Source organism: Nocardia sp. NPDC049190 (genome assembly GCF_040648115.1).
GTDB lineage: Bacteria > Actinomycetota > Actinomycetes > Mycobacteriales > Mycobacteriaceae > Nocardia.
This window is the reverse complement of record NZ_JBEZDE010000001.1, coordinates 57,672-172,755: the sequence shown is the minus strand read 5'-3', so window position 1 is coordinate 172,755 and position 115,084 is coordinate 57,672. Positions and strand designations below refer to the sequence as shown.

The 115,084-nt window shown below is 66.8% G+C and carries 102 protein-coding genes and 2 pseudogenes (1 of these 104 running past the window's edge); 43 read left to right on the top strand and 61 right to left on the bottom strand.

Annotated elements, in window-relative coordinates:
* A protein-coding gene (locus AB0B25_RS00745; RefSeq protein ID WP_357172641.1) for an NADH:flavin oxidoreductase crosses the window boundary here: on the bottom strand, positions 1 to 946 show its 5' portion. Its footprint begins 248 nt before the window's first position; the window shows 946 of its 1,194 coding nt (coding positions 1-946); its start codon is at positions 944 to 946; the stop codon falls past the left edge of the window.
* A gap of 94 nt (positions 947 to 1,040) precedes the next feature.
* On the opposite strand from AB0B25_RS00745, the gene AB0B25_RS00740 reads away from it, so the two are divergent.
* Complete coding sequence (locus AB0B25_RS00740) at positions 1,041 to 1,808, top strand: SDR family NAD(P)-dependent oxidoreductase (RefSeq protein WP_357172638.1); 768 nt, start codon at positions 1,041 to 1,043, stop codon at positions 1,806 to 1,808.
* 375 nt (positions 1,809 to 2,183) lie between these two features.
* Here AB0B25_RS00740 and AB0B25_RS00735 read toward each other — a convergent pair whose 3' ends face one another.
* The gene (locus AB0B25_RS00735) at positions 2,184 to 2,495 is read right to left on the bottom strand and encodes a hypothetical protein (protein WP_357172635.1); all 312 of its coding nucleotides are present in this window, start codon (positions 2,493 to 2,495) and stop codon (positions 2,184 to 2,186) included.
* Positions 2,496 to 4,424: 1,929 nt separating this feature from the next.
* A complete protein-coding gene (locus tag AB0B25_RS00730; protein WP_357172632.1) occupies positions 4,425 to 5,396 on the bottom strand; it encodes a stage II sporulation protein M in 972 nt (323 codons plus the stop codon).
* A 43-nt stretch (positions 5,397 to 5,439) separates the two neighbouring features.
* Here AB0B25_RS00730 and AB0B25_RS00725 point away from each other — a divergent pair, with 43 nt between their 5' ends.
* Positions 5,440 to 6,249 (top strand): RDD family protein, encoded by an 810-nt coding sequence (locus AB0B25_RS00725; protein WP_357172629.1) that lies wholly within the window; start codon positions 5,440 to 5,442, stop codon positions 6,247 to 6,249.
* A gap of 226 nt (positions 6,250 to 6,475) precedes the next feature.
* Here AB0B25_RS00725 and AB0B25_RS00720 read toward each other — a convergent pair whose 3' ends face one another.
* The 5 genes from AB0B25_RS00720 to AB0B25_RS00700 form a co-directional block, all read right to left on the bottom strand.
* A complete protein-coding gene (locus AB0B25_RS00720; RefSeq protein ID WP_357172626.1) occupies positions 6,476 to 7,771 on the bottom strand; it encodes a DUF58 domain-containing protein in 1,296 nt (431 codons plus the stop codon).
* Positions 7,772 to 7,773: 2 nt separating this feature from the next.
* Positions 7,774 to 8,757, bottom strand: a complete 984-nt coding sequence (locus AB0B25_RS00715; protein WP_357172623.1) for a MoxR family ATPase — start codon at positions 8,755 to 8,757, stop codon at positions 7,774 to 7,776.
* A 67-nt stretch (positions 8,758 to 8,824) separates the two neighbouring features.
* The gene (locus AB0B25_RS00710) at positions 8,825 to 9,925 is read right to left on the bottom strand and encodes a DUF4129 domain-containing protein (protein WP_357172620.1); all 1,101 of its coding nucleotides are present in this window, start codon (positions 9,923 to 9,925) and stop codon (positions 8,825 to 8,827) included.
* 61 nt (positions 9,926 to 9,986) lie between these two features.
* Positions 9,987 to 10,859, bottom strand: coding sequence for a hypothetical protein (locus AB0B25_RS00705; RefSeq protein WP_357172617.1), 873 nt, complete (start codon positions 10,857 to 10,859; stop codon positions 9,987 to 9,989).
* Positions 10,860 to 10,899: 40 nt separating this feature from the next.
* A complete protein-coding gene (locus AB0B25_RS00700) occupies positions 10,900 to 12,606 on the bottom strand; it encodes a DUF4407 domain-containing protein (protein ID WP_357172614.1) in 1,707 nt (568 codons plus the stop codon).
* 223 nt (positions 12,607 to 12,829) lie between these two features.
* Here AB0B25_RS00700 and aroQ point away from each other — a divergent pair, with 223 nt between their 5' ends.
* From aroQ to AB0B25_RS00680, 4 genes are all read left to right on the top strand, one after another.
* On the top strand, positions 12,830 to 13,405 hold the full coding sequence (aroQ, locus tag AB0B25_RS00695) for a gamma subclass chorismate mutase AroQ (protein WP_357172611.1): 576 nt from the start codon (positions 12,830 to 12,832) through the stop codon (positions 13,403 to 13,405).
* A gap of 741 nt (positions 13,406 to 14,146) precedes the next feature.
* Entirely contained in the window at positions 14,147 to 18,820 is a 4,674-nt protein-coding gene (gltB, locus tag AB0B25_RS00690; protein WP_357172608.1) for a glutamate synthase large subunit, read from the top strand.
* A 59-nt stretch (positions 18,821 to 18,879) separates the two neighbouring features.
* Positions 18,880 to 20,349 (top strand): glutamate synthase subunit beta, encoded by a 1,470-nt coding sequence (locus AB0B25_RS00685; protein WP_357172606.1) that lies wholly within the window; start codon positions 18,880 to 18,882, stop codon positions 20,347 to 20,349.
* A 381-nt stretch (positions 20,350 to 20,730) separates the two neighbouring features.
* Complete coding sequence (locus AB0B25_RS00680; protein WP_357172603.1) at positions 20,731 to 21,630, top strand: cutinase family protein; 900 nt, start codon at positions 20,731 to 20,733, stop codon at positions 21,628 to 21,630.
* Between the two features lie 73 nt (positions 21,631 to 21,703).
* Here the strand turns inward: AB0B25_RS00680 and AB0B25_RS00675 are convergent, their stop codons facing one another.
* The 4 genes from AB0B25_RS00675 to lysX form a co-directional block, all read right to left on the bottom strand.
* A complete protein-coding gene (locus tag AB0B25_RS00675; RefSeq protein WP_357172600.1) occupies positions 21,704 to 22,000 on the bottom strand; it encodes a hypothetical protein in 297 nt (98 codons plus the stop codon).
* Positions 22,001 to 22,116: 116 nt separating this feature from the next.
* Positions 22,117 to 22,740, bottom strand: a complete 624-nt coding sequence (locus AB0B25_RS00670; protein WP_357173252.1) for a histidine phosphatase family protein — start codon at positions 22,738 to 22,740, stop codon at positions 22,117 to 22,119.
* Between the two features lie 245 nt (positions 22,741 to 22,985).
* Positions 22,986 to 23,201, bottom strand: coding sequence for a hypothetical protein (locus AB0B25_RS00665; protein WP_357172598.1), 216 nt, complete (start codon positions 23,199 to 23,201; stop codon positions 22,986 to 22,988).
* Positions 23,202 to 23,300: 99 nt separating this feature from the next.
* Complete coding sequence (gene lysX, locus AB0B25_RS00660) at positions 23,301 to 26,624, bottom strand: bifunctional lysylphosphatidylglycerol synthetase/lysine--tRNA ligase LysX (RefSeq protein ID WP_357172595.1); 3,324 nt, start codon at positions 26,622 to 26,624, stop codon at positions 23,301 to 23,303.
* A 260-nt stretch (positions 26,625 to 26,884) separates the two neighbouring features.
* On the opposite strand from lysX, the gene AB0B25_RS00655 reads away from it, so the two are divergent.
* Complete coding sequence (locus tag AB0B25_RS00655) at positions 26,885 to 27,103, top strand: RNA-binding S4 domain-containing protein (protein ID WP_357172592.1); 219 nt, start codon at positions 26,885 to 26,887, stop codon at positions 27,101 to 27,103.
* Positions 27,104 to 27,155: 52 nt separating this feature from the next.
* Here the strand turns inward: AB0B25_RS00655 and rraA are convergent, their stop codons facing one another.
* The 9 genes from rraA to AB0B25_RS00610 all read right to left on the bottom strand — a co-directional run bounded on the left by rraA (position 27,156) and on the right by AB0B25_RS00610 (position 32,660).
* Positions 27,156 to 27,635, bottom strand: coding sequence for a ribonuclease E activity regulator RraA (gene rraA, locus AB0B25_RS00650; RefSeq protein ID WP_357172589.1), 480 nt, complete (start codon positions 27,633 to 27,635; stop codon positions 27,156 to 27,158).
* A gap of 257 nt (positions 27,636 to 27,892) precedes the next feature.
* Positions 27,893 to 28,258 (bottom strand): DUF5313 family protein, encoded by a 366-nt coding sequence (locus tag AB0B25_RS00645; protein WP_357172586.1) that lies wholly within the window; start codon positions 28,256 to 28,258, stop codon positions 27,893 to 27,895.
* A gap of 71 nt (positions 28,259 to 28,329) precedes the next feature.
* The gene (locus tag AB0B25_RS00640; RefSeq protein WP_357172583.1) at positions 28,330 to 28,704 is read right to left on the bottom strand and encodes a DUF5313 family protein; all 375 of its coding nucleotides are present in this window, start codon (positions 28,702 to 28,704) and stop codon (positions 28,330 to 28,332) included.
* Positions 28,705 to 28,764: 60 nt separating this feature from the next.
* The gene (locus tag AB0B25_RS00635) at positions 28,765 to 29,220 is read right to left on the bottom strand and encodes an SRPBCC family protein (RefSeq protein WP_357172580.1); all 456 of its coding nucleotides are present in this window, start codon (positions 29,218 to 29,220) and stop codon (positions 28,765 to 28,767) included.
* A 37-nt stretch (positions 29,221 to 29,257) separates the two neighbouring features.
* Positions 29,258 to 30,220, bottom strand: coding sequence for a CopD family protein (locus AB0B25_RS00630; RefSeq protein WP_357172577.1), 963 nt, complete (start codon positions 30,218 to 30,220; stop codon positions 29,258 to 29,260).
* On the bottom strand, positions 30,217 to 30,729 hold the full coding sequence (locus AB0B25_RS00625; protein ID WP_357172574.1) for a copper resistance CopC family protein: 513 nt from the start codon (positions 30,727 to 30,729) through the stop codon (positions 30,217 to 30,219). The genes AB0B25_RS00630 and AB0B25_RS00625 overlap by 4 nt, the downstream gene beginning before the upstream one ends.
* 23 nt (positions 30,730 to 30,752) lie before the next feature.
* Positions 30,753 to 31,412: a YcnI family protein gene (locus tag AB0B25_RS00620; protein ID WP_357172572.1), complete on the bottom strand. Its 660-nt coding sequence runs from the start codon at positions 31,410 to 31,412 to the stop codon at positions 30,753 to 30,755.
* A 40-nt stretch (positions 31,413 to 31,452) separates the two neighbouring features.
* Entirely contained in the window at positions 31,453 to 31,998 is a 546-nt protein-coding gene (locus AB0B25_RS00615) for a hypothetical protein (protein ID WP_357172569.1), read from the bottom strand.
* A 17-nt stretch (positions 31,999 to 32,015) separates the two neighbouring features.
* Complete coding sequence (locus tag AB0B25_RS00610; RefSeq protein ID WP_357172566.1) at positions 32,016 to 32,660, bottom strand: DUF6474 family protein; 645 nt, start codon at positions 32,658 to 32,660, stop codon at positions 32,016 to 32,018.
* A gap of 269 nt (positions 32,661 to 32,929) precedes the next feature.
* Here AB0B25_RS00610 and AB0B25_RS00605 point away from each other — a divergent pair, with 269 nt between their 5' ends.
* The 3 genes from AB0B25_RS00605 (at position 32,930) to AB0B25_RS00595 (ending at position 37,564) form a co-directional block, all read left to right on the top strand.
* Positions 32,930 to 34,528 (top strand): TM0106 family RecB-like putative nuclease, encoded by a 1,599-nt coding sequence (locus AB0B25_RS00605; RefSeq protein ID WP_357173249.1) that lies wholly within the window; start codon positions 32,930 to 32,932, stop codon positions 34,526 to 34,528.
* Positions 34,525 to 36,480, top strand: a complete 1,956-nt coding sequence (gene htpG / locus AB0B25_RS00600) for a molecular chaperone HtpG (RefSeq protein WP_357172563.1) — start codon at positions 34,525 to 34,527, stop codon at positions 36,478 to 36,480. Before AB0B25_RS00605 ends, htpG begins: the two co-directional genes overlap by 4 nt.
* Before the next feature lie 265 nt (positions 36,481 to 36,745).
* Complete coding sequence (locus AB0B25_RS00595) at positions 36,746 to 37,564, top strand: methyltransferase domain-containing protein (RefSeq protein WP_357172560.1); 819 nt, start codon at positions 36,746 to 36,748, stop codon at positions 37,562 to 37,564.
* Positions 37,565 to 37,627: 63 nt separating this feature from the next.
* On the opposite strand, the gene AB0B25_RS00590 is transcribed toward AB0B25_RS00595, so the two are convergent.
* Positions 37,628 to 38,395 carry an SDR family NAD(P)-dependent oxidoreductase gene (locus tag AB0B25_RS00590; protein WP_357173247.1) on the bottom strand — a complete coding sequence of 256 codons (768 nt, stop codon included), beginning with the start codon at positions 38,393 to 38,395 and terminating at the stop codon, positions 37,628 to 37,630.
* A 278-nt stretch (positions 38,396 to 38,673) separates the two neighbouring features.
* On the opposite strand from AB0B25_RS00590, the gene AB0B25_RS00585 reads away from it, so the two are divergent.
* A complete protein-coding gene (locus AB0B25_RS00585) occupies positions 38,674 to 39,339 on the top strand; it encodes a TetR/AcrR family transcriptional regulator (RefSeq protein ID WP_357172557.1) in 666 nt (221 codons plus the stop codon).
* Positions 39,340 to 39,395: 56 nt separating this feature from the next.
* Here the strand turns inward: AB0B25_RS00585 and AB0B25_RS00580 are convergent, their stop codons facing one another.
* The 3 genes from AB0B25_RS00580 to AB0B25_RS00570 all read right to left on the bottom strand — a co-directional run bounded on the left by AB0B25_RS00580 (position 39,396) and on the right by AB0B25_RS00570 (position 41,773).
* A complete protein-coding gene (locus AB0B25_RS00580) occupies positions 39,396 to 40,121 on the bottom strand; it encodes a TMEM165/GDT1 family protein (protein ID WP_357173244.1) in 726 nt (241 codons plus the stop codon).
* A 293-nt stretch (positions 40,122 to 40,414) separates the two neighbouring features.
* Positions 40,415 to 40,942: a peptidase gene (locus tag AB0B25_RS00575; RefSeq protein WP_357069039.1), complete on the bottom strand. Its 528-nt coding sequence runs from the start codon at positions 40,940 to 40,942 to the stop codon at positions 40,415 to 40,417.
* 207 nt (positions 40,943 to 41,149) lie between these two features.
* The gene (locus AB0B25_RS00570; RefSeq protein WP_357172554.1) at positions 41,150 to 41,773 is read right to left on the bottom strand and encodes a superoxide dismutase; all 624 of its coding nucleotides are present in this window, start codon (positions 41,771 to 41,773) and stop codon (positions 41,150 to 41,152) included.
* Between the two features lie 192 nt (positions 41,774 to 41,965).
* Here AB0B25_RS00570 and msrA point away from each other — a divergent pair, with 192 nt between their 5' ends.
* On the top strand, positions 41,966 to 42,646 hold the full coding sequence (gene msrA, locus AB0B25_RS00565) for a peptide-methionine (S)-S-oxide reductase MsrA (protein ID WP_357172552.1): 681 nt from the start codon (positions 41,966 to 41,968) through the stop codon (positions 42,644 to 42,646).
* A gap of 33 nt (positions 42,647 to 42,679) precedes the next feature.
* On the opposite strand, the gene AB0B25_RS00560 is transcribed toward msrA, so the two are convergent.
* The gene (locus AB0B25_RS00560; protein ID WP_357172549.1) at positions 42,680 to 43,291 is read right to left on the bottom strand and encodes a hypothetical protein; all 612 of its coding nucleotides are present in this window, start codon (positions 43,289 to 43,291) and stop codon (positions 42,680 to 42,682) included.
* 600 nt (positions 43,292 to 43,891) lie between these two features.
* On the opposite strand from AB0B25_RS00560, the gene AB0B25_RS00555 reads away from it, so the two are divergent.
* The 4 genes from AB0B25_RS00555 to AB0B25_RS00540 all read left to right on the top strand — a co-directional run bounded on the left by AB0B25_RS00555 (position 43,892) and on the right by AB0B25_RS00540 (position 47,108).
* Positions 43,892 to 44,224 carry a rhodanese-like domain-containing protein gene (locus tag AB0B25_RS00555; RefSeq protein WP_357173241.1) on the top strand — a complete coding sequence of 111 codons (333 nt, stop codon included), beginning with the start codon at positions 43,892 to 43,894 and terminating at the stop codon, positions 44,222 to 44,224.
* 19 nt (positions 44,225 to 44,243) lie between these two features.
* Positions 44,244 to 45,305, top strand: coding sequence for a DUF4328 domain-containing protein (locus AB0B25_RS00550; protein WP_357172546.1), 1,062 nt, complete (start codon positions 44,244 to 44,246; stop codon positions 45,303 to 45,305).
* Positions 45,302 to 46,069 (top strand): glycerophosphodiester phosphodiesterase, encoded by a 768-nt coding sequence (locus AB0B25_RS00545; protein ID WP_357172544.1) that lies wholly within the window; start codon positions 45,302 to 45,304, stop codon positions 46,067 to 46,069. Before AB0B25_RS00550 ends, AB0B25_RS00545 begins: the two co-directional genes overlap by 4 nt.
* A 118-nt stretch (positions 46,070 to 46,187) precedes the next feature.
* The gene (locus AB0B25_RS00540; protein ID WP_357172541.1) at positions 46,188 to 47,108 is read left to right on the top strand and encodes a DUF5926 family protein; all 921 of its coding nucleotides are present in this window, start codon (positions 46,188 to 46,190) and stop codon (positions 47,106 to 47,108) included.
* Positions 47,109 to 47,267: 159 nt separating this feature from the next.
* On the opposite strand, the gene AB0B25_RS00535 is transcribed toward AB0B25_RS00540, so the two are convergent.
* The 5 genes from AB0B25_RS00535 to AB0B25_RS00515 all read right to left on the bottom strand — a co-directional run bounded on the left by AB0B25_RS00535 (position 47,268) and on the right by AB0B25_RS00515 (position 51,212).
* On the bottom strand, positions 47,268 to 47,816 hold the full coding sequence (locus AB0B25_RS00535) for a ferritin (RefSeq protein WP_357172538.1): 549 nt from the start codon (positions 47,814 to 47,816) through the stop codon (positions 47,268 to 47,270).
* A 67-nt stretch (positions 47,817 to 47,883) separates the two neighbouring features.
* The gene (locus tag AB0B25_RS00530) at positions 47,884 to 48,435 is read right to left on the bottom strand and encodes a ferritin-like domain-containing protein (protein ID WP_357172535.1); all 552 of its coding nucleotides are present in this window, start codon (positions 48,433 to 48,435) and stop codon (positions 47,884 to 47,886) included.
* 10 nt (positions 48,436 to 48,445) lie between these two features.
* Complete coding sequence (locus tag AB0B25_RS00525) at positions 48,446 to 49,789, bottom strand: LCP family protein (protein ID WP_357172533.1); 1,344 nt, start codon at positions 49,787 to 49,789, stop codon at positions 48,446 to 48,448.
* Between the two features lie 126 nt (positions 49,790 to 49,915).
* Positions 49,916 to 50,710, bottom strand: coding sequence for a CPBP family intramembrane glutamic endopeptidase (locus AB0B25_RS00520; protein ID WP_357172530.1), 795 nt, complete (start codon positions 50,708 to 50,710; stop codon positions 49,916 to 49,918).
* A 160-nt stretch (positions 50,711 to 50,870) separates the two neighbouring features.
* A complete protein-coding gene (locus AB0B25_RS00515) occupies positions 50,871 to 51,212 on the bottom strand; it encodes a hypothetical protein (RefSeq protein ID WP_357172527.1) in 342 nt (113 codons plus the stop codon).
* A 610-nt stretch (positions 51,213 to 51,822) separates the two neighbouring features.
* Between AB0B25_RS00515 and AB0B25_RS00510 the strand changes: the two genes are divergently transcribed.
* Positions 51,823 to 52,440 carry a helix-turn-helix domain-containing protein gene (locus AB0B25_RS00510; RefSeq protein WP_357172524.1) on the top strand — a complete coding sequence of 206 codons (618 nt, stop codon included), beginning with the start codon at positions 51,823 to 51,825 and terminating at the stop codon, positions 52,438 to 52,440.
* A 9-nt stretch (positions 52,441 to 52,449) separates the two neighbouring features.
* Here AB0B25_RS00510 and AB0B25_RS00505 read toward each other — a convergent pair whose 3' ends face one another.
* The gene (locus AB0B25_RS00505) at positions 52,450 to 53,217 is read right to left on the bottom strand and encodes a DUF2470 domain-containing protein (RefSeq protein ID WP_357172521.1); all 768 of its coding nucleotides are present in this window, start codon (positions 53,215 to 53,217) and stop codon (positions 52,450 to 52,452) included.
* A 185-nt stretch (positions 53,218 to 53,402) separates the two neighbouring features.
* On the opposite strand from AB0B25_RS00505, the gene AB0B25_RS00500 reads away from it, so the two are divergent.
* From AB0B25_RS00500 to AB0B25_RS00490, 3 genes are all read left to right on the top strand, one after another.
* Positions 53,403 to 53,822, top strand: a complete 420-nt coding sequence (locus tag AB0B25_RS00500; RefSeq protein ID WP_357172518.1) for a hypothetical protein — start codon at positions 53,403 to 53,405, stop codon at positions 53,820 to 53,822.
* Positions 53,823 to 53,928: 106 nt separating this feature from the next.
* A complete protein-coding gene (gene pheA, locus AB0B25_RS00495) occupies positions 53,929 to 54,843 on the top strand; it encodes a prephenate dehydratase (RefSeq protein WP_357172515.1) in 915 nt (304 codons plus the stop codon).
* Entirely contained in the window at positions 54,840 to 55,505 is a 666-nt protein-coding gene (locus tag AB0B25_RS00490) for a histidine phosphatase family protein (RefSeq protein ID WP_357172512.1), read from the top strand. The genes pheA and AB0B25_RS00490 overlap by 4 nt, the downstream gene beginning before the upstream one ends.
* Before the next feature lie 6 nt (positions 55,506 to 55,511).
* Here AB0B25_RS00490 and AB0B25_RS00485 read toward each other — a convergent pair whose 3' ends face one another.
* The 5 genes from AB0B25_RS00485 to AB0B25_RS00465 form a co-directional block, all read right to left on the bottom strand.
* Positions 55,512 to 56,339 (bottom strand): ESX secretion-associated protein EspG, encoded by an 828-nt coding sequence (locus tag AB0B25_RS00485; protein ID WP_357172509.1) that lies wholly within the window; start codon positions 56,337 to 56,339, stop codon positions 55,512 to 55,514.
* A complete protein-coding gene (locus tag AB0B25_RS00480; RefSeq protein WP_357172507.1) occupies positions 56,336 to 57,496 on the bottom strand; it encodes a PPE family protein in 1,161 nt (386 codons plus the stop codon). The genes AB0B25_RS00485 and AB0B25_RS00480 overlap by 4 nt, the downstream gene beginning before the upstream one ends.
* A gap of 49 nt (positions 57,497 to 57,545) precedes the next feature.
* A complete protein-coding gene (locus AB0B25_RS00475) occupies positions 57,546 to 57,857 on the bottom strand; it encodes a PE domain-containing protein (protein ID WP_357069074.1) in 312 nt (103 codons plus the stop codon).
* A 163-nt stretch (positions 57,858 to 58,020) separates the two neighbouring features.
* Positions 58,021 to 58,371, bottom strand: a complete 351-nt coding sequence (locus AB0B25_RS00470) for a metallopeptidase family protein (protein ID WP_357172505.1) — start codon at positions 58,369 to 58,371, stop codon at positions 58,021 to 58,023.
* Positions 58,372 to 58,381: 10 nt separating this feature from the next.
* Complete coding sequence (locus tag AB0B25_RS00465; RefSeq protein ID WP_357172502.1) at positions 58,382 to 59,509, bottom strand: septum formation family protein; 1,128 nt, start codon at positions 59,507 to 59,509, stop codon at positions 58,382 to 58,384.
* A 401-nt stretch (positions 59,510 to 59,910) separates the two neighbouring features.
* Here AB0B25_RS00465 and serS point away from each other — a divergent pair, with 401 nt between their 5' ends.
* The 4 genes from serS to AB0B25_RS00445 all read left to right on the top strand — a co-directional run bounded on the left by serS (position 59,911) and on the right by AB0B25_RS00445 (position 65,944).
* Positions 59,911 to 61,173 (top strand): serine--tRNA ligase, encoded by a 1,263-nt coding sequence (gene serS / locus AB0B25_RS00460; protein ID WP_357172499.1) that lies wholly within the window; start codon positions 59,911 to 59,913, stop codon positions 61,171 to 61,173.
* 139 nt (positions 61,174 to 61,312) lie between these two features.
* The gene (locus tag AB0B25_RS00455; protein WP_357172496.1) at positions 61,313 to 63,136 is read left to right on the top strand and encodes a bifunctional diguanylate cyclase/phosphodiesterase; all 1,824 of its coding nucleotides are present in this window, start codon (positions 61,313 to 61,315) and stop codon (positions 63,134 to 63,136) included.
* Positions 63,137 to 63,267: 131 nt separating this feature from the next.
* Positions 63,268 to 64,896 (top strand): MFS transporter, encoded by a 1,629-nt coding sequence (locus tag AB0B25_RS00450; protein WP_357172493.1) that lies wholly within the window; start codon positions 63,268 to 63,270, stop codon positions 64,894 to 64,896.
* A 94-nt stretch (positions 64,897 to 64,990) separates the two neighbouring features.
* Positions 64,991 to 65,944, top strand: a complete 954-nt coding sequence (locus tag AB0B25_RS00445) for a DMT family transporter (protein WP_357172491.1) — start codon at positions 64,991 to 64,993, stop codon at positions 65,942 to 65,944.
* Between the two features lie 97 nt (positions 65,945 to 66,041).
* Here AB0B25_RS00445 and AB0B25_RS00440 read toward each other — a convergent pair whose 3' ends face one another.
* Together AB0B25_RS00440 and AB0B25_RS00435 are read right to left on the bottom strand one after the other, a co-directional pair.
* Positions 66,042 to 67,580 (bottom strand): Rieske 2Fe-2S domain-containing protein, encoded by a 1,539-nt coding sequence (locus tag AB0B25_RS00440; protein ID WP_357172488.1) that lies wholly within the window; start codon positions 67,578 to 67,580, stop codon positions 66,042 to 66,044.
* Positions 67,581 to 67,622: 42 nt separating this feature from the next.
* Positions 67,623 to 68,417, bottom strand: a complete 795-nt coding sequence (locus AB0B25_RS00435) for a hypothetical protein (RefSeq protein ID WP_357172486.1) — start codon at positions 68,415 to 68,417, stop codon at positions 67,623 to 67,625.
* Positions 68,418 to 68,753: 336 nt separating this feature from the next.
* Here AB0B25_RS00435 and AB0B25_RS00430 point away from each other — a divergent pair, with 336 nt between their 5' ends.
* A complete protein-coding gene (locus tag AB0B25_RS00430; protein ID WP_357172483.1) occupies positions 68,754 to 69,503 on the top strand; it encodes a lysophospholipid acyltransferase family protein in 750 nt (249 codons plus the stop codon).
* An 11-nt stretch (positions 69,504 to 69,514) separates the two neighbouring features.
* A complete protein-coding gene (locus AB0B25_RS00425; RefSeq protein WP_357172480.1) occupies positions 69,515 to 70,255 on the top strand; it encodes a lysophospholipid acyltransferase family protein in 741 nt (246 codons plus the stop codon).
* Between the two features lie 135 nt (positions 70,256 to 70,390).
* Here the strand turns inward: AB0B25_RS00425 and AB0B25_RS00420 are convergent, their stop codons facing one another.
* From AB0B25_RS00420 to AB0B25_RS00410, 3 genes are all read right to left on the bottom strand, one after another.
* Positions 70,391 to 71,182, bottom strand: a complete 792-nt coding sequence (locus AB0B25_RS00420) for a helix-turn-helix transcriptional regulator (protein ID WP_357173238.1) — start codon at positions 71,180 to 71,182, stop codon at positions 70,391 to 70,393.
* A gap of 600 nt (positions 71,183 to 71,782) precedes the next feature.
* Entirely contained in the window at positions 71,783 to 72,076 is a 294-nt protein-coding gene (locus tag AB0B25_RS00415) for a hypothetical protein (protein WP_357172478.1), read from the bottom strand.
* Positions 72,069 to 72,425 carry a hypothetical protein gene (locus AB0B25_RS00410; protein WP_357172475.1) on the bottom strand — a complete coding sequence of 119 codons (357 nt, stop codon included), beginning with the start codon at positions 72,423 to 72,425 and terminating at the stop codon, positions 72,069 to 72,071. Before AB0B25_RS00410 ends, AB0B25_RS00415 begins: the two co-directional genes overlap by 8 nt.
* Positions 72,426 to 73,068: 643 nt before the next feature.
* On the opposite strand from AB0B25_RS00410, the gene AB0B25_RS00405 reads away from it, so the two are divergent.
* A complete protein-coding gene (locus AB0B25_RS00405) occupies positions 73,069 to 74,085 on the top strand; it encodes a hypothetical protein (RefSeq protein WP_357172472.1) in 1,017 nt (338 codons plus the stop codon).
* 52 nt (positions 74,086 to 74,137) lie between these two features.
* On the opposite strand, the gene AB0B25_RS00400 is transcribed toward AB0B25_RS00405, so the two are convergent.
* A complete protein-coding gene (locus AB0B25_RS00400; RefSeq protein ID WP_357172469.1) occupies positions 74,138 to 75,025 on the bottom strand; it encodes a helix-turn-helix domain-containing protein in 888 nt (295 codons plus the stop codon).
* 84 nt (positions 75,026 to 75,109) lie between these two features.
* Here AB0B25_RS00400 and AB0B25_RS00395 point away from each other — a divergent pair, with 84 nt between their 5' ends.
* Together AB0B25_RS00395 and AB0B25_RS00390 are read left to right on the top strand one after the other, a co-directional pair.
* Positions 75,110 to 75,985 carry an NAD(P)H-binding protein gene (locus tag AB0B25_RS00395; RefSeq protein WP_357172467.1) on the top strand — a complete coding sequence of 292 codons (876 nt, stop codon included), beginning with the start codon at positions 75,110 to 75,112 and terminating at the stop codon, positions 75,983 to 75,985.
* A gap of 98 nt (positions 75,986 to 76,083) precedes the next feature.
* Complete coding sequence (locus AB0B25_RS00390) at positions 76,084 to 76,413, top strand: hypothetical protein (RefSeq protein WP_357172464.1); 330 nt, start codon at positions 76,084 to 76,086, stop codon at positions 76,411 to 76,413.
* 62 nt (positions 76,414 to 76,475) lie between these two features.
* Here the strand turns inward: AB0B25_RS00390 and AB0B25_RS00385 are convergent, their stop codons facing one another.
* The 10 genes and pseudogenes from AB0B25_RS00385 to moaC (AB0B25_RS00340) all read right to left on the bottom strand — a co-directional run.
* Positions 76,476 to 77,096, bottom strand: coding sequence for a GNAT family N-acetyltransferase (locus tag AB0B25_RS00385; protein WP_357172462.1), 621 nt, complete (start codon positions 77,094 to 77,096; stop codon positions 76,476 to 76,478).
* 87 nt (positions 77,097 to 77,183) lie between these two features.
* The gene (locus tag AB0B25_RS00380; protein ID WP_357172459.1) at positions 77,184 to 79,502 is read right to left on the bottom strand and encodes a heavy metal translocating P-type ATPase; all 2,319 of its coding nucleotides are present in this window, start codon (positions 79,500 to 79,502) and stop codon (positions 77,184 to 77,186) included.
* 40 nt (positions 79,503 to 79,542) lie between these two features.
* On the bottom strand, positions 79,543 to 80,499 hold the full coding sequence (locus tag AB0B25_RS00375) for a hypothetical protein (protein WP_357172456.1): 957 nt from the start codon (positions 80,497 to 80,499) through the stop codon (positions 79,543 to 79,545).
* The gene (locus AB0B25_RS00370; protein ID WP_357172453.1) at positions 80,496 to 80,702 is read right to left on the bottom strand and encodes a hypothetical protein; all 207 of its coding nucleotides are present in this window, start codon (positions 80,700 to 80,702) and stop codon (positions 80,496 to 80,498) included. Before AB0B25_RS00370 ends, AB0B25_RS00375 begins: the two co-directional genes overlap by 4 nt.
* Before the next feature lie 261 nt (positions 80,703 to 80,963).
* Positions 80,964 to 81,539, bottom strand: a complete 576-nt coding sequence (locus tag AB0B25_RS00365) for a sterol desaturase family protein (protein ID WP_357173235.1) — start codon at positions 81,537 to 81,539, stop codon at positions 80,964 to 80,966.
* 163 nt (positions 81,540 to 81,702) lie between these two features.
* On the bottom strand, positions 81,703 to 82,425 hold the full coding sequence (locus AB0B25_RS00360; RefSeq protein ID WP_357172450.1) for a GntR family transcriptional regulator: 723 nt from the start codon (positions 82,423 to 82,425) through the stop codon (positions 81,703 to 81,705).
* 197 nt (positions 82,426 to 82,622) lie between these two features.
* Entirely contained in the window at positions 82,623 to 83,345 is a 723-nt protein-coding gene (locus AB0B25_RS00355) for a hypothetical protein (protein ID WP_357172447.1), read from the bottom strand.
* A 62-nt stretch (positions 83,346 to 83,407) separates the two neighbouring features.
* Entirely contained in the window at positions 83,408 to 83,839 is a 432-nt protein-coding gene (locus tag AB0B25_RS00350; RefSeq protein ID WP_357172444.1) for a molybdenum cofactor biosynthesis protein MoaE, read from the bottom strand.
* Between the two features lie 132 nt (positions 83,840 to 83,971).
* A pseudogene (gene moaC, locus AB0B25_RS00345) lies at positions 83,972 to 84,439 on the bottom strand (cyclic pyranopterin monophosphate synthase MoaC); the annotation flags it as partial.
* A 138-nt stretch (positions 84,440 to 84,577) separates the two neighbouring features.
* Positions 84,578 to 84,967, bottom strand: a pseudogene (gene moaC / locus AB0B25_RS00340) (cyclic pyranopterin monophosphate synthase MoaC); the annotation flags it as partial.
* 95 nt (positions 84,968 to 85,062) lie between these two features.
* Here moaC (AB0B25_RS00340) and moaA point away from each other — a divergent pair.
* Together moaA and AB0B25_RS00330 are read left to right on the top strand one after the other, a co-directional pair.
* A complete protein-coding gene (moaA, locus tag AB0B25_RS00335; protein ID WP_357172441.1) occupies positions 85,063 to 86,124 on the top strand; it encodes a GTP 3',8-cyclase MoaA in 1,062 nt (353 codons plus the stop codon).
* The gene (locus AB0B25_RS00330) at positions 86,117 to 86,359 is read left to right on the top strand and encodes a MoaD/ThiS family protein (protein WP_357172438.1); all 243 of its coding nucleotides are present in this window, start codon (positions 86,117 to 86,119) and stop codon (positions 86,357 to 86,359) included. The genes moaA and AB0B25_RS00330 overlap by 8 nt, the downstream gene beginning before the upstream one ends.
* A gap of 126 nt (positions 86,360 to 86,485) precedes the next feature.
* Here AB0B25_RS00330 and AB0B25_RS00325 read toward each other — a convergent pair whose 3' ends face one another.
* From AB0B25_RS00325 to AB0B25_RS00300, 6 genes are all read right to left on the bottom strand, one after another.
* Positions 86,486 to 87,145 (bottom strand): hypothetical protein, encoded by a 660-nt coding sequence (locus AB0B25_RS00325; RefSeq protein WP_357172435.1) that lies wholly within the window; start codon positions 87,143 to 87,145, stop codon positions 86,486 to 86,488.
* Positions 87,145 to 88,824 carry an ABC transporter family substrate-binding protein gene (locus AB0B25_RS00320; RefSeq protein WP_357172432.1) on the bottom strand — a complete coding sequence of 560 codons (1,680 nt, stop codon included), beginning with the start codon at positions 88,822 to 88,824 and terminating at the stop codon, positions 87,145 to 87,147. Before AB0B25_RS00320 ends, AB0B25_RS00325 begins: the two co-directional genes overlap by 1 nt.
* Positions 88,825 to 88,856: 32 nt before the next feature.
* Entirely contained in the window at positions 88,857 to 90,557 is a 1,701-nt protein-coding gene (locus AB0B25_RS00315; RefSeq protein ID WP_357172430.1) for an ABC transporter family substrate-binding protein, read from the bottom strand.
* Between the two features lie 12 nt (positions 90,558 to 90,569).
* Positions 90,570 to 92,417, bottom strand: coding sequence for an ABC transporter ATP-binding protein (locus tag AB0B25_RS00310; RefSeq protein WP_357173232.1), 1,848 nt, complete (start codon positions 92,415 to 92,417; stop codon positions 90,570 to 90,572).
* Positions 92,418 to 92,517: 100 nt separating this feature from the next.
* Entirely contained in the window at positions 92,518 to 93,441 is a 924-nt protein-coding gene (locus AB0B25_RS00305) for an ABC transporter permease (RefSeq protein WP_357172427.1), read from the bottom strand.
* Between the two features lie 67 nt (positions 93,442 to 93,508).
* Positions 93,509 to 94,486, bottom strand: coding sequence for an ABC transporter permease (locus AB0B25_RS00300; RefSeq protein ID WP_357172424.1), 978 nt, complete (start codon positions 94,484 to 94,486; stop codon positions 93,509 to 93,511).
* A 171-nt stretch (positions 94,487 to 94,657) separates the two neighbouring features.
* On the opposite strand from AB0B25_RS00300, the gene AB0B25_RS00295 reads away from it, so the two are divergent.
* Positions 94,658 to 95,479: an HAD family hydrolase gene (locus AB0B25_RS00295; RefSeq protein ID WP_357173229.1), complete on the top strand. Its 822-nt coding sequence runs from the start codon at positions 94,658 to 94,660 to the stop codon at positions 95,477 to 95,479.
* Between the two features lie 109 nt (positions 95,480 to 95,588).
* On the opposite strand, the gene AB0B25_RS00290 is transcribed toward AB0B25_RS00295, so the two are convergent.
* On the bottom strand, positions 95,589 to 97,847 hold the full coding sequence (locus tag AB0B25_RS00290; RefSeq protein ID WP_357172421.1) for an N-acetylmuramoyl-L-alanine amidase: 2,259 nt from the start codon (positions 97,845 to 97,847) through the stop codon (positions 95,589 to 95,591).
* Between the two features lie 191 nt (positions 97,848 to 98,038).
* Here AB0B25_RS00290 and AB0B25_RS00285 point away from each other — a divergent pair, with 191 nt between their 5' ends.
* Together AB0B25_RS00285 and AB0B25_RS00280 are read left to right on the top strand one after the other, a co-directional pair.
* On the top strand, positions 98,039 to 99,409 hold the full coding sequence (locus AB0B25_RS00285) for a SpoIID/LytB domain-containing protein (protein WP_357172418.1): 1,371 nt from the start codon (positions 98,039 to 98,041) through the stop codon (positions 99,407 to 99,409).
* Positions 99,410 to 99,840: 431 nt separating this feature from the next.
* Positions 99,841 to 100,605: a MerR family transcriptional regulator gene (locus tag AB0B25_RS00280; protein ID WP_357172415.1), complete on the top strand. Its 765-nt coding sequence runs from the start codon at positions 99,841 to 99,843 to the stop codon at positions 100,603 to 100,605.
* Positions 100,606 to 100,678: 73 nt separating this feature from the next.
* Here AB0B25_RS00280 and AB0B25_RS00275 read toward each other — a convergent pair whose 3' ends face one another.
* On the bottom strand, positions 100,679 to 101,296 hold the full coding sequence (locus AB0B25_RS00275) for a TetR/AcrR family transcriptional regulator (RefSeq protein WP_357172412.1): 618 nt from the start codon (positions 101,294 to 101,296) through the stop codon (positions 100,679 to 100,681).
* Between the two features lie 82 nt (positions 101,297 to 101,378).
* On the opposite strand from AB0B25_RS00275, the gene AB0B25_RS00270 reads away from it, so the two are divergent.
* The 9 genes from AB0B25_RS00270 to AB0B25_RS00230 all read left to right on the top strand — a co-directional run bounded on the left by AB0B25_RS00270 (position 101,379) and on the right by AB0B25_RS00230 (position 114,976).
* The gene (locus tag AB0B25_RS00270; protein WP_357172409.1) at positions 101,379 to 102,152 is read left to right on the top strand and encodes an SDR family oxidoreductase; all 774 of its coding nucleotides are present in this window, start codon (positions 101,379 to 101,381) and stop codon (positions 102,150 to 102,152) included.
* A 567-nt stretch (positions 102,153 to 102,719) separates the two neighbouring features.
* Positions 102,720 to 103,949 carry a UDP-galactopyranose mutase gene (glf, locus tag AB0B25_RS00265; RefSeq protein WP_357172406.1) on the top strand — a complete coding sequence of 410 codons (1,230 nt, stop codon included), beginning with the start codon at positions 102,720 to 102,722 and terminating at the stop codon, positions 103,947 to 103,949.
* Between the two features lie 155 nt (positions 103,950 to 104,104).
* Positions 104,105 to 106,045 (top strand): glycosyltransferase, encoded by a 1,941-nt coding sequence (locus AB0B25_RS00260; RefSeq protein ID WP_357172403.1) that lies wholly within the window; start codon positions 104,105 to 104,107, stop codon positions 106,043 to 106,045.
* A 74-nt stretch (positions 106,046 to 106,119) separates the two neighbouring features.
* Positions 106,120 to 106,680: a phosphatase PAP2 family protein gene (locus AB0B25_RS00255; protein ID WP_357173226.1), complete on the top strand. Its 561-nt coding sequence runs from the start codon at positions 106,120 to 106,122 to the stop codon at positions 106,678 to 106,680.
* Between the two features lies 1 nt (position 106,681).
* Positions 106,682 to 107,608, top strand: a complete 927-nt coding sequence (locus tag AB0B25_RS00250) for a decaprenyl-phosphate phosphoribosyltransferase (RefSeq protein ID WP_357172400.1) — start codon at positions 106,682 to 106,684, stop codon at positions 107,606 to 107,608.
* Positions 107,609 to 107,630: 22 nt separating this feature from the next.
* Positions 107,631 to 109,604: a flagellar motor control protein ZomB gene (gene zomB / locus AB0B25_RS00245; protein WP_357173223.1), complete on the top strand. Its 1,974-nt coding sequence runs from the start codon at positions 107,631 to 107,633 to the stop codon at positions 109,602 to 109,604.
* 234 nt (positions 109,605 to 109,838) lie between these two features.
* Positions 109,839 to 110,903 (top strand): alpha/beta hydrolase family protein, encoded by a 1,065-nt coding sequence (locus AB0B25_RS00240; RefSeq protein ID WP_357069150.1) that lies wholly within the window; start codon positions 109,839 to 109,841, stop codon positions 110,901 to 110,903.
* A gap of 298 nt (positions 110,904 to 111,201) precedes the next feature.
* A complete protein-coding gene (locus AB0B25_RS00235; protein ID WP_357172397.1) occupies positions 111,202 to 112,263 on the top strand; it encodes an alpha/beta hydrolase family protein in 1,062 nt (353 codons plus the stop codon).
* Positions 112,264 to 113,935: 1,672 nt separating this feature from the next.
* Positions 113,936 to 114,976: an alpha/beta hydrolase family protein gene (locus AB0B25_RS00230; RefSeq protein ID WP_357172395.1), complete on the top strand. Its 1,041-nt coding sequence runs from the start codon at positions 113,936 to 113,938 to the stop codon at positions 114,974 to 114,976.
* The last annotated feature ends 108 nt before the right edge of the window (positions 114,977 to 115,084 follow it).

Here is a 115,084-nt window from a genome sequence, read left to right as displayed (position 1 = left end):
CGGCACGGAAGCGTCGTGCGTCGTCGAGCAGATAGGCATCCCGATACGGGTAGGAGCGCAGGAACCGCTTGCCGACCAGGCGGATGCCCCAGCGCTGTGGCGGGGGGAACGCCGCGGCGAACTCGCGCAGCGGTACATCGCCGCGGAACAGGTACATCGGGTTGAGCAGTGAGCTGCCGACGGTCAGTTCCATGGCGTCGAGGTTGCCGTCTTCGGCGAGCCATCGCGCGACGTCGAGGCTTTCGTCCAGCCCGAATCCGCCACGCACGCCGTCGTCCATGTTGAACTTCGCCAGTACCGCGATCGTGGCGCCGACCTCGCGGCGCACGGCATCGGCGGTCTGGCGGGCGAAGCGGGCGCGGTTGGCGAGCGAACCGCCGTACTGGTCCGAACGTTTGTTCAGCGCCGGGCTCAGGAACGAGCTGATCAGGTAGTTGTGCCCGAAGTGCAGCTCGACGGCGTCGAACCCGGCCTCGACGGCCAGTCGCGCGGCGTCGGCGTGCGCAGTGATGACGCGTCGGATGTCGGCGTGCGTAGCCGCATGGGTGAAGCGCATGTCGATCGGGTTGAAACGCTTTCCCGGCGCGAGCGCGGGCGCCCGATTGGAGGCCGCGTTCGCGACCGGGCCCGCGTGGCCGAGTTGCGCGGAGATCGCGCCCCCCTCGGCGTGCACCGCATCGGTGAGCCGTCGCAGGCCTGGGACTGCGTCGGGGCGCATCCAGATCTGGTGGCGGTCGGTACGGCCTTCCGGAGCGACCGCGCAGTACGCGACCGTGGTCAGTCCGGCGCCGCCCGCGGCGACGGCGCGGTGGAACTCGATCAGCTCGTCGGTGACCAGCGCATCGGGTGTGCGTCCCTCGAATGTGGCCGCCTTGATGATCCGGTTGCGGAGACGAACCGGTCCGAGCTGGGCGGGCTGGAACGCGTCGGGCGGCTGGTGTGGCATATACCCACACTAGAACGCGTTTCAGTTCGACGTGTTCGATTCGGCGCGACGGAAGTGGCTTGACTCACAATGAGAACCTGTTCTAATTCTTTACATGCGCAGATTTGACGGCCGCCGTGTGGTGGTCACGGGAGCGGGCTCCGGCATCGGTCAGGGCATCGCCCTTCGGCTGCTCGACGAGGGGGCGCAGCTGGTCGCCGCCGATATCGACGTGTCCGGGTTGGCGACCACCGCGGAGAAGGCGGGCGACGCCACCGGACGATTACGGACGGTCGAGGTGAATGTCGCCGACCCGGTATCGGTGACCGCGGCGGCCGGACAGGCGCAGGAATTCCTCGGCGGTCTGGACGTGCTGGTGAACGCGGCGGGCATCCTGCGGCCCGCGCGCACCCACGAGATGCCGCTCGAGGTGTGGAATCAGGTGATCACGGTGAACCTCACCGGGACCTTCCTGATGACCCAGGCCGCACTGCCCGCGCTGCTGGACACCGGACACGGGGTAGTGGTCAATATCTCCTCGACCGCGGCTTTCAACGCGGCGCCCTACCTCGCGGCCTACGCGGCGTCCAAGGGTGGCGTGAACGCCTTCACGCACGCGATCGCATTGGAGTACGCGAAGCAGGGCCTGCGCGCGGTGAACATCCTTCCCGCCGGCATTACCAGCGGCATCACCACGAAATCCATACTCGACCAGCCGGAGGGTTTCGATCCGAAGCTGTTCTCCCGATTGAGCGGTTGGCTCAACGGCGGCGCGCTCGGCAGCCCGGAGGACATCGCCGGGGTAGTCGCCATGGTGGCCTCCGATGACGGCCGCTACATGACCGGAACCGAGATCCGGGTCGACGGCGGCGCGCTGATGTAGATACGCGGCCCGTCGCAAACCCCGATCACCAGTCGGCCACCCGTGCGGACAACCCTGACGAGTTCGAAGCTGGTCAGCGCAGAAATCTAAGGCTCGATGCCGGTCCGCCGCCGCGCCCGCGACGCAGGCCGTTGGTCCGGGTATTGCTCAGGGCGTGTGTGATTCGCGCCGTGAGGCGCGGCTTTGGTACTTCACGCCGGGGAATGGAAGCTACGCGCCGTAGGCGTGCTGTGTGGCACATTCGATAGGCTGTCCGCCTGGTCAGGCACACCACGCAACAAGTAGGCGCGAGGGCCTGTTCGAACCAGTTGTGGCAGAGATCGGGCTGTGACCTGCTCGGAATCTCGAAATGAGCTGCTGCGCAACGTGAGTACGCTACGAATGGGCGACCGGGTACTGAATCCAGGCTGTTGCGAACAGCTTTCGCCAGGCATTGGTCCGAGGATGTTCCTTCCCGAGGCGAGATCCCGACCGTTTCGGTGGGCTGGTATTCGTAGCGAGGCGGACTCGCGCCGTATTGAGCGCGACCAGGTCGGCCTCGCCCGATGTGCGTAGTCGGCTGGTCAGCATGGTCGGGGCAATACCGAGGTTGCGTTTCGTCCGCGCCCAGATCCCGTCGAGCGCATCTCGCATGATCAGCGGTGTCCACAAACCGCCGACGTGCTCGAACGGCGTAGGCAAGTCCACGCTGCTACGGCTGCTTTCCGGGTCTACGAACCCTTGCGCGGCAGCGCGCATACGCGGGCGGGTTGGCTCCCGCGACCGGGCAGCCCTTCCCCTGAAAGCTCCCGGCTGATCGCCGACCGGGCTAGCCCCCGTGCCTGCACTGCCTTGAAACCGCCACCGTTGCGGCTCCCCACCCCCACCACCCCGCAGCTGCTGCCCCTACCCGTTGAGAGTCGCCGCCGGTAGTCGAATGGTGGTTGACCTGGTGCCGTATCGCCGCCATATGACTGCGTTGATAAGTCGGGGGATGGGACGGTTGTGGCGGTCATCGGGTGGCGGTAGATCACTGTCTGGGCTGGCGGATGGCCGTGGGATGTCGAGCGTGACCGGCGCTCAGAACTGGGGCGGATACAGCGTGGGGAGTGGTCGGGATGCTTCGGTTGGGTGACGGGGTAATGGTCACAGCCCCCCGGCGCCGGCGTCGACAACTATCTCGCCCATCGAGACCAGCCGCAGCGCCAGGTGGTGGCCGAGTCTCTCAGCGTTTCGCACGGCCTACCCGCGTTCGGGCCGTGGCCGCGCCCATGTCGGCAGCCTCCGATAACCGGCAAAGTTCGCGTCGATACGAACCGACACTAGGTCGGAATTGTTGGTGGATCGACCGCTGTCGCGGTGTGGCTGGACTTGTACGGATCGACGCCGATCAGCATCCTCGGATTCGGTTCCTCGTCTCATCGGGTGGGAACCCGCGGCACGCAGCAGTTTGTCGTCACACCTCTGTCGAGTTGGATCGTGAACGGAGACTGCATCACGGGGCGAGCCAACCGCGAGGGCGACAAACGGGTTCACGAATCGGCCCGGCGGGTCTCCTGCGGCACGCTACGGGCGGCTGACCTCGGCTACGAACGCCGCCCTCCAGATAAGTCGAAGGATCATTCCGCGTTGAGATCGGCTCGAGGTCAATGGTCCGAACGTATGTGGGTACGGGCTGGCTGTCGTCGTCGGGAACTAGTGCGGCAGATTGCCGGCTTCGCGCAGCGCTGAAGGTGCCGTAGCTGTCGCGCGGGCGGGCGTTCCGCGGGGGGTGACACTGTGTTCGCCTACCGGGACCACCGCGGCAGCGCGGGGAAGGCTTCGAATCGGCAGGCGGGAGGCAAGGCGGCGGAATCGGGACCTCGCTGCGCGCGTTCGGTCGGCGGGCGAGGTGTGACGTAGACCTCGTGAACCAGTGCCGCAGTGTCGATTTCGCGAGATCCGCCAGGAGCTGGGCCGCCAGTGAGGCGAAGATCACACACCTAATTATGGTTGCGGTCGAGGTGCTGACGCGACCGGTCGACGCCGGGGAACATTGACCTTTTTGCGACTTGTTATTCCGGAACTCGACAAGACGCAGGCATGGCAACGGTCGGTACATCCGAGCATGCGTCTTGCAGATTACCCCGTAAACAAACCTAGAGTATCTTTTTATTGACGCAACGATTGGCAATCAGCGCCAGCGATTGATGAACTTGCAGGTGGACGGCCAAATCGGCGAACCATTGGGCACTCTATGTGATGCTTGCAGCAAACGGTCTGAGAATTGTGTGAGACACTTCTGGAGCCCCGTGGAGGGGGGCATCACGCACCTATCAAGGGGCGTTATCCGACGGTCGAAACAGTGGTGATGTCCGCCGCCCCGAGTTAGCTGATACCGGGCGGAACACGGTGTCCGCCGGGGGTTGCTGGCGCACTGCTTTGTGTGGTTGACCTGCACGGGGAGGGTTGCGTAGGGGTAACGATTGTGTACAGTTGACGGTAACGCTGGCCGCAGCTGAGCACGACTCGCTGCGGCCAGCGGAACTCAAATGGGGGTCTTCGAAACTGATCCGTGATCAGGCGTTGCTGCGGATTGCCCGGACTGCGTAGCTCATAGTTTGCCGAATGTTGGCTACATGCCATCCGTAGTTCAGTCTATCGACCAGTTGGTGGTGCTGCCCGCTGTTCCAGGACCGCGCGACGTCCTACCCCGAACACATAGACCAGGAACAACGCCTCGGCAGCGAACCCGATCGCGACGCGTACCGGCGCAACAAGTGGACTCGGCGTCACGAAACCCTCGATGCAGCCACACAACAGCAACACCCCCACCAATCCGAGCGCCACGGTCGCGGTAGCCCTGCCCTGCCGGGCGACTGCGTCCAACCGGCTGAGCCGACCCGGATCAATCAGAGTCCAGCCGAGTTTCAGTCCCGCGCCGCCCGCGACGAACACCGCCGTCAGCTCCAACGTGCCGTGCGGCAGGATGAATCCGAAAAACGGGCCCAGCCGACCGGCGTCGGCCATCAACCCCGCGGTGACGCCCAGATTGAGGGCGTTCATGAACAGCAGCGACAGCGCGGGCAGGACCAGCACGCCGGTGAACAAGGCCATCGCCGCCACCCACACGTTGTTCGTCCATACCTGCGCGGCGAACGCGCCCTGGGGATGCTCCGAGTAGTACGTCTCGAACGCGCCGCCGGGCGCGGTGAGGTACGTGTTATCCGCCGGAATACCGAGAACCGCACGCGCCGAATCGAACCGGTCCACCCAGACGGCCGAGCCGACCGACACCAGCAGAAAAACCACGGCTGTACCGACCCACCACGGCCACGCCCGGTACAAGGCGGCTGGGAAGCGGTGCGTGCAGAAGCGGCCGATCTCCTGCCAGGTGTCTGCCCTGGTGCCGAGCACCCGACCGCGGGCACGGGCCAGCAACGCGCTCAGACCGGCGATCAACTCCGGTTCGGGGCAATGCGACTGCACCCGGGCAAGCTGCTGCGACGTGCGGCGGTACAACATGACGAGTTCGTCCGCCTCCGCGCCGGTCAGCTTGCGTCGCGTGGACAGGTACTCGAGCCGCTCCCACGCCGCCCGGTGCGCCGAATTGTATGCGTCCACGTCCATTCGGTTGCCTCCCACTACCGCCGGTCGGAAGAATGCTATCGAGATGGCTGAATTCACAACCGGCGAAGCGGTGGCCCTCGAGCTGCCGATCGCGCGGATCCCTACCAGGGCCACCGCGTTTCTGATCGACGTCGTGGTGCAAGTCGTGCTCGGATTCGCCTGCGTGCTCGCCATCGTGACCGTGCTGCGGCCTACGCGGCTGGATTCGGCCTGGCTGGACGCGATGGTGCTGGTCACCATCATCGGTGTCCTGGTCGGCTATCCGGTGATCGGTGAGACCGCATGGCGCGGGCGAACTCTGGGCAAGCTGCTGCTCGGCCTGCGCGTGGTGCGCGCCGATGGTGGACCGATCGACTTCCGGCACGCGCTCACCCGCGGCCTCACCGGTGCGATCGTCGACTTCTGGATGCTCGGCGGGTTCGGCGCCATCGCGGTGCTCACGTCGATCTGCTCGCCCACCGCGCGGCGGGTCGGCGACGTGCTCGCAGGCACCGTGGTCGTGCACGCGCAACGGGCGCTGCCGCCGCCCGCGCTCGCGGTTGCGCCCCCGTGGCTGACCGGCTGGAGCGCGCAACTCGACCTGTCCGGGTTGCCGGATGATGTGGCGTTGACGGTGCGGCAGTACCTGACCCGGTTCCGTACGCTCACTCCCGCGACACAGCACCACCTGGGCGCCGCTCTGGTAGCCGAGGTGTGCGGGCGGCTGGGAGTCGCGCCGCCGGCCGGTTGTCCACCGCTGCAGGTTCTCGGCGCGGTGATCGCCGAGCGCCAGCGCCGCGTACTGCCGCCGCCGATGTTCCAGGCATTCCCGCCGCGGCCCACGCCGCCGGGACGGGTCTTCGCCGCGACGTAGTCGTCGATCTCACGCAGAAATCCGCCCACTCGCCCCGGCATGATCGAAAGAGTTCCGAGCGCGGCCGCTGGGAAGGGCAGACCTCCACCCTCGGCCCGGGTGTCTGTTCAGGTACATAGGCAGTTCTGATTCGGTCGGCCGACGCAACAGCGGGCGAGATCCGGCGACATAGGCCCGATCTTCCGCGTGCGACTCGGCGGGCTGGGGTGCGCCGGTTTCGTAGCAGCTACACAGCGCCGGACTGCTTCAGCTCCAGGTATTCATCCGCAAGGGCCTCGGGCAGGCGCTCCGGCGGTGCGGCGATGACGGCGATACCGCTGCGTCGCAGGGATTCCTGGACCACCGCGCGTTCAGCGAGCACGGATTCTGCCGCAGCGGCGGCGTAGAGGTCGGCGACGGTGTCGCGTCGGGCGGCGGCCGCCGCGACCTCCGGGTCGGTGACCGAGACGATGAGGACCCGGTGGCGCTGCGCGAGGACGGGCAGCACCGGAAACAGGTTCTCCTCGACGGTCGCGCCGTCGAGACCGGTGAACCAGACGACCAGGCTGCGGCGGCGCGTCCGCTGGATGGCGGCCCGCACCAGGCCGGAGCTGTCGGTGTCGACGAGAGTCGGGGTGATCCCGGCCATCGCGTGCATCAGCTTCAGTTGCAGACCTTTCCCCCCGACGCCCCGCACCTCGGCCCGCGGTTGTCGATCGAAGGCCAGCAGGTCCACCGAGTCGCCCGCGGCGGCGGCGAGGCCGCCGAGCAGCAGTGCCGCTTCGATACTCGCGTCGAGTCGGGTGCCCGCACCGACCAGGCCCGCGCTGACCCGCCCGGTCTCCAACAGCAGCACCACGTGCCGGTTGCGTTCCGGACGCCAGGTGCGGACCAGGATGTCGGTGGCGCGGGCGGTGGCCCGCCAGTCGATGGCTCGCACGTCGTCGCCCGCGACGTATTCGCGGAACGAGTCGAACTCGGTGCCCTGCCCACGCCGATCGGCCAGGTTGCGGCCGTCGAGGTGTTGCAGCCGTCGGACTTTCGATCGCAACAGCCGTTCGCTGCGGAACGCGGGCAGCGCGCGCACCCGAGCGGGAACGCTGAACCTGGTTTGCCTGCCCGCCAGACCGAGCGGGCCGAGCAGGCGCACAGTGACCGGACCGGCAACCCGATCGCCGCGGTAGGTCGGGTTGAGCATGGTACGGAACCGGACCTGGGTGCCCGGCGCCAGATCCACCTGGTGGGTGCGGTTTTCGGCGCGTGCGCTGTCGGGCCAGTCGTCCCACAAAATCCCGTGCAACGCCCGGGTTCCCGTGTTCACCGCTACGAGTTCCACCCCGACGGAGCGTCCGAGCCGGACCGTGGTCAGCGACTCTCTGGACAGCGCCAGGTCGTGCGCCCGGCCTGCCATGCCGAGATCTATGCACAGTGCTGCGGCCAACGCACCGGTCAGCGCGATGACGGCAGACCAGGACGGTAGGACCACGGCGACGAGCAGGGCCGCCGCTCCTGCCGCGGCAGCGAGCCGACCGGTCACGACCACGGTTACACCGGAACCGGAACCGACAGCAGCAGCGCCGAAAGCACGCCCTCCGGGGTCACCCCGTCCAGTTCCGCCTCCGGGCGCAGTTGCAGGCGATGGCGGAGCACCGCGACCGCGACCGCCTTCACGTCGTCCGGCGTGACGAACCCGCGGCCGTTCAGCCAGGCGAACGCACGTGACGCCGCCATGAGTGCGGTCGCGCCGCGGGTCGACGCACCGTGTAGCACGGCGGGGGAGGCACGGGTGGCCCGGCATACGTCGACGGTGTAAGCCAGCACCTCTGGCGTGATCGTCACCCGGGTGAGGGCCGCGCGGGCGACGGCGATGTGGGCTGGGCCCGCGACCGGACGCAACCCGGCAGCGGCAAGGTCGCGCGGATCGAAACCCGCGGCGTGCCGCTGCAGAATGCGGAATTCGTCGTCGCGGCCGGGGAGGTGGATGTCGACCTTGAACAGGAATCGGTCCAGCTGTGCCTCCGGCAGCGGATAGGTGCCCTCCTGCTCGATCGGATTCTGCGTGGCCACCACCACGAACGGATCCGGTAAGAACAGCGGCTTCCCGTCCACCGAGACTTGTCGCTCCTCCATCGATTCCAGCAGCGACGACTGGGTTTTCGGTGGCGTGCGGTTGATCTCGTCGGCCAAGAGCAGATTGGTGAACACCGGGCCGTGCCGGAAGGTGAACTCCGCGGAGTGCGGATCGTAGATCTGCGAACCGGTGACGTCGCCGGGCATCAGGTCCGGAGTGAACTGCACACGGGTGTGTTCCAGGTCCAGCGCCGTAGCCAGCGCGCGCACCAGCAGCGTCTTGGCAACGCCTGGCACGCCCTCGAGCAGCACGTGCCCGCGGCACAGCAGTGCGAGCATCAGGTACATGATCGCGGTGTCGTTGCCCACCACGGCCTTGCCGATCTCGGCGCGCAAAGCGTGGAACGCGGCGCCCGCTTCCTCGATCGTAGGGATGTGGTTGGTCTCGGTGCGGGTCATCCGACCTCCTGTGTCTTGCGGGTGCTTGCGCACCCCTCGGGTCGGGGGAATGCTGTGCGAGAGCCCCTCATCCGACCTCCGATTCGATCCATTCGAGGTGGGCCGCGACCCTCCGCAGTGTCCCGGGGTCGGGGACCAGGCCGAACAGGGCGGCCGCGATATGGTTCGGGTCCGCTCCGGTCTTCGCGGCAAGGACGGCGACAACCCGGTCCGGTGGGGTGTCGGCGGTGACGCCGAGCGGAGTGCGGATACGGCGCAAGGTGGCTGCCCGCAACTTCGCGGCGACGTGATCGTGGTCCTTGGATCGCCGATACAGCGCCGCCTGCCCGGCGAGCAGCTCGTTAGCCGCGACCTCGACCGGGCGCGGCTCACGCACCAGAGCGCCGCGCCGCCGCGCCCGCCACCACACCACCACCACGGCGGCGATCAGGAACTGCGACCCTCCGAAGAAGACAGGCGCGGGCAGCCGCTCCCAGATCGGGTCGGCGCCCGGGCCGAGGACAGGGCGGCCCGGCGATGGGGCGTCGGGCAGATCCGAAGGCGGCTTCGGCGGTGGCGGCGCCGTCGGCGCACTACAGGACTGCAGCGCGCCATAGAGCAGCAGCAGGACAATGGCCGCTGCGACAAGAACCATCCAGAATTTGGGGCTACGCAACAACTTCGGCAGTGGCGGGAGCCGTCGCCTGGTCCGCGGCCGCTTCGCCGCCGCGTCGATCTCGGTGGGTTCCGGCACGGGCGGCGGCGCGGCGGCGGAGAACCGGTCGGCGTATTCGAGTCTGCGGTATTCGTTCTCGGTGGCCGGACGCCCGCCGTAGACCACCTCATCGAAACTGTCTGCGGTGGGTCGCAATTCGACGCCGACCTGAAGTGAGAGCGCGGCCGTCACGTCGACTGCGGTTTCCCGCGCGGTCCGCGAGCGGCGTACTTCCAGCACGCCGCGCTGTTCGAGGCCGCGCAGCACCGCGCGGAAGCGTTCGCGCAGGGCGCTGTCGAAATCGCCGCGCTGCGCAGCCGATTCGGCGGCAGTCCGGTGATCGGCGGCGCTGCCGAGCCGAGGAGCGTTCGGTACCCGATCGCTCGTCGCCACTTTGATCGGTGCGACCTGCGCCGGTCCGCTGCCCTGCCACACCACGGGGCTGCCCGGCTCCTCGTCCGGACGCTCGCTCACCGAAGCTCCTGACGGCTGCGGGATCTCCGCAGCCGGTCGCTGCTCGGTGCGCGATGGTGCCTCATCGCGCCTCCTGCCCGGGAATGCGAATGTCCAAACCCTCTCTGCGGCAGCGGCGATCGATGTAACAGACGACGCGCGAGGACGACTCGACCACCTCACCGCCCGCGCTGAGCAACAGCACGGCTCCGGTGGTCAGAACGATCACCGGCCACCGATGGGTACCCGTGACATCCGCGAGGAACCAGGGGATACCGAGTAGCGGGACGGCGAGCAGTCCGAACAGCGCGCGTTGGGTTATCCACAGTCCCGCGGTCGGCCAGTCCGCGCCCTCGACGAGCAGTCTCGAACGAGCGACGGCCCCGAGGTGCGAGGTCTGCTCGACCAACAGCACCGGAACGGCGACCCAGCGGCGTGCCCGCAGCCAGCCCAGCCAGAGCAAGGCCAGCGGCAGCGTGACGATCAACATGCCGCACACCACGATCACACCGACACCCGCCAGCGTGAACAGCAGCTGGAACACCAACAGGGCGCCGAACCTCGCACCGAACCGCCCGAGCGCGGTGCGCCAGCCGATCGACCTGCCTGCGACGGTCGCGAGCCCGATCGACACGGTCGCCCCGCGCAGCACGAAACGCAGCAGCCATGCGCAGGCAGCGGTGGACAGGATCGCTGCCCACGCGGTGCCCGCGTCCGAGCCGTCGGTCAGCGCGGAGACGCCTGCTGTCACCGCGACGACCACCGCCTCGGTGGCCAGCAAGCACGCGATGCCCAGCCCGGCCAGGACGCGAATGTTCGCCTGGATCAACGCGAACGGCACGTCGAGCAGTTCACGGAAGGTCAGCGGTCGGATCGGCACCGTCGTTCCAGGTGACCCTGGTACCGGATCTGTTCCCGCCCCGACGGCACCGGCCGGATCGGCGGCTGGTGACACAGGCCGAGTCTAGCTGTCAACGCTCGAGCGGGCGGTCACCTCAGCGGCCGGGAGGCGACTCGTCGGGCTGGCTGTCCGGCGGTTCGGATTGCGGATGGTCGGAGAGTTCATTCCTGCGTACGCCGGTGGGCAGTCCGTAACCCGCCGCACCGGTAGGCGGGAGACAGGAGTGCCGCCGGGCGCGCGCGGCGGGGTGGTCGGCGTCGACGACCGCCGAGGCGATGCGTTGCGCGTGAACGACTTCGGGTGAACTCTGGCGGAGGTGGTACCCGACGGGAGCGGCTACGGCCTGGCCGCGCGAGTCCTGCTCTTCGACGGTGACCTTGTGCGTGCGGCGCAGGGTGAAGGTGATCTCCTCGGCCTCCTCGAACGCCTGCCGTGCGGTGCGCAGCGGGTGCGTCGCGGTGTCGATCGCGGTGGCGACGAACGACGGGACCAGCGGTCGGAGGAAACGCGCCGCGGTGTCGGTGAACGGCACGATGCCGATCAGAGGTAGCTCGAGGCCGCCGGTCTCGGGCACGGCAGGCGCCCGCGTGCTGGTGCCGGGGACGGGAAGGTTCGGCATGGCGATCCGCTCTTCGGGTACCGGGCCGACTGGTCGGTCGTCGGCGGATGCCGCGGGAAGTTCGGGGCGGCTCGGCGGCTCGGTGATACCGATCTCGATGCCGCCGATGGCCGCGATGATCCGGGTGCGCTGTCGTTCCCGTTCGATAGCGGTGTCGGCCGCTGCGGCGAGGCGGGCGGCGGTGAGGTGCTGTTCGGCGCGCAGGGTCTCGGCCTCGGCGCGAACCTCGGCTTGTTTCACCGCGATCGCCGCATCGGCCGCGCGCTCGGCGCGGTCGTGCACGGTGCGTGCCACGTTGTGCCGGTCGAACGAGGTCTCGCCGCGCCACCAGCGCAGCACCAGCGCCAGGAGCGCGAACACGACGAACGTCGCGATGGTCAGGATGCGCAGCGCGAGCGAGTCACGCACCGTGTAGTCGTTCATCGCCTGCCAGTGCGCGCCGAGCCCGCGGTCGGCCTCGTCGAAGGCGGCGGTCCGCGCGGTCGCGACGGCGCTCTCTTTCTCGGTGGTCCGTCGGTCGGCCGCGTCCACCCGATTCTGAGCCGTGGCGAGTTGCTTGCGGGCGTCATCGAGCATGCCGTCGGCGGTCTGCGCGGCAGGGCCGCGTCCAGGGACGCCGGTGATCCTGGTCTGCGGGCACTCCGGGGTCGGGCGGTACTCGCAGCGGGCGATCACCAGCGCGCGGTCGATATCGGCTTGCGCCTTGATGATCGACTGGTCCAGCGCGCTCCGGTCGGCCTTCGCCTGGTCCAGTTCGACCTGCGCCGCGATGACCTGTGCCGCCGAACCGACCGAGCGTTGAGCCTTTTCGTCCAGGATCCGATCGACGGTGGCGCCGAAGAGCACGACCGCGGCCAGTTCGCCGATCAATCCGCCCGCCAGCACCGCGATCGCGATGCGCGCGATCATCCCGAGCCGATCCGGACCTCCGCTCGGACGTGCGGTCGCGAGTGCCCGCGTGAGGGCGCCGGTCAGTGCCGCGACGGTGAGGGCCACGATGAGGGCGGCCCAGTGCGGCCAGGTTTCGGTCGACGTGAGAGCGAGGACGGTGACCGCGCCGGACACCGTTGCGAACAGCGCGGCGACCGCGCCGGCGAGGGCATATCCAGCACGCTCATGGCGGTCGGTGATAGCGCTGGACCGACCCCCGCCGAGCCAGGTGAACAAGCCGGTGACGGTCATCGGAATGCACATCCTCTACATCCCGGCCGCTCCCCGGGGTCGGCGAAACTGTCACGGATTCGTTGTGACAGCGTGGCAGGCTGGGACCCGACACACCGAGTAGAGGCGGTCGGATGTGTTGAGGCTCACAGATTGCCGCATATCGCGCGTCGTGCGGTGGCCGAATGTGCCTACTCCGATGCCATGATTCGGTTCCGCGCCGCCGACCCCAGGAGGTTTCGACATGCGCCGAGTCTTGCTGGTGATCTGCGCCGCGGCGCTGTTCCTGTGCCCGCCCAGTGCGAACGCATCCCCGGCCGACGAGTCGCTCGACCGGCTGATCGCGCTCGTGGTCGAGCGACTGGACACCGGCGATGTCGTGGCCGCGGCGAAGTGGACGGCGGCGACCGCCCGCGGCATCGAGCCGACCATCGACGATCCATCCCGTGAGGCCGAGGTCTATGACGCGATGGCCCGACTGGGCCGGGAGCGTGGGCTGCCGGCCGACTGGGTTCGGCAGGTGTTCGCCGGCCAGATCGAGGCGAACAAGACGGTGCAGCGCGGGTTGATGACGCGCTGGCGATTCGATCCCGCCGCCGTGCCTCGCGCGCCCGCCGACCTGGTGTCCGTCCGGCCGATCATCGACCGAGTGAACGATGAGATCGTCGAACAGTTGGCCGCGCAGCGGAACATGCTGACCGGGCCGGACTGTATGGAACGGCTGGCGCACAGCGTTTTCGACGTCGTCACGGCGGGCCGGACCGATGCGTTGCACCAAATCGCGCTGGTCCGCGCCACGGCCTCGCTCTGTTCGGCGTAGGTGGTCCGGCTGCGCGAACCATCTGTCCGGGCCAATTCCGCCGCCAGATGTGACCAATGCCACCTTCGTGTTATTTGCTGATTGTGTGCTGAATGCCACAACGGACAAAAGAGGCCGGACGGTCGGATCGCATTACCTGCCTGTCACGCCCCTGCCCGAAATATCTCGTCGGGGGCGCGCCAAGTTAGCCGTAGCCGATTGGTTTGCCGTGCCGCGGACCGGGGAAATCTATTCCGATGCAGGTGAGGGCGGTTTCTCGGCTTTTCTGTGAGGTGACGGATGCTGTCGCGCGCCGGGGTTCCCGAGGTGGCATCGAGTGCCAAGGGGATCGATCGCGCGGTACTCGCTGCTTTACACTGGACGACGCGCACACGTGGAGGACCCAATGAAGAAGCCCAGCTAGACCAGGTTATTAGGAAAGCCTGAATTGGTTGGGCTTCAGACCTGACTTATCGTTTGCTCTGACGCCGGACACAGAATGACCGGCTGCATCTCCCGCTCGGACAGCCCCAGCCGGTGCCCAGCCTAGCGGGCAAGGCCACCTGCTGAGGTAAGGATCTTGTTAGGGATCCGTTACCGACGAGCACCCCAACGTCACACCAGCGGGTGGAACAACTGCAGACCTGACTGCATGCCGAAGACCATCAGCGCGGCTGGCTTCGGAACGTACGGGCGCTTGTACAGAGGCGTTCGACGGAAGGCCGTTTTTCTTCGAAGGCCGACTTTCTTGAAGGCAGAGGCATGACGCAACTACCTGGCCACGGGTCTCCCGGACCCATCGGGCTCTACGACCCGGCGAACGAGCACGACGCCTGCGGCGTCGCATTCGTCGTCGACATGCACGGCCGCCGCAGCCGCGACATCGTCGACAAGGCTATTACGGCTCTGTTGAATCTGGAGCATCGTGGCGCCGCGGGTGCCGAACCCAACAGCGGTGACGGTGCGGGCATCCTGATCCAGATTCCGGACCGCTTCTTCCGCGCCATCGTGGACTTCGCATTGCCGCCGGAAGGTTCCTACGCCTCCGGTATCGCTTTCCTGCCGCCGGCCCGTCGCGAGGCCGCGCGCGCCGCCTACGGCGTGGAGAAGATCGTCAAAGAAGAGGGTCTCGAGGTCATCGGTTGGCGTGACGTGCCGATCGACGAGTCATCGCTCGGCGCCCTCGCGCGGGACGCCATGCCGAGCTTCCGACAGATCTTCATCGCCTCGCCGACGAGCGCTGCCGAGCCGTTGACGGGGATGGATCTGGAGCGACGCGCCTACGTCGTACGCAAACGGGTCGAGCACGAACTCGGGTCGGCCGGTGCTGGTGAGGGACCGGTCGGCAAGGAGTCGGTGTACTTCCCGAGTTTGTCCGGGCAGACCTTCGTCTACAAGGGCATGTTCACCACGCCGCAACTGCGTGCGTTCTATCTGGACCTGCAGGATTCCCGGGTGGAGAGTGCCCTGGGCATCGTGCACTCCCGGTTCTCCACCAATACGTTCCCGTCGTGGCCGTTGGCACACCCGTTCCGCCGCATCGCGCACAACGGTGAGATCAATACCGTCACCGGCAACGAGAACTGGATGCGCGCCAGGGAAGCGCTGCTCAACAGCGACGTCTTCGGAATCGACTCCGCGGGCAAGAACCGGCTGGAGAAGATTTTCCCCGTCTGCACCCCGGGAGCGAGCGATACCGCCCGTTTCGACGAGGTGCTGGAACTGCTGCATCTCGGTGGCCGCAGCTTGCCCCACGCCGTGCTGATGATGATTCCCGAGGCATGGGAACGCAACGACACCATGGACCCGCAGCGGCGGGCCTTTTACGAGTACCACTCGATGCTGATGGAGCCGTGGGACGGCCCGGCATCGGTGTGCTTCACCGACGGCACCGTGGTCGGCGCCGTCCTCGACCGCAATGGTCTGCGTCCCAGTCGCATCTGGGTGACCGATGACGGTCTGGTCGTGATGGCCTCCGAAGTCGGTGTGCTGGACATCGACCCGTCCAAGGTGGTCAAGAAGGCCCGGCTACAGCCGGGCCGGATGTTCCTCGTGGACACCGCGCAGGGCCGGATCGTCGGCGACGAGGAGATCAAGACGGCACTCGCCGCCGAACAGCCGTACCAGGAATGGCTGGACGCGGGCGTCTCCCGGCTTGCCGACCTGCCCGACCGTCCGCATGTGCACATGTCGCACGACCGCGTACTGATCCGTCAGCAGATCTTCGGTTACACCACCGAGGAGCTGAACCTGCTGATCTCGCCGATGGCCAAGACCGGAGGTGAGGCGCTCGGTTCGATGGGCACCGACACCCCGATCGCGGTGCTGTCCGCCCGCCCGCGCCTGCTGTTCGACTACTTCTCCCAGCTGTTCGCGCAGGTCACCAACCCGCCGCTGGATGCGATCCGGGAAGAGGTCGTGACCAGCCTGAAACGCAACATCGGCCCGGAGGCCGACCTGCTGCACCCCGGGCCGGAATCCTGCCATCAGATCGCGCTGGAGGGCCCGATCCTGGACAACGACGAGCTGGCCAAGCTCGTGCACATCAACGACGACGGCTCGCACCCCGAACTGCGCTCGGTCGTGATGCGCGGCCTGTATCCGGTCCGCAAGGGCGGCAAGGGCCTGCGCAAGGCGCTCGAGGCGATCAACATCCAGGTGTCGGCCGCCATCGACGGTGGAGCGCGGATCATCGTGCTGTCCGACCGCGAATCCAACGAGAAGCTCGCGCCGATCCCCTCGCTGCTGCTGACCTCGTCGGTGCACCACCATCTGGTGCGTGAGCGCACCCGCACCAAAGTCGGCCTGGTCGTGGAGGCCGGTGACGCCCGCGAGGTGCACCATATGGCGACTCTGGTCGGCTTCGGAGCGGCCGCGATCAACCCGTACATGGCCTTCGAGACCATCGAGGACATGCTCGAGCGCGGCGCGCTCGAGCTGTCGGACAGCACCGGTGGGCAGCAGCGCAGTTCCCCCGATCTGCGCGCCGACTACCGCAAGGCGGTCGCGAACTACAACAAGGCCGCGGGCAAGGGCGTACTGAAGGTGATGTCCAAAATGGGCATCTCCACTCTGGCCTCCTACAACGGTGCCCAGCTGTTCCAGGTGATCGGTCTGTCGCAGGATCTGGTGGACGAGTACTTCACTGGCCTGCGCTCGCATCTGGACGGCATCGATCTCGACGACATCGCTGCCGACGTCGCCGCGCGCCACGAGATCGCTTTCCTGGAGAACCGCAACGAGCGCGCGCACCGCGAGCTCGAGGTCGGCGGTGAATACCAGTGGCGACGCGAGGGCGAATACCACCTGTTCAACCCGGATACGGTGTTCAAACTGCAGCACGCCACCCGGTCGGGTCAGTACTCGATCTTCAAGGAGTACACCAAGCTGGTCGACGACCAGTCCGAGCGGCTCGCCGCGCTGCGCGGACTCTTCAAATTCAAGAGCAAGGCGCGCACCCCGATTTCGATCGACGAAGTCGAGCCCGCCTCCGAAATCGTCAAGCGGTTCTCCACCGGCGCGATGAGCTACGGCTCCATCTCGGCCGAAGCGCACGAGACCCTCGCGATCGCGATGAACCGTCTCGGTGGACGGTCGAACTCGGGTGAGGGCGGTGAATCGCCCGCGCGCTTCGAGCCGGAGGACAACGGCGACTGGCGGCGCAGCGCGGTCAAGCAGGTCGCCTCCGGCCGCTTCGGCGTGACCGCGCACTACCTGACCAACTGCACCGACATCCAGATCAAGATGGCGCAAGGGGCCAAGCCCGGTGAGGGCGGCCAGCTTCCCGCGCACAAGGTGTACCCATGGGTCGCCGAGGTGCGGCACTCGACGCCGGGCGTCGGCCTGATCTCGCCGCCGCCGCATCACGACATCTACTCGATCGAGGATCTGGCCCAGTTGATCCACGACTTGAAGAACGCGAACCCGCAGGCGCGGATTCACGTGAAGCTGGTCGCGGAGCCGGGTGTCGGCACCGTCGCCGCGGGCGTCTCGAAGGCACACGCCGACGTTGTGTTGATCTCGGGCCACGATGGCGGCACCGGTGCGTCGCCGCTGACCTCGCTGAAGCACGCGGGTGGTCCCTGGGAGCTCGGCTTGGCCGAGACCCAGCAGACATTGCTGCTCAACGGTCTCCGTGACCGCATCGTGGTGCAGGTCGACGGCCAGATGAAGACCGGTCGCGACGTGATGATCGCGGCGCTGCTCGGTGCCGAGGAGTACGGATTCGCGACCGCGCCGCTGGTGGTCTCGGGCTGCATCATGATGCGTGTCTGCCACCTGGACACCTGCCCCGTCGGTGTCGCGACGCAGAACCCGGTGCTGCGGGACCGCTTCACCGGCAAGCCGGAATTCGTCGAGAACTTCTTCCTGTTCATCGCCGAAGAGGTCAGGGAACTGCTGGCGCAGCTCGGCTTCCGCACATTGGACGAGGCCATCGGCCGGGTCGACCTGCTCGATACCCACCGGGCCAAGCAACACTGGAAGGCGAGCAAGCTGGACCTGTCGCCGATTCTCGACAACGTCGAGACGGCGTTCATGTACCAGGATCTTCGGTGCACCAAACCCCAGGACCACGGCCTGGACAAGGCGCTGGACCAGCAGCTGATCTCGCAGAGTCGCGACGCGCTCGACCGCGGCCGGAAGGTGAAGTTCGAGACCAAGATCACGAATGTGAATCGCACCGTCGGCACCATGCTCGGCCACGAGGTGACCAAGCTCTACGGCGGCGCCGGTCTGCCGGATGACACCATCGACATCACCTTCACCGGCTCGGCGGGCAACAGCTTCGGTGCCTTCGTGCCCGCGGGCATCACGTTGCGGGTGCAGGGCGACGCGAACGACTATGTCGGCAAGGGTCTGTCCGGCGGCTACCTTGTGGTGCGCCCGTCGCTGAACGCGCCCGCGGAGTTCCGCGCGGAACAGAACATCATCGCGGGCAACGTGATCCTGTTCGGCGCCACCAGTGGGCAGGCGTTCCTCGGCGGTGTGGTCGGCGAGCGGTTCGCTGTGCGCAACTCCGGCGCCACCGCGGTGGTCGAGGGCGTCGGTGACCACGGTTGTGAGTACATGACCGGTGGTCGGGTGGTCATTCTCGGCGAGACCGGCCGCAACTTCGGCGCCGGGATGTCCGGTGGCGTCGCGTTCGTCTTCGACCCGCACGGCACCTTCGAGGCGAAACTCAACCCCGAGCAGGCCGACGCGATCGAGCAGCTGTCCGGTGACGATTTCACCTGGCTGCGCGACATCATCACCCAGCACCGGGACCAGACCGGTTCCGGTGTCGCCGATCGCATTCTCAGCGATTGGTCGCAGCAGGTGAACCACTTCGTCAAGGTCATGCCGCGCGAATACAAGAAGGTTTTGCTCGCCATCTCCGAAGCCGAGAAAAGCGGCAAGGACGTGGACGAGGCGATTATGGAGGCGGCCCGTGGCTGACGTGAGACGCGTCCGTGAGCTGAGTTCGATGTTGAGAGGCGAGAGTTCGGAGGCCGCACGTGGCTGACCCCCAGGGATTTCTGAAGCACACTTCACGGGAGCTGCCCAAGCGGCGGCCGGTGCCGTTGCGCCTGATGGACTGGCAAGAGGTCTATGAGGAGAATTTCTCCCACCAGACCCTGAAGAGCCAGGCCAGCCGGTGTATGGACTGCGGTATCCCGTTCTGTCACAACGGCTGTCCGCTGGGGAACCTGATTCCCGAGTGGAACGACTTGGTCTACAAGGACCGCTGGCGGGAGGGTATCGACCGCCTGCACGCGACCAACAACTTCCCGGAGTTCACCGGGCGGCTGTGCCCCGCCCCGTGCGAGGCGTCCTGTGTGCTCGGCATCAATCAGGATCCGGTGACGATCAAGCAAGTCGAGATCGAGATCATCGAGAATGCCTTCAACGAAGGGTGGGTGACTCCGGTCTACCCGACCCGCCTCACCGGCAAGAAGGTCGCCATCGTCGGTTCCGGACCGGCCGGTCTGGCCGCCGCGCAGCAGTTGACCCGCGCCGGGCACACCGTGACCGTCTTCGAGCGGGCCGACCGCGTCGGTGGTCTGCTGCGCTACGGCATCCCGGAATTCAAGATGGAGAAGCGCTTCATCGATCGCCGTGTCGCGCAGATGAAGGCCGAGGGCACCATCTTCAAGACCGGTGTCAATGTCGGCGTCGACATCACCGCCGAGCAGTTGCGCGAGCAATTCGACGCGATCGTGCTGGCCGGCGGCGCCACCCTGGCGCGTGATCTACCGATCCCGGGTCGCGACCTGGACGGCATCCATCAGGCGATGGAGTTCCTGCCGTGGGCCAACCGGGTGCAGCTCGGCGACGATGTCACCGACGCCGACGGGCTGCCGCCCGTCCACGCGAAGGGCAAGAAGGTCGTCATCATCGGCGGTGGCGACACCGGCGCCGACTGCCTGGGCACCTCGCACCGGCAGGGTGCCGAGAGCATCCACCAGTTCGAGATCATGCCGCGCCCGCCGCAGGAGCGCGCCGCCTCGACCCCGTGGCCGACGTACCCGCTGATGTATCGGGTCTCCTCAGCGCACGAGGAGGGCGGCGAGCGGGTGTTCTCGGTGAACACCGAGCGCTTCGTCGGCAAGGACGGCAAGGTGGCCGGCCTGGAAGCGCATGAGGTCACCATGGTCAACGGCCGCTTCGAGAAGGTCGAAGGCACCGACTTCACCCTCGAGGCCGATCTGGTTCTGCTGGCGATGGGCTTTGTCGGTCCGGAGAAGCCGGGGCTGCTCACCGATCTCGGCGTCGGCTACGATCAGCGCGGCAATGTCCAGCGCGACAAGAACTGGGCGACCAACATCCCCGGCGTCTTCGTCGCGGGCGATATCGGTCGCGGCCAGTCCCTCATCGTCTGGGCCATCGCGGAAGGCCGCGCCGCGGCCGCGGGCGTCGACCGGTACCTGGAAGGCGAGACCGCTCTCCCGTCGCCGATCACACCTACCATGGTCGCTCAGCGCTAGACCTCTCTTACCGGAGCGGAAACAAAGACGCCTGTGGACAGTTCGTCCACAGGCGCCTTTGTTCTCGGTAGGGATGAGTCGCGCACCGGCCGATCTCGCCCGACCGTGATTCACGCCATACCGCGACGGTGGCGCGCGTGCACCGGGATGCGGCCTGATCCATGGTCGAGTAGGTGTGTTCGAATGGCATCCCGGCGGTTGTAGCCTTATTGTGATCTTCGGCGTGCCACTGAGTTTTCGATGTGGTTTGAAGTGCACGTCATACCGGTTTGGGTGGCTGTGTTCACCCGACGTGCACTGGAAAGACATCTGTCGCGTTCAGCATGTGACGCGGCGACTCGGCGGGATGTTCAACGAGGGCAAAGTTTGGACTGGAGCGGTATGCAGTGGAAGAAGGTCGTCGCGGGGCTCGGTGCCTCCGCGGCAATGATGTCCGGCATGGTTTTCGGCAGCGGTTCGGTAAATGCGGCCCCCGGATGCCCGAGCCTGTATGTAGTGGCGATTCCGGGCACCTGGGAGACCGGGCACGACAAGTCGCCGGGTCCCGGCATGCTGGCCGGCGTGACCAGAGGTCTGCCCTCCTCCGCGGAAGTCGATTACGTGACCTACGCCGCGACCGCCTTCCCGTGGGAAGGTGAGGTGTACGGCAATTCGAAGAAAGAGGCCGTAGACAACGCGCGCGGTCTGATCGCGGACATGGCGCAGCGGTGCGGTGCGACAAAGATCGCGCTCGTCGGCTACAGCCAGGGCGCGGACGCCGCCGGTGACCTCGCGGCAGAGATCGGCACCGGCCTCAGTGTGGTGGCGCCGGACCGGATCGCCGGCGTCGGCCTGATCTCCGACCCGCGCCGTTCGCCCACCGATATCCAGGTCGGCGCGCCCGCGCCCGGCGCGGGCGCGGGTGGCCCGCGTATCGGCGGATTCGGCTGGGTCAGCGATCGCACACGCACCATCTGCGCACTCGATGATCTCTACTGCGCGACCGCGACGGACGACTTCGTCACCCGGTTCGCCGGTTTCCTCGCCCAGACGTCGGAGGCCAACCCGGCCAACATGTGGCGCTACCAGATCGAGGCAGGCAACATCATCGGCGACCTGATGGCCTTCGGGGGTGTCCCGGCACTGCAGGCGCAACTGACCGATTCTGCGAACGAGCAGCGGGCCAAGGATCTCGAGCGCTTCTACAAGTCGCAGGCGCATACGCTCTACGGCAGCTACCCGGTGGGCGGCGGTCAGACCGCCATCTCCTGGATGCACAACTGGATCGCGGACATGGCCTGATCCAGCAGCGAAACCAAAGGCCCACCTCCGGACTCGGAAGGTGGGCCTTCGGCTTTCGAGCGAGCTGTGCGAATCAGGCGGATCCGGTCGGCGGCAACTGCGGGAACGGGCCCGGACCACCCGGGCCAGGGTGATTACCGGGACCGCGGTGCCAGCCGCCGTTCCCTCGGTGATGCCGATGGTGCCAGTCGATGCCCGGCTGCGGCGCATTGATGGGCGCCGCCTGCACCTCGACCGCGGTGCCGGAGGTTTCGGGGACCTCGGCGGACGCGGTCGCCGCGAGGGCGGCGAATGGAACGGCGACCAGCGCACCCGCCAGGGTTACCCGGGCGAGGCGCCGTGCCGGTGTCGTCTTTGTGGAGCGCAACACGGAATTCCTTTCTCTCGAACCGTGAGCGGCTGGTGTGGCGGCTCACGAGTCCATCGAAGGTTCCGTGACTGGGACCGCGGTGCGACGCGACTGGCAATCAGCTGGGAGCCGACCGTTCAGCGCTCGGTGCCGCTCGCGATGTTGCGCGGCAACAGATCCCACACGTGGCCGTTCTCGTTGACCGTCGCCGCCGTCCGACGCCCGGTGCGGGAGAACAGGATGCGGGTGATCGAGCAATAGTCGATGGGGAACGTCAGCGGCCGTTCCAGTCCGAGCACGTCTTGGAGCAGCACGTTGACCACGCCGCCGTGCGCGAAGGCGACGACCGTATCCGCGGGATCGGTGACCGCCGCGATTTCGGTGATCGTGTCCAGCACCCGGGTCTTGAATGCTTCGCCGTCGATCTGCGACGGCAGGTAGCCCGCTTTGATTCGGTCGTAGGCCTCCCGGAACTCGACCTTGGCGTCTTCGATCGGGATATAGGCGGGCAGGTCGCGATCGTATTCGGCGAGATCGGCGACGATCTCGACATCCAGCCCGAGCTTCACGGCGGTCGGCGCCGCGGTTTCGCGCGCTCGCCGCTGCGGGCTGCTGAGCACTCGGGAGATCCGATGATGGCCCAGCACCGCCGGCACCCGGTCCGCCTGCTCCAGGCCTACCGGCGCCAATTCGGGGTCAGCAGGACCATCCGAGGTCAGCATCCGGACCGGCTGGGCATGACGAACGAGGATCAACTGCACACGCTCACTCTGCCGCACGGTCGCTATCGGTTCCATCCGGGTCGGCACGCTCCTGCATCGGTGCTGCCGAGTGCGCACGTCGACGACTCCGACGATGATCTGCTGCTCGAGGCGTCGGCGGCGTCGAGCACACCATGCTGTGGTGGACGGCGCCGCGAGACCACACAGCGGTGAGTCGCGTTGCCGTCAGTGCGCCGGGCCGTTTCGAGTCGATCCCATGCGGTCCGGCCGAGTGCCGCGTACGGCTATTGGTTGTTGTTCTTCTTGCGGTTGGCCAGCAGATAGATGCCGCCGACGATCAGCGCGACGACGAGCAGGCAGCAGATCGCACCGAAGATCAGGCCTGCCTTGCTGCTCTTCTTCTTCCTGGCGGCCAGATCCATTGCCGAGTCCCACACGTCGGGACTGGCCCATACGCTGTGATCGAGCAGACTCGCGTTGGTCAGCAGGTCGAGGTACATCACAAACCCCTTAAGGCGTATCGGCCTCCTCCCGGAGCCGAATGTCCAAGCGTAGCTGCCCGATTCAGTCGATGTGAGTTCTTCGCCCGCGGTTTCCGCTCAACGCGGCTTTACCAGCGGAAACGGCAACGTCTCACGGATACTGCGGCCGGTGATCAGCATGACGAGACGATCGACGCCCATGCCGAGCCCGCCGGTAGGCGGCATCGCGTGCTCGAGCGCCTGCAGGAAATCTTCGTCCAGTTCCATCGCCTCGGGATCCCCGTTCGCCGCGAGCAGTGACTGCTCGGTGAGCCTGCGCCGCTGCTCCACCGGATCGGTGAGCTCGCTGTAAGCGGTGCCGAGTTCTACCCCCCAGGCGACCAGATCCCATCGCTCGGTGACGCCGGCGATGCTGCGATGCGCCCTGGTCAGCGGCGACACCGAGGTGGGGAAGTCGATGTAGAACGTCGGCTCCTCGGTGCGGGACTCGACCAAATGCTCGTACATCTCCAGCACCACCTGGCCGGCGTCCCAACCGTACTGGTACGGCACTTCGACTTTCTCGCACAGTTCGCGCAGCTCTTCGACGCTGGTATCCGGCGTGATCTCGGCGCCGATCGCCTCGGATACCGCGCCGTGCACCGTCTTGACCTGCCACTCGCCGGAGATGTCCACCTGCTCGAAGGCGCCGTCCTCGGTGGGCCGCAGGGCCACCATCGCACCGTTCGCGGCGAGCGCGGCATTCTGGATCAACTGACGACACGTGTGCATCATGCGCTCGTAGTCGCTGTGCGCCTCGTATGCCTCGAGAATGGTGAACTCGGGGTTGTGGCTGAAGTCGACGCCCTCGTTGCGGAAGGTCCGACCGAGTTCGAACACTTTCTCCATACCGCCGACGCACAGCCGCTTGAGGTACAACTCGGGCGCGATCCGCAGGTACAGATCCAGGTCGTAGGCGTTGATATGGGTGAGGAATGGCGTCGCGTTGGCGCCACCGTGCACCTGCTGCAGGATCGGGGTCTCCACCTCCAGATATCCCCAGGAGTTCAACGAATCGCGCAGCGAACGCAGCACCGCGCTGCGCTTGGCGAGCAGCTCGCGGCTCTCGGTGTTGATCGCCATGTCGACGTAACGCTGGCGCACCCTGGCCTCGGGGTCCGCCAACCCTTTCCACTTGTCCGGCAGTGGATGTAGGCACTTGCCGAGCATCCGCCAGTCCGCCGCGAGCAGCGACAGTTCGCCGCGGCGGCTGCGCCCGATCTGGCCGCTCACCTCGATCAGGTCGCCGAGGTCGAAGAACTCACCGAACTCGGCGCTGCGTTCGACGCCGACCCGCTCGCGATCGATGACCAGTTGGATGTCGTCGGTCCAGTCACGCACCACCGCGAAGATCACGCCGCCGTAGTCACGGATGCGCAGCAGTCTGCCGCAGACCCGGACCGTGGTGCCGCGCGGGGACCGCCGCGCTTCGGCGACGGTATGCGTCGGAGGATAGGCGACCGGGTAGGCGTCGACACCGGAATCAGTGAGGCGCGCAAGCTTGTCCATGCGCACACGCACCTGCTCGGGCCTGCGCGGCTGCTGCTCCTCGCTCTCGATCACGGTGCAGTCGGGCGGACTACCGTCGCTGTGCAAGCCCGTCATGCTGGTGGGCGCCGCGCTGTACACACCGGTATGCGTCACGGTGTCGGTGGCCTTGCCGAATCGCGGCAGGAACCCCTCGGCCAGCGCACTGGCCAGCGCGACGCGAGGCAGTTGCCTGCGCTCCTCGAACAGGAAGAACCGCGGCACCCAGTGCGGCTGGTATTTCACGTTCGAGCGATACAACGCCTCCAGCTGCCACCAGCGGGAGAAGAACAGCAGCACACCACGCCACAACCGCAGGACAGGTCCGGCGCCGATCCGGCCGCCCTCCTCGAACACCGACCGGAACACCGCGAAGTTCAACGACACCTTCGTGATGCCGTGTAGCTCGGAGGTCAGCGCGAGCTGCGAGATCATCAACTCCATCACGCCGTTCGGGCTCTGCGGGTCGCGCCGCATCAACTCGAGCGACGCGCCCGTGCGACCCCACGGCACCAGCGACAGCATGCCGAGCACCCGGTCCTGCGGATTGACCGCCTCGACGAGCAAGCAGTCGCCGTCCAGCGGATCTCCGAGCCTGCCCAGGGCCATCGAGAATCCGCGCTCGGTCTCGGTGTCCCGCCAGGCGTCCGCTCGGGCGATGACCCGAGCGAACTCCTCGGCCGGGATGTCGCGGTGCCTGCGAATGCGGATCGTGATGCCGTGTTTGCGTAGCCGATTCGCGGCTTGACGCACCGGCTTCATCTCCGCACCGGCCAGCGAGTAGTTCCTGGTGTCCAGAATCGCTTCGTCGCCCAGCCGTAGCGCGGAAAGGCCCGCCCGCCGATAGGCCGTCGCGCCGAGTTCACTCGCGCCCATCACCGCGGGGGCCCAGCCGAACCGGTCGGCCATGCGCAGCCAGGCATCGATCGCCTGCGGCCATGCCTCGCGGATGCCGAGCGGATCGCCGCTGGCCAGACAGACACCCAGTTCCACCCGGTAGGTCACCGCCGCCTTGCCGCTCGGTGCGAACACCACCGCCTTGTCGCGCCGGGTCGCGAAATAACCGAGCGAATCCTCCACATCCGAGCGTTCCAGCAGTCCGCGAATCGCCGACTCGTCGGTCCCGGTCATCGCGTTCGCCGCGCGCTGCGAGCGCAGCAGGATGACCACCGCCGCCAGCAACGCGATGGCGCCGAACAGACCCAGCAGGAAATTGACGAACGGCCGTGGGTGGCCGTCGAAGTGCTCGTTGTCCACCAGCACCGCCGCGGTCACCCGGTAGACCGCCCAGCCGACCCGCTGCGGTCCCTGCGGGAGGCTTCCGGGGAACATCTCCACCAGCCCCCAGCCGAGCAGGCAACCGATCGTCAAGCCGCCGATCAGCACACCGAGCGCCGTCCAACCCGCACCACGGCGCACCTTGGTGTAGAACTCCCGCCACGCCGCGATCAGCACGCCGATCACCCCGAGGTGCAGCACCATGGCCACCAAAGCGTTGATATCGCCGCTTTCAGCGAAGTCCAGACCGTTGGACAACGCGTAGAGCGCGAGATAGCCGAGCAGCAACCACCAGGCGATCCGTTTGCGACTGGCGATCGCGCCCGCCAGGAAGCTGACGACCAGCGCCCACATCAAGTTGGTGTCCGGCGCATCGAAGTAATAGATATCGATGTAGCGGCGCGGTATCTGGGTCAGGTAGCGCAGTCCGGGCGAGAGGCTCCACAGGAAGCACAGCACCGCGAACACACCCAGGGCCAATCCAGCGATGTGCGGCACCTCGGCGAGTCGCCCGTGCCCCCGGTGGGGGACCGGAGGCGTCGGGCGATCCGCGGGTGGTGCGGGGTCGAGGTGTTGCTGGGCTTGCAAGGATGTCACCGAACCAGTGTGTACGTTGCGCTATCTAATTTGCCACGCCTGTGACGCGGCGTGTTCGTGCTGGGTTTGTCGGCAGCGCCCGTGGCGCTGCGTGTTCGTGACCGCCTCGGGCTCGGCTCCGAGTGCTCGCCACTCGTGATCGCTTCGCATGTGCGGCGATCCCTCGGAGTTCCGGGGCGGTGATCGAGTGGTGCGCACCGGTCGCTGTGGGTCCAGGGCGGTTTTCGGCGCGGGTGGGCAGGGGAGTAAGTATTTATCCCATGCCAGAACCAGTCGATGTGCCGATCGATGACGACGTTATTCGGCTCGGCCAGTTTCTGAAGCTGGCCAACCTGATCGAATCCGGTTCGGAAGCCAAGACGGTGATCGCCTCCGGGCTGGTGCGAGTGAACGACGAAGTCGAGTTACGGCGTGGACGGCAGTTGCACGTCGGCGACATCGTCGCCATCGCCGGGCACAAGGCGAGGGTGTCCAGCTGATCACGGCGCGAACGACGGTCAGGACGCGGCGGCGTGCGCCAGTGGCCCGGACTCAGTCCTCGGCGCGCACGACGATGCCGTCACAGTCGCTGTAGAGCATGTCGCCCGGAACGAACGTGACACCGCCGAACTCGACCGGGACATCGCGGTCACCGCTGCCGGTCTGAGTGCTTTTGCGCGGATTGGTGCCCAGCGCTTTGATGCCGATAGCGAGAGTGCGCAGGACCGCGGCGTCCCGCACCGCCCCGTTCACGATGACGCCTGCCCAGCCGTTCTCGACACCACGCCCGGCGATGATGTCGCCGACCAGAGCGGTATGCATACCGGCGCCGCCGTCGACGACCAGCACCTTGCCCTCGCCCGGTTCGCCAAGCGTTTGCTTGACCAGCAGGTTGTCTTGGAAGCACCGGATGGTGGTGATCCGCCCCGAGAACGCCTCACGGCCGCCGAATTGGGTGAACTGGGTGTCGCAGCTGCGGATCTCCGGGCCGATCTCATCAGCCAGATCGGCGGTAGCGACGACATTCTGCATGTGGTTATTTTGCCGTGCGTTCGGCACGGCGTGTTCGCGGCCCCCTTGTGGTTCGTGTCCGAGCGGCGGACGCTCGTGACTGCGTCATCTGCGGGGTCGGCCGCTCCGAACCGAACCGGGCCGCGAACAGCGCTGGTAAGACTCGCGCTGTGGTGGGTGTCTTGGGAGGTGATGGTGTGCCGCATACGCGTGCGTGGCAGGTGCCGACAGTGCGTGCGCGGCAGTTGCCGGCTGTACGCGCGTGGCCATGTGCGGCGCTATCTGTGCCGGTAACGCAGTTCGTACAAGGCGCGGTCGTGGTCGGAGAATTTGTTGTGGTCCACCATCTCCGGATTCAGACCGTGCTGGACCAGTCGGAAGCGGCGCCAGACGTAGCTGAGCGCGACCGTGAATACGACCAGCGGAACGATCATCATCACGATCAAGCCGATCTTCAGGGCCATCGGCCCGGGGAACAACAGCACCAGGGCGAAGAACGGGATGATCGGACCGAGAAACCGGACGAGGTATCGCTCCATGGCCCCATGTCCGACGAGGTCGTGGATGACCCACTCGTGCAGCTCCTCAGGGAGCTCGCGGCCCAGATCATAGGCGATCCGTTGCCTTATCGTGGGAGTTTTCATGCCTCCAGGCTATGCCCGTGGTCTGGATCACCGCCATGGCCGGACCCAAGTCGGCGCAGGTGCCGCGTCGCTCAGGCACGCCCGTGTCTGCGCTCGTACGCGAGGCGTTCGCGCTCACCCCGGCGGCGGGCATCGGCGTCCGCCAGCGTGGGATCGAGGCCGTGTTTGATCAGTCGATGGCGTCGGTAGACGTACAGCAGAGCCACTGTGAAGTAGATCAGCGGTAGATAGAGCAGCGCCATCATCGCCAAGCCCATCCAGAGTGGGCCGGGCAGCAGCAGGAACAGCATGAGGACCGGGATGATCGGAACCAGGACCCGAATCAGGTAACGCCGCGTCGCGCCGGGGCCGATCAGGTCCTGACGCACCCACTCGGACATCGAGTTCGGCAGCGTACGGCCACAGATGTAGCCGATGCGCTGGGTGAAGGAGGGTGTCGCGTTCACGCTTCCAGCATTCCGGCGTCGGCTTCGCCCGCGCAACCATGGGGTTCGTGGGCGCGACAGCTACTGACGCGAGGCATGGAAGTCACTGATTTGGGTGACCAGGTTGTTCGTGCTGCGCTGTACGGCGATCTTCACAAATGGCTCGATCGTCTTGCCGAGGGCTCGCCCCGCCAGACCGCCGGGCACTCGGAAGTCCACGATCGCGTCAACGGTGCATCGAGCGGGACCTTCGGCATGGAACAGGAAGGTCGATTCGACCTCGAAGCCCTTGATCGACCGCACCGCGATGGCGTAGTTCTCTTCCCAGCGGACCACCTCGATCCGTGACTGCAACGAGGCGGGCCCCAACGTCATGTGTCCGTCGAAAGTGGCGCCGAGCCCGACGGTCTGCCCGCCGACCGGGGTGAAGGACTGCATGCCATGCAGGAAGAGCGGCAGGTGGTGATAGTCGTTCACGTACGCGAACGCGGACTCCGCCGAGGCTACGCACGCCTCGACGATCTGCACTTCGGTCATGCGGAAACAGTAATCGGCGACGATAACGGTCGTTCGATCATGCGATGACCGCCAGCGTCGCGGCCAGGCCGAAGGCCAGCGCCATGACGCCGACCTCGATGACCGCGCGGCGCAGCGAACCGTCCGCGCCCATCCGATGGTCGGCAGCTCGCGGCACCCAGGCGCGCCGCCACCACCAACCGAGCGCGAGCAACCCGATCAGCACCACTGCCTTCGCCAGCAGGATCCTGCCGTATCCGGTGGTGACGAACGGTGTGATCCCGCCGATCCGGATCACGCCGTTCAGCAGCCCGGTCACCGCCACCGTCGCCACCAAAGGCAACGCCGCTTCCGAATACCTCGGCAGGGCGATCGCCCACTCGCCGCGGGTGCGCACAACCAGCGCCAGCGCGATCAAGAGCCCGAACCAAGCCGCCGCTGCCAACGCGTGCACCGCGGCGAGTACCGAGCCCAGCACCTGCTGCGACATGTGCCCGGTGATCGGTCGAAGGGCCAGCGCGACCGCCGCGAACACCAGCACCAGGTCGGTCGATATGGCGTCGGGCTGCCGGAAGGCCAGTGCCGACCCACCGGCCACCGCGCCGACGCCGACCAGGATCGCGATCCCGACCTGGCCGCCGCTGATGTCCACGAGGTAGGCGCCGAATTCCGCGGCGCCGAGCCGGGCCGGTGGGACGCCGACGACCTCGGCCGCTTCGAACACCAGCACAGCGAACTCGGCGGCCGCCCAGACCCCGGCCAGCGCCGCGACCAGCCGCCACGGTGTGCGCAGCCGTGGCTGCACCCTCGGCAGCGCGGCCAGCCCGAGCACGGTCGCTCCGATGCCATCGGCCAACACCCGGACAACGGCCTGCACCGGTATCGTCCCGGGCAGATTCAACGCCCAGGCAAGTGCCACGCCGAGCAGCCCGGATACCGTGACCAGCAGCGGCGCCAACCACGGTGTGCCGACGGTCTCGCGCCGCGCACCGCCCCGGCCGCCGATCGTTCTGTCGTTCACCGTTTCGGTTTCCGGCTCCTGCCGCCGAACAGCGCGAACGCGAGCCCGCCGCCGAACAGCACGACGGCGCCGACAATGAACACCCACAGCGGAATCCCGCCCGAGCCGCTCTCGCCACCGCCCGCGTGGGCGTTCGGCTTGGGACCCGGTGTTCCGTTGCCCGGCTTGCTGAGCGTGAAGTGCCGCTTGCCGCTGACCGGATGTCCATCGGCGGAGGTCACCCGGTAGCCGATGGTGTACTCGCCGACCGGTCCCAGCTCGCCGACAGCGACGCTGACGGTCTTGCCGTCGACTACCGGATCGTCCTTGGACCACAGATTGCCGTCCGGGCCGACCACGGTGAGCGCCGGGAAGCTGGGTTGCAGCTCCTCGTTGAAGGTGATGCTGACCCGCGCCGGGCCGCTGTCGACAGTCGCGTTGTCATCCGGGACGCTCGCGGTCGGCGCCGAATGCGCGGACGCGATACCGGTCGCGGCGATGCCGAATGCGAGCAGGAACACACCTGCCACGAACGCAGTGAGTAGCCGTCGAATCACGAGCGCCGCCCACGGATCACGGTGCCGAGACCGAGCCCCACGCCGAGCAAGCCGAGCGCGAGGCCGATGCCGCCGAGTAGGCGTGCGGTGTTGTCGATCGCGTACTCCGAAGCCGTCTCGGCCCCGCTGTCCACCTTGTGCGCGTCCCCGTGGTCCGCATGCGCGGCGGCGAGGGTGACCGACGGTGCGGGGTGTTCGGGCTCGTTACCATCCGACCCGACCGGCTGGTCCCAACTGACGACCTTGCCGTCGGAGTAGGTCTGCTTGGCGGGGAAGCTGATCGAATTCTGCTTGGGCAGTGGGCCGACGGACACCGCGAAACGTTGGAACTGTCCCGGTGCGATGCCGGGCGCCCCGGGATCGGCGGTCCAGGTGATCGCGGTGATCTCGGCTTTGTCGTTGCGTTCGATCTTGGCCGACCAACCCGGGATCGGTTCGGTCCGCGCGGATTTCAGATGGGGGACGGTGACGGTGAGCGCCGTGGTGTTCGCGGTGTCCGATTCGGTCGGCACCCGGAACGTGGCCACGGCGTACCCGCCCTGGGTAGCGTCGGGCACGTCCACCGTGACATGCGCCGCGGCGGTACCACCGGCGAGCAGGAGGAGACCCGCGGTGGCCGCCGCCGTACCGACGGCCCGCGAAATCGAGCTGTGCATAGGAAAGCCTTCTGTCCGAGGGAAAGTGGGTGTCGGGAGATCAGATCGACACCGGTGGCGCACGCGGACCGATCGCGCCGTTCGCGGGACAGCGGTAGGGCGGCAGGCCAGGGCAGGACCAGCGCGCAGCGGTGACGCCCCGCGCTCGGCGCACCGGCACCGATATCGCGTGCAGCGCGCCGGAGGCGGCCGCGTAGAGCCGCTCGGTAAGCACGATCAGCGCCGCGCAGCCGAGTGTCGCGACAGTGTGCGCGACGAGCATCCACCCGGTCGGCGGTGCGATGTCCGTGGAAAGTCGCGCGACACCCGTGGTTTCGGCGTGCTGGTGGCCGAGCAGACCCGCCAGCGCGCCATGGCTTACCAGTTGACCGGCGCCGAGTAGTCCGACCAGCACGGTCGGACGTCGGCCGGACGGTATCGCGCCCGCCGCCGAGCCGACCGCCGTAGCGATCAGCAGCACCCGAGTCAGCTCGCTCGAGCCGGGGAAACCGCCGCCCGCGACTCCGTGCGCGGCGACGGCGAGCACACCCACGAGTACACCGACCAGGCCACCGCGGAGGTGGCCGGTGATCGGATACGAGGGCACCGCGGTGGTGGTGGTGGTCAGCGCACGCCGAGGCGGGCCAGGACGTCGGCCTCGATGCCGGAAAGCTCGTGGGAGATCGAGGCGTGCACGGCACGGCGGCGCGAGGCCGGCATCTGCTCGGCGGTGCGTACGGCGGCGGTCAGACTGCCGAGGCGGTCCTCGGTGGTGCTGACGAACTTCTGGGTCTCGCCCTTGTCTTTGCCGTCTCGTGTGGTGATCTCGTCCAGCGCCGCTTCGGTATTCGTGATCCTGGCCTGCAGCTTGGCGCCATGCCCGGTGAAGTCGCCGAGCTGTTCGATGCCGACGCCGAGCTGCTGCGCGCGACGCGTGTCGAGCCTGCCGCGAAGGAAGGTCGCGCCGCGGTAGGCGAGCGGAGCGAGCACCGGGATGAGAACGCGTGCCACGCCGAGGTATTTCTTGACCTGGCTCGCGCTGAACGGGTCGCGCTCGGCCCTGGCCGCCACCTTGAGCGCGGACTTCTCTTCGGCCTGGAACGCGGCGATCTGCGCTTTGGCGACCTTGCGCTGGGTGCGCGCCTCGGCGCGGCGGGCCTTGCGGTCGTTCTTCGCGGCGAGCTTGGCCTCGATCGTGGCCTTGTGCTTGAGGGCTTTCGCCTCGGCCCTGCGGCTCGGGCGCCGCTTGCGCTTCGTGAACAACCCCATCGAACGCCCTCCGTCATGCTGGTTGCCATGGCAGTACGGCGCCGGGGAAGCCCGTCCGCCCATGTCACACGGTTTGCCGATACCCTATCGGGTCCGTGTCGAGCGCCGCGAGGGTAGTGGGGCCCGCGCCCGCCCTGGCCTCTCGATTAGTCGAGTTGTCGGGGGGAGGGACCATACTGCATAGCGTGGATTCGGACATCGGTGACCGGGATGGTCGCAAGCGCAACGGTACGGCCGTCGATCGGCCGGCCGACGCACCGACCGCGTTCATCGATGCCAGAGCGTTGATCGGCTGCCGTCATCGGCTGCATCTGGATGCGACGCACCCCGAGGCTCCAGCGGGACTTTCCGAGGACCCGGGCGTCCGCCAGCGCAGGGAAGCGGCGACCGCCCACCGCGCCAGGGTGCGCGACGCGCTGGTCGCGGCCGACCCGGACGCCTGGGTGGTCATCGATCCCGGGTGTCGAGCCGCCGAGCGGGCCGAGGCGACGATGCGCGCGTGCGCGGCGGGAGCGCGCCACATTTGGGGCGGACTGCTGCCGCAAGAGCCGGATACCGGCAGGCGCGGCGGGTCGGAGATCCTGCTGCGCGATATCGAGCGCGGCGGATACATTCCGATCATCGTGGTGAACCACAAGGTGACCGACCCACGTCAGCCGGAGCCCGCCGACTTCCATCCGACCACCTCGGACCTCTATCACTGGAATCCGCAACCGGATCCGCATCGCAAGTTGCGTCAACAACCCCGTGACGTGCAGCGCCTCGCCCACTTGCACCGAATGCTGCAGCGCCATGGTCTGGCCAGTCCCGCGCTGGTCGGCGGCGTGATCGGTTACCAGTTCGACCGCATCCTGGTGCACGATCTCGGCCCGCTGCTGGCCGACTACGACCTGCGTTACGCCGACCGGATCGCGGTGGTGCGTGGCGAACTGCCGACCGTCCCATCGAAGGTGCCCGAATGCCGGCAGTGCCCGTGGTGGACGCGCGGCGTCGAAGGGCCGAGCTGCGAGAGCTGGCTGGTCGAACACCGTGACGTCAGCCTGGTGGCGCCTGGTTCGCGCGCCGAGGTGCTGCGCAGACATGGCGTCGAGACGATCGATGATCTGGCGGCCTGGGTCGGCGACGACCCCGAGGACTGGCAGCACGGCCCGTTCGACGAGGCCGTGGTCACCGCGCGGGCCTGGATCGCGGGCGCGCCGCTGGTGCGTCGGGTCGAGCAGGTGCGGGTGCGGCGGGCGGACGTCGAGGTGGACGTCGACCTGGAGAGCTTCCAGGAGTACGGCGCCTACCTGTGGGGGACGCTGCTGGACGGGGTGTATCGCCCGTTCGTGACGTGGAACCCGCTCCCCACCGACGACGAGGGCCGCTCGTTCGGTGAGTTCTGGACCTGGTTGATGACGGTGCGCGCGGAGGCCGCCACAGCCGGAAAAACCTTCGCCGCCTACTGCTACTCGCGCACGGCCGAGGACAAGTGGCTGTACGAGTCGGCTCGCCGGTTCGCGGGCCGTCCCGGCGTGCCGACAGTGGACCAGGTGCGCGCTTTCGTGGACGGTCCGCAATGGGTGGACATGTTCCAGGCCGTCTCGGACCAGTTCATCTGCCCGAATGGCAAGGGGCTGAAAAAGATCGCTCCGGTCGCCGGATTCGCTTGGCGCGATCCCGAGGCCGGCGGTGAGGCTTCGATGAGCTGGTATCGGCTGGCCGTCGGCTACGACGGCACGCCCGACCTCTCCCAGCGCACCCGACTGCTGGAGTACAACGAGGACGACGTCCGCGCAACCCAGGTGCTGCGCGAATGGATGACGACGAGGGCCGATGGCGAGGTTGCTGGCCTAGCCGATTTCGGTCGTCGTACTATCGCGACGTGACAGACGTCGAACAACTAGAGTTCCAGGCCGAGACGCATCAGCTTCTCGACCTGATGATTCATTCGGTCTACTCCAACAAGGACACCTTCCTGCGGGAGCTGATCTCGAACTCCTCCGACGCGCTGGACAAGCTGCGGCTGGAATCCTTCAGGGACAAGGATCTGCACGTCGACACATCAGACCTACACATCGAGCTGGTGGTCGACAAGGACAACCGGATCCTGACCGTACGGGACAACGGCATCGGTATGTCGCGCGCCGAGGTGATCGACCTGATCGGCACCCTCGCCAGATCCGGCACCGCCGAGCTACGCAAGAAACTCAACGAAGCCAAGTCCGAGGCCGCGGCCGGGGAGCTGATCGGCCAGTTCGGCATCGGCTTCTACTCGACATTCATGGTTGCCGACAAGGTGACGCTGACCACCCGGCACGCGGGCGAGACCACCGGCACCCGGTGGGAGTCCAGCGCGGGCAGTTCGACCTACACGATCGAAGAACTCGACGAGGCCCCGCAGGGTACCTCCGTCGCACTCCAGCTCAAGCCGGCCGACGAGGACGACCACCTCTTCGACTACACGCAAGACTGGAAGCTGCGCGAGATCGTCAAGAAGTACTCCGATTTCATCGCGTGGCCGATCCGCATGCAGGTCGAGCGGACCGTCACCGAAGGGGAGGGCGACGACGCCAAACAGACCACGGTTGTCGAGGACCAGACCCTCAACTCCATGAAGGCGCTGTGGACCCGCCCCAAGAGCGAGGTCTCCGACGAGGAGTACAAGGAGTTCTACAAGCACGTCAGCCATGGTTGGGACGATCCGCTGGAGATCATCCCGCTGAAGGCCGAGGGCACCTTCGAATACCAGGCGCTGTTGTTCATCCCCTCGCAGGCGCCGTTCGACTTGTTCACCCGCGAGCACAAGCGCGGCGTGCAGCTCTACGTCAAGCGGGTGTTCATCATGGACAACTGCGAAGAGTTGATGCCCGAATATCTGCGCTTCGTGAAGGGTGTCGTCGACGCGCAGGACCTGTCGCTGAACGTCTCCCGCGAGATCCTGCAACAGGACCGCCAGATCCAGATGATCCGCAAGCGACTGGTGAAGAAGGTGCTCTCGACGGTCAAGGACCTGCAGGGCGCCGAGGACCAGACGAACTACCAGACCTTCTGGCGGGAGTTCGGCCGCGTCCTCAAGGAGGGCCTGCTGTCGGACTTCGACAACCGCGACACCATCCTGCAGGTGTCCTCGTTCGCCTCGACGAACTCCCAGTCGGAACTGACCACGCTCGCCCAGTACGTGGAGCGCATGCCCGAGGGCCAGGACACGATCTACTACATGACCGGCGAGACCCGTCAGCAGATCGAGAGCTCACCGCACCTGGAGGCGTTCACGGCCAAGGACCGTGAGGTGCTGATCCTGACCGACCCGGTCGACGAGATGTGGGTCGGCTCGGTGCCCGAGTTCGACGGCAAGGCGTTCCAGTCCATTGCCAAGGGCGAGGTCGACCTGGAGACCGCGGAAGAGAAGGAAGCCTCCGAGGCACTGCGTGAACAGCAGGACAAGGACTTCGCCGATGTGCTCACCTGGCTGGGCAAGGCGCTGGAGGAGAGCGTCAAGGAGGTCCGTTTGACCAACCGGCTCACCACCTCCCCGGCCTGTCTGGTCGGCGATGTCTTCGACTTCACGCCGATGCTGGAACGGATGTACCGCGCTTCGGGTCAGGCATTGCCGGAGTCCAAGCGGATTCTGGAGCTGAATCCAACCCATCCGCTGGTCACTGGACTGCGTGATGCGTACTCGGCCAAGAAGGACGAGGCCGAAAAGGGCGCCGCGATCGAGCTGACCGAAACCGCCGAACTGCTCTACGGCACGGCGGTGCTGGCCGAGGGCGGCGAGTTGAAGGACCCGGCGCACTTCGCGCACATCCTGACCGATCGGCTCACCCGCACCCTCTGAGTCGCCGCGGCCGGAGGGCGGCGCCGCTGCCCTCCGGCCGCGTCATACCGGTTTCGGCACCGGGGTGTGCGGATGCGGCCTCGTTCTGGTGGCCGCGGCTCTTCGCCCCTGCGTCCGTGTGACGGGCGAGAATTCGAATCGTCGGTTTGCTGTGGCGGATTGTAAGTTAACTGAACTCCCTTCGCGCACAGCGATATTCGCAGAACTGGGGAGCCGATGGCGGTGTGGCGAGGTTAGATTTGGACGGTCGAAAGGATCGTCATCAATGTTCGGAAACCCGCTTGCCGTAGCCGAGCCATGGGATCTCGTCGCCGACGGATACGCCGAATTCGCGCCCGCCATCATGCAGCCGTTCTCCGCTCGTGCGCTCGAGTTCGTGTCGCTGTCAGCGCAGTCGCAAGTCGTGGATGTCGCGGCGGGGTCAGGCATGCTGACCCTGCTCGCCGCCGAACGGGTGGCACGGGTCGAGGCGATAGATTTCTCCGAGTCGATGATCACGCGGCTGACGAAAGCCGCGGCGGAGGCCGGACTGACCAACATCGGAGCGCAGGTCGGGGACGGCCAAGCGCTGCCGTTCGGCAGCGACCGGTTCGACGCCGGGTTCTCCATGTTCGGGTTGATGTTCTTCCCGGACCGCGCGAGGGGGTTCGCCGAACTGTTCCGTGTGCTGCGGCCCGGCGGCACGGCGGTGGTATCGAGTTGGGCACCGGTCGCGGATTCGCCGCTGATGCGGATGGTGTTCGGCGCATCCGCCGCTGCCGACCCGAGTATCCAGGAGCCGCGGCCCAACTTCCTGAGTCTGGAGAACCCTGAGGTCTTCGAGTCCGAGATGCGCGGCGCGGGGTTCGAAGCCGTGTCGATCCAGCGGCATTCGACCATGCTCACTTTTGGCGATTCGGAGCAGCTGTGGGAGGTCGTGCTGCGCAGCAGCGCGCCGCTGGAACTCATCCGGCACACTGTCGGCGCGGAGGCATGGGCCGGGCGCGCGGCGCTGATGAAGGCATTCCTCGCGGCGAACTACCGCCCGGGTCGCCCACTGTCTACCACCGCGTACCTGGGCATCGGACACAAGCCCGAGTATTGAAGCGATAAACGCGCGTGGTTCTCTGCGAAAGAACCACGCGCGGTCCGATATTTCGTGGCGGAATTACCGCGGTGCCATGCGCAGCGCGCCGTCCATGCGGATGGTCTCGCCATTCAGGTAGTCGTGCTCGACGATGTACTGCGACAGTTGCGCGTACTCGTCCGGACGGCCGAGACGGGACGGGAAAGGAACCCCTGCCTCGAGGCCTTTGCGGTATTCCTCGGTGACGCCCGCGAGCATCGGAGTGTCGATGATCCCGGGAGCGATGGTATTCACCCGGATGCCGAACTGGGCGAGGTCGCGCGCGGCGGGAACGGTCATGCCGTGGACACCGCCCTTGGAGGCCGAGTACGCGATCTGGCCGATCTGGCCCTCGAACGCGGCGACCGAGGCGGTGTTGATGATGACGCCGCGCTGGCCGTACTCGTCGACGGCGTCGGTCTTGGCGATCGCGTCGGCGGCCAACCGCATGACGTTGAAGGTGCCGAGCAGGTTTACGGTGATGACCGTGCGGAAAAGCTCCAAGTCGTGTGGGCCGTTTTTGGACAGAATGCGGCCCGCCCAGCCGACACCGGCGCAGTTGACCACGATGCGCAGCGGCGCGCCGGACTCGACGACCTTCGCGACGGCAGCGCTGACCTCGTCGTTGCTGGTCACATCGGCAGGAATGAGGGTGACCCCGGCGGGCACGTGATCGCCTGCACGTTCGATCGACTGTGGCACATCAAGTCCGAATACGGTCGCGCCGAGTTCGGCGAAACGCTGTGCGGTAGCTGCGCCGAGGCCGGACGCTCCTCCAGTGACTATGGCGGCGGAACCCGAAATCTCCACGATGGTCCTCTCGTTCGTGACAGCCAGTTGGCCCTTCGTCAATGGCACCATAACCGGTCATCCGTGAGAGGCGCAGTACGACTCCCTCTCATTCGTCCACGCCTGCCAATAGTTTGCGAACGTGGATGTATCCCGATAACCCCGTCGACGAATGCCGTGGTCGAGCGGACGCTCGGGATCGTCCGATCCGCACGAGCGCCAGCTATGTGGAGCCGGCGGTCCCGACGCAGCAGAATTGAATTGCCCTACCTAGCCCGACCGAACACCGGAGTTACCGTATGACCGAATCGGCCACCAAAGCCCGCCAACTTCCGCGCGGTAGGCACGGCCTGCCACGAGAGCAGGTGGTCGCCTCGCAACGTGAGCGGATCCTGATCGCGACATCACGGGCCATGGCCGAAAACGGCTATGTAGGAACATCTGTCGCAGCGATCCTGAAATATGCCGGGGTGTCCCGGGAGACCTTCTATGAGCAATTCCGTTCCAAGGAGGACTGTTTCGCGGCGGCTTACGAACGCGCTGTGCGGCCGTTGCACGACCGCATCGCCGAAGTGACCGCAGGAGCTGAGAGTTCGACTGGGCCCACAGTCGGACTCGACAAGCTGGACGAGATCTTGCGTGACTACCTCCAGCATCTCGTCGACGATCCGGCCAGCGCGCGATTGTTTCTGGTCGAGGTCTTCGCCGTCGGGTCGACCGCGATCTCGCGCCGGGTTCAGCTCCAGGAGTTGATCGTCGGCTTGCTCGTCGGGGTGCTCGACGCGCGGACCGAGCAGCAGCGCTTCGCCTGTCAGACTCTCGCTGCCGCCATCGGTGCGATAGTCACTGCTCGAATCGCGGTCGGTGATCCAGACGGTGTCCTTGCACTGCGCGAACCGCTGCTGGAATTGGTCCGTAGAGGTGGCGAGCTGTATGGGTATGCAGTGGTCGACGGCGCGCTATGACGGCGCCCGGACGGACCCCTCGAGGGCGCGGAGCGGCGATGGGTAATGGCCGCCGATCAACTGCGGGGCCGGGCGGACTCGGTGATCGTCTCCTCGATTCGGCCCGATCGGATTCGTCGGCCGATCGCCCGACGGGCCGGTAGGGCTGCGAGGGCCACCGCGGGGACGAGGATGGCCAGGGCTGCCACGCTCGGCCCGCTCAGGGTTGGTGCCGCTGCGCTGAGCAGCGTCGCCGTTCCGAAGTAGAGGAACAGCAGGCCGGAGCCGATGCCGATGAGGCGTTCCGGCAGATGCTTGCCGACCAGGATTCCGGCCGCGATCGCCAGCGCGTCGGCGGCGACCATCCCGATGGTGGAGCCGAGCCAGACGCCTGCCCAGTCGTAGTCGGTGGCCAGTGCGGCGGTCGCGAACATGGTCCGATCGCCCAGTTCGGCGAGCAGGAACGCGGAGAGTACCGCGAAGAACGGAACGGTGCTGGTCCGCACAGCCTGCGGTGCGGGTTCGTCGTTCGCGGCGCCGACGTGCTCGCGCAGCGTCCACAGGCCGACGGCAAGGAAGGTAACCGCGGCGACCAGCGAGATCGCCCTCGTCGGCAGCGCGGCGCCGAGGAAGTATCCGACGCCGACCGAGATCAGGTGTACCGCGGTGGTGGCCGTCGCGATGGCACCCAGTACCATCCACCAGCGATAGCGCAGCGCGAAGGTCAGCGCCATCAGCTGCGATTTGTCGCCCAGCTCGGCCAGAAAAACTATGCCGACACTCAGCAATACAGTGGCGATCATGTCCGTTGCTCCCGTGTCTCCGGCCTGTCGGTCGGAGTACTCGGTATTCCTCCGGCCGACAACGAAATAGTTGTCCAGGCCGAAGGTCTCGCCCACCGGATAAGTGCCGGTTCACACAACCGGACCCGCGCCTAGCGGGGCAACGAGTCAGTATGTCGACGGTGTGATTGGGGGCTACTCCCCTTCGCTGTCATCGACTGTACTCGGACGGATTCGTCCTGCCAACTCGATGTCGTCGAAATCGCAATGCGCGCAATAAGTTTGGCGGTCCATGTCGATATTTTCGGTAACCCTCATGCGGCCAGCAGCATAGCCAGAACCGCGGTGTCGGGATCACTGATCGGGTCGAGGCCGACCCGACTGACCAGCGAGGTGATCGTGCCGTCCGACTCCGCCTCGGCCCAGGCGGCGCGATGCTCCAGTCCCAGGTGCGGCACGCCGGGAAGTAGCACGCAGCCCGATGCCGCGCCCACGCACTCAGGCAGCGAAGGGCGGGTTTCGGAGGGAGGATGCAACATCAGCAGGGCGGGTGGCACATGCTCGGCAAACCGTCCGGGCTCCAGGGCTTCCGCGCCGAGCACCGGACCTTCGGCCAGTACCAGTCCAACCGTGCCGGGGGCGGGGTCGTCGGGTAGTTCCTCCCGCACGCCGAATACCGTCGAGGTCGTCAACAGTCCGGGCAGGCTGGCCACGCGCACGGCGAGCACCAGCACTTGAGCCCATTCCTTGGTGGTATCCGGCCATCGACCCGATATGACGAAACCCCGCAGTGATCCGTGCGAGTGGAACGGCGTGATACCGATCGGCTCGTTCGTGCGCATTTCTGCCTCCCGTCACGGAACCGGGGGCGGCGTAGCCCGTCCTCGAACTGTTGGATTCCGAGAATGAACCACGAATCACCTGGCACACAAGTACCAAAGAGTGCTAAACGCGCATAGTGACCAGCCCGTGAACAGGCAAACCGTCACGGGCTGGTCATGGTCGCGGCGAGCCGGCGCGACGCAGCGCCAGCGGCGCCGCGGTCGAACTCAACCGAAGATGAGGCCCTTGGCCTGGGTGGTCGCCTTGGCGAAGCGATCCTGCACGTCGGCCCAGTTGACGACGTTCCAGAACGCGGTGACGTAGTCCGCCTTGACGTTCTTGTATTGCAGGTAGAAGGCGTGCTCCCACATGTCGACCTGCAGCAGCGGGATGATGCCGAGCGGTACGTTGGCCTGCTGATCGTAGAGCTGGAAGGTCAGCAATTTCTGGCCGAGGGTGTCGAACCCGAGCACGGCCCAGCCGGAGCCCTGCAGACCGTTGGCCGCGGCGGTGAACTGGGCACGGAACTTGTCGAACGAACCGAACTGGTCGTCGATCGCCGCGGCCAGTTCGCCGACCGGCTTGTCGCCGCCGTTGGGCGAGAGGTTCTTCCACCAGATGGAGTGGTTGACGTGGCCGCCGAGGTGGAACGCGAGGTTCTTCTCGTGCAGGAAGATGGCGCTGTGATCGCCTGCCTCGCGGGCGGCTTCCAGTTTCTGCAGCGCGGTGTTCGCACCGGCGACGTAAGCGGCGTGGTGCTTGGAATGATGAAGCTCGTTGATCTGCCCGGAGATATGGGGCTCCAGGGCGCTGTAGTCGTAATCCAGATCCGGCAACGTGTACTCAGCCACGATGTCCCTTCCTTTGTCGGGCTGGGTGTGCGCGGAGTCCCGCGCACACCCAGCCATCATTCGTACACCCGATCGGTTCCAACCTGGCCTGATGCCCACGCATTCCGGTGACCCCGCGCACACTCGGCGGGCTGTGCACCGTCACATCAGGAACATCGGCACCATTCGAAACCGCACGCGTAGCATCGAACCATGTCGTGGTACGACGAACTAGTGGGGCGCGTCCGGCTCCCCGAACCCACGCTCATCACGCCAGAGCAGGCACTGCCCGGACGACCCGAACCGCTCCGGGTGCCGGATACCCATTACGTCGGCGGTCACCCGATCCGCCCGCCATTTCCGGACGGCATGCGGGTCGCCGTCGTCGCGATGGGTTGTTTCTGGGGCGCCGAGAAGGAGTTCTGGGAACTCGACGGGGTCTACTCGACCGCGGTCGGGTACGTCGGCGGATTCACCCCGAATCCCACCTACGAAGAGGTGTGCAGCGGGCAGACCGGGCACACGGAATCCGTCCTCGTCGTGTTCGATCCCGCGGTGATCGAGTACCGAGGCATCCTCGAGCGGTTCTGGGAGAACCACGATCCCACCCAGGGAATGCGCCAGGGCAACGATCGGGGCACCCAGTATCGCTCGGCGATCTTCACCCTCGACGCCGAGCAGGCCGAGGCCGCCGGCGCGACCGCGCAGGCCTACGGTAAACGTTTGGCCGAGGCCGGATACGGCGAGATCACCACGCAGATCACGCCGCTGCCCGAGTTGTCCGCCTTCTATTACGCCGAGGGCTATCACCAGCAGTATCTGGCGAAGAATCCGGGCGGCTACTGCCCCGTCCACGCCACCGGCGTGAGTTATCCGGCGGGCCTGGGCGCCTGAGTATTCTGTACGGGAAAGCTCCGCTATCCGCTGTCACAGTGGAGGGGCGATGCCGGGGCGGGTTGCCCGCGGATCGCCAGCGTCGTGCGCCTTCCACCAGCGTGTGGCGCCTGCGATGAAATCCGGCAGCGAGACCCGGGCGCCCGTCGAGTCGTGAATGATGATGTCGTCGAACCACACCCGCACATCGAGTTCGCGCGGGTCGATGCCCTCTTCCTGGGAGAACTCCAGTACATGGGCACAGATGTGATCATCGATCACGGTGTCGAAGCTGAGCAACTCACGCCACAGGGCCCAGCCGCTGTCATCGAGGTCGATGAATTCCCAGCCGTGTAAACGCCCGCCGCCGAAGCTGCGGATGGCCTCGTCCAGGCCGTCCAGTTGCAGTGGCAACACACGAGGTTCGAGATCGTCCCAGTGCTGCACCCGCAGCGATGCCGCGACCCGGCTCACACCGGTAAACGTCACCTGGACCCGGTAATCCTCAGATGCCGTGCCGTTTTCCGGAAGGGTCAGCACCTCGAGGTCGAGTCGTAATTCGTTGGCCGCCGACTCCACCGCCAGACCGAGGCAGGCGGCCTCGGACAGGGCGATGTTGAGGCCAGCAGTGTTCATTCCGTCGAGTAGCCCCCTGCTCACGTTCATACGTTCAGGCTACCGATCGTCGCTGCTGGAACCAGGTATTTCATATTTTCGCTCGGTGTTCCTGTTCTACATGGAACCGAACGCGCCCCGGCGTCGTCAAAGTAGGTATCGGAGCCTTCGTCGTCGCGGGTTCCGAGGTGGGCGACGAATGGCCGCTCCGGGATGAATCAGGAGGGGAGTCCCGGATCGGTCATTCGCACGCTCGGGTTCGCCGACCGGAATGGGGCAATCTTCGCGGCATCCTGGACGCGGCGCACCACAGCGGCAGCGGGTAGCCGATCAGTTGCTTGAAATTCGCTGACTGTGCGCATGGCGCTGACCGACCACGGCAGCCTGTGGATCAGGTTGTGGATAATGTGGATAACTTCCAGCACAGATATGCACAACCGATATCGGAGCGGTGTCGCTCTCGCTCCGAGGGGGTGTGTCGCTCTCGCTCCGGGAGGGTGTGTCGCTCTCGGTCCGGGAGGAGAAGATACCGGACGCCGCGGCCCGCTGTCGAGGCCGTCGACCGGCCCCGGTATCCCACGTCGGTACGGCGCCCATGGCAGGATCGAAGCTGTGACGAGCCCCCACGTTCCCTCGGTCACGGTGGAGGACGTGCCTGCCGATTTCGACGGCAGCGCGCCTGCGTCGGCCGACACCGCGCGCCCGATCCTGCTGGACGTCCGCGAGGACGACGAGTGGCAGCTCGGACACGCCCCCGGTGCGATCCATATCCCCATGGTCGACGTGCCCGCCCGGCTCGACGAGTTGGCCTACGACGCGGACCTCTACGTCATCTGCAGGCAAGGCGGTCGTTCCCTTCAGGTGGTCGAATACCTCACGCACGTCGGCTACGACGCCATCCAGGTTCGCGGCGGCATGGTGGCGTGGCAGCAGGCAGGACGCCCGCTGAGCGCGGATGGCGACCAGCAGGCGAAGATCTACTGACGAAAGAACGAGGTGCGCGGTGAGTACGGTGGTGCAACCTTGTGCGCGCTGCGGCGCGCGCTGGACCGTGCAAGGGGCTCCGATGCACTGGTGCCCGCGTTGCCGCGGTGTGCTGCTTTCGCCCGCGCCGATCGACGCGCCCGCCGACCGGCGCAATTACCGATGGGTGGCGCGCAGACCGGACCATCGCGCCCGGCGGGCGCAGCCGTCGGCGCGCGCCGTGACACCGACGGAGACGCCGCGCTACCTGCAGATTCCGCGCTGGGGACTGATCGATCCGCCGCGGCATGGCACCCCCGCGCCGCGCCGCCGACTCGACAGACTGACGGACTCGGTCACCAAGCTGCTCGTCGCGACCGCGGCCGTCTTCGCTGTCGCCACCGTCACCGAAGTGATGCGCTATCTGATCCTGTTGCACAACCGGACCCGTCTGATCCATCCCGCGGTGCTGTGGTGCTCCGACGCGTTCGTCATCGGCGCCGCGGTGCTGTCTGTTGTGCTCGCGTTGGTGACGGCGGTGGCGGTACTCGGCTGGCTGATCGAGGCCAGGCGGCTGGCCTACACCGAGGCGGGGCAACGCGACCCGCGCTCGAAGCGAGCGCTTGCGTTCGGGTGCCTCGTTCCGGTGGTCAACCTGTTGTGGCCGGGGATCTTCCTGACCGAGGTCGTCGCGCTGCGCGCCGACCCGCGCGCGGTGCGTGCGATCCGGATCTGGTGGGTGGCGTGGGTATTCGGTGGTGGTATCGCACTGGCCGCGCTGCTGTGGCGAACCGCGGACTCATTGCAAGCCGAGGCCGACGGGGTGCTGTTCAGCGCGGTCACCGACGCGGTCGCCGCCGCGGTCGCGGTGCTGACGCTGTGGGTGCTGCGCACGATCGAAGGACATGACCTACTTGGCCACGGCCGGGAAACGCATCGGTGGCTGATCGCCGTCGATCCCGCCGTCCCGGTGATCGCGCCGGTGCATCCCGGCGGCCGCGGTCGGACCGCCGATATCCCGCGCTCCGAGGCGATCGACGCACCCGCACACGAGGACAACAGTGCTCAGGACCGTGAGCAGGAGGAGGTTTCGGCCAAGTGAGCCAGGGCAATCGCGCGCCGTTCGTCGTCGCGCATCGAGGTGCCTCGGCGGCGCGCCCCGAGCACACGCTCGCCGCCTACGAGTTGGCGTTGGAGGAGGGCGCCGACGGCGTCGAATGCGACGTCCGGCTGACCCGCGACGGGCATCTGGTGTGCGTGCACGACCGCACCGTCGACCGGACCTCTTCGGGCGTCGGCCTGGTCAGCGAGATGACCCTGGACGAACTCCGGGGGCTCGACTTCGGCTCCGACGGCGAGCCCGCCTCGGTGCTCACCTTGAGCGAGCTGATCAGCCTGGTGCTGGACTGGCGCAGCCGCCCGACCAAACTGTTCATCGAGACCAAACACCCGGTCCGCTACGGCGCGCTGGTGGAGAACAAGCTACTCGCCGAACTACAGCGATTCGGCATTGCCACGCCTGCCTCGGCCGACCACTCCCGTGCCGTGGTCATGTCCTTCGCGGCTACCGCGGTGTGGCGGATCCGCCGTGCGGCGCCGCTGCTGCCGACCGTGCTGCTCGGCGAATCATCGCGCTATCTGGGCGGTTCCGCTGCGACGACGGTCGGCGCGACGGCCGTCGGCCCGTCGGTGAAGACGCTGCGCGAGCACCCGGACCTGGTAGACAAGGCCGCCGCGGCCGGACGTGCCACCTACTGCTGGACCGTGGACGAGCCGGACGACGTGCAACTGTGCGCCGACCTCGGCGTCAGTTGGGTCGCCACCAATCATCCCGGCCGTACCAAGTCACTACTCGATGCGGCGTGACCGACAGGCCGACGAATCGGCTTGCGGCACAGCGCGTCGTAGTCGTACCCGGACGATCTGCCCGGCGCCGCCGTGGCGCGCGGGAAGTAACGGGCAGCACCCTGTAGGTTGACCCCTCGTGGGTAAGAGCAAGCGCAACAGTCCTAAACCCGGCGGAAACCGGGCGCAGCGTCTCGCCGAACGGCGCGCGGCGCTGGAGCAGGCGGCGCAGACCGTCAAGCGCCCGTTCGAGGGCCTGGCCGCGGAGTGCGATCTGGTCGCGCTGCGCGAGTTCGTTCCGTCCGCGACCGCGGAGTTGAAGCTTTCTCCCGCGATCGCGGCCGAACGCCCGGTCGTGCTCGCCACGGTGCTACCCGGCGCGGTGGCAGCCCTGGTGCGGGCCGGCGACCAGCCGAGCGGCTATGTCGGCACGCAAGTGCAATTCCAGGGCGCGGACCCGGCCGCGGATCTCGCCGCCGCGATCTTGTGGACGCAGTCCGCCGAGCCCGGTGACTCCCTCACCTCCGTGGAGAGCATCGCGGGCGGCCCGCGGCTGGTCGACGTCATCGATTCCAGCGCCCAACTCGACCTCACGGTGCACCAAGACTTCGACTGGTGGGTGCCCGCGGGTGTCGAGCCCGATCCACAGGTCGCCGCCACCATCGAGCAGGCCAAGCAGGCGATCATGCCGTCGGCGCGGCTCGGGCTGGACGTGGACGCGATCGGTGCGGCCTGGTGGGTGGACGCGGGTGAGAAGGCGCACATTCGCTGGGTCCGCCCGGAGCCCGAGGATGACCTGATGCTGGCATTGGCTCGCTTGCACGCCGCGAGCGGTCTGCACCTCGGCGAGGGTTCGCGGTTCGCGGGTTCGTTCCGCACGCACGGCCTGCTTGTCCCGGTGTTCGACCTGGACCGGGAGCGCCATGCCGAAGAGTGGGTGAAGTCTGCCATCGAATTCGGCGCTCGACTGGCCGAGGCGTTGGCCACCGACGCTCCGCTCACGGCCGACGAGCGGCGCTCGCGTGACGGTCTGCGGTCACGTCAGGTCACCTTGCGCTGAGTCGGGAAATTCTCGACAGATAATCTGTGCGAAACCTGCTTTCTAATCGTTATCGATCAGCAGCACTGTGCGTGTCCAGCACGCCGTTTGCACATAAACAGTGACAAGCCCAGCTCCTCGTGCGGAGCTGGGCTTGTCACTGTTTATCGGAAAACGTCGTCAGACGCTGCCACCCGCTGCGGAAGGTGCGCCCGCGGTGTCACTCGGCCCGCTCATTTCCCGGGCTATGAATTCTTCCAGGTCGAACAGATTGGACCCGGCGCGATCGGCGATGGTGAGCAGGGTCGTCATATTCGCGACCTCCTCCACCTGTTCCTTCAGGAACCACTGCATAAACTGCTCGCCGAGGTAGTCGCCCTCTTCTCGGGCCGTGCTGGCCAGCCGAATGATCTGTTCGGTGACTGTCTTCTCCTGGGTGAGTGCCAGTGCGATCGGCTCGCGCGCATTCTCGAAGTGGGATTTCGCGGCGTCGATACCGGACAGGTCGACACTTATATCCCGGTCGAGGAAATACTGCACGATCATCATCGCGTGGTTGCGTTCTTCGACTGCCTGCGCATAGAAACGCTTGGCCAACTGAGGCAGATCCGCGTTATCGAACCACACCGCGATCGCGATGTACTGATGCTCGGCATTGAATTCGTGCCGGATCTGGTCGTGCAGCAGGCTGTGGAATTTGCTGCGGGGGGATTCCGGATGACTCGACATGGTAATGACATTAGCGCCGGTCACCCCGCATGTCATCCAAGTACAACCTTATTGAGGCTAGTGTTGCCTAATTAATTCTCGCGGTCCCGGCCATTCTCGGCGCTCTGGTGTCGGCACGGTGCCGGACGCGAAGCTCACGCGCGATGAACTCCTCGACGTCGAACAACTCGCCCGCGGCACGGTCGAGTACGGACAGCAGCGTGGTCATCCCGGCCGTGTCCCGCACCTGTTCTTCGAGAAACCACTGGATGAAGCGCTCACCCAGATAGTCCCCGTCCGCTCGGGCCGCGCGGACGAGACCACCGAGCATGGTGCTGCGGGCCTGCTCGGTCTCCAGCAGGAAAGCTATTGCGGCCCGGGGGCTTTCAAAGGTCGAGTGAATCTCGTCCAGCCCGCTGATCCGCACATCCAGGTCACGGTCGAGCAGATACTGCACCATCCGCAGCGCGTGCGCGTGCTGCTCCCGCGATCGCCCATAGCTGTGGCCAGCCAGTTGCGGTAACCGAAGGGAGTCGAAATACACGGCAGCGGCGAGATACTGCTGGGCGGCGGTGAAACCCTGACGGATCTGCGCGCGCAGCAAGTCGGGAAAGGACTCAGCGACCTCGGTGTCCGGCATGGCACCGACGCTACCGCGTCAGCAGATCTTCCGGCACGGCTTGGTCTTTGGCCAGCGCGTCGAAGAATCGGCTCGCCTTGTTCTTGTCCCATAGCAACACGTTTCCGCTGTCGGTGTCGGCGAATCCGCCGACGGGCACCGAGGTGGCGACCGTATTGCCTTTCAGCGCCCAGCCGAGCCTGCCGAGGTCCCAGATGTGGTCGCCTTTGTCGACCTTCAACGACCGGGTTGTGTCGGAGGCCAGCGGCCAGAGCGTGAACGGGTTGGCCAACGTGGTGGCGCTGGTCGCCTTTTTCAGCAGAGCGGCCATGAACAGCCGCTGGTTGTCCATCCGGTCCAGGTCGGCGAGCGCGGTGGCGCGGCTTCGGACGAACCCGAGTGCCTGCGGCCCGTCCAAGCGCTGGCAGCCCGCCGGCAGGTCGATACCGGCGAGCGGGTCGTCGATCGGTTTCGGGACGCACAGGTCGATACCGCCGAGCGTGTCGACCACGCTGGCGAAGCCGCCGAAGCCGATCTGCGCGTAATGATCGAGGCGCAGCCCGGTGGCGATCTCCACGGTGTGCACGAGCAGCGCGGGGCCGCCGAGCGCGAACGCGGCGTTGAGTTTGTCCTTGCCGTGGCCGGGGATGCTCACATAGGAGTCGCGCGGCAAGCTGACCAGCGTGGTCTTACCCGACTCGGGGACGTGCACCAGCATGATCGTGTCGGTGCGTTCGGGGCCGACCTCGCCGCCGGTGGCCAATTCCTGCTCCTGCTCGGGGCTCAGGTCGCCACGTCCGTCCGAGCCGACCAGTAGCCAATTCGTGCCCGGCGTGTTGCCGACCCGATCGGCGTAGTTCGCCAGCGCCGGGATCCGGTTCAGTGCGTTGTCGAGCTGGATGACGGCGCCGACCGCGGCAAGCACCAGGACCAGCAGGATCACCAGGAACCAGCGAAAGGGGTGACGCCTGCGCCGCGGTGCGCGAGGCTGCCGCTCGCCGCGCGGCGGCGGAGCTTCGCGATATGGCTTCGGCTGTTGCGTCGGTGCGTGCGGAGGCCCTTCCGCGTACCGGACGGGGCGCTGGGTGGGCGCGTGCGGTGCGGCGTCGTGGTACGGGACGGGGCGCTGCCTCGGCGCGTGTGTGCGGGCCTGCCTGCGCGGCGGCGGCGCGGGTTCCGGCGGGACCTGCGAATAGGCCAGTTGTGGCGAATGCGGACCCGGTGCTCCGTCGCGGCGCAGCACCTGGGTCGGCTCGATGCGTGGCGGCCGCGGGCCACCCGGTGCGGACGCACCATGTCGGATCGGGGGTTCGCCGGGCCTGCCGGGCGGCGGCACGCGGCGCGGCGGCGCATTGCGCTGGGGGTCGCCGTTCATCACTGAGACTCTACTTATCGGGAGATCGTCGGGTACCTGGTGCGCCGAGGCGCACGTTGTCGCGGGCACTGATCGGTTATTCGCGCGGGGAATCGCGCTGTTAGCGCGCCGAGGGGAACGGTTGGGTCACGGAAGCCAGGAGATGTGGCCACGAAGAATGGTATATCCGATGTAGGCGACCGCGTCGATGATCGAGTGGGCGAGAACCAGCGGCCACAATCGGTTCGTGCGTTGCCAGTAACGACCGAAGACGACGCCCATCACGATGTTTCCGAGTCCGCCGCCCAGACCCTGATACAGGTGATAGCTGCCGCGCAGCAGGGCCGAGGCCAGCAGTGCCGAGTTCGCCGACCAGCCCAACCCGCGCAGCCGGGTGAGCAGGAAGGCCACCACGACAACCTCCTCGGCCAGAGCGTTCGCGCAGGCCGACAAGATCAGCGTGGGCAACCGCCACCAGTAATCGCCGAGCGAGGCGGGCACGATCGTCACGCTGAAGCCCGCGGCGTGCACGATGAGATACAGCGCCAGTCCGGGCAGACCGATGATGGCGGCGAGCACCACACCGGGCAGCACGTCCGCGCGCCATCGGACGCGGTTCGCCAGTCCGATCACGCGCGGCCCGAGGCCGCCACGCCAGAGCAAATACAGCCCCAGTGCGGCCCACCCGACCAGCCGGAGCACGCTGAGCAGCTGAAAGAGCAGATCGATGGTGGACTGGGTAGACCGCGACGGGTTCAGCGCGACGGTGCGCCCACCGACTCCGCCCGGGGCGAGCGCACTCTCCAGCAGCGACAGCATCGCGTTCAGGCCGCTGAGCCCGAAGGTGACGAGCAGCACCACGGTGATCTCGAGTTTGATCCCGAGCCGCTCCCGATCGGTCGGCTCGGCTTCGTCCCACTCCGCACCGGACTCCACGCGCATGGGTCGAATCTATGCCTGCGCTCCGAGCGGCGCGCGGCGCGTCACGGGCTCCGCGATCCGGATGACTTCGGCTGAGCACCGCGCTCCGCGCGACGCGTCGGCGTCGCGACTCCTCGACCGGCCGGAACGCGGCGTCCGTCGCGCCGACATCGCTGCGGTACTACTCGCGTTGCGCACGCTGAACTCGGTCGGCTACCGCTTCGAGTCGGGCGTCGGCCTGCGCGGTCTCAGCGTGAACAGCACGGGCCACGTGCGATCGGGTGTAGCGCCCAGGGGGCGGTGTGGCCTGCGAGGACGGTGATCGGTCGCCGGGGGCAGCCAGAACGCGGCGTATCCGATCCGCGTCCGGTAGTTGATTCTCGTCGCGAATCCTTGTGCGCCACGGCGTGTCCGGGTTCGGGCGCTGCATCGGCTTGCGCCGGATGAACACATGCATGATCGGGAAGCGCATGGCGATCTGCCTGCCACGGGCGCCGGGCGCGAGCCCATTCGGCTCGGACATGTCGGTCCGGAACGGCACCGTCTCCAACTGGCCTCGTGTGCCCGATCCGCGATCTAGTCGCGGGGAAGGACAGCGGTTCGGCGACTGGGTTCGTCGATTACATTTCCAACGTGCGGGTGGTCGCGACGCTGAATACCGAAGTGCCCCAATGGCAGAATACCTTCGCGCGGTATTCGACCGCGGTAGGGTCGAGCCACTGTGCGCGGTCTCGAACTTCTCGAACAACCGGATGAGTGAGGCCGGCGCGTCCGGGACCCCGGGCGACGCTGTGCGCGAGGGCCAGGTCCCACCCAGCCTTCGGTCCAATCGGACCAGGTAGACCTCGTCGACCAAGGCCTCGGCGATGGGGCCTGCCTGAAGTGGGAAGCCATGCCGAACCAGCGGGCCGGTTCCTCCGGCGGCTGCGGGTCGAAGCGGAATACGTGGCGCCACAGCCTGCGCACGCGCTGAACGCGCGGGTCGTCGACGTGTTGGACCAGAGCGGAATTCGGTGGGAATGACGCCATGCAGTGCGGCGGCGAAGTCGCAGGCGGTGTGGTGGCCTGGGCCGAGACTCCACCTAAGATGAGTAAATGCTCACCTTCTACTCGCTTTCTCGGTACCGGTGTCCATGATGGCAGAGTCGCGGTCCAACTCGCGAATCAGGCCGAAACAGCAACGCGCCAAGGAAACGCGCGACCGTATTCTCGAATCCGCTACTCAGCTTTTCGCGGAGCGAGGGGTGGACGATACGTCGACCAACCGCATCGCCGCGCACGCGGGCATGAGCATCGGTTCGCTGTACCGATACTTCGCCGACAAGGACGAGATTCTCGCGGAATTGCGTAGCCGGCTGCTCGCGGAATTGGAGGAACAGTTCACCGCGGCCGTACTCACCGGGCTTTCGCTGGACCCGGGCGAGTCGTTCGCGGTCAGCCTGCGCGGCATCGTGCACGCACTCGTCGAACACCGGGCGCTGGTGCGGGCCCTGACCGCGCGAGCGGCGCTGGACGGGCTGGGTTTCGGCGAGCTGGAACGGCGGCTGCTAGCCCTGACCAGGGCTTACCTGGTACACCTGCTCGGCCCGCTGCCGGACGACGAACTCGACGTGAAGGCGTATGTGATGGTCGGTGTCGGTCTGGCGAGCAGCGTGCGGATCGGGCTCGACGCGCCTGCGAACCTGGACCGCGAACGCCTGGTCGACGAGACCGCGGCCATGGTGGGGAACTGGCTACGGTCGGCCTCGTGAACCGGTGGATCAGATGCGGCGCAGCCCGTTGAGGAATGGGCAGCCCGCCAGGGTGCGTACGGCGCGGCTGAGCGCCTCGATATTGTCGGCCGGCGCGTTGAACGGCAGGCGGAAGTCGTGGTCGCCGTCATGGCCTTCGATCCGCAAGGTGAGTCCGTATCGGTCGATGGCCAGCGGATGCACGATGCCGTGCTGCAGCCGGGCCGGCAGGTGTCTGGCCAGCTGGGCCACGATGTCGGCGTGGTCGGACTGCATATGCTGCAGCCACGCGGATTCCATGGCGCAGAACGGGTCCGGCTGCGCCAGCCGCAGTTCGTCGACGCTCACCGATTCCGCGCCGGTCGAGTCGGCCACGACCGCGGAGCTGATCACCAGTCGCAGCAGGGTGACGCCGTGGCCGACGTCGAGCAGCCCGGGATGCGGGTTGTCTGTGGCCACTTCGCCGGCCAGGGCGCGCTGAGCCCGCGCGGGCACCGCGCGTACCTGGCCCCGGAGCCAGACCAGGGCACGCACCGGTTCGCGTAGCGGCAGCGGTGCGTGATCGGTCAGTTCCAGCACCGCGGGTGCGCCGCCGTCGCCGGCGGCGCCCGCCAAGATCGCCGCGACCGAGGTGGTCGGCACGGCGATCACCGCGTCGCCGCACTGACGAAGGTGGTGTACGGACGACGGCGTCGGGTCGATCCCGGACATGGCCAGTACCGCCTGCTCGGCATGGGTGCACGCGCTGCGTACCCGCTCAGCGGTGGACGGTGCGAGAGTCGGGATCGGACGAGGCATACGTACCTCCGTGGTCGGACGGGCCCTACAGCTTCGGTCTGTTCTTAGGTTACCCTAAGCTAAGTGACGATGCGTGGTTCCGCAAGCGGCCCGATCGAGGCGATCTTCGACGGGGGCGTGGGGCGACGATGGCGTGTGGGCGCGCGCCGGTACGAGCGGGGTTATCGGCTTGTTACGGTGAGGACATGGCGGAGCAGACCGAAGCGACTCGGGAACCGGTGCTGATGACGTTGTCGGCGCCCGCCCGGCGCAATGTGGTCGACGGCTTGGTTCGGGACGTCGGGATGTCGGGTCATGCGGTGCCGATTCTCGACCTGGACGCGCGAGATGCCGAGATCGCCGATTTCCTGGCAGGTATCGCCCATGCCGACAGTGGCTTCGTGGCCCGCACCTCGTCCGGCGCGAGCGCGCTGGCCGTCATCGCCGGTACCGCCGCAGCCCTGTGTGGCGAAGACATCCGCGCTGCCCTGAGCAACCCCGACATCGCCTTTCTGAACGCGCTGAAACCGCCTGCGGTGGAGGCCGTCCGATCGGTCCTGCTCGCCATCGAAACCGAGGCCGCCACCCAGGTCACCGCCGCACTGTCCGCACTGACCGGCAGCTGAATCGTCGCCGTCGAACGACCTGACGGCCGCCGAACACCTCTCGCAGGGGGGACGTACCCGGGAAATCGGTGCGGCGCACAGCGAGCACGCAAGTAATGTCGTAACCGTGCCGCGTATCGCGTACTTCGGGCCGTCCGGAACTTTCACCGAGATGGCCCTAGCCGAACTCGAATCCTCGGGAGCCTTCGACGGGCCGGTCGAGCGAGTCGCCGCGCCCAGTCAAGGGTCGGCATTGGACCTGGTCCGCAGCGGCGACGTCGAGGCGGCCGTGGTGCCGATCGAGAGCTCGGTCGAGGGCTCGATTTCGGCGACGCTCGACTCGCTGGCGATCGGCCCGCGCTTGCAGATCGTCGCCGAAACCGAGCTCGAGGTGAGCTTCACGATCCTCGCGAAACCGGGAACGACCATCCAGGCTGTGCGCACGCTTGCCGCGTACCCAGTGGCTGCCGCCCAGGTGCGGTTGTGGGTCGCGCAGCACCTGCCGGACGCGCGGCCATACACGTCGGCGTCCAATGCCGCCGCCGCGGAAGATGTGGTCGCCGGGAAGGCCGACGCCGCTGTCTCGACTGCTCTGGCAGGGGAACGGCTCGGACTGGTCGCCCTGGCCTCCGGCGTCGCCGACCACGAGCAGGCGATCACCCGTTTCGTGCTGTGCACCCGGCCGAGGGTGGCGCCGGCCGCCAGCGGAGCCGACCGCACCTCGATTGTGCTCGAGCTGCCGAACGAGCCGGGTTCGCTGATGCGCGCGTTCGCCGAGTTCGCCACGCGCGGTATCGATCTGACCAGAATCGAGTCGCGGCCGACTCGAACCGGCATGGGTACCTACCGTTTCTACCTCGACTGTGTCGGGCATATCGACGACACCGCGGTGGCCGAGGCGCTCAAGGCGCTGCACCGCACCGCTCGAGTCCGCTTCCTCGGGTCCTGGGCGGCGACCTCGGCGACCGGTTCGCCACCTCCGTCGGACGAATCGGCGGCGGAGTGGTTGGTCCAGCTGAGAAAGGGGGTGGCGGATCTATGATCGGCAGGTTGATCTTGGTCCGGCACGGCGAGACCGAAGGGAATGTCGCCAAGCTGCTGGACACCAGAGTGCCGGGCTTGCCGCTCACCGAACGCGGTGCGGCACAGGCGAAGAGCTTCGGCGAAGGGCTGCTCGGCCCCCCGAAGGCGTTGTTCTGCTCGGCGGCGCTGCGCGCACGGCAGACCGCAAGTTACATCGAGGCGGCCACCGGTGTTGCCGCCATGGTGCTCGACGGTCTACACGAGGTGCAGGCCGGTGACCTGGAAGGAGCGCACAGCGAGCAGGCCCACCTGACCTTCCAGCGGATCTACCGCGCCTGGCATGACGGCGATCTCGCGCGGCGGGTGCCCGGCGGGGAATCCGGTCAGGACGTCCTCGACCGCTTCCTCCCGGCGATCCGGCAGTTGCGGGAGACCTATTTGATGCCCGAATCAGGCGACGGCGATGTGCTGGTGGTCAGTCACGGCGCCGCCATGCGACTTGTCGGACGCGCACTGTCCGGTGTGCAGCCGCCGTTCACGACGAACAATCACCTGGACAACACCGAAACTATCGAGCTGGTTCCGATGCCGGACGGTAGCTGGGAGTGCATTCGTTGGGGCAGGTTCGCACCGCCGTTCGGTGACGACGTCGCGCCGACCTCTGACGATCCGATGGGTTAGCGGCGCTCAGGAAAGCGTCGGGTTCACCGGGAAATCGCTGCGGTCCGGCAGCGAGGTGATTAGATCCTGCACCGCGGTACGCAGTCGTGCAGTCGTTCCGCTGCTGAGTGATGTCCACTTCACGCCATCATCGGACCTGCTTGCCGTCGCGACGAATCGGCCGGCGCGTGTATTGAACACGGCAATATGGTTGTCGGTCACGTCTCTGGTGCCGTCGCCGTACACCACGCCGACTATCTCGGCATACGAGTGGATTTCGACCAAAGCCGCGGCCAGCGTCTTCGCATCCTGCGTGGGGTTGCCCACCTGGGTCAGCCGCTCCGTGGTGGCTGCGGGATCACTGGTGTCTGCGAAGATCGTCGCGAGTTCGTCGGTCGGGGCGTTCATGCCGTACAGGTCGAGTGGTTCGGCGTACCCGAGTGCCGCAACCACGGTGCCCGGCAGATCGGTCCCGGCCTCGTCGATGACGTAGGAGTCCTGACCGCGAAGGGCGACAACCGTGAGGTCATCACCCTTCGCCAGACAGAAGCGACTCACGTACCCGTCGACGACCAACCGCAGCGCGATGATCCAGTGCGGCAGGTTCAGTACGCGCAGCCGGTTGTCCAGATCGCGGTGCACCACCTCATCGATGAGTAGCTCCCGCTGCCTCAGCGACTCGGCGGCCAGGCCCATCGCCGCTTTGTGGTCGGTCAGGTTGTCGTAGCGACCCCGCGTGTTCAACACGACCGGTACCTCGATCTCCAGCTTCTCCACCAGAAACTGCATCTCGTCGAGGGTCAGCACTACGGCCTCGAGCGTCGAAGGGCCATGGCCCGCACCGAGTACGGTCATCTAGCCGTCCCGCTGAAGTCACCGCCGCCGATGACTCCGTCAGCGGCGAACCGGCCGTCGTCGAAGTGTTCGGTCGACAGCAGATAGTCTCGGCCGTTGTGCTCGGCCTCGTCATCGTCGGCGCTGCGAGCCTGGTTCCCCAGCAGTGGGTTGCTGTTCGTCGGTCGGACCGGCGCCGCATCGGCCCGGTTGACCGCGATCGTCTCCTGCGGGTGTGCGGCGCCGCCACCGATCGTGCCGTTCGTGCCCCAGCCTTCCGGCAGTTTGAGGGAGCCGTTGCCCATGCCCGCCGCGGATCCCGCGCCGGAGAACGACACCGCGCGGGTCGCGGTCGTGCCAACGGCGGTGGCCGCCCCGACACCCAGGGCCATCGGGGCGATGCCGGACATGGCAGGCGCGGTGGTGGCCGCCGCGATCGCACTACTCGCAACATTTCCGACCGTCGAAACACCGGTGGTGGCGATCGATCCGACAGCCTGGGCGGCTTGCGTGGCCGCGCCTGCCACGCCGGGGTTACTCAAGAAGGCCTGGGTGGCGGCGATAGCGGTCTGGATCGGATCCGCCGGGACCTCCATCGCCGTTTCGGCAGCCTGGTCGGGGTTGGCCGTTCCGGCGCCGCTGGCAATCGGCGGCGGAAGCAGGAACTCGGCGGGGGTCGCGATCATGGCGCTGGTCGCGGCCTCGTAGGTCTCCATGACCAGCGCGGCGCGGATGTCCATGAGGTTCCTGGTCACCTCCGCGGCTTCGAAAGCGCCGGTCAATACTCCCGGCGGGTTCGCCGACGCGGCCAAGGCGGCGTTGACGGCCGCGATCTCCGGCGGGCTCGGCATCGCCAACGCGGCGACGGTGTACGCGATGGCGTTTCCCGCGGCCTTCGCACCCATCGCCGCCGCTTGGACGCCTTGCTGTTCGGACCAGCCGAGGAAACCGGTGAGCTTGCTCAGCACGGCGATGCCGTTGACGCCCTGCATGCCGACGCCGAGTTCGGCCATCACCCTGGCGACGGTGGTCGTCGCGTCGACCCAGGCGGCGGTGAGCCCGCCCCAGGCGGTGGCTGCCGCCGAAATCGGAATTGCGTGCGCGCCCGCGTGAAGGGTGGCGCAATTGACCTCCGAGGGCCGGGCAGCCCAGATCACACCGGTGACTCCTGCAACCATGTTTGCTATCTCCCCTGAATAAGTGCCACTGCTGGTCTCGGTCTCGGAACTACACCTGGATGGCGCTGATGCCCGCGGCGCGGACCACATCGCCCGCGACATGCTGGGCCAACTGCATGCGCAGTGTCGCGGCGGCGTGGTGGCATTCCAGAATCGCCTGCGCGACCGCGCGGTCGTGCGACATGGCCCCTTGGTTGAAATGGCCGGCACTGACCAGCGAGACTTCCTCCGCACCAGACGGAAGCACGTGTGTCGCGGGCGCGGTGATCGCCGCGGCGGCGGCCAGCCGCTCGGCAACGAGGTCGAGTTCGGCGGCGGCGGCGAGAATGGCTTCGGGCGCGATCAGTACATGTCCAACCATGACTCGACTCCTTCTAGTGGCTATGGGGCGGAACCACGAGAATTCCCCCTACGAGTGATAGGACGCGACAGCAACGCAATCGGTTCCATCGAATCCCCAACTTTCGGTCTCCCTGCTGATTACACACCCATCGTCGCTGGTGCGCCATGCAGCTCGGCCGACGCTATCCCCATCCCAACTGATGCAGACGGTCTTCGTCAATCCCGAAATAGTGTGCGATCTCGTGGATTACAGTGATGGCCACCTCGTTGACCACCTCCGACTCGGCGTCGCAGATATCGAGAATGGCGTCACGGTAGATCGTCACGGTGTCCGGAAGCGTTCCGCCGTAATGACTGTCGCGTTCGGTGAGCGCTATGCCGTGGTAGAGCCCGAGCAGGTGTGGATCCTCCGGATTGCGCGGCTCGATCAGCACGACCACGTTGTCGATCGCTCGGGTCAGCTCGGGCGGAATGAGATCGAGTGCGTCGCCGACCAATTCCTCGAATCGATCGGCGGACATCGAGACCGACATCGGCGGCGAGCTATCTCGGCTTGGGCAGCGGCGCGGCGCCGGGGAGCGGCGCGGGCGTCGAGCGCCCGTCGCTCGGCGGCGGCACCGGGGCCTGGCCGTTGATCAGGATGTCGCCGCGTGCCGAACCGGTGATGGGGGCGAAGCCTTCTCGATCGGCGCCCTTGCCGATCATGCAGTCCAACTTGCGGCTGCCCGCCATCCAGCTGCGGGCATCGATGTAGTCGAAGAACAGGGTCAGCGTCTTGTTGCGGATCACGTCCGGGCTGCCGAGGTAGTCGGTCGAGGTCCGCGCGCACTCGTCCTCGACGAATTTATCCTGCTCCTCCTTGGGCGGCGGGCCGCCGTTGAAGCGGGTGCCCAGGTCGATCGTGGAGACGATTTCCACGGCGTGCGGTTGCGCGCATTCCACCGGATCGGTCGGCAGGTTCTGGTTGATGCCGAGACACACGCCCGGCTCGTACACCTTGGACTGGTCGTGCTCGCCGGCGCTGCCGAGCGAGGGTGGCGTGCCGACGCTCGCTGCGATCTGCAGTCCGCAGCGCAGCGTGCGATCACCGTGCTGCCAGCCGTCCGGGCTCGGGTACATCAGGCCGACGATGTACTTGCCGCGCGGATCGAAGCGCCCGGCCAGGTAGTTCTGCACGGCGGGAACACAGTGCTCTTCCTTCAGTTCGGTGAGCCGCAGCGAGTCCGGGAACCGCGAGCCGGGACCGAACTCCTTGCCCGGATATCGGCTCATATCGATATCGGCGGCGACCTCGAACAGGTGCTTGCTGGAGCAGTTCACCTTGACCAGGTCGGATCGGTCGCTCTTGGTCCAGCTCAGGCAGTCGCCCTTCGCGGCGGTGCCGAACTCCTTGTCGAGCACGGTTTGCGCAGGCGCGCCCGGATTGTGGACCTCCAAGCCCTTCGCATTGTCGAAGCCGGTGACGAACAACGTCAGCAGAGCGGCGATCACGGCGCCGACGGCTACCGCGAGCAGGCCCCAGCGCAAGGTCGGCGCGGACAGGTGCAGGTTTCCGTCTGCGAGTGCGGTTTTCGCGGCGTCGATCGCGGCGTCGATCGATCGGCGAACCGCGTCGGTGCGCGACGGGGCACCACGCTTGGACGTCGGCAGAGGCACACGTTGCGGGGACATCGCGATCCATCATGGCAGTGTCCGGGCCGCAGTGCTACGACCTGGCCTGATCCGCCCACCCCGCGCGTCGGGTCGGTCACACGGTGCCGACAGAAAGATCCCCGGCAACCTGGCCTGTTCGGTATTCGCGGACAACCGCGTAGCGCGCGGATCAGGGACTCGGTCTGTTACCGGTGGTCGCCACAGCTGTGTCGTCCGCGAACCATGGCGGCTTCGGCGAGTGGCCGAGTTCGGTGCGCGGCAGCGACTGCGGCACAGGAGGACCGACCGCGCGGCACTGTGCGCCGCGACGGTCGGCCGCCGCCACCGAGGGCGCAGGTGACGGGCTGGTTCAGCGGGTTGCCCGCATCCTGGGATATCGGCGTGAAACGGCATGACGTCGACCACTAGGCTGGTTGCTCATGATCGACCTCCGATTCCTGCGGGACAACCCCGACGCGGTCCGCGCCTCGCAGCGCGCCCGCGGCGAAGACCCCGCCCTCGTCGACGCTCTGCTGGAGGCGGACGCGGCACGACGCGCCGCGGTGGCCACCGCGGACAACCTGCGCGCCGAGCACAAGGCGATGGGCAAGTTGATCGGAAAGGCGAGCAAGGAGGAGCGCTCCGCGCTGCTCGCGCAGGCGCAGGAGATGTCGATCAAGGTCAAGGAGGCCGAGATCGCACAGCACGGCGCCGACGCCGATCTGGACGCCGCGCACCGCGCCATCTCGAACGTGGTGCAGGAGGGCGCGCCCGCCGGCGGTGAGGACGACTATGTCGTGCTCGACACCGTCGGAACACCACCGGAATTCGACTTCGCGCCGAAGGACCACCTGGAACTCGGCGAGTCGCTCGGCCTGATCGACACGGAGCGCGGTGCGAAGGTCTCCGGCGCGCGCTTCTATTTCCTCACCGGGTACGGCGCGCTACTGCAACTCGGTCTGCTGCAACTCGCGGCGCAGAAAGCCGTGGCCAACGGCTTCACCATGATGATTCCGCCGGTACTTGTGCGCCCGGAGATCATGGCGGGCACCGGCTTCCTCGGCAGCCATTCGGCCGAGGTCTACCACCTCGAAGAGGACGACCTCTACCTCGTCGGCACCTCGGAGGTGCCGCTGGCGGGCTACCACTCGGGCGAGATCCTCGACCTCGGCGCCGGCGCCAAGCGTTATGCGGGCTGGTCGTCGTGCTTCCGCAGGGAGGCGGGCAGCTACGGCAAGGACACCCGGGGCATCATCCGCGTGCACCAGTTCGACAAGGTGGAGATGTTCGTCTTCACGACACCGGAGCAGGCCTCCGCCGAACACCAGCGGCTGCTCGGTTGGGAGCGGGACATGCTCGCGGCCGTCGAGGTGCCGTATCGGGTGATCGACGTCGCGGCCGGTGATCTCGGCAGTTCGGCCGCGCGCAAGTTCGACTGCGAGGCATGGGTGCCCACTCAGCAGACCTACCGGGAACTCACCTCGACGTCCAACTGCACCACCTTCCAGGCGCGCCGTCTCGCTGTGCGCTACCGCGACGAGAACGGTAAACCGCAGGTTGCGGCCACGTTGAACGGTACGTTGGCGACTACCCGCTGGATTGTGGCGATCCTGGAGAACCATCAGCAAGCCGACGGGTCGGTACGGGTGCCCGCGGCGCTGACCCCGTTCGTCGGTACCGACGTGCTTCGACCGCCGAACTAGGCGCGCCCGAATGGTATTCAGGTGAGTAGCCGCTGGTTCGCCGTGCCGGATTCACGGGATGTGGCAACTGCCGGGATGCGTTGTGTCTAGGCTGTTCCCCGTGCGACGAATCGGGTCTCGCGGCGATACCCGAACCCGGGTGCGAGCCGCTTCTGCGCTGGCAACCGCCATGGTCATGGCCCGGACCACCGGGGCGTTCTACGTCATGGGTGGGGTTCTCGGGCTGGTGATCACCGCGATCGCCCCGGGTGACGAGGGTAATCGGCCGCTGGTCGGCGGAGCGGCAGCGGTAGCGCTGGTGCTCGGTCTCACGCTGCTCGCGTGGGGTCCACGCCTGCCGCACTCGATTCACCATGCCTACGTCGCGACCGCGACGGTATTGGTGACGATCGCGGTGTATTCGTTCCCGAACACGGTCGGCGCGATCAGCCTCGCGGCGTTCTACGTGTTCGTCGCCTGTGACGCCGCGCTCTTCTTCGCCTGGTCGCAGGCAGCGGCGCACATCGCGTTCGCCCTGCTGTTATGCCTGTGCGTACTGCCCGCGCGGCCGGTGACCCCGGGGCTGCCCTGGTGGTCGGGCCTGATCCCGGCGGGTGTGACGGTCGGCGTCGGCGTCGTGGTCGGCATCCTGACCAGGATGGCGTCGGAGGCCGATATCGATGTGCTCACCGGCCTGCTCAATCGGCGGGGCTTCGACCGGGCGCTCAACGGTGTGATCGGGCAGGCCACGCGGAACGGCCAAGGGCTCTCGCTGGTGCTGGTCGACCTGGACCGCTTCCAGAAGATCAACGACCATCTGGGTCACCGCGCGGGCGACGCCGTTCTGCAGCGTGTCGCCGACACCTGGTCGAAACTGCTCGCCCCGGGCCAGCGCTTGGCCCGCTACGGCGGCGACGCATTCGCGCTACTACTGCCGAACACCACCGAACAGGCCGCGATCCTGCTCACCGAACAGTTGCGCGCGGCGGTGACCACCGGCTGTTCGGCCGGCGTGACGTCGTGGCAGCCCGGTGAGTCCGGATCATTGTTGGTCAGCCGTGCCGATGTCGGCCTGTACCGGGCCAAGCAAGCCGGTCGCAACCGGACCGTGCTCGAGTCCTCGCGGCAGCTGCCGCTGGCAGTGGAGCTGCGCGAGGCGATCGACAGCGGTGCTCTGGATGTGCACTACCAGCCGATCGTCAGTCTGACCGAGGGTGGCGGGAAAGCGGTCGGTGTGGAGGCGCTGTTGCGCTGGTCGTCCAGCGCGCAGCCGGACGTCACCACCGAGGGCCTGATCCGTGTCGCCGAGGAATACGACCTCATCGCTGATCTGGACGAACTGGTGTTGCGCAAGGCCTGCGCCGACGCCGCGCGGTTGCAGGAAACCTTCGCCCAGCTCGATCTGACCCTGAACGTGAACGTCAGCGGACTGGAGTTGGCGGAGGCCGATTACGCCGACCGGGTGGCGGGCATCCTCGCCAGCACCGGCTGGCCCGCCGATCAGCTCGTACTCGAGGTGACCGAGAGCGAGTTGGCCGCCGAATCCCAGACCGCCATCGCGAATCTGCACACCCTGCGCGACCGGGGTGTGCGCATCGCCATCGACGACTTCGGCACCGGGTACTCCTCGCTCAGCAGGCTGGCCACCCTGCCGAGTGACATCCTGAAGGTCGACCAGTCTTTCGTCGCCGCGATCCGTTCGGACTCACCTGCGCCGCCGCTGCTCGGCGTGATCGCCGCACTGTCCAGCGCGCTGGATCTGCAGGTGATCGCGGAGGGCGTGGAGACCGAATATCAGGCCGCGGTGCTCACCGAGTTGGGATTCGCGCTCGCCCAGGGCTACCACTACAGCGACTCGCATCCGGTATCCGACCTGATCAGCGACCTCAACGAGCACCAGGGACGAGTCGGCCCCGGCGTCTCGGACCGAGAACTCGGTGGCGGCGACACGATCCAGGCCGACGGCTGGGTGCCGCTGCCCTGATAATCCCTTGACGCGGCGATGCGGGGTGCTCGATGCTGATCGACATGCGCTTGCTCTTCTACGGCTGTTGATTCGCCGGATCGCTACGCGCCCGTTCGACGGGTAGCGCGGACTCGGTCAGCCTCCGCGCGTTGGCGGCACGCGCCGTGCTTTTCCGGAGCATCGGTGAATTGATTCCGCTCTACGCGCTGTACGCCCTGCTCTTCGCCGACCATGGGATGAGTAGCGGGCAGATCTCGTTGCTGTTCGCGATCTGGTCCGTGACGTCGTTCCTGCTCGAGGTGCCGTCCGGGGCATGGGCCGACACGGTCTCGCGGCGTGCGCTGCTCGCGCTGAGTGGCGTGTTGCTGACCGGCGGCTTCACACTGTGGACCGTCGTGCCCTCCTTTCCGGGTTTTGCTGCCGGGTTCGTGCTGTGGGGCATCTCGGGCGCCCTCGCCTCCGGCACGTTCGAAGCGCTGCTCTACGACGAACTCGTCGCTCGCGGCGAATCCGCCGCGTACCCGCGCATTCTCGGCTACACCCGCGCTGGTGCGGAAGGGGCCGTCGTGGTCGCTATCGTCGTCGCAACCCCGCTCTACCTCTGGGGTGGTTATCCCTTCGTCGGCTGGTCCAGTGTCGCGATGGCCGCTCTGCACTCGGGACTCGCTCTCTCGCTGCCCACCGCACCGAAGGTGGTCTCCGCGGTGGACATCGATGAACTGGAAAACGAGAATTCGGTGCCGCGGGGAGAACATGCACGTCCAACTGGCGGCGCTGCGACCGTCCCCACAAGCGCTGAGCCGATCGCCTCCGCCCTACGCGGTGGTGCCGCAGTACTTGCTGCCGCCGCAGCGGACCGCGATCCCGGTGCATCGGTGCACGACGCCGTCTCGGACCTCGGCGGGCGCGCCATGGTGCGCGACGTCGATAGCGCAGGTGCCGACGAAGGCGCGATCGACGTGGACGACCGCGCGGTGGTGGGTGTCCGGGCGGTGCACGGCGGACGAGTTGCGTCCCGAGCCGCGGTTCCAGGTTCCCGCACCGGTGCCGCCGGCCGCGGCGCGGTTGATGGGCTCGTTGTCGGCGCGGAGGTCGTCACGAGCGACGCTGCGTCGGATCTGGACGTGGCGCGGCCGCGGGATATCGCGCGGCCTCGGCCGTTCGCGCGATACCTCGGGATGCTCACGGCTGGTGTGCGCGAGGCGGTGCGAGTTCGAGCGGTGCGCTACGGCGTGTTGCTGGAGGGGTTGTTACTCGGCATGACGGCGTTCGACGAGTACTTCGCGCTGCTCGCGGACGAAGCGGGCGTCTCGACCGCGGTGGTTCCGCTGCTGGTCGGCATCACCGTCCTCGGTTCGCTGATCGGCGCGGTGCTGGCGGGCCGCACCGAGGGCATATCGGGTCGGACGATGGCGGCCGCGGTGGGCGTTGCGGGCGTTCTTTTTCTCGGCGGAGCGCTGATCGTCGGAGTCGCTTCGCACCGACCCGGCGCTGTCTACCTGCTGACCGGACTCGGCTTCACCGCGATCGGCGTTTCCTACGGCATTGTCTACAACGCCGGAGTGGTGGCGGGAGCCCGCCTCCAGGCAGCTATCGAGGGCCCAGCTCGGGCCACAGTGACTTCGGTATCCGGCCTTCTCGGCGAGATGGTCGCCCTCGTCGTCTTCGCCGTCGCCGCGGTGGTAACCCGGTGGACCTCCGTATCCACTCTCTTGGCTCTCTTCGGCGCCGTCATGCTCGCCCTCGCCGTCTGCACTCCCCGCTGGCTGCCCCGTTGACCGGGCGTGGCATGAGATGGCGACCTCCCTCGCGTAATGCCGCCGTCACCCGTCCGTCACCGTCGGCGCCTGCCGACCGGTAGCGTGCGGGGATATGACCGTGCAGGCGAGACTTGGGCTGCTGTTCGGGTGCGCGATCGGCGCCGGTGTCGCGGTGCAGGGGCGGATCAATGGCGCGCTCGGCGCCCGGCTGCACGATGGGATCGCCGCCGCCACCGTCAGTTTCAGCATCGGGCTCGTGGCGCTGCTCGTGGCCTTCGCGGTCAGTGGGCGCTTGCGCGACGGTCTGCGGCAGGTAGGACGGGCGATGGCCGATGGCACGCTGCGGCCGTGGCAGTTGCTCGGTGGATTGTGCGGTGCTTTTTTCGTCGCCGGTCAGGGGCTCACCGTCGCGGCCATCGGCGTCACCGCGTTCACCGTGGCGGCTGTCTCGGGGCAGCTGCTCAGCAGTCTGGTGGTCGACCGGCTCGGACTCGGCCCGAGCGGACGCACCGGGGTCACCGTGGGGCGTCTGATCGGCGCGGCGCTGGGCGTACTGGCGGTGCTGATCGCTGGATTCGGTCATACCCGCGCTGCCAGTGGACTTTCCGTCCCCGACGCACTGCACGGAGCACCAACCGTGTTGCTGATCGTGTTGCCCGCGCTCGCGGGAATCGGCCTGGCCTGGCAGCAGGCGGTGAACGGCAGGATCGGCGCGGTCGGCGGGCCTTTCTCGGCGACCATCGTCAATTTCTGCGTCGGCCTCATAGCGCTGCTCGCCATCGAAGCCATCGTGGTCGCGACCTCCGGCGGTCCGGCCGAATTCCCTACCGAGCCATGGCTTTACCTGGGTGGGCTGATCGGCATCGCCTTCATCGCCCTGGCGGCGTCGACCGTCCGCTGGATCGGTGTGCTGCTGCTCGGCCTCACGTCGGTCGCGGGCCAGCTGATCGCGTCCCTCGTTCTCGACATCCTGACCCCGACCAGCGCGGGCTTGACGGTCACCGCGGTCATCGGCTGTGTGCTGACCCTTGTCGCGGTCGGCATCGCCACTCGGTCACAACCCTGAACTCGCGGCCGGAGCGGATTGGGCCCGGATGTCGGGTGCGTGCACCAGCCGAGGCTTCCGGTCGCCGCGTCGTCATCGCCGACCGGAAGTCAGGTATTCAGACCAGTTTGGTCGAGCGCAGTTCGTGCCCCTTGGACGTCTTGCACCGTCCGGATTCCAGATCCCACTGCCAGCCGTGCAGGTTGCAGGTGAGGGTATTTCCTTCGACCACACCGAATCTCGACAGGTCCGCCTTGAGGTGCGGGCAGCGCCGTTGGACTTCCCAGCCGGCCAGTTCGGTGGAGGCGGAATCGTCGTGCGCCTCGGCGAACCAGCCGTCGGCGTAGGCGATCCGCTCGTCGGTGAGGCATTTGAAGAAGGTGTAGAGGAATTCGTTGTATCCGCCGATGCGCCAGGCCTGGAATCGGGTGGACAGGAAGATGGTGTTCACCCAGTCCGGCTCGTTGTCGCGCAGCACGGTGCGCACCAACTCCGGCGGGATGCGGAAGCCGTAGCGGTACTTGCCCTCACCCTCGATCGGGCCGCGCACCTCCCGCTTCGGGAAATCGAGGACCACGGTTTCCTCGCCGATGACCAGCCCGACCGGGTACCCGATGCCATCGCAGATCAGGTCGCTCTGGCCCATGATCGGCTCGAACAGCTTCTGCAGCGGTTCCAGTAGCGCGCCGTTCTCGGTGGCCCAGGATGCCTTCTCGGCCGCGAGCACCGGTGCGAGGCGCTGCGCCATCCGCTCGATGTAGTCGGCCTTGTTGTCGTAGATCTCGGCCGGATCGCTCGGGTGGGTCAGCGTCAGTTCGGCGCCGCGCACGTCGGCTACCGAGCCGGGGATCATCATGATCCCGCCCGCGTTGCCGTGGATCCGCATCTGCTCCAGGAACACCTTCTGGTCCGGGAAGATGTTGCCCTCGTCGCCGCGATCGTCGTTGAGGTAGCGCAGCTCGTCGTCCAGGAACACCGGCGGGCCTGCCGAGGGCACCACCCAGGTCGCACCGACCTGTTCGATGTAGCTACGCGCCCGGTCCATACCGCGCTGACGCTTCTGCTTACCGAAGTTCGACTTGGTACGGGCCGGGATGTCGTAGACCATCGGGTACCAGATGGCGCCCGAGTACTGCAGCAGATGGATATCGATGTGGCCGAACGCGTCGTGCAGCAAGTCCATGTCGACCGGTCGGGCGTCGTTCATGTTGAAGCAGGTGGTCTCGCCGTCGGCGACGACGAGACCGGAGTCGCCGATCGGTCCGTCGGCCGGCGCGCGCAGCGCGATGATCATGACCTCCAGCGCGCCGCCGGGGCCGGTCACCGTGTGCTTGACCGAGTCCTCGGTCTCGAAGAACTTGTGGAAGCCCAGCTTCTCCAGTTCCCGGCGTAGGTCGGGCACCGGATAGTCCGGCAGCAGCACGGTCGCGTCCTTGTTGACGTACTGGGCCAGGTGCGCCGCGTCGAAATGGTCGCGGTGCAGGTGCGAGACATAGAGATAGTCGCAATTGCCCAGCTCGGCCCAGTCCAGCCGGGTGTTGTCGGGGAACGGGAACCACGAACCGAAGTACGCGGGATTGACCCAGGGATCGCAAAGGATCGACCCGGCCGCGGTGCGGATGTGGAATCCGGCGTGTCCAACGCTGGTGATCTGCACTGGCTGCTCCTCCTGACCGTTACCAGCCAACCAGGGTAGTGGCTACGACGAAACGTCGCCGATGCAGTAGCCGTCCGGACCCGACAACAGGGTGAAGGTACGGGTCTGCGTGACACCGGAGGCGTTGGTCACCGGAACCAGCACCGCGATGTAGTTCGCACCCAACTGCTCGGAGCGTAGCTCTTGGTCGGCGAATCCGGTGGTTCCGGTGAGCGTGCCCTGGCTGGTGGCCAGGGGCGCGGAGGTCGGCTGTCCGGTACCCGAGGGATCCCAGCTCGCCGGGGACGCCTTGCAGACCAGCGGGTGATCGCTCTCCTGGTCGGACGGGTCCAGTGGGTCGCCGACGAACCGAGCCAGGTAGCGGCGCACCGTGTGCCTGGCGTCGGCGTCGTTGTATTCGATGTCCGCGCCCGCCGACGCGACCCGGGGGCAGGCGTAGCCGGTGTCGACCTCCGCACGGTGCACGACGACCGTGGTGGTCGCGCTCTTCCAGGTGACCGTGTCCCGGGCGGCGGTGCCCGGCTGGGCCAGGGCGGTGCGGATGCCCTGCTGGTTGTCGTACATGTCGGCCACATTGCGGGGCGCGATGGTCCAGCACTTGGCCTGCAACTCGGCGGTGGTGCCGGATTCCAGGTCCGCCGCCCAGCGGCGCACGGCGTCCGCGGCGGCAGGAAGTCCGGAGACCGCGCCGACCGGTGGAGCGTCGGCGGGAATCGGCGGCAGGGCCGTGGTGCTCGGTGGCGTAGTAGTGGGGGCGGCGGTCGGTGTCGTCGTAGGCGCGGCCGCGATCGGCGCGTTGTCGTCCGGAATGCCGACGACCGAGTCGCAGCCGGTCAACAGGACTGCGCCGGTCAGCGCGAAGCCACCGAGTATCGTCGCGCGCGCACGTGGTGTGCTCCGAGCTTCCGGCTGCGCACACCGGATCGACGCTGCACACCGGATCGACGCTGCCAGAGGCGTCGCCTGAGACCGTCCCGCATTCGGGGGCAATGGCGCCGCCCGATCTCGATCCCGCGCTTCCCGGTCGTATCCATGCGGATTCGGTCGGAAACGTTCCACTACGACGATCCCTCTTCTCTGAAAAGTGCGGGCTGGCCGATCGCGCCTTCTCTGCGTCGGCGCGACGGCGGCGCTCTGCCGGATGCGGCAGGCAGCGACTACGCTAGCGGACTTGTGGAACCCGTCTACCGGACGATCATCGGGCTGGCCCGTACCGTCTTCTTCCTCGAAGGTCTGAAGTTCACCGTCACGGGCGATGAGCACATCCCCGCCCATGGTGGCGCCGTACTGGCGGTGAATCACACCGGTTATATGGACTTCACCTACGCGGGGCTGCCGGTGCGCACCCCCAAGCGCTACATCCGATTCATGGCCAAGAAGGAGGTCTTCGACGACAAGATCTCCGGTCCGATCATGCGGGCGCTCAAGCACATTCCGGTGGACCGCTCCGCCGGCGCCGACTCCTACCAGGCGGCGCTGGATTACCTGCGCCGGGGCGAGCTGGTCGGCGTCTATCCGGAGGCGACCATCAGCCGCAGTTTCGAGATCAAGGAATTCAAGTCCGGCGCCGCCCGCATGGCCATCGAGGCGCAGGTGCCGATCATCCCGATCGTCATCTGGGGCGCGCAGCGGGTCTGGACCAAGGGTTTCCCGAAGCGGCTCGGTCGTACCAACACCCCCATCTCGATCGCGGTCGGCGCGCCGATCCAGCCGTTCGAGCCCGCCGCCGAACTCACCGCCCAGCTGCGCTCGACCATGCAGGACATGCTGCTGGCCGTGCAGAAGGACTATGTGCACGAGTCCGGCGCGTACTGGGTTCCGATCCGGTTCGGTGGCAGCGCGCCTACCCTGGAGGAGGCGGACGCGATGGATGCCGCCGAAGCGGAGGCCAAGTCCGCGCGCAAGAACGCGGCCGGGCGGTAACGGGAGCACTGATGACGCGGGAACCGGTTTACGACATCCTCGCCGGCCTGGCCCGCACTATCTTCTTCGCGCAAGGTCTGCGCCTCGACACCGAGGGTCAAGCGCACATTCCACGATCCGGCGGGGCGGTGCTGGCGGTGAACCACACGGCCTATCTGGACTTCACCGAGGTGGGGTTGATCGGGCGTAAGTCCGGCCGCAACGTTCGGTTCATGATGAAGGCCGAACTCGAACACGGCATCGTCGGCTTCCTCATGAAGCACTGCAAGGCGATCGGCGTCGATCGTGCGGCGGGCGCCGAATCGTATGCCCGCGCCGTGGCCGCGCTGCGCGCCGGCGAAGTTGTCGTGGTCTATCCCGAGGCGACCATCAGCCGCAGTTTCGAGCTGAAGGAATTCAAGTCCGGCGCGGCCCGGATGGCCATCGACGCCGATGTCCCGATCATTCCGCTGATCATCTGGGGAGCGCACCGAATCTGGACGAAAGACATTCCGAAACGGTTGGGCTACCACAACTTTCCGATCAACATCCGCATCGGTGACCCGATCGCGCCCGAAGAACCGGCCGACGAACTCACCGCTACCTTGCGTGCGCGGATGAGCGAGCTGCTCGACCGCGCCCAACGGGACTATCCGATGCCCGCCCGGGCCCGCTGGGTGCCGGCCCGTCTCGGCGGCACGGCGCCCACCCTCGAAGAAGCCGCCGTCCTGGAACAGGAGGAGCTGGCCAGACGCCGAGCCGAGAACCGCTGATCGTTGCAGACGATCCGCGGAGGGTGCGGACGTGGAGCGAGTCCGCACGTCGTCGTCCCGCATGGGCTTGTCGAAGGCCACGCGGTGGCCGGCCCCGCCTGGAATTTGCGGTTCGGCATGCAAGGGACTGTTGTGCTACTTCTCCGACACCGCGCCTGGAAAGAATTTATCCGTTACCGCCACGGTGACATGCTCGGGGGCCTCCAGCCCTCTGAGCAGTTTTCGCGCGTACTCGAGGCCGATTGCACTCTCCCCGCGAGGGTTGTCGAATTTGGCAGCGCGCTCCCGCATGGCATAGCCGCTCTTGCTGACCCCTGCGCGCGAAGCCAACTCCGCCTGGGAGAGTTCCTGTTTGACGCGTGCCTCCCGGAACCAGCTGTTGGGCGTACGGTGCGGGGTGGGATCGGGGAAATCAAGAACCCTCAGGTGGCGCACCGGAGCCCTCTGGTAGCGCTGAAGAACAGCCGCACGCACATCTTCAGGGGCGTCCAATGCGTCGAACAGACGCTGCGCCATCGCGTCAGTGACATTCCCGGTGCGCTCCATCTGACCGATATATGAGCCCGAACCGGGCCTGCCTATCCGAATGGCGAGTTTGTCCTGGCTCAGTCCTCGACCTTCGCGGGCAGCTTTCAGCCAGTTCCCGAACGACGGGGGGCCGTCCGAGGTCAGCTCCGGCCACTCGCCTGCGGGCAACCGACCCGGCTTGCGTGGTATGGCCTTCGGTGGTGGCGTGGCCTGTGGAGACCGAGTGTCGGACGCTCGAGTACTGTCGCCATCGTTGCCTGCACCCCGAATTTTTTCCGCGAGATGGCTGTCGTCTTCTGGTCTTTGGTTTGAAACATGATCCAGCTCTTGTGAGAATCCACGAGGAAGGCCCGCTCTGGTCTCGGCCACCCCTTCCACCACGTTTTCTACTCTTGGCATGACCTTCTTGCGAAACCATCTACCGAGCACTTGACAGTCACCCCCAACCGCACCGCGTCGCTGGATACCGCCGCGACATGGGTTACGTGTTCGCGGTCATCGCTTGGAATCGAGTACTCGGAGAGGGTAACTCGTCAGATGCTCGGGCATACCGCACTTACGCCGCATGAGCTGCCGACCATGCGACCCCGTTCCAGTCCGACCCCACCGCGGTTCGCCTCGGCGGCACGGCGTCCACCCTCGAGGAAGCCGCCGTCCTGGAGCAGGAGGAGATGGCCAGCCGTCGAATCAGGGGCTCGACCGAACCTCGCGCATTCCAGACGCGTACGTGCAGCGTTTCTGACAGGTCCGAATCCGGAGATCATGGTTCCAAGTACAGCCGTTCATTCGGCAACCGCGGCAGACCTTCGGCGCGACCAGGCAGCACATCCACCGCGTCGGCATAGTGGCGCTCACGATGTTCTCGAAGGAAAGTCACCGTTGCGGTCATACAGGCGGCGAAATCGAATCGTGCACCATGCAGGAAAACCGACAGATGCACGTCGGGTTCGTCGGGATGTGGCGAACATGTGCCCCCCACGCTGTGTGTCGGCTCTCTCATCAGTAGCCTTCCCGCCGGACAGTGCCCCTTTCCAGGATGCCCGATCGTCTGCCCGAGACATCGGCGCGATCGTCGACAACACGTATGCCGATCCATGGACAGTCCCCTTCCGCCACGCCGGCAACGGCACCGGCGTGTCGGCCGATCTTGCCGTCGACAAGCGGAGCCCACACCAGGCAAAACCGCGACGGGCACACCACGGTCACGAGTTGATCGGTGTCGAGATCGAATTTCCCGACGCCGATCTGCGAAAGCGTGATCCACGGCCCTCGACCACATGTGCAGTCAGGCATACGCCAACACCCGTCGCCGCCTGTCGACCTGATCGGCAACACAAAAGCGGATCGCGGCGACCACAGCACATCCGGACGGGCGGTACCCCGAAGACGGGCGCAACACCCAGGTACGAAACCTCGTCCCCCGATCCCCCGGACTTGGCAACGCGATCGTCCCGCCGTAACGGATCATCGATACGTTCAACCGGAACATCTCAGCGAACAACGGCACATCGTCCGGCAAATCCGGCCGGATGATGTACGTCCACCGACGAGACCGGGGATGCGACAAAAGCGGCCCCACTTCGTGACCATTGTTTTGCATCCACACTTTGACGTCGTGCCCCAGCACCGCGGGCATGGTCACTGCCCACACGATCCCAGCACGCACGATGATGCGCCCGGTCTGCGGGGGCTCGACGTGCGCGGGTAGATCGCATACCTGCCGGTAATAGGCGCATCGGGACAGTGGTGTGTCCCCGAAAGCTGTCTGGCCCATCAAGACCCCTGATCGTGTCGGCGGTTCGTAGGCGCGCCCTGCCCATCCCGTGTTCACAACTATCCAGGCGGGCGCACGAGACAAGAACACACTCTGGAACTGCTGGGAGTAAGGTCGTTGCGGGTGTTGAAGGGTGGTGAATCACCCACTTCCACTGACCAAATGGGTGGGCATGATGGACAGTCCGAACATGCAGCTTTCCGAGTGGCTTGCCCGCACGGGTTGGAGTCGTGGCGAACTGGCCCGCAGAGTCCGAGCTTTGGCGATCGAGTGGGGGGACCCGCATGTCAGGCCGGATGCGTCGAGCGTGCGACGCTGGGTGGATGAGGGCGAACAGCCTCGCCCACCAGTTCCGGCGATTCTCGCGGACCTGTTCTCCGCACGGTTCGGATACCGGGTAACGACCTATGACCTCGGGTTCGGTGACGCGCCGACGGTCGATCGTGCGCTCAGCTATAGCCCATCATGGACTGAAACGGTCGAAGCAGTCACAGACCTAGGGAGAGCAGACGTGGACCGGAGGAAGTTACTTGTCGCAGCGCCGTTCGCAGCCGTGGCAGCGATCGGCCCTTCTCGGGATTGGCTGCTCAACACGCTCGACCAGTTGTCGGAGGAGCGCCAGCGAGTGCGTCTCGAAGATGTCACCGCCGTCAAGAACATGTTCAGCACCTTTCAGGAAATGGACATCTTCCACGGCGGAGGATCGGGCCGCTTGGTGCTGGCGGCATACATGAACGAGCACGTATACCCCTTGCTTCGCCGGACCTACACGGAAGATGTTCGTCGCGCACTTTTCGGTGCAGCGGCCGAGCAGACGTACCTTCTCGGGTGGATGGCCTTCGACAGCGGCGAGCACGGTACGGCACAGCGGTATCTGATCCAGGCACTTCGGCTGGCAGAGGAGTCGAGAGACCCCGCGCTGGGAGCGCACGTGCTCGCCGGCATGGCTGATCAGGCAACCCTGCTCGGTCACCCGAAAGAAGGCAGACGGTTGGCACAGGCCGGCCGCCAAGGACTTTCGAAAGTGAACTCTCCCGCGTGCCTTTCGGATCTGTGGACACTCGAAGCCCGGGCGCTGGCGACTATCGGCGACAAGGTCGGCACCGCACACGCGGTCAACGCTGCCGAACGCGCCTTCGCCGGCATACAACCTGACCGAGAACCGGAATGGGCACGGTTCATCGACCAGGCGTATATCTGCGGCGAGTGGGCGAACGCCTTCCGCGACCTGGGACGACCGGATGAGGCCGCACCGCACGCACGCCGGTCGATCGCCTATGCGCGCAAACAGAATCGGGCGCGCAGGGGTGCGCTGTCACATGCTGCTCTTGCCGTCACGCACATACAGAACCGCGACCTCGAAGCCGCTTACGCCGCGGGACTTCGAACGGTGGAGCTATCTCGTAAGGTGAAGTCTTCCCGCTCGGTCGAAGCCGTCCGTGACGTACAACGGCGCATGATGTCCTTCGGGTCGAATCCGATGGTCGCGGACTTCAACGAGCGTGCTCGGACACTTCTCGCCGCATAAAATCGCGCGACCTCATCATCGCGTTGGGTTCGCCCTCTTCACCCGTGAACATTCAGAAGCCGGGATCCAGCGGCCAGCAAGGGGTAGGCGTGGGTAGCTGGCCGCGAAAGAACCTGGATGGAGGTACGCCCATCAGAGTTCGGAAGTCCGCTGACAGGTGGGATTGATCGTAGTAGCCGTTGTCTGTCGCGAGCTGCGCCAATGAAATCTGCGGAATCTTGACCGTTTGCCGGCCGTAATAGCCTGCGGTGCCGGCGATGTCGGCCGTGCTGGTGTCGCCCGCATGCGACAGGACTCTGCGCACCCGGTCGATCCGCGCGAAGTGCTTGGGGGAGACGCCGATTCCGGTGGTGAACAGGTTGCGGAGTTGGCGTTCGCTGACCGAGAGCCGCGCGGCGAGGTCGGGTACCGGACGGGGCGGGTCGGCCGCGATCGCGGCGACGGCGCTGCCGAGTAACCTGCGCTGGGTGCGCTGGGCGGCATCGTCGGTGATGCGGCGCGGCAGTTCGCTTTCCAGGTACGGCAGGACTTCGTCGGGCGCGAGAGCGACCAGCACGGTGGCGAGGTCGGCGGCGGGGCCGGGTAGGTCTTGCAGGCGCACAACCCGATCCGTGAGCAGTGCGGCGGACACGCCGAGCAGCGGGCCGACAGCACCGGGCGCCAGACGCAGGCGGACACAGCCCGCGGGCCTACTCGCGCGCGAGTAGATCGCCTTGGTCCGTGGCCCGACGACGAGCGCAGCGCGGGGACCGCGCTGCTCCTCGCGCAGCACGATGGTGGTCGAAGTCTGCGGAATGTGCGTGAACGGCTCGGACAGGTCGAGCACAGTCGGGATTCGGCCCAGTTCCGTCAGCCACGGCCGCAACGACTCCGGTGCCGGCTCGGATGCCTCGACCAGGTCGGCCGGCACAATCGGCGGCCGATGCGGCAGGGAAGTCACCGCATCCACTGTAGGCAGTCCCGGCTCGGGCAGGTGTGCCGAAATTTCCTAGCGACCTGCGACAACGCGCGGCACGGTAGTCACATGATCGTGATCACCGGTGCGACAGGCACTATCGGCGGCGAAATCGTCCGACAGCTCGTGGACCGCGGCGAGCAGGTCCGCGCCGTGACCAGGGTTCCGGAACGCGCCGAGGTCCCGGCGGGCGTCGAGGTAGTGCGCGGCGATTACACCGACATCCCGTCGATCGCGGCGGCGATGAGCGGCGCGGACGCCGCGTTCGTCGTCGGTGTGCTCGGCCCGGAGTACGTCGAGGCCGACCGTGCCCTGATTACGACGGCGCGGGACGCGGGGGTCGGCCGCATCGTCAAGCTGTCCGCTATCGGCACCGGTGATGCGGGGCTCGGCCGCGTCGGGACTTGGCATTTGCCCGGCGAGCAAGCCGTGCGCGAGAGCGGTGTCGACTGGACCGTCCTGCGCCCCAGCTCTTTTGCCTCCAACACCGCGAGCTGGGCGGAAGCCATCCGTTCCGGGAACCCGGTGCCGAACATGACGGGACGGGCCGCGCAGGGCGTCATCGATCCGCGCGACGTCGCCGGGGTCGCCGTCGAGGCTCTGGTGTCCGCCGAGCATGCGGGCCGGATCTACACACTCACCGGCCCCGAACTACGCACCACGCATGACCTTGTGGCCACCCTGGCCACCGTTGTCGGACACCCGGTGCAGGTTGTCGATATTCCGGAGGCCGAGGCGCGTGCGTCCATGCTCGCGTCGGGAATGTCCGCCGAATTCGTGGAGGGGGCGCTCGCGGGTCAGGCCTACGTTCGCGCGGGACACAACGCGATCGTCACTGACGACGTACGTCAGATCCTCGGTCGCGCCCGTACCTACGCCGAATGGGCGACCGACCATGCGAGCGCGTTCGGGGCCGGGTTCGTGAATGTGAGTGACGTCACATAGAATTGCCGAATGGCGAGCGCTGGGCAAAGGTGGCAGGACTGGCGGACGCCGGTATTACGCGCCTACGCGAAAAGGGGACTCGGATGCGTCGTCGGATCGTGACAGTCTTGGTAGCGCTGGTAGCGGGAGGTTCGGCGGCGGCGTTCGCCGGTGCGACCGCCTCCGCGGTGGCGCTGAACCCGTTTCCCGGTGGGACCGAGGTGTACTTCGACCACGGCGAGGCGACCGCGATCGCGAACATGAACCTCGGCCCCGCGCTCGGTCAAGTGGCAGTGGCATGGTCGCCAGGGGCGAAAATGATGCTCGGGCAGGGGATCGCCGAGCACGCACAATGGGCTACCGAGACCACGAACGGCGCGCTGTCGATCGAGGTGTACGGAATGTTCACCCAGCCTTCCCTGGTCACAGTGACCACAATTCCGGGCTGACACGAGCGGGTGAGCGACCCTGGTACAAGGACTCTCGGTGACAACTGAAAGGCCCGTCGAGTTCACCGTGGTTGTATCGTCGAGTCCGGGGTCCGGTATGAACTGTGGGCGGGGCGGTCGGTTCGGTAGATGACGTGGCGTTTGTCGTCGGTAAGGTTGTCGGGTGTCAGGTCGCCGATGGCTACTCGATGGAATCCGGCCTTTTCGAGCATGCGCCATGATGCGACGTTATCGGCATGGACCGGCACGATCGCGGTGTTGCTGTCCGGGTAGTCGTGCCAGGTTTTATCGAGCATCGATCGCATCATGCGGGTTCCGAGACCGTGGCCGATCAGTGTGGGCTCACCGACGAGGTAGTCCAGGCTGATCGCCGAGTTGGGAATCGTCAGGATCGGGGCGACCTCTTCGATGTATTGGGGGTAGTCGTCCCAGCGGCACCGTTGCATCAAACCGACGGGCGTCCCGTTCAGCTGGGCCAACCAATCCTGGTTGGGCTCCGCACCGCGCGCCGACGGGCCGAAGTCGCGGCGTACGGCCTCGTCGGAGGTCTCGTGCGCCCACCATCGCGCTACGTGTGGTTGCCCCAGCCATTGTGCTAGCAAAGGGAAGTCGTGCTCGTCGAGCCGTCGCCAGCTGATCACGTCAGCGAGTATTCTCCGCACGCGATCGGTCGTCCACCGCATTTGCGCTCCCTGCGGATCGTCGTTTGCGCGAACGGCTCGCTCGGTTATCGCGGATTTCGTTGTGCGCAGCCGTAACCGGACGCCGCGCTACTGCGCGGTGGAGCGGAAACTGCGCAGGCGCAGGCTGTTGCTGACTACGAAGACCGAGGAGAACGCCATCGCGGCGCCCGCGAGCATCGGGTTCAGTAGGCCGGCCATGGCCAACGGGATCGCGGCCACGTTGTAGGCGAACGCCCAGAACAGATTGCCCTTGATGGTCGCAAGGGTGCTGCGCGACAGGCGGATCGCGTCCGCCGCCGCCCGCAGATCGCCGCGGACCAGAGTCAGATCGCCCGCCTCGATCGCCACGTCGGTGCCGGTGCCCATGGCGAGCCCCAGATCGGCCTGGGCCAGCGCTGCGGCGTCGTTCACACCGTCGCCCACCATGGCGACCACCTTGCCCTCGGCTTGCAACCGCTTGACGGTCGCCACCTTGTCCTGCGGCAGCACCTCCGCGAGCACCGTGTCGACCCCGACCTGCGCGGCGACCGCCTCGGCGGCCGCCTTGTTGTCACCGGTCAGCAGGATCGGTGTGAGGCCGAGCGCGCGCAGCTGCGAGATCGCCTCGGCGGAGGTCGGTTTCACCGCATCGGCGACCACGAGCACGCCGCGGGCTCGGCCGTCCCAGCCCACCGCGACGGCGGTTTTGCCCTCGGCCTCGGCGGCCCGCATCGCCTCCGCCAAGTGGTCATCCAGGTGCTGCGACCAGTCGGCCAGCAGCCGAGCGCGTCCGACCAGCACGGCATGGTCGGCCACCGTGCCCTGCACGCCGAGGCCCTCGATGTTGTCGAACTCCCGCACCGGCTTCAGCTCGCCCACCTGTTCCCGGGCGCTCTTGGCGATCGCTCGCGCGATCGGGTGTTCGGAAGAATCCTCCAGCGCACCGGCGAGTTCCAGGATTTGCGCGACGTGCTCGCCCTCGGCGGCGACGACGTCGAGCAGCGTCATCTTGCCGGTGGTGACGGTGCCGGTCTTGTCCAGCACCACCGTGTCCACCCGTCGAGTGGATTCCAGCACCTCGGGCCCCTTGATCAGGATGCCCAGTTGTGCGCCGCGACCGGTGCCGACCATCAGCGCGGTCGGCGTGGCCAGGCCGAGCGCGCACGGGCAGGCGATGATCAGCACGGCGACCGCCGCGGTGAACGCCGCGGCTACCGAACCGCCGGTGCCGAGCCAGAATCCGAGCGTCGCGACCGCGAGCGCGATCACGATCGGCACGAAGATCCCCGAGATCTTGTCGGCCAGCCGCTGCGCCTGCGCCTTGCCGTTCTGGGCGTCCTCGACCAGTCGCGCCATCTGTGCCAGTTGGGTATCGGACCCGATCCGGCCGGCACGGACCACGATCCGCCCGCCGACATTCACGGTGGCGCCGACCACGGCGTCATCCGGTCCGACCTCCACCGGCACCGACTCGCCGGTGAGCATCGAGGCGTCGACCGCCGAGGAACCCTCCACGACAACACCGTCGGTGGCGATCTTCTCGCCGGGCCGGACCACGAAACGATCGCCGACGGCCAGTTGCTCCACCGGAATCCGCTGCTCGGTTTCGCTGGAACTGTCGCCATTCTCTCCGGGCCCCGCGTGGTTACGCCCGCTGCCTGATCCGGGCCCGTCGCTCGCCCGGCGCAGCACCGAGACTTCCTTGGCGCCGAGTTCCAGCAGAGCGCGCAAGGCCGCACCGGCGCGCCGCTTGGAGCGTGCCTCGAAGAAGCGGCCCGCCAGAATGAATGTGGTAACGCCCGCCGCGGCCTCCAGGTAGATGCTTCCGGCGCCATCCATCCGCGAGATGGTGAATTCGAACGGGTGCGTCATGCCCGGGGTCCCGGCGGTGCCCCAGAACAGCGCGTATACCGACCAGCCGAGCGCCGCGAGGGTTCCCATCGACACCAGGGTGTCCATGGTCGAGGTGGCGTGGCGCAGATTGGTCCATGCCGCGCGGTGGAACGGCAGTGCGCCCCACACCACGACCGGCGCGGCGAGGACGAGCGAGAGCCATTGCCAGTTGGCGAACTGCAGTGCCGGAATCATCGCCATGGCGATCACCGGCACCGTCAACGCGAGCGAGACCAGCAGCCGGGTGCGCAGTGCGGCGGTGGGATCGTCCACGGCGGCGGTTTCCGGCGGCTGCGCCGCGACCGGCAGCGCCGCCGTGTAACCGGCCTGCTCGACGGTGCTGATCAGGTCGTGCGGCGAGATGTCGCCGACCACATCTACCCGTGCCTTCTCAGTGGCGTAGTTCACGCTCGCGGTGACGCCGTCGAGTTTGTTCAGCTTCTTCTCGATGCGACTGGCGCAGGATGCGCAGGTCATACCGCCGATCACCAGTTCGACCCGCCCGGTGATGGGTGGTTGTGTCACGGTCGTCATTGCGCTCCATTCTGTGCGGCGCGAGTGGGGGCGGTGCCGGTCAGTGGCTGTGGCCGCGGGGTGCGGTTTCCGGGTGGTCATGTTCGGTGTGTGCGGGTTCGAGGGCCGCGAGGCGGGCGCTCGGCGCGACGGTCAGGGTGAGTTCGGCAGTCCGGACCACGCCGTCATGCTGAAAGTCTAGGAACAGTCGATAGTCGTCCGCGCTCGGTGCCAGCACCTGGAAGGTGATGCCCGGTCCGGCCGGGGTCACCCCGTCGCCGGGGTGGCCATCCGGATGGATGTGCAGATAAGCCAGGTCGGCGGCGCGCAGCGCCACCAAGTGGCCGTAAGCGCCGAGGTAGGGCTGCAGGTCGGTGACCGGCTTGCCGTCACGCTGTAGCGAAAGGGTGACCTTCGAGCTCTGTCCGGGGACGACGCCGCCGGCCAGCGTGACGGTGTAGCCGCCGACCGTCGTCGTCGATGCGGCGGCCGGCAGGGGCCGCGGATCGTAGGTGCCGCCGACGCGCAGGTCGGCGCCGAGCGTCAGGTTGTCGTCGCCCTCCGGGGTGAAGTCGGCGAATACCCGGTAGTCGCCCGCGCGAGTGAGATCCAGGAGTGCGTTCCAGTGCCCATCGCCCTCGAGTGTGGGATGCACATGCTGGAATGCCGCCATGTCTCGACGCACCACGATCAAGTGCAGGTCCTTGTCATGGCTGCGCAGGTAGCGGGTGACGGGCTCGCCGTCTCGGTTCAGGATGCGGAAGCGCACCGGGACGTTCGGCGCCGCGACTGTCTGTGTGGTGTCGAGCCGCAGGGTGTATCCGCGGTCGGTGGCCAGCATTCCTCCAGGTAGGTCCGCCGGCCCGGCCTCGTTCGAGGCGGCGCTGTCGCGGTGCGTGGTCGAATCGTGGACGGGCTCGGTCGGCTCGGGGCCGATCGCCGCACCGGTCGCGACCGCGATCCCGAAGACGGCGGCGAGGCCGAGGGTGAAGCCGGCGAAGGTAGTGATTGCGTTCATCGCATTGTCTCGCTCGGCGCCCGGTCGACGAGCGCGTGGCCGACTCGGCCGGGCGAGGTGGCTGGACCGCCACGCCGAACCGGATCCGCGTGGACCTCCGCCAAGTCGCTGACGACGTCGGGAATGCCGACCTCCTCGCGAACCGAGGTCGCATGGCAGCCGCGAGTCCGTGCGGACGCGGTCAGGGCCGTGGCGGTGCTCATGTCGTTCTCCTTCTCCGCGGACTTCCACCGTCCTCTCGGTTCTACCGTACCCCCCTATGGTATATAGGTGTCAAGAGGCGAGTGTCCCGCGCCTAAACATGCGCAAGGCCCGGTCCGCAGTGATCGCGGGCCGGGCCTGGATGGCGCGTTCGGAGCTGGAGTCGCTCCCGTCGTGCTCCGTAGCCGGATTAATCAGCTGGTAAGGGACTAGCCCCGATCGGCCGCCCCCGGTACCAACTCGCCGGACGGTGATCGTCGGATTCACACGGAGTGCAGGTTCCGGGCAGTGGGGGAGGACTCGGTGGTCGCCGGGTCGGGGTAGGTGCCCAACAGTCGGTCGGCGGTGCCGGAGGTGGTGACCGTGAACCAGTAGTGCTCGTTCTTGTAGTGGTGGTGCCGGTGGTTGCGCCAGACCGCACGGTAGAGCGACCGCTTCGGCTTGTAGTCGGTGTGGATCAGGTAGTGCGTCCACTCGTAGCCCAGGCCGAGCAGGGTGATCGTGATCAGGAAGGTCAGGCCGAGGCCGAGGCGCGGGAAAGCGAACGCGGCCAGGGCGATCAGCACGACCACCAGCACGGACAGCGTCTTGGTCGGGATGAAGATGAGCGGGATGTTCCGCGGATCCACATGGTGCGCACGGTGTTTGCGGGCCAGTTCGCTATCGATCGGAATCGGGCCGAGCTGCCGCGGTCGCCAGTGCAAGACGGTGACGTGCACGATCCACTCGAAGATCGGGAAGACCGCCAGCATCACGGCGGGCACGAGCAGGTCGGTCGGCTGCCAGTCTCCGACGACGACCCGACCGATCACGGCGCAGACCAGCGTGATGCCGATCATCCACGGCGAGGGATGCCGGAGGAACTCGCCGAATGCCTGACCGAGGGTGAGTCCGCGGCGCAACGACCGCTCGTCCCGGCGCACCTGCGCCCGCGCGTGCGCCTCGACGGAATCCGATGCGGATGTCTTGGGTTTCGTCATGATTCTTCCTAGGGGTGCGTGATCAGTGTCCGCCGAGGACTTCGATCAGAGCGGTGGTCGCCGGCTGGAGCAGGGCGCGAGCGGTAGTGGCGGCCTGCTGCGGCCGTCCCGCCACAATGGCGGCGGCCAATTCGCGGTAGGCCTCGACGTTGCCCACCTCGGCGGACATGATCGGGGCCAGCGCCGCGAGCGCCGGTTCATAGGCGGCGCGCAACATGTTGAACATCAGCCGGAACACGATCGAATCGGCCGCGTCCACGACGTGATCCCAAAACTCCATTGCGTGCCGCTGCTGGGCAATCGGATCCTGTTCGGTGGCAAGCGCTTCGACGGAGTTGCTCAATAGCGCGCGTATCCCGTCGGGTCCGCTCGCGTCGGCCCGACGGGCGGCGAGTTCGGCCACCTTCGGCCCGTTGTGCAGCCGTGCCTCCAGGATGCTGCGTGCCACCCCGGGGTCCAACTCGCCGGCCTGCACGAGCAGCCTGGGCAAGACCTCGAGCCCCGCGCCGCGTCGGTAGTCCAGCACGGTTGTCGCGTCGCCCTGCCGCACCGCGACCAGCCCGGCCGCCGCAAGCCGCTGGAGCGCCTCCCGCACCGCGGGACGCGACACCCCTAACGCTTCCGCCAGCTGTCGCTCGCTCGGCAGTGCCACGCCGGGCGCCAGTTCCCCACTGAGCACGTCCGCCGCGATCTGTTCGAACACGTCCGCCGATACCGACCGCTTGACCACAGGTTGCAACGCCATAGACCTACTGTGCGCCCCGTTGGTCAGGAGGTCAAGTGGTCAGACCAGTCGAATCCGTCGGTTCGATTCGGGTGCGCGGTGCGGATCAGTGGATGATTCGACGACCGGGGCCCAGAATCGCATGGTCGCTCGGACGCCGCCGCCTCCTACTTCGGCGCGGTCGGGTCGGTGGCGCCACCTGGTACCGCTCGGGCTGATCAGCTGCTCGGCATCGGTCGGCTGCCGGTGTGGGCGTGCGTGTGTCGGCTTTTCCACCATTGCTTCCGATTGCTCGGGCCCACGATGGCGAAATCGATGTGCAGGCCGGTGACGTTTCCGGCCGCGTCCCTGGTAGCGATGACGGGGAATGCGCCAACGCTGCAGCGGCAGAAGACGAGGCTCGCATCGCCGTCGGCGAACGGCGGCGCGAGGTTACCGCATGGAATGTTGTGCGGCCATGCATCATTGAAGCGGACCGGTGCGCGCGGGGCCGCCGCGGCGTCCAGCAATCCGATGATTCCGCTATCCACGGAGACGAAGTTGTCTGCTGGTTCGCCCCGCACCGATTCGCCGCCGACGGCGATCCATGGCTCGATCGAGGCCGTCGGTTCCTCGCTGAACACCACGCTGAGATACGCGTGCACTGGAGCAGGGCTGCTACTGCGGTCCGCCGAGGTGAGCCGCACAGGGTGCCGACCAAGCGGAATCGGATCGAATACCGGGATCAGACCGGAACCGTGTCGTCCGGATTGGGGGCCGACTGGTCCGGTGCCCAGGGACGCGGAATCGCAAACGACCATTCTCCCGGATGTCACCACAAGGTGACCGAGATCGCTGACCGTCAAAACCGCGCCACGTTCACGATCTGGTGCTTCCGTAGCCTCGCCGATCCGCGGCGCGTAGCCGGGGCGTAAGGCATAGAAGCTGTCTGCACTAGACATAATCGCGGAGGCTACGCTGATGGCGGCAGGGCGCTAGTCCCATCGTTGGTGAATTCGCCTGGTCAACCGCAGGCGTTCACCCACTCGGAGAGTCCGTCGGAGAATAGCTGACGCTTCCAGATCGGGACCTCGTGTTTGATGTGTTCCACCAGTTCCGCGCAGGCGGCGAATGCCTCGGCGCGGTGTGCCGCAGCTGCCACGGCGACGACCGCGAGATCACCGATCGCCAGTTCACCGACGCGGTGCACAGCGGCCATCGGCAGGCCGTGCGACCGGGCTACCTGTTCGCACACCTGGCGCAGGAACCGCTCGGCCTCGGGGTGGGCCGAGTAATGCAGCGCGGAAACCTCTCGGCCGCCATCGTGGTTGCGTACCTTGCCGGTGAACACCACCGTCGCGCCGTGTTGGGGGCCGCTGACCGCAGCCTCGGCCTCGGTCACATCCAGTGGCTCGGCGCTGATTCGGGTGAGCCGGACGAAGTCGGTTGCTGTCATGATTCCCGCCTTACGGCGACACCGGTGCTACCGCTCCGGCCGCGGAGCAGCCGGGCGGTGAGCACGTGGGCCGTCATCGAACAATTGAACGGTAGTCGCCGGCGCCGCCTCGATCGACGGGCGATCGGAATCCGGCCGCTCCCAATGCTTGTGCTTGCCACCATCCTTGGTGAGCAGCCGCACCGAGTCGAGTGTTGTCACCGGGTCGACCGCCTTGAGTAGATAGTTCAAGGTCATACCGGCGACAGCGACCGCGGTCAACGCTTCCATCTCGACGCCGGTAGGGCCGCTGGTTTTGGCTGTCGCCTGGATCGTGAGGGTGGTATCGGTGAAACCGAACTCGATCTGCATCGAGGACAGCGCCAGTTGATGGCACAGCGGAATCAACTCCGACGTCTTCTTCGCCCCGGCAATGCCCGCGATTCGGGCGGTGGCCAGCACATCCGACCGCCACGCAGTCTCGGCACGCAATGCTGTCATGGCTTCGGCGGTGGTGCGTAGCTCGCCTGCGGCGACCGCGATCCGCGTGGTGTCGGCCTTGGCGCTGACGTCGACCATGCGTGCGCGCCCTTCCCGGTCGACATGGGACAGCTCGCTCATGACCACACTGTGTCAGCGTGCTGCACAGCACCTACATGCTTCGCCGAGACCATACCCATCACACTCGCACAGTCTCGTGCCACGCGGACACCGCGCTCACCTCCCAAGGGTGGCAAGATGATCGGACTCGCGGGCGACGCCGTCCTTGCTGATCAGCCGGACCCGCTGCACCGCTGCCGCCGGGTCCACCGCCTTCACCATGTCGTGCAAGGTGAGCCCGGCGACAGTGACCGCGGTGAGCGCTTCCATCTCGACGCCGGTGGGGCCGTTGGCTTTCGCTGTCGCCCGGATCGTGATGGCGGTGTCGGTGAAACCGAACTCGACCTGCACCGACGACAGCGCCAGCTGATGGCACAGCGGGATCAACTCCGAAGTCCTTTTCGCCGCCATGATTCCAGCGATCCGTGCCGTCGGCAGCACGTCGGCCTTCGGCATGTCATCGGCGCGTACCAGCGCGATGACTTCCGCCGTGGTCCACAGTTCGCCTCCGGCGACCGCGATCCGGGTGCTGTCGCTCACGCTGACCACTCTCGCACAAGGGCGCCGCCAGCGGCTGCCGAGATGGCCACTAGTGGGAAGCCGTGCTGATCGGCAACGCTGTGACGCAGGCCATAATTTCGACTATGAGTCTGGTCGAGATGGGGATACCCAAGGTTCGCCATAGGGGTCCTTCGCTCGATGGGCGCCCCGACACTCCCGATCTGGTCGATCGCTTCGGTCGGGTCGCCCGCGATCTGCGGGTCTCGATCACGGAAAAGTGTTCCCTGCGTTGCGTGTACTGCATGCCCGAAGAGGGGCTTCCGTCGATACCGCGAGAACAACTGTTGACAGTCGACGAGATCGTGCGCCTGGTGGTCTTGGCGGTCCGCGAACTCGGCGTACGGGAAGTCCGATTCACCGGCGGTGAGCCGTTGATGCGACACGATCTCGAACGGATCGTCGCCGGCTGTCACGAGCAGGTGCCCGAAACCCCGCTGTCCATGACCACCAACGGTATCGGCCTGCAGCATCGCGCTCGCGGCCTGGTCGCGGCCGGGCTGCAGCGGGTCAACGTCTCACTGGACACTGTCGACCGGGAGGCATTCGCCCGGCTCACTCGGCGGGATCGCCTCGACTCGGCGCTGGCGGGTGTTCGGGCCGCCCGCGCGGTGGGCCTGGCGCCGGTCAAGGTGAACGCGGTTCTCATGCGCCAAACCCTCGCCGACGCAGCGGATCTGCTGCAGTGGTGCCTGGACGAGGGATGTGAATTGCGCTTCATCGAGGAGATGCCGCTGGGCGCGGACCGGGAATGGGCGCGCACGAACATGGTGACGGCCGCCGAACTGCTCGACGTGCTCGGTACGCGGTTCACGCTGACCGAAGCGGGGCGCCGGGAGGATCCCTCGGCACCGGCCGAGGAATGGCTGGTCGATGGCGGTCCTGCCGTGGTCGGCATCATCGCCACGGTAACCCGCAACTTTTGCGGCTCCTGCGACCGGACCCGGCTCACCGCCGACGGTATGCTGCGGTCTTGTCTGTTCAGTGACCAGGAATTCGATGTGCGGCGGGTCCTGCGTGCGGGTGCCGACGATGCCGAGATCGCGAACCTCTGGCGCGGTGCGATGTGGAACAAGTGGGCGGGCCACGGCATCGATGCCGAGGGTTTCGCTCCTCCGGAACGGACGATGGGAGCGATCGGTGGTTGAAATCCGGTACTTCGCCGCGATGGCCGAAGCCGTCGGCAAGGATCGCGAAGAACTCGACTTCCCCCCTGGCGCCACCATCGCCGATCTGCGCTCCACGCTCACGTCGTTGTACGGCGCCGAGCTCGAAAAGCGGCTTGCTGTCTGCGCTTTCGTCGTGGATGACGAGCTGACCCGGGATAGCGGCACGGCGCTGTCACCGCGCGTCGACGTGCTGCCTCCATTCGCGGGCGGGTAGCTGCGCCCGATCGCTGCTTCGGGCCGCTGCTGACCATCGAGCGCGCTCGCTCCGACAGCAGGTGGCGCGGAGGGAAATCGGTGGGCTTGCGGTACCGTTCGACGCGGTGCATCCGCCGGTGGCGCGTCAGGTGGGGTCGGAGCCGCGGATCGCCGAAAGCCAAACAGCGGCGGCGGCCGCTATCGAGGTGGCGGCGAGGAAGGCAGGAAGGCCGCCGTTGTCGAGATAGACCCACAGGAGTGCGGCGAAGGGCGCGGCCACGGTGGATTGCGCGTCGAACAGCAGGCGGCGGCGCAGGAGGGTGGCGGTGGCGGTGCGGGCGGGGGCGTCGGGGTCGGGGCGGCTGGGGTTGTCTATCACGCGGCCGGGCAGTTCGGCGTCTCGCATGCGGCCGGCCGGGTAGAGCTGGCGTCCAGCGAGGTGAATCGTGCGGTCGGTGAGCTCGGCCGTGCTTTCGGTGAGGGTGGTCAACACCGGATCGAAGTAGACCGGGAGCCATCGTGGACGGCCGGTACCGTCGACTTGCAACCACGACCGGCTGAGCAAACGGTGTTGTTGGCGGATGCGGGTAACTCGCACGGTGCGGCGGGTCCCCGAACGCCGGAACGGAAGCAGTCCGTGCGCGACAGCGATCCGGTACCCGGAATAGCCGATGATGCCGAGCGCGACCGCCACGATCGCCGCTGCTTGGTCCAGAGTGGCGAACGGCGCCCAAGCGGCACAGACCGCCAAGGCGCCGATCGTCACGGTGATCGGATAGGCCAGGGGATGGCCGAATCCGACCATCACTTCACGAAACCGATTTTCGTGTAGTCCAACGACGCCAGGCCCGCCGCACCGTAGTTTGCCAAGTCGGCGCGCACCGCGACATTGCCGGCGGATTGCATCAGCGGCAGCGAGTGGCCTTCCTCGAATACCTTGCGATCGAGCTGGTTCGCCAGCTCCATCGCCTTCTTCGGGTCCAGCTCCGAGACGGTCTGCTCGATCAGCGCGTTCAGTTCCGGCGAGCCGATCCGGCCGTAATTGCCCTGCAGATCGTTCGGGTTGTACCCGTAGATCTGGTTGAGGCTGCCCAGCGGGAACGGGTCACCGACCCAAGTCCACTGCGCCACATCGAAATTGCCCGGCTGGATCACATCGGTGAAGTAACCTTTGCCCGGCTTGGTTTCGATGTTCAGTTTGACGCCGATCGCGCCGAGATTCTGTTGGATGATCTGCGCGATCTGTACCCAGGTGTCCTCCTGATACATCACGTCGCGGATCTCCAACTTGCGGCCGTCCTTCTCGCGGACGTCGCCGTTGAGCTTCCAGCCCAGGTCGTCGAGTTCCTTGGCGGCCGCCGCCGGGTCGAATCCGAGGCTGTTGTCCTGGTAGCCCACCTGGCCCTGGATGTAGATGTGGTTGTTCAGCGGTTTCGGGTTCTCGACCAGGCCGTTCTGGATGGCGGTCACGATGCCCTGCCGGTCGATCGCCTTCGAGACGGCTACGCGCAGTTTCGGATCGGCGAGCAGCGAACCGGGCGCGCCGTTGAAGGTGAGGTGGTTCCAGGCGTTGCCGGGCGCCCGTCGGATGCCGATTCCCGGTGTGTCCTTCGCGGCTTTCAGATCATCGCGGGTGCCGATGCCGACCGCATCGATCTCGTTGTTCTTCAGTGCGAGAAGCTGAGCGGAGGAATCGAGCACGCTGTAGGTGATCGTGTCGAGCTTGGGGGTCGCGCCCCACCATTTCGGGTTGCGGCCCAGCACGATTCGACCCTGCGCCCGGTCGGTGGACTGGACGAGGAACGGGCCGGCGGTCAGCGTTATGCCGTCGACGAGGCTCTTGTTGAACGCTTCAGGGGTGGCGGTGACGGACTTGGGGAACAGGAAGGTGTTGCCCGCGAACTGCCCACGCCACTCGGCGAAGTGCTGTTTGAACGTGATGATCGCCTGCCGATCGTCGACGCCGCGCTCGACTTTCTCGACCCGGTCGAAGCCGGTGTTGTTGGCGATCAGGAAGGTCTTGTCGGCGCCGCTGAGCGCATGGGCCTGGGATTGGATGTCCGCCCAGGTGATGGGTGTGCCGTCGGACCACACCGCCTTCGGGTTGATCGTGTAGGTGACCTGTTGCGGGCTCGTGTTGGTCAGCTGGACGTCGGTGAAGTAGTCGGTGTTGATCGAGAGTTGGCCCGCCGCGTCGGTGGTGAAGGAGCGCGGCATCATCGGCCGCTCGATTCCGCCGATCTCGGCATCGTTGCCGTCGTTGGACAGGGTGTTCCAGTTCGCGGGAAACGCCGAGATCGCCAAACGCAGGTTGCCGCCGTCGCGCAGGTCGCTGACGGCTCTGGGGTTGATGTCGTTCGTGGTGCCGAGCGACGCGGACGAGCCCGGAGGCGCGGCCTCGTCATCCGAACTACACCCGGAAGCCACCAATCCGATCGCGACCGCGGCAATCGCCAGTCGTGTCGTCAGTGAACGAATCCGCATGGTTCGCTCCTTCCCGCAGCGCTGCTGCGTGTTCACTTCAGGAAACCGATCGTGGTGTAGTCGTAGGACGCGAGCCCGGGGGACCCGTAGTTCGCGATATCGGCGCGGATGCCGACGTTGCCTTCGGACTGGGTCAGCGGCAGCGAGTGCCCTTCCTCGAAGACAGCGCGGTCCGCCTGGTTGGCCAGGTCGATCGCTTTCGCCGGGTCCAGTTCCGAGATGGTGCGGTCGATCAGAGCGTTCAGCGCGGGCGAGCCGATTCGGCCGTAGTTGCCTTGCAGATCGTCGGGGTTGAATGCGTAGATCTGGGGGAGGCTGCTCAGCGGGAACGCGTCGCCCGAGAAGATGAACTGGGCGGCATCGAAATCACCCGGCTGGATGACATCGGTGAAGTAGCCCGCGCCCGGCTTGGTGTCGATGACCAGTCCGACGCCGATCCCGGCGAGGTTCTGCTGGATGATCTGCGCGATCTGCACCCAGGTCGGATCGTTGTACATGACGTCGCGGATGACCAGCTTGCGACCGTCCTTCTCCCTGATGTCACCGTTGAGCTTCCAGCCGAGGTCGTCGAGTTCCTTCGCCGCCGCGGCGGGGTCGTAGCCGAGGCTGTTGTCCCGATAGCCCGCCTGGCCCTGCAGGAAGACGTGGTTGTTCAGCGGCTTCGGGTTCTCGACCAAACCGTTCTGGGTCGCGGTGGCGATTCCCTGCCGGTCGATCGCCTTCGAGATGGCCACCCGCAGTTTCGGATCGGCGAGGATGGCGCCAGGCGCTCCGTTGAACGTGATGTGTCGCCAGCGATTACCTGGCGCGCGGCGAATGACCAGGCCCGCGGTGTTGCGGACGGTCTTGGCCTCGTCGATCGTGGCCAGACGCACCGCGTCGAGCTCGTTGTTCTGCAGCGCGCCCACCCACGCCGTATGGTCGAGCACGCTGTAGGTGATGGTGTCGAGCTTCGGCGTCGTCCCCCACCAGTTCGGGTTGCGGGCCAGCACGATCCGGCCCTGGGTGCGGTCGGTGGACTGCACGACGAACGGACCCGCCGTCGGCCCCATGTGGTCGACCAGGCTGTGATTGAACGCCTCGGGATCGGCGGTCACCGACTTGGGGAACAGCGCCATGTTCCCGCTGAACTGGCCGCGCCACTCGGCGTAGTGGTCTCGAAACGTGATGACGGCCTGCCGGTCGTCCACGCCGCGGTCCACCTTCGCCACCCGGTCGAAGCCGCTGGTGATGGCGATCAGGAAGCGCTTGTCCGCACCGCTGAGCGCGGCCGCCTGGGATTGGATGTCCGCCCAGGTGATGGGTGTGCCGTCGGACCACGCGGCCTTCGGGTTGATCGTGTAGGTGACCTGTTGGGGGTTCGTGTTGGTCAGTTGGACGTCGGTGAAGTAGTCGGTGTTGATCGAGAGCTGGCCCGCCGCGTCGGTGGTGAACGAGCGCGGCATCAAAGGCCGCTCGATATCGGCGATCTCGCCGTCGTTCCCGTCGTTGGACAGGGTGTTCCAATTCGCCGGGAAGGTGGTCGTCGCCAGACGTAGGTTGCCGCCCTCGCGAATCCGGTCCGGGCTGGTCGGATTGATGTCGCTGCTGGTGCCGAGCGCGTCGGACAGGCCTTCGACGGACTCGGCGCCGTCCGCGCCACAACCCGCGACCACGAGCCCGAGGGCGACGAACGGTACCGCCAAGCGGGGGGCGCGCGGCCGGGTGCCGCCGCGGTTCGATCGGATCCGCATGGCGCTGTGCTCCTATCGGCTGACGGCGGGGACCGGGACGGCGTCGATCAGCGCACGGGTGTACGCGTCCTCGGGGTCGGCGAAGATCTGCTCCGCCGCACCGTATTCGACGATCTTGCCGCGATACATGACCGCGATATCGTGCGCGAGGTTGCGCACCACCGACAGGTCGTGCGAGACGAACAGGTAGGACAAGCCGCGCTCGGTTTGCAAGTCGCGCAGGAGATTCAGTACACCGGCCTGGATCGAGACGTCCAGTGAGGACACCGGTTCGTCGAGCACGAGCAACTCTGGATCCAATGCGAGGGCGCGGGCGATGCTGATGCGTTGCTTCTGTCCGCCGGAGAAGTCGGCGGGATAGCGGTCGGCGTGTTCGGGGCGCAGACCGACCTGTTCGAGCAGTTGCGGTACTCGGCGGGCGACTTCGGCACGTGTGCGTCCGTCGATGCGCAGCGGTTCGGCGATCGCGTCGAAGATCGGCAGGCGCGGGTCCAGTGAAGCGGTGGGGTCCTGGAAGACGATCTGCATCTTTCTGCGGATCTCCCGCTTGCGCGTCTTGCTCGCGGTCGCGACGTCACTGCCCATGATCTCGATGGTGCCGGACTGTGGACGGACCAGATCGAGAATCTGGGTGAGTGCGGTGGATTTGCCGGAGCCGGACTCGCCGACCAGCGCCAGGGTGCGACCGGCACGCACCTCGAAGCTGATGCCGTCGACCGCCCTGATCTCGCCCGTGCGGCGGCGCAACACCACGCCGGAGGTGATCGGGAAGGTCTTCACGAGATCGGTAACCCGCAGCACCACCTGCGATTCGACCTCCGCCTCGGCTTCCGGCTCGGAGATCTCGCTGCGGTAGGCCTCGAACAGCGCGTCGGTGCCGACCTCGGCGGTGCGGATGCAGGCGGCGGAATGCCCGGGATCGGTCATCTCCAGCGGCGGTTCGGCGACGCGGCAGTCATCGATCGCGACCGGGCAGCGCGGGGCGAACGAGCAGCCGGGCGGTAACGCGTGCATTGCGGGTGGTGCGCCGACGATCGGAATCAGCGGCCGGCGCGCCGGACCGTCCATCCGCGGGATCGAGCCGAGCAGCCCTACGGTGTAGGGCATCCGGGGCGAGCTGAACAGCTCTGCGGTGGCGGCGGTTTCGACGATCTTGCCCGCGTACATCACCGCGACGCGGTCGGCCAGGGTGGCCGCGATGCCCATGTCGTGGGTGATCATGATGACGCCCGCGCCGGTGATGTCGCGCGCCTTGCGCAGCAGGTTCAGAATTTGCTTCTGGACCGTGACGTCGAGCGCGGTGGTCGGCTCATCGCAGATGATCAGCGCCGGATCGTTGGCGATCGCCATGGCGATGACCACGCGCTGACGCTGGCCACCGGAGAACTCGTGCGGAAATGCCCTGGCTCGCACCTCCGGATCGGGGATGCCGACCAGGTCGAGCAATTCCACCGCCCGCTTCGCGGCCTCGGCTTTTCTCATATTGCCGTGCGCCAGCAGGGCTTCCGCGATCTGATCCCCCACCCGGTAGACCGGAGTGAGCGCCGAGAGCGGATCCTGGAACACCATGCTGATGGCACTACCGCGAAGTTTGGACAATGGGCGATCGCCGAGTCCGAGCAACTCGCGGCCCCGGAACCGGATGGAGCCGGTGACGCGGGCCTGTTCCGGCAGCAGGCCCATGACCGCCATCGCGGACACCGATTTTCCCGAACCTGACTCGCCCACGATGGCCAGCACTTCGCCGTCGGCCACGGAATAGGTGACGCCGCGGACCGCGTCGATCCGGCCCTCCTCGCTGGGGAAGGAGACTCGCAGATCGGTGATCTCGAGCAGCGGTGTCGTCGACTTCTCGCCCATGACCTTCTCGGTTTCGTCTGCGCCCGTCATGCGATTTCCTTTCGCGCATGTCCGGTGCCGCGCGGGGTGACGCGAACTGCCGCGATCGGGCCTTGACAGGTCATGCGTGCGCCTTCTTCTTCTTCGACCGCGCCCGCTTGGCGCCGGGATCGAACGCGTCGCGCAGGCCGTCACCCACCAGATTCGCGCACAGCACCGTGACAATCAGCAGACCACCTGCGAACAGGAACAGCCACGGGTAGGTCAGTGCCGATTTGGTGCCTGCCGCGATCAGCGAGCCGAGCGATACGTCCGGTGGCTGCACGCCGAAACCGAGGAAACTCAGTCCGGTTTCGGCCATGATCGCCGAGCCGACGGTGAGCGTGGTGTCGATGATCAGGATCGAGGCGATGTTCGGCAGGACGTGGCTCAGGATCACCACGCGGGTCGGTGCGCCCATGTACCGTGCGGCCCGGACGAACTCGCGATCACGCAGGCTCAGGGTCAAGCCGCGCACGATCCGCGCGGAGATCATCCAGCCGAAGCAGGACAACAGGACGATCAGCAGCAGAATGGATCCGCTGCCTTTGGTGCGCGGCGCGAACAGCGCGATGACGATGAAGCTCGGGACTACGAGCAGCAGGTCGACCAACCACATGATGGCGCGGTCGGTCCAGCCGCCGAGCAAGCCGGCCACCGAGCCGGCGGTCGCCGCGATGGTAGTGGAGAACAGGGCGACGCAGAGTCCGATCACCAACGACTTCTGCAGCCCGCGCAAGGTCTGCGCGAGCACGTCCTGGCCGATCTGGGTGGTGCCGAAGGGATGTTCGACGCTCGGTGGTTTGAGCAGCGCGGTGTAATCCAGCTGCTGATAGTCGTAGGGCAGCAGCGGTGGGAGCGCGAAACTCGCGACGAACAGTGCGATCAGGACCAGCGCGCCCGCGATGGCGGGTTTGTTGCGCAGGAAACGCCGCCACACCAGCTTGCGTCGCCCGGTCGCGGTGACCTCCGGCGCGCCTTGGACGATGATTTCGGCTTCGGTCATGTTGCCCCCGGGACGGGATTCGTGGGCCCGGCGTGGTTACGTGGGCCAGCTCCTACGGGCGTGTCGCTCATCCCACCCGCACCCTCGGGTCGAGGATGGCGTACACGATGTCGGAGAGCAGGCCCGAGACCAAGACGACCAGGCCCGCGAACGCGGTCACCGTCACCACGACGTAGAGATCCTGGGCGTTGATCGAGTCGACCAGCCATTCGCCGACACCGTGCCAGCCGAAGATCTTCTCGGTGAACGTCGCGCCGGTGATCAGGCCGCCGAGGCTGTAGGCGAACAGCGTCGCCATCGGGATCAGAGCGGTCCGCAGGCCGTGCTTGTAGAGCGCCTTGTTGCGGGTCAGGCCCTTGGCGCGGGCGGTGCGGATGAAATCGCTCTGCAGCACGTCGAGCATGGCGTTGCGCTGGTAGCGGCTGTAGCCGGCCATGCCGCCGAGCGCGAGGCCCGCGGTGGGCAGGATCAGGTGTTGGATGCGGTCGAGCAGTTGCGGCCAGAACCCGTCGATCGTGTTTGCCGATGTCTCGCCGGTGTAGAGGAATATCTGCGAGCCGGTCAGCGAATTGATCTCCAGCGCACCGTATTTCAGCAGGGTGGCGAGTAGGAATACCGGCGTGCTCAGGACCAGTAGTGACACCACCGTTGTGAAGTAGTCGCTGAACCGGTATTGCCGGATCGCCCCCGCCGCGCCGATCAGGACGCCGAGTACCGTGCCGACCAGCGAACCGATGATCAGCAGACGCAGACTCACCGCGACCCGGCGCGGCAGTTCGCGGCTCACCGGCTGGCCGGCCAGCGTGGTGCCGAAGTCGCCGTGCGGGATGCCCTTGATCCAGGTGAGGTACCGCTGCGGAATCGGATCGTTGAGATGCAGCTCCTCGGCCTTGGCGTCGATCACTGCCTGCGGCGGTCGCGGGTTGCGCTGTTCGAGACTGTCCAGCGGGCGGAACGTCAGGGACGCCAGACTGAACGTCAGGAACGAAGCCAGCAGCAACAGCACGACATAGTTCAGCGCGCGTCGTAGCAGGAAGCCGGTCATCAGTCCTCTGGTCTTTCGGCTGGGCGGGCCAGCGTAGGTATTAGTCCCCGATCATAAGGATGTGTGTGCGTACACGCGTGGCTCGCGGTGTCCGGGCATGTCCCATCCCGATCCGGCGACGGGCCGGGCGGTAGGCAGGCGGCGTCGGGCAGGATGGAATAGGTGACGTTCTTGCACCTGCCCAAGCCGAAGATGGTGGCCACCGATGTGGATGGCACGCTCATCGACCATGACGAGCGGGTCAGCGCGCGGACCAAGGCTGCGGTGGCGGCGCTGATCGCCGACGAGGTGCCGTTCGTACTGGCCACGGGCCGCCCGCCGCGATGGATCGATCCGGTGGTCGAGGGGCTGGGATACGCACCGTTGTGCGTGTGCGGCAACGGTGCGGTGGTCTACGACAGCGCCACCGATCGGGTGCTGACCAGCACGACGCTGGACGTGGCGACCCTCAGCTGGCTCGCCGACGTGGTGGAGCGGGCGCTGCCCGGCTGCGGTCTCGCGGCCGAACGGGTCGGCGAGCGCGCGCACGACGCGGTGACCCCGCAGTTCGTCAGTTCGCCGCAGTACGAGCACGCCTGGCTCAACCCGGACGACACCTCCGTCGCCCGCGAGGAGGTCATCGACGCACCCGCGATCAAAATGCTGGTCCGGCTTCCCGGTGCGCGCAGTTCCGACATGCGGACGGTGCTGGCACCGTTGATCGGTGCGCGCGCCGACCTCACCTACTCGACCGAGCACGGGCTGATCGAACTGTCCGCACCCGGCATCAGCAAGGCATCCGGCCTCGCGGTGGTCGCCCAGCGACTCGGCGTGGAGCCGGCCACCATCGTCGCGTTCGGCGACATGCCCAACGACGTCCCGATGCTCACCATGGCGGGTCACGGTGTCGCGATGCGTAATGCCCACTCCGAAGCTCTCGCCGCCGCCGACGAGATCGCCGAATCGAACGCCGACGACGGCGTAGCCCGGGTTCTCGAGCGCTGGTGGATCTGAGCGTTTCACCCGAGCCGGGCAGGTTCCGCCGACAACGAAATCGGAGCCCGCGCGGGGCGGGCTCCGAAGTGGTTGGTGCGGTACTGGTTCGAGTGACCCAGCTCTGCGGCTACGGCGACGAGGCCTGCGCGGCGGCGGCAGCGCCGCCATCGGTGGCCGGAGTATCCGCAGGGGCGATATCGGGGGTTGTCTGAATGTCATCCGGTGTCTGGCCGCGATCCGGAGCCGGGCTGATCGGCGGGGCAGGGGCGCCCTGTGGGCTGGGGGTCGCTCGGGAACCGTCCGCAACCGAGTCGTCGGCGGGCGCAGGGGCTGCGGCTGCACCATTCCGGTAGTGGTCCATCTCCTGTCGGTAGGTGTCGTTGTAGGTCTTCCAGACCGTCGTCACGATCCCGGTGGGTTGGTTGAGAATCAGCGAGCCGTTCTGGAAGTCGGCTCGCATACCGTTCGGGACCTGGTAGGCGTTCTTCACCGGGAGGCCGAGGACACCCGTGTCGGCGCCGAGTTGGAGGAAGCGGTCGAGGATGATGCCGAGCACCTCGACGACCTCTCCGTCCGGCACGGTGTAGACGTAGCCGTGGGAGAACTTGGCGTACTGCTGACCCTGTGCCGCGGGCAGCACATCCGACTGCGCGGCGCCGAGTGGTCCGTCGGGGCCGCCCGTATTCGACCAGTACCTGGCGATGATGTTGTCGTGCACCATGGTCAGGAGCTTCGCGGTGAGCGTGGCGATGGTCGCCAGGTCGGACTCGGTGCGTGGCGAGAGCTGAGAGCTGTTCGGACCGGGGGTGCCCGGGGCGCCCGCGGCGATGCCGCGGATCCGGTCCATCAGGGCATAGGCGGCGTCTCCCGGGCAGGTGGTGTTGCCGACGTCACGATGCGCGAAGACGATCGGCAGCCGCACCGCTTCACCCTCGGCGTAAGGGGTGAACGAGGTGCCCTCGGAGTACATCGTGGTGTAGCCCTTGGGATCCAGCCCGGCGGTCTTGGTGCGCCAACCGACGAACTTGCCGATCGCGGTGATCGACTCGTTCGTCGGCGCCTCGGATTCGTAATTGCCCATCAGCGCGACGCCGGAGGTGTTCTCGTTGAATCCGCCCGCGTGCGCGCCCTGGACCGGACGATCCAGGCCGCCGAAGCGGCCCTCGAAGATCTGGCCGTACTTGTCGACCAGCGCGTTGTAGCCGATATCGCACCAGCCGAGTGTTTTCGCGTGATAGGTGTAGATCGCGCGGACGATACCCGCGGATTCGGACTTGCTGTAGTCGTTGCGCCCCGCGGTGTGGTGCACGGTGACGCCACCCAGATCGTCGTCGTAGGTCGGCTCGTCGCAGCGGATCGATTCGTCGGCGCCCCACTGATCGCGGGTGATCACACTCGGCCCACCGGGCAGCGCGGCGGCGACGTCATGGAGCGAGCCGTCGAGGGCGCCCCGGCCCGGATCGATGAGGACGGCGGTCAGCTCGTCGGCGGGCTGCTGCGCCGGGTCGTCCGAGCTCGGTACGGATTGCGCCACCGGCGCCGCGGCGCCGGTGGGTGCGTGCGACGCGGCTTGTTTGCGAGTCACCAGTACCTGCACCGCATTCGTGCTGCCGACATAGATCGGCTCGGTGCCGGTGATGGCGCCTTTGCCGGAGCGGTCGGTGCGGTCGGTGTCGACCGGATCGGCGGCGAACCACGGACCCCAGGTGCCGTCGGGTCGACGTGCGCGGATCGTGGCCACGGTGTCCCCCAACTCCCGGGCGGTGAGCGCGACCATGCTGAACGGGGTGTCGCGGGAGAGCTCTTTCACCTGTGCGCCGACTTGGCTCATCAATTCGGGAGGCACGGCGCCGGGTGACAACGCAGGGGTATCGGGCGTGGTGTCCGCCGGGAGGCGGGACGGGTCGGCGATGAAGCGGACGCTGCCCGGGGCACGTCCGGGAATCGCCTGTGCGGTCGAATTCTGGCCGTTGTCCGGCCGACCTGGAGTTTGTTTCTGATCGGAGGTTTGGTCGAAATTCAGATCGGGTAACGGAATTTCTTTGGGGAGTTGTACGCCGGGCGGCAGCGGCAGTCCTTCCGGAACGGGAATGGACGCGGGAATCGGCAGCATGCGCAGATCGGAAAGGCGTAGATCGGGCAGGTCGAGTCCGGTCAGGTCGCGAAGCGGCAGCACGATGTCCGGCGCGGTATCGAGCACTACCTCGGCGAGTCGGGCGGGTACCGCGGCCAGGCCGGTTTCGGTGACGGCGCGGTAGTCGGTCGAATCGCTGAGCGTGGCGAGCGGGGCCGCCACCGCGAGAGTGGTGACAACGGGGAGCACGTAGGAACGTTTCGGTTTGCGGTGCCGCACGAGCATCTCCATTCGAATCGAACCGGTGAACATGAGCGAAATCCAGGGCCGCGTTCCTTGCTTCTTGACGTATCAACGATCACAATGGTCACAAATGCCACATGTCTAAATCTCATGTTGAGGATTACCTGATTGCTCGAATGTAACTCTCGTATTGCGAACGGCCGGTACGACATGCCGACCGGCATCGGATCGTCCGATCCCGGAAAAGTGGGAGTGAACGGATGCGACGCACGCGTAATCGGAATGAGCAGCCCAGACGCCCGCTACCGACGCAGTGGCGGCGGGCGCGTTTCCGATCGGCCCGCACCGTGCGGCCGGTCCATCTCGTCGTCGCCGGGACCCTGTTGCTGGCAAGCGCCGTGTCAACGCTGTGCGGCGAGCGTGGTGACACGTTCTATCGCACCGTGTCCGATTGGGGGCACGGCCGCGGTATGAGCCAGGTCGGCGCGTTCGAGAACGCGCAGGACGGTTGGCTGGCGCAACGAATCCTTGCGCACTACTACCCGGGCGCGGATCTGGGCGCCATCGCGCCGACAGCCCTGCGAGTCCGGCTCATGGAGCGGGACGATTCGTCCCTGGACACGTATGCCGACGCCGGTCTGCGGGTGGCGGGGCGCGCGGTCACGCCAGGTCAGGTCGCGCATCTGACACCGCTGCCCGACGGTCGCGCGAGCGTGGTCGTGACGGCAGGCTGTGCGGGCGAGGTGCTGTGGCAGACCGCGACCGACGACCCGTGGGCCTACCCGCTCGACACCGGCCCCCATCGACCCGCCGCGGAACATCTCACGCTGTGTGGCGGGCCGTCCTATCGCGGTGCGCTCGGTGTGGCCATCGAGGACGGCGCGATTCGCACCATCAACCAGGTGGATGTCGAAGACTATCTGCTCGGAGTCGTCCCGGCTGAGGTGCAGGCGGACTGGGCGGACGAGGGCGGGGCCGAGGCCCTGCAGGCGCAGGCGATCGCCGCCCGCTCCTATGCCCTCGCCGAGCACCGGTACCCGTACGCGCAGACCTGCGACACCACCGAGTGTCAGATGTATCCCGGCACTGCGAGCGAGGATCCACGAGCGTCGGCGGCAGTCGCCGCCACGGCGGGCGCCGTGCTGTTGCGCGACGGGCGAATTCTGCGGTCGGAATACTCCGCGGCACCCGATGGTGGTGCACCCGCGGACATCCAGACCTTCGACGTCGGTCCGGCGCCGAGCGAACTACGCACCACAGCGCCCGAGGAGCCGAGCAAGCAGACCTCGGTTGCCGAATCGGTGATAGACGCCGAATATCGCCGGATCGGCGGCGCGCGCAGCGCCGTCGGTGAGCCGATCGGTCCGCAGATGATCTTGCCGCAGAACGCGGGAATCTACCGGATGTACACCAACGGCGTCATCGTTGCGACGCCCACGCTCGGCGCACGGGTCGTCGACTTCACGACACTGCTGCAACTGGTACCGGACCCCATGGGAGCCCAGGTAGCTCCCTCCGGCACTGGTGCGCCGCCTGCTGGCGTGGTGCCGGTTCCGCCGGGTGGTTCGGGTGGCGTTGGTGTGGTTCCGTCGACTGATTCAGCTCCGCATGCTGCCGTATCGCCCAGATGATCGGACACCGTGGGAGTGCCGTCCGCCGGCCTCCGCGGTGACGCGGCGCGGCATCGCGGCCGTGGGCGCTCGTCGAGTTGCTGATCTTGCCATTTCCGCTGTGTGACAATAGGTATCCGGTGGCGTGGCAGCGCCGCCGACGGTGTCTTTCACCAGCTTGCGCGATCGTGGGTCGATCGAGGCGCGGTGATGGTGTTCGTTACGGCAATGCCGAGGCGCGATGTTGCCGCCGACCAGGCACTGGCCTGTCGTCAGTGGTGGACGAGGTGCGGCAGGGGCGCCAGTTGTTCGCGCGGTGGGATTGCCAGCGCCCGTCAGCAGTCAGTCGAGGCCCCACGTGACATCAACAGGGCAAAATCCCGGGTTGACCTTGACGTTGCGTCAACTTGCATGCTGGGTACATCGACGAGACAAGAAGGGAGAACACGGTCATGACCAGGGGCACCGGGGAGTGGTCCATTTCGGATCTGGCGAAGGCGGCCGCTACCACCAGCCGCACCCTGCGCCACTACGGGCAGCTCGGGCTGCTGCCGCCCAGCCGGATCGGCGCCAACGGGTACCGCTACTACGACCAGGGCTCCCTGGTGCGGCTGCAACGCATCCTGCTGTTGCGGGAACTCGGCCTCGGTCTTCCGGTCATTGCCGAAGTCCTTGCCGGCGAGCAGGACACCACCGCCGCGCTGCGCACGCACCTGGAACTGCTTCGGCAGGAACAGGATCGGATCCGGCGCCGGATCGAGTCGGTACACACCACGCTGCACAAGACGGAGAGAGGTGAACAACTCATGGCAGCAGAAGTTTTCGACGGCTTCGACCACACCGAGTTCAAGGACGAGGTGATCGAACGCTGGGGCAAGGAGGCCTACGAACGCGGCGACCGCTGGTGGCGCTCGGTATCCGAGACGAACAAGAAGGCGTTCCAGCAGACCCATCTCGACATCGCCGCCGACTACGGCCGGGCTCGCGCTGCCGGGCTCGCGCTCGACAGTGACGAGGTGCAGGCGATTGTCCAGCGCCACTATGACTGGATCGGCATCGGCTGGCAGGGGCGCACGGTGGTGAAGCAAGCTTTTGTCGGGCTGGGCGAGATGTACGTCGCCGACCCGCGTTTCGCGACTAATTACGACGTGCACGGCACGGGAACCGCCGAGTTCGTGCGTGACGCGATGAAGGTCTACGCCCAGCGTCGTCTCTAGTACTCCGGCTGTAGTTCGTGATCTTGCCGTTCAGTGTGGCGGAGTAGGGGAGATGACAGGTCGGCGTATGGGATCAGGGTCGTGTCGTGGGCCATGCGGTCATGGCCAGTTCTGCGGTTTCGGTCAGTTCGGCTGCCGCGGCCCCGTCGCGGGCGCGCTGCGACATGCCCTGGATGACCGTGGCGAAGTACGCGGCCAGCGCATGGGGGTCGGCGGCGTCGGATAGCTCGCCAGCCTGCTGCGCCGTCCGAAGACGTGCTTCGAAGACGTCCAGGTTCTCGTTGCGTAGGTTGCTCAGGAACGCCTTCACCTCGGCGTCTTGCGGGGTGACATTGGTGGCCGCGCTGATCGTCAGGCACCCGGCTGGGTGAGCGGGGTCGGGATAGATGACCGCTGCCTCACGCAGGATGCGGGTGAACGCGGCGTAGGCGGTGGGTTCCTCCTCGAGGGCAACGCTCATGAAGGCGCCCACCGGTGAACGCCCGTAGCTGTGCACTACTTCCTTGAACAGGGACTTCTTGTCCCCGAAGGCTGCGTACAGACTGCCGGGCCTGATGCCCATCGCCGAGGTCAGCTCGCCGACAGAGGTGGCCTCGTATCCACGCTCCCAGAACAGGTGGGTGGCTGCTGCCAGGGCCGCGGTGCGGTCGAAGGTCCTCGGCCGCCCTCGCTTCGCGCGTGTCTCGGTCACTCCTTCATTTTAGAGCGCTCACTCAAGAAAGAATGCTATGTTCTTTGTTGAGTAATCGTTCAACAATTGGAGGGGTGTCGACATGGGCGCGCGCGCACTCGAGGGAAAGATCGCACTGGTCACTGGCGGCAGTCGCGGCATAGGCCGGGCCATCGCGCAACGTCTCGGCCGCGACGGCGCCACTGTCGCCGTCGCCTACGCCCGTGACGAGACAGCGGCGAAGGAGGTCGTCGAGCGCATCGGCAAGGACGGCGGCCGGGCCTTCGCCTTACACGCGGAGTTGGGGAGCCACGGTGACGCGGCCGCCCTGTGGGCGGCTTTCGACGTCCACGCCGACGAATACACCCCTGGCGGAGTCGTCGACATCATCGTCAACAACGCCGGCATCGGCCGTAGCTCCGATCTGGCGTCGCTGACCGAGGACAGCTTCGACGAGGTCTTCGCTGTGAACGTTCGCGCACCGTTCTTCATCGTGCAGCAAGGGCTGCGGCGGCTACGCGACGGAGGACGGATCATCAACATCTCCAGCGGCGCGGCGCGCCTCGCCATGCCGGAGATCATCGCCTACGGTGCGACCAAAGGCGCACTCGACACCTTCACCCTCAACCTTGCCAAGGAATTGGGTCCCCGAGGCATTACCGCGAACTCGGTGGCACCCGGCATCATCGACACCGACGTCAACGCAAGCTGGCTACGCGGCGATCCGCAGGCCGAAGCCCATGCGGCGGCCATGGCCGCGCTGGGCCGGGTCGGACAGCCCGACGACGTGGCTGACATCGTGGCTTTCCTCGCCTCCGACGACGCACGCTGGGTCACCGGTCGGGTGATCGACGCGACGGGCGGTTCTGGGCTGTGAACCTCCGTCCTCGGGCAGGAGCATCCCGCGTTGTCCACCCGTCCGAGCAGGCGGCATCGAAGCCGGCGCCAGCTCGCGGACCTTCCCTCGCGGCACAGATCGATGATGCGATCGAGAAGATCGAGCCGCTACGGACTCGGCCCGGTCATGGCCAGGCATAGAACGGAACGACACAGCGCCTATCCTCGCACCTGCGTATCCACGATCGAGTCGATCGTCCCCAGCGGGCGATGGCGCCGGTCTTTGTGCCGCGACCTGGCTCGCCGCGACGCCGATGTGCGGGCTGACACTACGACTGGGTCCGTACCGATCGCACGCCGCGTGCCCGCCCCGACGGCCGGCGAACTACGCGGGTCACGCAGGGCGAAGTTCGGCATCGGACCGGCATCCGCCGTCGGTTCGGCCAGGCAGTGAACAGTGGCGTCATTGCGGCCCGGTAGGATTCCGGCAAACATCCGGCGAAACTTGGATGGCCCCGATGGCAGACCACGTGCCGGAGCCTCGTTGCCCAGCCCAGGTCCCGACTCCACCGGGACGCGGCGGCGACTTCCGATACGCTGGGCTCCCGTGACCGTCGCATCGTCCCCGGGTAACTCCGTCAATTCCGCCTCACAGTTCGATCTGATCGTCGTCGGCTCCGGATTCTTCGGGCTGACCGTTGCCGAACGCACCGCCACTGTGCTGGGCAGACGTGTTCTAGTGATCGACCGCCGCGACCATATCGGTGGTAACGCCTATTCGGAGCCGGATCCGGAAACCGGGATCGAGATCCACAAGTACGGCGCGCATCTGTTCCACACCTCGAACAAGCGGGTGTGGGATTACGTCACCCAATTCACCGAGTTCACCGGGTACCAGCATCGAGTCTTCGCGATGCACAAGGGGCAGGCCTACCAGTTCCCGATGGGGCTCGGTTTGGTCTCCCAGTTCTTCGGCCGCTACTTCAGTCCGGCCGAGGCGCGCGAGCTGATCGCCGAGCAGGCGTCGGAAATCGAGACCAAGGACGCGCAGAACCTCGAGGAAAAGGCCATTTCGCTGATCGGCCGCCCGCTGTACGAGGCTTTCGTGCGCGACTACACCGCCAAGCAGTGGCAGACCGACCCGAAGGAACTGCCCGCGGGCAACATCACCCGTCTTCCCGTTCGCTACACCTTCGACAACCGCTACTTCAACGACACCTACGAGGGCCTGCCCCGCGAGGGCTACACGAAGTGGCTGGAGAACATGGCGGCTTCCGACCTGATCGAGGTGCGGTTGAACACCGACTGGTTCGAGGTGCGCGACCAGCTGCGCGCCGAGAACCCGGATGCGCCGGTCGTCTACACCGGCCCGCTGGACCGGTACTTCGACTACCGCGAGGGCGAGCTGGGCTGGCGGACCATCGATTTCGAGACCGAGGTGCTGCCGACCGGCGACTTCCAGGGCACTTCGGTGGTGAACTACAACGACGCGGACGTGCCCTACACCCGCATCATCGAGCCGCGCCATTTCCATCCCGAGCGCGACTATCCCACCGAGAAGACCGTGATCATGCGCGAGTACTCCCGCTTCGCGAAGACCGGCGACGAACCGTACTATCCGATCAACACCCCGGAAGACCGTGCCAAGCTGCTGGCCTACCGGGAACTTGCCAAGCAGGAGACCACGACGGCGAAGGTCGTTTTCGGCGGACGCCTCGGCACATACAAGTACCTGGATATGCACATGGCGATCGGCAGCGCGCTGAGCACGTTCGACAATGTGCTGCGGCCGTATCTGGAAGACGGAGCGCCGCTCGTCGACGACCAGGAGGCGTAGGTGAGCCGTACCCGCCGAGCCTCGCTCATCGACCCGGCGCCGGCGGCGGCGGGCCCGAAAGCGACAGCGGAGCGTAGTCACGTGCGGGCCCGTGAGCGCCGCACATCCACCGTCGCCGTCCGGGGCCGCGTGTCGCGCAACAACGCAGGAGCAGAATGACCTCCCAATCCATCTTGGAAAACATGACCATCGAAACCCGCGCGAAATCTCTGCTGCAGCGCATCATCCTGCCTCGGCCGGGTGAACCGCTGGACGTGCGCACGCTCTACGTCGAGGAGTCGGCGACCAACGCTCGTCGGGCGCACGCCGCCACCCGCACCTCGCTGTCGATCGGTGCGGAGTCCGAGGTCTCGTTCTGCACCTACTTCAACGCGCTGCCCGCGAGTTACTGGCGGCGCTGGAGCATCCTGCAGTCGGTGGTGCTGCGGCTGGAGCTGGCCGGTCACGGCCGGGTGGACATCTATCGGTCCAAGGCCGACGGTTCGCGCATCCACGTGCAGGGCAAGGAGTTCGCGGTCGCGGCGGGCACCGACTCGGCGGCCGTGGAGTTCGAGACCGATCTCGGCCCGTTCGAGGACGGCGGCTGGATCTGGTTCGACATCACCACCGACACCGCGGTCACGCTGCTGTCCGGCGGCTGGTACGCACCGGTCGAGGCGCCGGGCGAGGGAAGCATCGCGGTCGGCATGCCCACCTTCAACCGGCCCACCGACGCGGTGAAAACCCTCGCTGCGCTCGGCTCGGATCCGCTGGTGCTGGCGAAGATCAAGGCCGTCATCATTCCGGACCAGGGCACCAGGAAGGTGGTCGACGAGCCGGGCTTCGCGGAGTCCTCCGCGGCGCTCGGGGATCGACTGGCCATCTACAACCAGCCCAACCTCGGTGGTTCCGGTGGCTACAGCCGGGTGATGTACGAGGCGCTGAAGACCACCGACGCCGAATACATCGTCTACATGGACGACGACATCGAGATCGAGCCCGATTCGATCCTGCGTTCGCTGGCCTTCGCCCGGTTCGCGAAGTCTCCGGTGCTGGTCGGCGGCCAGATGCTCAATCTGCAGGAGCGTTCCCACCTGCATGTCATGGGCGAGGTGGTGGACCGCGGCATCTTCATGTGGACCGCGGCGCCGAATGTCGAGTACGACCACGATTTCTCGAAATACCCGCTCAAGGACCGGGACAATTCGAAGCTGTTGCACCGGCGGATCGACGTCGATTTCAACGGCTGGTGGACCTGCGTCATCCCGCGCCGGGTCGCCGAAGAACTCGGCCAGCCGCTTCCCCTGTTCCTGAAATGGGACGACGCCGAGTACGGCCTGCGCGCTCGTGCCGCCGGCTACCCGACCGTCACTTTGCCCGGTGCCGCCGTATGGCACATGGCCTGGAGCGACAAAGACGACGCCATCGACTGGCAGGCGTACTTCCACCTGCGCAACCGCTTGGTGGTCGCCTCGCTGCACCTGCCGGGTAACGGGCGCGCCATGGTCGTCAACACGATCAAGGCGACTTTGAAGCACCTGCTCTGTTTGGAGTATTCGACGGTCGCGATCCAGAACTTGGCGATCCGCGACTTCCTGGCGGGCCCCGAGCGACTGTTCCAGCTGTTGCCGAGTGCGCTGGGCGCGGTGCACGAACTGCGCAAGCAGTACCCGGACGCGGTGATCCTGCCCTCGTCCACCGAACTGCCGCTGGCCAGTCACATCGGCCTCGGTGCGGTCGGCGAGCCGGCCAACCCGCTGGCCAAGGTGGTTCGGCTGGTGAAGGGCCTGGTGCACAACGTCCGTCCCGCGGACACCGAACACCACCAGACCCCGCAGCTGAACGTGCCCACGCTGGACGCGCGCTGGTTCCTGCTCTCGCAGGTCGACGGCGTCACCGTGACCACCGCCGACGGCCGCGGCGTGGTCTATCGCAAGCGGGATCCGCGCCAAGCGCTCGGACTGTTCAAGGAGGCCATGCGGTTGCGCAAGGAGCTGGCCGCCCGCTTCCCGGAGATGCAGCAGCGCTACCGCGCCGCCCACCCGCGGCTGACCAGCACGCAGGCATGGGAGAAAGTATTCGGTATCGGCGACGACACGAAGGGCGGGCAGCAGTGAGCCTCGGAGCGAGCGCGGCCGACGACGCGGCGGTGGCCCGGCCGCCGCAGAGCGCGAACGGCCATGGCGGACCGGTGTCCGCGGAACCGGCGGCGGACAGACCGGCGCCGCCCGAGGTCGCCGTCATCAACGCCGTGCAGGCCGCACTCGGCGACAAGCCCGCCGTGGTCTCCGCGGCCCGCGGCATGTCGCACTTCGGCGAGCACGCGCTCGGATGGGTCGGAATCGCCGCCGCGGGGTGGTTGGTGGACAAGCCGCGGCGCAGGCAGTGGGCCGGGGTCGCGGTCGGCGCAGTCGGGGCGCACGCGGCCTCGATCGTGATCAAGCGCATCGTCCGGCGGCCTCGCCCGAACGACCCGTCGGTGCAGGTCAACGTCAGTACGCCGAGCAAATTGAGCTTCCCGTCCTCGCACGCGACCTCGACCACGGCGGCGGCCGTGTTGCTCGGCAGATTGACCGGGCTACCCTTGCCTGCGGTGCTCGTTCCCCCGATGCTGCTTTCCCGGGTGGTTCTCGGGGTGCACTATCCCTCTGACGTGCTCGCCGGTTCCGCGCTCGGCGCCGCGTCCGCCGCCGCCCTGCTCGCCGCCGAAAAGAGACTTGGTAGTGACCGCACAAGAAAGAGCCTTGGTTGACATGAGTGAAGAGCCGACCGGCGCCGACCTGGCCGAGGCCGTCGTCAAGGGGCCGCCCAAGACGCTGGCAGGCGGTTTGTTCAAGGCTGTTCGGCCCCGGCAATGGGTGAAGAACGTCCTGGTGCTGGCCGCGCCGCTGGCGGCGGGCACGGCCACGAACGTGGACGTGCTCGCGCCGGTCGGCATCGCCTTCGTGGTGTTCTGTATGGCGGCTTCGGGGATCTATCTGGTCAACGACGCGCTCGACGTGGAGGCCGACCGGGCGCATCCGACCAAGCGGTTCCGGCCGATCGCCGCGGGCGTCGTCCCGGTGAATCTGGCCTACCTGCTCGCCGCAGTGCTGCTGGCCGGGTCGATCGCCGGGTCGTTGCTCGCGTCGTGGCATCTGTCGGTCGTCATGGCCGTCTACATCGGCATACAGCTGGCCTACTGCTTCGGTCTCAAGCACCAAGCCGTGCTGGACATCTGCATCGTGTCGTCCGGATTCCTCTTGCGCGCCGTGGCCGGTGGCGCCGCCGCGAATATCGAACTCTCGCAGTGGTTCCTGCTGATCATGGCCTTCGGCTCGCTGTTCATGGCGGCCGGCAAACGCTATGCGGAACTGCAGATCGCACTGGGTACCGGCGCCAAGATCCGCAAGTCGCTGGAGTACTACACGCCCACCTACCTGCGCTTCATCTGGACCCTGGCCGCGACGGCGGTCGTAGTGTTCTACGGGCTGTGGGCGTTCCAACAGGACAGCATCAAAGAAACCAACTGGTTCGCGATCTCGATGGTCCCGTTCACCATCGCGATCCTGCGTTACGCGGTCGACGTCGACGGCGGCGGGGCCGGTGAGCCCGAAGAGATCGCCCTGGGGGACCGAATCCTCCAGTTCCTCGCAATCGCCTGGATCGGAGCGGTAGGTGTCGCTGTCTACCTCACCTGACGAGACACTGGTAGCGGAGCGAATGGAATATGCGGGGGAGCTGCGGTCCGATCAGGCCGCACGCTCCGCGTCGCGGGTCGCGCGCCTAGCCAAAGCCACGTTCGTCGGTGGGATCGCGCTCACCGTTGCGCTCTTCGCGGTAGGCGGCTGGCAGCGCCGCTGGATCGCCGACGACGGCCTGATCGTGTTGCGCACCGTGCGCAATCTGCTCGCGGGCAACGGTCCGGTCTTCAACGAGGGCGAGCGCGTCGAAACCAACACCAGTACCGCATGGACCTACCTCGTGTGGTTCTTCAGTTGGCTGACCCAGGCCCGACTCGAGTACGTGGTGCTCGGCGTCGCGCTGACGGTGTCGCTGGCCGCGGTGGTGTTCGCCATGCTCGGCTCGTCCCGCCTGTGGGGTGGGACCGGATCCGGCGTGCTGCTGCCCGCGGGGGTGCTCGTCTACATCGCGCTGCCCCCGGCCAGGGACTATGTCACCTCCGGTCTGGAGAGCGGTCTGGTGATCTGCTGGATCGGCTTGCTTTGGTGGCAGCTGATGCGGTGGAGTCAGGCCAAGTCGGTTCGGCTGCCCGGTCTGCTCGGACTGGTCTTCCTCGCCGGGCTCGCACCGCTGATCCGTCCGGAGATGACGCTTGTCGGCGCGCTCGCACTGCTGATGATCTTCCTGGCGCCCATGCCGGAGAGCAGGCTGCGCCCGATCGTGCTGCGCGGCCCGATCGTGCTGCGCGGCCCGATCGTGCTGCGCGCGATCATCGTCGCGGTGGCCGGTCTGGTTCCGCTGGGTTACCAGATCTGGCGGATGGGCTACTACGGCCTGCCATACCCGAACACCGCCGTCGCCAAGGACGCGGGCGGCGCGAAATGGGGCCAGGGCTTCACTTACCTGTGGAATCTGGTCGGGCCGTACTTTCTGTGGGCGCCGCTGCTGGTACTGCTCATCGCCGGTGTGGTCGCTGCCCGTGCCCACGCCGGTCGGAATGCGGCGCAAGCGGGTCACCGCGCCCCGCAGGACGAGACGCCCGGCGGGTCGGTGTACCGGATACGGGTATGGCTGCGCTCACCGGGCGCGGTGGTTACCCTCATGCTCGTCAGCGGATTCCTGTTGACCGTGTACGCGCTGCGGGTCGGCGGCGATTTCATGCACGGCCGCATGCTCCTGCCGCAGCTGTTCCTGTTGCTGCTGCCGGTCGCGGTGATCCCGATCCGGCTGCCCGAAGGTGGCCTGCGTGCGGTGTCGGCCGGCGACTGGTCCTTCGCCGTGTTGCTGTTCGCGCTGGTCGGCATCGCGGGCTGGGCGCTGTTCGCGGCCAACACCACAGCGATCAAGACCGGCACCAAGATCACCTCGACCGGCATCGTCGACGAGCGCGTCTACTACGTGCTCAATACCGGTCATGACCACCCGATCCTGGCCGAGGACTATCTGGACTACCCGCGTATCCGCCCGATGGTCGACGACATCGCGGCCAGCCCCAACGGGGGGCTGCTGCTCAATTCTCCGTCGTTCATGTTCTGGTACGTCGCTCCACCACCGCAGCCCATCCCCGCGGGCGGCGCGGGCCACACGGTCTACTTCCTGAACCTCGGGATGACCAGCATGAACGTTCCGCTGAATGTCCACGTGATCGACCAGATGGGACTGGCCTATCCGCTGGCCGCGCACACCGACCGACTCGTCGACGGCCGGATCGGCCACGACAAGAGCCTGTACCCGGACTGGGTCATCGTGGATACCGGCATGGTGGACAAGAAGCCGTGGATGCCGTGGTACCTGGACGAGAAGTGGGTCGCGCAGGCACGCGTCGCGATGTCCTGCCCGGACACCCAGGCGCTGATGATCTCCTACCGTGATCCGCTCACCTTCAATCGCTTCCGGCACAACCTGCGCAACGCGCTGCGGTTCGCCGAATACCGAATGGATCGGGTGCCGAAGTACGAGATCCAGCGCTGTGGGCTGGCCGACCCGTTCCCGCAGCCGGTCGCGCCACGCTGAGTCTTGTTCTCATCGGTCACACTGGGCCCACCGTGCACGGTGGGCCCAGTTGTCTCACTTGGCGGGATTGCATAAAGTGGCGTGCACCGCTTTGTCTCGTTTTGATAACGTACTCGCATCGATGTCGCGCTAGGCTGCGACCGTACGCCCGGCCGGGCGTCCACGGATTGTGGGGATCGGCGGGATATCGTGTGGACGGCTTCCGCTGTCGCCGTGAACGAAAGGTCGAATCTGATGCGAGGCGTTATCGGGCGTCTGAATACTCGAAGAGCAGGATCCTGGTTCAAGCGTTCGATGCTGGTGTCGCTGGCTGTTCTGCTACCGCTCGGGGTGTCGGTGGCAGGCCCTGCCGCTACCGCCTCCGCAGCGTTCAATCCGGATGGTTTCGACTTCTGGGTCGATTCCTCGATGGGGCCGATCAAGTCCCGCGTCTTCCGTGCGGCCGACGGCAACACCGGACGCGTGGTGTACGCGCTGGACGGTATGCGCGCACGCACCGACCTGAGCGGGTGGGAGATCGACACCGAGGTCGTGCGTGAGCTGACCAAGTGGAACATCAACGTCGTCATGCCGGTCGGCGGTCCCTCCAGCTTCTATGCCGACTGGAACGGTCCGAGCGACTTCTTCGGTCTGGGCAGCGCGGGCTCCTCGTCGACCGGGTCGGCGAACTCCGGCTCCGGCCTGCTGACCGGTTCTGCCGGCGGGCCGGGCAAGAGCAGCACCTATAAGTGGGAAACCTTCCTCACCGACAACCTGCGTAAGGCACTGCGCGATCGGCTCGGGTTCAATCCGAACGGAAACGGCGTGTTCGGCCTGTCCATGGGCGGCAGCGCCGCGCTGACGTTGGCTGCTTACCATCCCGACCAGTTTCGATACGCCGGTTCGTACTCCGGCTACCTGAACATTTCGGCGCCGGGTATGCGCGAGGCGCTGCGCGTGGCCATGTTGGACGCCGGCGGCTACAACATCGACGCCATGGCGCCGCCGTGGGGTCCGCAGTGGCTGCGAATGGACCCGTTCGTCTTCGCGCCGCGGCTGAAGGCCAACAACACCCGATTGTGGGTCTCCGCCGGTAGCGGTCTGCCGCGCGCGACGGACGGCGTGAGCTTCAATACGCTCAGCGCGATGGGCCTGGAGGCGCTGGCGTTGGCGAACACGCGGGCGTTCCAAGTCCGGATGTTGTCGCTGGGTGCGGGCAACGTGACCTACGACTTCCCGGCTGTCGGTGTGCACAACTGGAACTACTGGGCCGATGAGGTCTATCGGATGATTCCGGACCTCTCGGCCAACATCGGATAGCCGTCCGAGCTCCGCAAAGACCGCCCGCCGCGGATGCGCCGGGCGGTCTTTGCGTTTCCGCAGTCGTCCACGACTTCGTCGACAACGAATCTCAAGCGAAACCCGCTTCGGTAGTTGTGGCATGGATCACTTTCCAGCAACATGGAGGCATTTGCTCCCGATTGATGCACGGAGAACATGCACAGAGGTCAATACGCCTGTTTCTTGGCTGGTATCGCACCTCCGTGCCCGATGAGGGGCTCGGTAAAGATCGCTAGATGTTTGCCGACCCGGCCGTCCGAGCGAAAGGTCGAGTGTGATGCGAAATGCGCGCTGGAAACGCAGGCCCGGTAGGTCAGGAACACCAGGTTCGTGGCTGCGGCAATCGGTTCTCGGTATCGCAGTAGCGATATTGCTGCCGCTGAGCAGCACGCTCGTCGGTATCGGCGCCACCGCGACGGCGGCGTTCAATCCGGCGGCCTTCGACTTCTGGGTCGATTCCGGAATGGGGCCGATCAAGTCGCGGATATTGCGTGCAGCGGACGGTAATACCAACCGTGTCGTCTATGCGTTGGATGGGCTGCGGGCCCCCGAGAACTTGAACGGCTGGGAAATCGAGACCAGCATCCCCGAGGCGCTGGCCAGCCAGAACATCAATGTGGTGATGCCGGTCGGCGGGATGTCCAGTTTCTACGCCGACTGGAACGCGCCGAGCGAATTCTTCGGCGTCCCGGCGGGTAATGGCTCGAGCACCGGCTCCGGTGGACTGAACGGTTTCGCCGGCGGACCGGGCAAGAGCTATCGATACCAGTGGGAAACGTTCCTGACCGAGAACCTGAGGTGGGCGCTACGCGACCGGCTCGGGTTCAACCCGAACCGAAATGGCGTGTTCGGCTTGTCCATGGGTGGCAGCGCCGCGCTGATGATGGCCGCCTATCACCCGGATCAGTTCAGCTTCGCCGGTTCCTTCTCCGGGTATCTCAATAATTCCGCGCCGGGAATGCGTGAGGCCATCCGCGTGGCCATGCTGGACGCGGGCGGCTACAACGTCGACTCGATGGCGCCACCGTGGAGCCCGCAGTGGCTGCGGATGGACCCGTTCGTCTTCGCGCCCAACCTGGTCCGCAACGGCACCCGCCTGTGGATCGCCGCGGCCAGCGGTCTGCCCACGGCCAACGACCCGCCGGGGTTCAATACCCTCAACGGCATGGAGTTGGAGTCGCTGGCGCTGGCGAACACCCGCGCGTTCCAGGCCCGCATGTCGGCGCTGGGTGGCAGCAATGTCGTCTACTCCTTCCCGTCCACCGGTGTCCATGCTTGGAACAACTGGTCCGAAGAAGCCCTCCACATGATTCCGGATCTGTCGGCGAATATCGGCTGACGAACTTCGCGCCGACAAGCATGCCCCGTACCACATCGGGCCGGGCGGCTTGTCGGCGCACATTTGTCCCGGGACGGTCCAGTTGTTGGTCGGGGTTCCGGTGGTCACCGCTGAAAGCCGACCCCAGGCCGGTGGCCGGGGTCCGGGGCGATGGAGCCTGTTTGTGTGGTGCGTCGGCGGCCGCGAGCAGCGACACGGTGCCGTACGCGGCGGTCGGCGGGGGACTCCTGTCCTGGTCGGTGATGGTGCCGGGATGGTGGTTTGCGCCGTGAACTCTGCGATGCCCGGATCGGCGTCCGACGTCGCGTTGTCGAGTCGACTCGTGCGGGCCATGAACCCGCCCGGCGTGCCGCCTTCTCGAAATACCTCCGGCTTCGTCACGATCGGGCGTCGCGGGGCGTTTTCATGATTGCTGAACGCGATGAACTGCCTATAAAGAGCGATAACGCTGAGAACTTCGGTTCGACCGAAGCCGTCGGCGCCGAGTACCGATCCTTGTGCGCGACAGTTGCGATCACGCGGTCGAAAGGTCGAGGGATGCGAGCAGGCGGGGTGTGCGGAACGGTTGCCATAGCGGATCAGAACGTGCGCCGCGGTCCTGACGGCAACCACTGTCGTAGGCGATGCGCTTCTGCCGAACTCGACGACTCGAGCGACGAGGCCGGCACCGCCGTGATCCTCCTCGGGCAGCGGCAGTGGAATGCCGCCGTGGCGCTACCGGTAGCTGGTCGATTCGACAGCAATTCGGACCGGATCGTGACAGGTTATGCCGACGACAAAGCCGAGCCGCGTGCCCCGGAGACTTTTCCGACCCACCGCCCGAGCCGGGGCCCACGCGCTCGGCAAGAGCGCTATCCGAATGGCAACGGAGGGGCCGGTCGGCGCATAGGCGGCGGCGCCGCGCTGATTGCGACGGTCAACCCCGCCCGATTCCGCTATGTGGGTTCGTATTCCGGCGCTGCGCGTATTCCGGCGACCGGTATGCGCGAGGCAATACGCGCCCGCCCTTGCTCGATGCCTTCGGATTCGACACCACCGTCAGATGGGCGGCGCGCAGACCTGTGCCAGCTGGGCGACGACCCGTTCTCCTTCGTTCCATCCCGGTGGCGCACCGGATCCTGGCTGCCGATTTTCCGTCGGTGATGTGCTCGACGGACCGTGTTCGCTGATCGGCAACCAGACCGGCCGGATAGCGTCGGCGGCACCCGTGTCCATGAGCATCCGGGTATTTCCGATCCGGCGGGATCGTGTCGGACCGAGCAACTCGATCTTCGGACACCCCTTGCTGGGTGGATACGGATGCCGGCCCGGCGGGATGCGCGGGTTGGCGATTCGAGGGGTGCGGCACAGTTCCCGCGAGGAATGGAATATCTTGTGTTCCAACACGACATCATCGCGAGAACGCGATAGGGTCACCGCAGCATCACATATTGCGAACGGGCGGATTTCGGCCACTCGAAAGCCCCGATCTTGCTTAGGCGCTTGCTTAGGCGGGGGGTGTCGAATATCGTCCAGCGAGCGTAAGTGTGACCAGATCGTTGTAGCGACGTCGCTGGTACCGGAATGTCGGGAGCCGGTTTCCTGTGACGTGTGTCTCGTTGGCAGCACGGGTGCTGTTCCACCCCGACGGGGTTGCGAGCGGTACCACAACAGCAGAAAGAGAGCAGGATTCATGCGTTTCGGCAGGGCGGCCGCGCCGACGATGAGCAAGTCGGTACGGCGAAGCGCACCTCGTGGTTGGCGTAATCGAATTCTGGCTGTCGGTGCCGCAGTATTGGCGCTACCGATCGCCGCCGGACTGGCGACCCCGACTGTTGCCACCGCGGCGCCGTCGGTACACACGCCGGTGCTTCGGTCGCCCGCGGGCGGCTATGAGGACCTGATGGTCCCCTCCAGCATGGGCCCGATCAAGGTCCAGGTGCAGTGGGCATCGCGTGGCGGCAACGCCGCGCTGTACCTGCTGGACGGTCTGCGCGCCCGCGACGACCGCAACGCGTGGTCGTTCGAGACCAACGCGATGCAGCAGTTCGCCAACGACAACATCACCCTGGTGATGCCGGTCGGCGGCCAGGCCAGCTTCTACACCGACTGGTACGCGCCGTCGAACCTGAACGGCCAGAAGACCACCTACAAGTGGGAGACCTTCCTGTCCAAGGAACTCCCGGCCTTCCTGGAGGGCTACGGCGTCTCGCGCAACAACAACGCGGTCATCGGCCTGTCCATGGGCGGTAGTGCGGCGTTGGCCCTCGCGGCCTACCACCGCGACCAGTTCAAGTTCGCCGGCTCCTACTCGGGCTACCTGAACATCTCCGCGCCGGGCATGCGTGAGGCGATCCGTATCGCGATGCTGGACGCCGGTCGTTTCAATGTCGATTCGATGGCCGCACCGTGGAGCCCCGCGTGGCTGCGGATGGACCCGTTCGTGTTCGCGCCGCAGCTGCGCGGCCTGCCGATGTACATCTCGGCGGCCAGTGGCCTGCCGGGCCAGTTCGACCAGCCGAACTCGGCGGTCGGCCTGTTCAACACCGGCAACGCGATGGCGCTGGAAGCCCTCTCGCTGGTCAACACCCGTGCGTTCCAGGTCCGCCTGAACTCGCTGGGTATCCCGGCGCGGTTCGACTTCCCGGCCGCGGGCACCCACTCCTGGAAGTACTGGGAGGGCGAGCTGTTCGCCTCCCGCAACATGATCCTGGACGCCACCGGCGCCTGGTGATCTAGTTCGCTGCTTCGCACTCAGGCCGCGCCGATTCCGGTGCGGCCTGAGTCGTATCCAAGGGTCGGTCGATTCCCTGCCCGTGAGCGTTTGCCAGATATACGCGGC

Bases quoted from the DNA above. Each gene is read 5' to 3' on its own strand.
- AB0B25_RS00415 (WP_357172478.1), bottom strand. From the start codon at position 72,076: ATGCCTGACTGCACATGTGGTCGAGGGCCGTGGATCACGCTTTCGCAG.
- AB0B25_RS00350 (WP_357172444.1), bottom strand. From the start codon at position 83,839: ATGACAGCAACCGACTTCGTCCGGCTCACCCGAATCAGCGCCGAGCCA.
- AB0B25_RS00520 (WP_357172530.1), bottom strand. From the start codon at position 50,710: ATGCGCGTGGAGTCCGGTGCGGAGTGGGACGAAGCCGAGCCGACCGAT.
- AB0B25_RS00530 (WP_357172535.1), bottom strand. From the start codon at position 48,435: ATGCCGGACACCGAGGTCGCTGAGTCCTTTCCCGACTTGCTGCGCGCG.
- AB0B25_RS00360 (WP_357172450.1), bottom strand. From the start codon at position 82,425: ATGGCGTTGCAACCTGTGGTCAAGCGGTCGGTATCGGCGGACGTGTTC.
- AB0B25_RS00610 (WP_357172566.1), bottom strand. From the start codon at position 32,660: ATGGGGTTGTTCACGAAGCGCAAGCGGCGCCCGAGCCGCAGGGCCGAG.
- AB0B25_RS00585 (WP_357172557.1), top strand. From the start codon at position 38,674: ATGACCGAATCGGCCACCAAAGCCCGCCAACTTCCGCGCGGTAGGCAC.
- AB0B25_RS00445 (WP_357172491.1), top strand. From the start codon at position 64,991: ATGACCGTGCAGGCGAGACTTGGGCTGCTGTTCGGGTGCGCGATCGGC.
- gltB (WP_357172608.1), top strand. From the start codon at position 14,147: ATGACGCAACTACCTGGCCACGGGTCTCCCGGACCCATCGGGCTCTAC.
- AB0B25_RS00250 (WP_357172400.1), top strand. From the start codon at position 106,682: ATGAGTGAAGAGCCGACCGGCGCCGACCTGGCCGAGGCCGTCGTCAAG.
- AB0B25_RS00700 (WP_357172614.1), bottom strand. From the start codon at position 12,606: ATGACCGTCACCGGCTTGTTCACCTGGCTCGGCGGGGGTCGGTCCAGC.
- moaA (WP_357172441.1), top strand. From the start codon at position 85,063: ATGAGTCTGGTCGAGATGGGGATACCCAAGGTTCGCCATAGGGGTCCT.
- AB0B25_RS00310 (WP_357173232.1), bottom strand. From the start codon at position 92,417: ATGGGCGAGAAGTCGACGACACCGCTGCTCGAGATCACCGATCTGCGA.
- AB0B25_RS00730 (WP_357172632.1), bottom strand. From the start codon at position 5,396: ATGGACGTGGACGCATACAATTCGGCGCACCGGGCGGCGTGGGAGCGG.
- AB0B25_RS00725 (WP_357172629.1), top strand. From the start codon at position 5,440: ATGGCTGAATTCACAACCGGCGAAGCGGTGGCCCTCGAGCTGCCGATC.
- AB0B25_RS00260 (WP_357172403.1), top strand. From the start codon at position 104,105: ATGACCTCCCAATCCATCTTGGAAAACATGACCATCGAAACCCGCGCG.
- serS (WP_357172499.1), top strand. From the start codon at position 59,911: ATGATCGACCTCCGATTCCTGCGGGACAACCCCGACGCGGTCCGCGCC.
- AB0B25_RS00325 (WP_357172435.1), bottom strand. From the start codon at position 87,145: ATGGTCGGATTCGGCCATCCCCTGGCCTATCCGATCACCGTGACGATC.
- AB0B25_RS00575 (WP_357069039.1), bottom strand. From the start codon at position 40,942: ATGCGCACGAACGAGCCGATCGGTATCACGCCGTTCCACTCGCACGGA.
- AB0B25_RS00230 (WP_357172395.1), top strand. From the start codon at position 113,936: ATGCGTTTCGGCAGGGCGGCCGCGCCGACGATGAGCAAGTCGGTACGG.
- AB0B25_RS00525 (WP_357172533.1), bottom strand. From the start codon at position 49,789: ATGAACGGCGACCCCCAGCGCAATGCGCCGCCGCGCCGCGTGCCGCCG.
- AB0B25_RS00595 (WP_357172560.1), top strand. From the start codon at position 36,746: ATGTTCGGAAACCCGCTTGCCGTAGCCGAGCCATGGGATCTCGTCGCC.
- AB0B25_RS00510 (WP_357172524.1), top strand. From the start codon at position 51,823: ATGATGGCAGAGTCGCGGTCCAACTCGCGAATCAGGCCGAAACAGCAA.
- msrA (WP_357172552.1), top strand. From the start codon at position 41,966: ATGTCGTGGTACGACGAACTAGTGGGGCGCGTCCGGCTCCCCGAACCC.
- AB0B25_RS00280 (WP_357172415.1), top strand. From the start codon at position 99,841: ATGACCAGGGGCACCGGGGAGTGGTCCATTTCGGATCTGGCGAAGGCG.
- AB0B25_RS00365 (WP_357173235.1), bottom strand. From the start codon at position 81,539: ATGATCGGCATCACGCTGGTCTGCGCCGTGATCGGTCGGGTCGTCGTC.
- AB0B25_RS00535 (WP_357172538.1), bottom strand. From the start codon at position 47,816: ATGTCGAGTCATCCGGAATCCCCCCGCAGCAAATTCCACAGCCTGCTG.
- AB0B25_RS00270 (WP_357172409.1), top strand. From the start codon at position 101,379: ATGGGCGCGCGCGCACTCGAGGGAAAGATCGCACTGGTCACTGGCGGC.
- AB0B25_RS00290 (WP_357172421.1), bottom strand. From the start codon at position 97,847: ATGTTCACCGGTTCGATTCGAATGGAGATGCTCGTGCGGCACCGCAAA.
- AB0B25_RS00355 (WP_357172447.1), bottom strand. From the start codon at position 83,345: ATGTCTAGTGCAGACAGCTTCTATGCCTTACGCCCCGGCTACGCGCCG.
- AB0B25_RS00470 (WP_357172505.1), bottom strand. From the start codon at position 58,371: ATGTCGGTCTCGATGTCCGCCGATCGATTCGAGGAATTGGTCGGCGAC.
- AB0B25_RS00680 (WP_357172603.1), top strand. From the start codon at position 20,731: ATGCAGTGGAAGAAGGTCGTCGCGGGGCTCGGTGCCTCCGCGGCAATG.
- AB0B25_RS00665 (WP_357172598.1), bottom strand. From the start codon at position 23,201: ATGTACCTCGACCTGCTGACCAACGCGAGTCTGCTCGATCACAGCGTA.
- AB0B25_RS00370 (WP_357172453.1), bottom strand. From the start codon at position 80,702: ATGAGCACCGCCACGGCCCTGACCGCGTCCGCACGGACTCGCGGCTGC.
- AB0B25_RS00235 (WP_357172397.1), top strand. From the start codon at position 111,202: ATGCGAAATGCGCGCTGGAAACGCAGGCCCGGTAGGTCAGGAACACCA.
- AB0B25_RS00485 (WP_357172509.1), bottom strand. From the start codon at position 56,339: ATGACCGTACTCGGTGCGGGCCATGGCCCTTCGACGCTCGAGGCCGTA.
- AB0B25_RS00505 (WP_357172521.1), bottom strand. From the start codon at position 53,217: ATGCCTCGTCCGATCCCGACTCTCGCACCGTCCACCGCTGAGCGGGTA.
- AB0B25_RS00395 (WP_357172467.1), top strand. From the start codon at position 75,110: ATGATCGTGATCACCGGTGCGACAGGCACTATCGGCGGCGAAATCGTC.
- AB0B25_RS00375 (WP_357172456.1), bottom strand. From the start codon at position 80,499: ATGAACGCAATCACTACCTTCGCCGGCTTCACCCTCGGCCTCGCCGCC.
- AB0B25_RS00580 (WP_357173244.1), bottom strand. From the start codon at position 40,121: ATGATCGCCACTGTATTGCTGAGTGTCGGCATAGTTTTTCTGGCCGAG.
- zomB (WP_357173223.1), top strand. From the start codon at position 107,631: ATGGAATATGCGGGGGAGCTGCGGTCCGATCAGGCCGCACGCTCCGCG.
- AB0B25_RS00385 (WP_357172462.1), bottom strand. From the start codon at position 77,096: ATGCGGTGGACGACCGATCGCGTGCGGAGAATACTCGCTGACGTGATC.
- AB0B25_RS00425 (WP_357172480.1), top strand. From the start codon at position 69,515: ATGACGCGGGAACCGGTTTACGACATCCTCGCCGGCCTGGCCCGCACT.
- AB0B25_RS00475 (WP_357069074.1), bottom strand. From the start codon at position 57,857: ATGGTTGGACATGTACTGATCGCGCCCGAAGCCATTCTCGCCGCCGCC.
- AB0B25_RS00620 (WP_357172572.1), bottom strand. From the start codon at position 31,412: ATGCACAGCTCGATTTCGCGGGCCGTCGGTACGGCGGCGGCCACCGCG.
- AB0B25_RS00465 (WP_357172502.1), bottom strand. From the start codon at position 59,509: ATGTCCCCGCAACGTGTGCCTCTGCCGACGTCCAAGCGTGGTGCCCCG.
- AB0B25_RS00305 (WP_357172427.1), bottom strand. From the start codon at position 93,441: ATGACCGAAGCCGAAATCATCGTCCAAGGCGCGCCGGAGGTCACCGCG.
- AB0B25_RS00560 (WP_357172549.1), bottom strand. From the start codon at position 43,291: ATGAACGTGAGCAGGGGGCTACTCGACGGAATGAACACTGCTGGCCTC.
- AB0B25_RS00515 (WP_357172527.1), bottom strand. From the start codon at position 51,212: ATGTCCGAGCCGAATGGGCTCGCGCCCGGCGCCCGTGGCAGGCAGATC.
- AB0B25_RS00240 (WP_357069150.1), top strand. From the start codon at position 109,839: ATGCGAGGCGTTATCGGGCGTCTGAATACTCGAAGAGCAGGATCCTGG.
- AB0B25_RS00645 (WP_357172586.1), bottom strand. From the start codon at position 28,258: ATGAAAACTCCCACGATAAGGCAACGGATCGCCTATGATCTGGGCCGC.
- AB0B25_RS00480 (WP_357172507.1), bottom strand. From the start codon at position 57,496: ATGGTTGCAGGAGTCACCGGTGTGATCTGGGCTGCCCGGCCCTCGGAG.
- AB0B25_RS00315 (WP_357172430.1), bottom strand. From the start codon at position 90,557: ATGCGGATCCGATCGAACCGCGGCGGCACCCGGCCGCGCGCCCCCCGC.
- AB0B25_RS00635 (WP_357172580.1), bottom strand. From the start codon at position 29,220: ATGACCGAAGTGCAGATCGTCGAGGCGTGCGTAGCCTCGGCGGAGTCC.
- AB0B25_RS00380 (WP_357172459.1), bottom strand. From the start codon at position 79,502: ATGACGACCGTGACACAACCACCCATCACCGGGCGGGTCGAACTGGTG.
- AB0B25_RS00500 (WP_357172518.1), top strand. From the start codon at position 53,403: ATGGCGGAGCAGACCGAAGCGACTCGGGAACCGGTGCTGATGACGTTG.
- AB0B25_RS00490 (WP_357172512.1), top strand. From the start codon at position 54,840: ATGATCGGCAGGTTGATCTTGGTCCGGCACGGCGAGACCGAAGGGAAT.
- AB0B25_RS00320 (WP_357172432.1), bottom strand. From the start codon at position 88,824: ATGCGGATTCGTTCACTGACGACACGACTGGCGATTGCCGCGGTCGCG.
- AB0B25_RS00715 (WP_357172623.1), bottom strand. From the start codon at position 8,757: ATGACCCGCACCGAGACCAACCACATCCCTACGATCGAGGAAGCGGGC.
- AB0B25_RS00285 (WP_357172418.1), top strand. From the start codon at position 98,039: ATGCGACGCACGCGTAATCGGAATGAGCAGCCCAGACGCCCGCTACCG.
- AB0B25_RS00300 (WP_357172424.1), bottom strand. From the start codon at position 94,486: ATGACCGGCTTCCTGCTACGACGCGCGCTGAACTATGTCGTGCTGTTG.
- AB0B25_RS00655 (WP_357172592.1), top strand. From the start codon at position 26,885: ATGCCAGAACCAGTCGATGTGCCGATCGATGACGACGTTATTCGGCTC.
- AB0B25_RS00740 (WP_357172638.1), top strand. From the start codon at position 1,041: ATGCGCAGATTTGACGGCCGCCGTGTGGTGGTCACGGGAGCGGGCTCC.
- rraA (WP_357172589.1), bottom strand. From the start codon at position 27,635: ATGCAGAATGTCGTCGCTACCGCCGATCTGGCTGATGAGATCGGCCCG.
- aroQ (WP_357172611.1), top strand. From the start codon at position 12,830: ATGCGCCGAGTCTTGCTGGTGATCTGCGCCGCGGCGCTGTTCCTGTGC.
- AB0B25_RS00420 (WP_357173238.1), bottom strand. From the start codon at position 71,182: ATGCCAAGAGTAGAAAACGTGGTGGAAGGGGTGGCCGAGACCAGAGCG.